At 54.2% G+C, this 115343-nt stretch carries 89 protein-coding genes and 1 riboswitch (2 of these 90 cut by a window edge); of the genes, 48 read left to right on the top strand and 41 right to left on the bottom strand.

All coding sequences use genetic code 11. The annotated features are described in order from the left end of the window. Together cydB and GCE01_RS10205 are read left to right on the top strand one after the other, a co-directional pair. A protein-coding gene (cydB, locus tag GCE01_RS10200; protein WP_099212760.1) for a cytochrome d ubiquinol oxidase subunit II crosses the window boundary here: on the top strand, positions 1–28 show its end. 1112 nt of this gene lie to the left of the window's left edge; only the last 28 of its 1140 coding nucleotides appear in the window; its start codon lies beyond the left edge, outside the window; it ends in the stop codon at positions 26–28. A gap of 13 nt (positions 29–41) precedes the next feature. Beyond that, positions 42–239, top strand: a complete 198-nt coding sequence (locus GCE01_RS10205; protein WP_099212761.1) for a hypothetical protein — start codon at positions 42–44, stop codon at positions 237–239. 409 nt (positions 240–648) lie between these two features. Here GCE01_RS10205 and GCE01_RS10210 read toward each other — a convergent pair whose 3' ends face one another. The 8 genes from GCE01_RS10210 to GCE01_RS10245 form a co-directional block, all read right to left on the bottom strand. Then, a complete protein-coding gene (locus tag GCE01_RS10210) occupies positions 649–3780 on the bottom strand; it encodes a TonB-dependent receptor plug domain-containing protein (protein WP_099212762.1) in 3132 nt (1043 codons plus the stop codon). A gap of 491 nt (positions 3781–4271) precedes the next feature. Further along, a complete protein-coding gene (locus tag GCE01_RS10215) occupies positions 4272–5888 on the bottom strand; it encodes a dihydroxyacetone kinase subunit DhaK (protein ID WP_099212763.1) in 1617 nt (538 codons plus the stop codon). A 350-nt stretch (positions 5889–6238) separates the two neighbouring features. Then, complete coding sequence (locus GCE01_RS10220; protein WP_099212764.1) at positions 6239–6622, bottom strand: hypothetical protein; 384 nt, start codon at positions 6620–6622, stop codon at positions 6239–6241. Positions 6623–6798: 176 nt separating this feature from the next. Then, positions 6799–8874: a prolyl oligopeptidase family serine peptidase gene (locus GCE01_RS10225; RefSeq protein WP_099212765.1), complete on the bottom strand. Its 2076-nt coding sequence runs from the start codon at positions 8872–8874 to the stop codon at positions 6799–6801. Next, on the bottom strand, positions 8871–10157 hold the full coding sequence (locus GCE01_RS10230) for a serine hydrolase domain-containing protein (RefSeq protein WP_099212766.1): 1287 nt from the start codon (positions 10155–10157) through the stop codon (positions 8871–8873). Before GCE01_RS10230 ends, GCE01_RS10225 begins: the two co-directional genes overlap by 4 nt. 2 nt (positions 10158–10159) lie before the next feature. Continuing rightward, a complete protein-coding gene (locus tag GCE01_RS10235; RefSeq protein WP_099212767.1) occupies positions 10160–11374 on the bottom strand; it encodes an FAD-dependent oxidoreductase in 1215 nt (404 codons plus the stop codon). Then, positions 11371–12978: a serine hydrolase gene (locus GCE01_RS10240; RefSeq protein WP_099212768.1), complete on the bottom strand. Its 1608-nt coding sequence runs from the start codon at positions 12976–12978 to the stop codon at positions 11371–11373. The genes GCE01_RS10235 and GCE01_RS10240 overlap by 4 nt, the downstream gene beginning before the upstream one ends. A 123-nt stretch (positions 12979–13101) precedes the next feature. After that, positions 13102–13998: a LysR family transcriptional regulator gene (locus GCE01_RS10245; protein ID WP_099212769.1), complete on the bottom strand. Its 897-nt coding sequence runs from the start codon at positions 13996–13998 to the stop codon at positions 13102–13104. Between the two features lie 288 nt (positions 13999–14286). Between GCE01_RS10245 and GCE01_RS10250 the strand changes: the two genes are divergently transcribed. Continuing rightward, positions 14287–16782 (top strand): TonB-dependent receptor domain-containing protein, encoded by a 2496-nt coding sequence (locus GCE01_RS10250; RefSeq protein ID WP_145995791.1) that lies wholly within the window; start codon positions 14287–14289, stop codon positions 16780–16782. Positions 16783–16862: 80 nt separating this feature from the next. Then, positions 16863–18779 (top strand): CocE/NonD family hydrolase, encoded by a 1917-nt coding sequence (locus tag GCE01_RS10255; RefSeq protein WP_099212770.1) that lies wholly within the window; start codon positions 16863–16865, stop codon positions 18777–18779. A gap of 169 nt (positions 18780–18948) precedes the next feature. On the opposite strand, the gene GCE01_RS10260 is transcribed toward GCE01_RS10255, so the two are convergent. From GCE01_RS10260 to GCE01_RS10285, 6 genes are all read right to left on the bottom strand, one after another. Beyond that, positions 18949–20400: an efflux transporter outer membrane subunit gene (locus tag GCE01_RS10260; RefSeq protein ID WP_099212771.1), complete on the bottom strand. Its 1452-nt coding sequence runs from the start codon at positions 20398–20400 to the stop codon at positions 18949–18951. Further along, positions 20393–23434, bottom strand: coding sequence for an efflux RND transporter permease subunit (locus GCE01_RS10265; protein ID WP_174694831.1), 3042 nt, complete (start codon positions 23432–23434; stop codon positions 20393–20395). Before GCE01_RS10265 ends, GCE01_RS10260 begins: the two co-directional genes overlap by 8 nt. After that, positions 23434–24558: an efflux RND transporter periplasmic adaptor subunit gene (locus tag GCE01_RS10270; RefSeq protein ID WP_244591175.1), complete on the bottom strand. Its 1125-nt coding sequence runs from the start codon at positions 24556–24558 to the stop codon at positions 23434–23436. The genes GCE01_RS10265 and GCE01_RS10270 overlap by 1 nt, the downstream gene beginning before the upstream one ends. Beyond that, positions 24555–24881: a DMT family transporter gene (locus GCE01_RS10275; protein ID WP_099212773.1), complete on the bottom strand. Its 327-nt coding sequence runs from the start codon at positions 24879–24881 to the stop codon at positions 24555–24557. Before GCE01_RS10275 ends, GCE01_RS10270 begins: the two co-directional genes overlap by 4 nt. Position 24882: 1 nt before the next feature. Next, complete coding sequence (locus tag GCE01_RS10280; RefSeq protein ID WP_099212774.1) at positions 24883–25458, bottom strand: TetR/AcrR family transcriptional regulator; 576 nt, start codon at positions 25456–25458, stop codon at positions 24883–24885. A gap of 309 nt (positions 25459–25767) precedes the next feature. Continuing rightward, on the bottom strand, positions 25768–26883 hold the full coding sequence (locus GCE01_RS10285) for a pyridoxal phosphate-dependent aminotransferase (RefSeq protein ID WP_099212775.1): 1116 nt from the start codon (positions 26881–26883) through the stop codon (positions 25768–25770). A 193-nt stretch (positions 26884–27076) separates the two neighbouring features. Here GCE01_RS10285 and GCE01_RS10290 point away from each other — a divergent pair, with 193 nt between their 5' ends. From GCE01_RS10290 to ureG, 10 genes are all read left to right on the top strand, one after another. Then, the gene (locus tag GCE01_RS10290; RefSeq protein ID WP_099212776.1) at positions 27077–29671 is read left to right on the top strand and encodes a TonB-dependent receptor plug domain-containing protein; all 2595 of its coding nucleotides are present in this window, start codon (positions 27077–27079) and stop codon (positions 29669–29671) included. A gap of 353 nt (positions 29672–30024) precedes the next feature. After that, entirely contained in the window at positions 30025–32460 is a 2436-nt protein-coding gene (locus tag GCE01_RS10295; protein WP_099212777.1) for a TonB-dependent receptor plug domain-containing protein, read from the top strand. A gap of 171 nt (positions 32461–32631) precedes the next feature. Then, a complete protein-coding gene (locus tag GCE01_RS10300) occupies positions 32632–33561 on the top strand; it encodes a HoxN/HupN/NixA family nickel/cobalt transporter (RefSeq protein WP_167386153.1) in 930 nt (309 codons plus the stop codon). 51 nt (positions 33562–33612) lie between these two features. Then, positions 33613–34440 carry an urease accessory protein UreD gene (locus GCE01_RS10305; RefSeq protein ID WP_099213033.1) on the top strand — a complete coding sequence of 276 codons (828 nt, stop codon included), beginning with the start codon at positions 33613–33615 and terminating at the stop codon, positions 34438–34440. A 25-nt stretch (positions 34441–34465) separates the two neighbouring features. Continuing rightward, positions 34466–34768: an urease subunit gamma gene (locus tag GCE01_RS10310; protein ID WP_099212779.1), complete on the top strand. Its 303-nt coding sequence runs from the start codon at positions 34466–34468 to the stop codon at positions 34766–34768. Further along, a complete protein-coding gene (locus GCE01_RS10315; protein WP_208611646.1) occupies positions 34752–35096 on the top strand; it encodes an urease subunit beta in 345 nt (114 codons plus the stop codon). Before GCE01_RS10310 ends, GCE01_RS10315 begins: the two co-directional genes overlap by 17 nt. Beyond that, the gene (ureC, locus tag GCE01_RS10320; RefSeq protein WP_174694832.1) at positions 35093–36799 is read left to right on the top strand and encodes an urease subunit alpha; all 1707 of its coding nucleotides are present in this window, start codon (positions 35093–35095) and stop codon (positions 36797–36799) included. Before GCE01_RS10315 ends, ureC begins: the two co-directional genes overlap by 4 nt. Beyond that, positions 36799–37293 (top strand): urease accessory protein UreE, encoded by a 495-nt coding sequence (locus GCE01_RS10325; protein WP_099212781.1) that lies wholly within the window; start codon positions 36799–36801, stop codon positions 37291–37293. The genes ureC and GCE01_RS10325 overlap by 1 nt, the downstream gene beginning before the upstream one ends. After that, the gene (locus tag GCE01_RS10330) at positions 37286–37978 is read left to right on the top strand and encodes an urease accessory protein UreF (protein ID WP_099212782.1); all 693 of its coding nucleotides are present in this window, start codon (positions 37286–37288) and stop codon (positions 37976–37978) included. Before GCE01_RS10325 ends, GCE01_RS10330 begins: the two co-directional genes overlap by 8 nt. Continuing rightward, positions 37975–38589 (top strand): urease accessory protein UreG, encoded by a 615-nt coding sequence (ureG, locus tag GCE01_RS10335; protein ID WP_099212783.1) that lies wholly within the window; start codon positions 37975–37977, stop codon positions 38587–38589. The genes GCE01_RS10330 and ureG overlap by 4 nt, the downstream gene beginning before the upstream one ends. A 42-nt stretch (positions 38590–38631) precedes the next feature. Here ureG and GCE01_RS10340 read toward each other — a convergent pair whose 3' ends face one another. The 9 genes from GCE01_RS10340 to GCE01_RS10380 all read right to left on the bottom strand — a co-directional run bounded on the left by GCE01_RS10340 (position 38632) and on the right by GCE01_RS10380 (position 46799). Next, on the bottom strand, positions 38632–39702 hold the full coding sequence (locus tag GCE01_RS10340) for an ornithine cyclodeaminase (RefSeq protein WP_099212784.1): 1071 nt from the start codon (positions 39700–39702) through the stop codon (positions 38632–38634). A 1-nt stretch (position 39703) separates the two neighbouring features. After that, entirely contained in the window at positions 39704–40627 is a 924-nt protein-coding gene (gene rocF, locus GCE01_RS10345; RefSeq protein WP_099212785.1) for an arginase, read from the bottom strand. Between the two features lie 63 nt (positions 40628–40690). Further along, positions 40691–41497, bottom strand: coding sequence for an ATP-binding cassette domain-containing protein (locus GCE01_RS10350; RefSeq protein ID WP_099212786.1), 807 nt, complete (start codon positions 41495–41497; stop codon positions 40691–40693). 30 nt (positions 41498–41527) lie between these two features. Then, positions 41528–42211, bottom strand: coding sequence for an ABC transporter permease (locus GCE01_RS10355; RefSeq protein WP_099212787.1), 684 nt, complete (start codon positions 42209–42211; stop codon positions 41528–41530). A 1-nt stretch (position 42212) separates the two neighbouring features. After that, entirely contained in the window at positions 42213–42926 is a 714-nt protein-coding gene (locus GCE01_RS10360) for an ABC transporter permease (RefSeq protein WP_099212788.1), read from the bottom strand. Beyond that, positions 42923–44068 carry an NAD(P)/FAD-dependent oxidoreductase gene (locus GCE01_RS10365; RefSeq protein WP_099212789.1) on the bottom strand — a complete coding sequence of 382 codons (1146 nt, stop codon included), beginning with the start codon at positions 44066–44068 and terminating at the stop codon, positions 42923–42925. The genes GCE01_RS10360 and GCE01_RS10365 overlap by 4 nt, the downstream gene beginning before the upstream one ends. After that, entirely contained in the window at positions 44052–45563 is a 1512-nt protein-coding gene (locus tag GCE01_RS10370; protein ID WP_099212790.1) for an FAD/NAD(P)-dependent oxidoreductase, read from the bottom strand. Before GCE01_RS10370 ends, GCE01_RS10365 begins: the two co-directional genes overlap by 17 nt. Continuing rightward, complete coding sequence (locus GCE01_RS10375; protein ID WP_174694833.1) at positions 45560–45955, bottom strand: (2Fe-2S)-binding protein; 396 nt, start codon at positions 45953–45955, stop codon at positions 45560–45562. The genes GCE01_RS10370 and GCE01_RS10375 overlap by 4 nt, the downstream gene beginning before the upstream one ends. Then, positions 45948–46799, bottom strand: a complete 852-nt coding sequence (locus GCE01_RS10380; RefSeq protein ID WP_099212791.1) for a transporter substrate-binding domain-containing protein — start codon at positions 46797–46799, stop codon at positions 45948–45950. The genes GCE01_RS10375 and GCE01_RS10380 overlap by 8 nt, the downstream gene beginning before the upstream one ends. Before the next feature lie 122 nt (positions 46800–46921). Here GCE01_RS10380 and GCE01_RS10385 point away from each other — a divergent pair, with 122 nt between their 5' ends. Then, complete coding sequence (locus tag GCE01_RS10385; protein WP_099212792.1) at positions 46922–47803, top strand: LysR family transcriptional regulator; 882 nt, start codon at positions 46922–46924, stop codon at positions 47801–47803. 682 nt (positions 47804–48485) lie between these two features. Then, the gene (locus tag GCE01_RS10390; RefSeq protein WP_099212793.1) at positions 48486–50906 is read left to right on the top strand and encodes a membrane-bound PQQ-dependent dehydrogenase, glucose/quinate/shikimate family; all 2421 of its coding nucleotides are present in this window, start codon (positions 48486–48488) and stop codon (positions 50904–50906) included. Positions 50907–51094: 188 nt separating this feature from the next. Here GCE01_RS10390 and GCE01_RS10395 read toward each other — a convergent pair whose 3' ends face one another. Next, positions 51095–51670, bottom strand: a complete 576-nt coding sequence (locus GCE01_RS10395; RefSeq protein ID WP_099212794.1) for a TetR/AcrR family transcriptional regulator — start codon at positions 51668–51670, stop codon at positions 51095–51097. Between the two features lie 104 nt (positions 51671–51774). On the opposite strand from GCE01_RS10395, the gene GCE01_RS10400 reads away from it, so the two are divergent. The 3 genes from GCE01_RS10400 to GCE01_RS17360 all read left to right on the top strand — a co-directional run bounded on the left by GCE01_RS10400 (position 51775) and on the right by GCE01_RS17360 (position 55233). Continuing rightward, positions 51775–52755 (top strand): SDR family NAD(P)-dependent oxidoreductase, encoded by a 981-nt coding sequence (locus tag GCE01_RS10400; protein ID WP_099212795.1) that lies wholly within the window; start codon positions 51775–51777, stop codon positions 52753–52755. A 130-nt stretch (positions 52756–52885) separates the two neighbouring features. After that, the gene (locus GCE01_RS10405) at positions 52886–54007 is read left to right on the top strand and encodes a metallophosphoesterase (RefSeq protein ID WP_099212796.1); all 1122 of its coding nucleotides are present in this window, start codon (positions 52886–52888) and stop codon (positions 54005–54007) included. A 161-nt stretch (positions 54008–54168) separates the two neighbouring features. Further along, a complete protein-coding gene (locus GCE01_RS17360) occupies positions 54169–55233 on the top strand; it encodes a bifunctional transcriptional activator/DNA repair enzyme AdaA (RefSeq protein ID WP_099212797.1) in 1065 nt (354 codons plus the stop codon). Between the two features lie 94 nt (positions 55234–55327). Here the strand turns inward: GCE01_RS17360 and GCE01_RS10415 are convergent, their stop codons facing one another. From GCE01_RS10415 to GCE01_RS10425, 3 genes are all read right to left on the bottom strand, one after another. Further along, the gene (locus GCE01_RS10415) at positions 55328–57031 is read right to left on the bottom strand and encodes a Na+/H+ antiporter (RefSeq protein ID WP_099212798.1); all 1704 of its coding nucleotides are present in this window, start codon (positions 57029–57031) and stop codon (positions 55328–55330) included. A gap of 245 nt (positions 57032–57276) precedes the next feature. Further along, complete coding sequence (locus tag GCE01_RS10420) at positions 57277–59385, bottom strand: TonB-dependent receptor (protein ID WP_099213035.1); 2109 nt, start codon at positions 59383–59385, stop codon at positions 57277–57279. Between the two features lie 538 nt (positions 59386–59923). Further along, a complete protein-coding gene (locus tag GCE01_RS10425; protein WP_099212799.1) occupies positions 59924–60949 on the bottom strand; it encodes a LacI family DNA-binding transcriptional regulator in 1026 nt (341 codons plus the stop codon). Between the two features lie 445 nt (positions 60950–61394). On the opposite strand from GCE01_RS10425, the gene GCE01_RS10430 reads away from it, so the two are divergent. The 14 genes from GCE01_RS10430 (at position 61395) to GCE01_RS10495 (ending at position 83665) form a co-directional block, all read left to right on the top strand. Beyond that, entirely contained in the window at positions 61395–61895 is a 501-nt protein-coding gene (locus tag GCE01_RS10430) for a type I phosphoribosyltransferase (protein WP_145995792.1), read from the top strand. Then, entirely contained in the window at positions 61892–62614 is a 723-nt protein-coding gene (locus tag GCE01_RS10435) for a phosphoribosyltransferase (protein ID WP_099212801.1), read from the top strand. The genes GCE01_RS10430 and GCE01_RS10435 overlap by 4 nt, the downstream gene beginning before the upstream one ends. A 20-nt stretch (positions 62615–62634) precedes the next feature. Then, entirely contained in the window at positions 62635–63633 is a 999-nt protein-coding gene (locus GCE01_RS10440) for an ABC transporter substrate-binding protein (RefSeq protein ID WP_167386154.1), read from the top strand. Between the two features lie 3 nt (positions 63634–63636). Then, complete coding sequence (locus tag GCE01_RS10445) at positions 63637–64344, top strand: M24 family metallopeptidase (RefSeq protein ID WP_099212803.1); 708 nt, start codon at positions 63637–63639, stop codon at positions 64342–64344. Between the two features lie 71 nt (positions 64345–64415). Next, positions 64416–65228, top strand: a complete 813-nt coding sequence (locus tag GCE01_RS10450) for an ABC transporter ATP-binding protein (RefSeq protein ID WP_211516774.1) — start codon at positions 64416–64418, stop codon at positions 65226–65228. Between the two features lie 69 nt (positions 65229–65297). After that, positions 65298–66065, top strand: coding sequence for an ABC transporter permease (locus GCE01_RS10455; RefSeq protein WP_167386155.1), 768 nt, complete (start codon positions 65298–65300; stop codon positions 66063–66065). A gap of 182 nt (positions 66066–66247) precedes the next feature. Further along, positions 66248–67279 carry a ribosome small subunit-dependent GTPase A gene (rsgA, locus tag GCE01_RS10460; protein WP_167386156.1) on the top strand — a complete coding sequence of 344 codons (1032 nt, stop codon included), beginning with the start codon at positions 66248–66250 and terminating at the stop codon, positions 67277–67279. A gap of 562 nt (positions 67280–67841) precedes the next feature. After that, on the top strand, positions 67842–70022 hold the full coding sequence (locus GCE01_RS10465) for a Hint domain-containing protein (RefSeq protein ID WP_099212806.1): 2181 nt from the start codon (positions 67842–67844) through the stop codon (positions 70020–70022). A 117-nt stretch (positions 70023–70139) separates the two neighbouring features. Beyond that, positions 70140–71591: an AMP-binding protein gene (locus GCE01_RS10470; RefSeq protein WP_099212807.1), complete on the top strand. Its 1452-nt coding sequence runs from the start codon at positions 70140–70142 to the stop codon at positions 71589–71591. 59 nt (positions 71592–71650) lie between these two features. Continuing rightward, entirely contained in the window at positions 71651–78004 is a 6354-nt protein-coding gene (locus tag GCE01_RS10475) for a type I polyketide synthase (RefSeq protein WP_099212808.1), read from the top strand. Next, the gene (locus GCE01_RS10480) at positions 78001–79812 is read left to right on the top strand and encodes a fatty acyl-AMP ligase (RefSeq protein ID WP_099212809.1); all 1812 of its coding nucleotides are present in this window, start codon (positions 78001–78003) and stop codon (positions 79810–79812) included. Before GCE01_RS10475 ends, GCE01_RS10480 begins: the two co-directional genes overlap by 4 nt. Continuing rightward, positions 79809–80999, top strand: a complete 1191-nt coding sequence (locus GCE01_RS10485; protein WP_244591176.1) for an autotransporter strand-loop-strand O-heptosyltransferase — start codon at positions 79809–79811, stop codon at positions 80997–80999. Before GCE01_RS10480 ends, GCE01_RS10485 begins: the two co-directional genes overlap by 4 nt. Next, complete coding sequence (locus GCE01_RS10490; RefSeq protein ID WP_099212810.1) at positions 80996–82342, top strand: autotransporter strand-loop-strand O-heptosyltransferase; 1347 nt, start codon at positions 80996–80998, stop codon at positions 82340–82342. The genes GCE01_RS10485 and GCE01_RS10490 overlap by 4 nt, the downstream gene beginning before the upstream one ends. A 144-nt stretch (positions 82343–82486) precedes the next feature. Next, on the top strand, positions 82487–83665 hold the full coding sequence (locus tag GCE01_RS10495) for a serine hydrolase domain-containing protein (RefSeq protein ID WP_099212811.1): 1179 nt from the start codon (positions 82487–82489) through the stop codon (positions 83663–83665). An 86-nt stretch (positions 83666–83751) separates the two neighbouring features. On the opposite strand, the gene GCE01_RS10500 is transcribed toward GCE01_RS10495, so the two are convergent. The 5 genes from GCE01_RS10500 to GCE01_RS10520 all read right to left on the bottom strand — a co-directional run bounded on the left by GCE01_RS10500 (position 83752) and on the right by GCE01_RS10520 (position 89807). Then, on the bottom strand, positions 83752–85386 hold the full coding sequence (locus GCE01_RS10500; protein WP_099212812.1) for a S10 family peptidase: 1635 nt from the start codon (positions 85384–85386) through the stop codon (positions 83752–83754). Between the two features lie 232 nt (positions 85387–85618). Next, positions 85619–86980, bottom strand: a complete 1362-nt coding sequence (locus GCE01_RS10505; protein WP_099212813.1) for an 8-oxoguanine deaminase — start codon at positions 86978–86980, stop codon at positions 85619–85621. A gap of 152 nt (positions 86981–87132) precedes the next feature. After that, positions 87133–87627, bottom strand: a complete 495-nt coding sequence (locus GCE01_RS10510) for a nucleoside deaminase (protein ID WP_064274486.1) — start codon at positions 87625–87627, stop codon at positions 87133–87135. Positions 87628–87639: 12 nt separating this feature from the next. Next, entirely contained in the window at positions 87640–88971 is a 1332-nt protein-coding gene (locus GCE01_RS10515) for an amidohydrolase family protein (RefSeq protein WP_099212814.1), read from the bottom strand. Further along, positions 88968–89807, bottom strand: coding sequence for an aromatic ring-hydroxylating oxygenase subunit alpha (locus tag GCE01_RS10520; RefSeq protein ID WP_099212815.1), 840 nt, complete (start codon positions 89805–89807; stop codon positions 88968–88970). Before GCE01_RS10520 ends, GCE01_RS10515 begins: the two co-directional genes overlap by 4 nt. Positions 89808–89935: 128 nt before the next feature. Between GCE01_RS10520 and GCE01_RS10525 the strand changes: the two genes are divergently transcribed. The 8 genes from GCE01_RS10525 (at position 89936) to GCE01_RS10560 (ending at position 97302) form a co-directional block, all read left to right on the top strand. Next, positions 89936–90163, top strand: a complete 228-nt coding sequence (locus GCE01_RS10525; protein WP_099212816.1) for a hypothetical protein — start codon at positions 89936–89938, stop codon at positions 90161–90163. Beyond that, positions 90160–90771 carry a Rieske (2Fe-2S) protein gene (locus GCE01_RS10530; protein WP_099212817.1) on the top strand — a complete coding sequence of 204 codons (612 nt, stop codon included), beginning with the start codon at positions 90160–90162 and terminating at the stop codon, positions 90769–90771. The genes GCE01_RS10525 and GCE01_RS10530 overlap by 4 nt, the downstream gene beginning before the upstream one ends. Beyond that, entirely contained in the window at positions 90768–91319 is a 552-nt protein-coding gene (locus GCE01_RS10535; RefSeq protein ID WP_099212818.1) for a glutathione S-transferase C-terminal domain-containing protein, read from the top strand. The genes GCE01_RS10530 and GCE01_RS10535 overlap by 4 nt, the downstream gene beginning before the upstream one ends. Beyond that, positions 91310–92413: a BMP family ABC transporter substrate-binding protein gene (locus GCE01_RS10540; RefSeq protein WP_099212819.1), complete on the top strand. Its 1104-nt coding sequence runs from the start codon at positions 91310–91312 to the stop codon at positions 92411–92413. Before GCE01_RS10535 ends, GCE01_RS10540 begins: the two co-directional genes overlap by 10 nt. Further along, positions 92406–93992 carry an ABC transporter ATP-binding protein gene (locus tag GCE01_RS10545; RefSeq protein ID WP_099212820.1) on the top strand — a complete coding sequence of 529 codons (1587 nt, stop codon included), beginning with the start codon at positions 92406–92408 and terminating at the stop codon, positions 93990–93992. The genes GCE01_RS10540 and GCE01_RS10545 overlap by 8 nt, the downstream gene beginning before the upstream one ends. Continuing rightward, a complete protein-coding gene (locus GCE01_RS10550; RefSeq protein WP_046901946.1) occupies positions 93989–95035 on the top strand; it encodes an ABC transporter permease in 1047 nt (348 codons plus the stop codon). Before GCE01_RS10545 ends, GCE01_RS10550 begins: the two co-directional genes overlap by 4 nt. 2 nt (positions 95036–95037) lie before the next feature. Then, a complete protein-coding gene (locus tag GCE01_RS10555; protein ID WP_064274479.1) occupies positions 95038–95973 on the top strand; it encodes an ABC transporter permease in 936 nt (311 codons plus the stop codon). Between the two features lie 111 nt (positions 95974–96084). Further along, positions 96085–97302: a cation:proton antiporter gene (locus tag GCE01_RS10560; protein WP_099212821.1), complete on the top strand. Its 1218-nt coding sequence runs from the start codon at positions 96085–96087 to the stop codon at positions 97300–97302. A 56-nt stretch (positions 97303–97358) separates the two neighbouring features. On the opposite strand, the gene GCE01_RS10565 is transcribed toward GCE01_RS10560, so the two are convergent. Both GCE01_RS10565 and putA read right to left on the bottom strand, forming a co-directional pair. Beyond that, positions 97359–99992 (bottom strand): M1 family metallopeptidase, encoded by a 2634-nt coding sequence (locus GCE01_RS10565; protein WP_099212822.1) that lies wholly within the window; start codon positions 99990–99992, stop codon positions 97359–97361. Between the two features lie 199 nt (positions 99993–100191). After that, positions 100192–103761: a bifunctional proline dehydrogenase/L-glutamate gamma-semialdehyde dehydrogenase PutA gene (putA, locus tag GCE01_RS10570; RefSeq protein WP_099212823.1), complete on the bottom strand. Its 3570-nt coding sequence runs from the start codon at positions 103759–103761 to the stop codon at positions 100192–100194. A 136-nt stretch (positions 103762–103897) separates the two neighbouring features. Between putA and GCE01_RS10575 the strand changes: the two genes are divergently transcribed. Together GCE01_RS10575 and panS are read left to right on the top strand one after the other, a co-directional pair. After that, entirely contained in the window at positions 103898–104350 is a 453-nt protein-coding gene (locus GCE01_RS10575) for an Lrp/AsnC ligand binding domain-containing protein (RefSeq protein ID WP_046901941.1), read from the top strand. Between the two features lie 85 nt (positions 104351–104435). Then, complete coding sequence (gene panS / locus GCE01_RS10580) at positions 104436–105365, top strand: ketopantoate/pantoate/pantothenate transporter PanS (protein ID WP_099213038.1); 930 nt, start codon at positions 104436–104438, stop codon at positions 105363–105365. On the opposite strand, the gene GCE01_RS10585 is transcribed toward panS, so the two are convergent. Both GCE01_RS10585 and GCE01_RS10590 read right to left on the bottom strand, forming a co-directional pair. Continuing rightward, positions 105352–106257: a LysR family transcriptional regulator gene (locus GCE01_RS10585; RefSeq protein ID WP_099212824.1), complete on the bottom strand. Its 906-nt coding sequence runs from the start codon at positions 106255–106257 to the stop codon at positions 105352–105354. The genes panS and GCE01_RS10585 overlap by 14 nt on opposite strands. 209 nt (positions 106258–106466) lie before the next feature. Next, on the bottom strand, positions 106467–108206 hold the full coding sequence (locus GCE01_RS10590; protein WP_244591177.1) for a M20/M25/M40 family metallo-hydrolase: 1740 nt from the start codon (positions 108204–108206) through the stop codon (positions 106467–106469). Between the two features lie 118 nt (positions 108207–108324). On the opposite strand from GCE01_RS10590, the gene GCE01_RS10595 reads away from it, so the two are divergent. Continuing rightward, positions 108325–108876, top strand: a complete 552-nt coding sequence (locus tag GCE01_RS10595; RefSeq protein ID WP_099212825.1) for a histidine phosphatase family protein — start codon at positions 108325–108327, stop codon at positions 108874–108876. Here the strand turns inward: GCE01_RS10595 and bluB are convergent. From bluB to cobT, 5 genes are all read right to left on the bottom strand, one after another. Continuing rightward, positions 108866–109504, bottom strand: a complete 639-nt coding sequence (bluB, locus tag GCE01_RS10600; protein ID WP_099212826.1) for a 5,6-dimethylbenzimidazole synthase — start codon at positions 109502–109504, stop codon at positions 108866–108868. The genes GCE01_RS10595 and bluB overlap by 11 nt on opposite strands. Positions 109505–109507: 3 nt before the next feature. After that, a complete protein-coding gene (locus GCE01_RS10605; protein ID WP_099212827.1) occupies positions 109508–110245 on the bottom strand; it encodes a CbtA family protein in 738 nt (245 codons plus the stop codon). Between the two features lie 15 nt (positions 110246–110260). Then, complete coding sequence (locus GCE01_RS10610) at positions 110261–110485, bottom strand: CbtB domain-containing protein (RefSeq protein ID WP_064274471.1); 225 nt, start codon at positions 110483–110485, stop codon at positions 110261–110263. Positions 110486–110651: 166 nt separating this feature from the next. Next, complete coding sequence (cobS, locus tag GCE01_RS10615; protein ID WP_099212828.1) at positions 110652–111419, bottom strand: adenosylcobinamide-GDP ribazoletransferase; 768 nt, start codon at positions 111417–111419, stop codon at positions 110652–110654. Beyond that, the gene (gene cobT / locus GCE01_RS10620) at positions 111416–112474 is read right to left on the bottom strand and encodes a nicotinate-nucleotide--dimethylbenzimidazole phosphoribosyltransferase (protein WP_244591178.1); all 1059 of its coding nucleotides are present in this window, start codon (positions 112472–112474) and stop codon (positions 111416–111418) included. Before cobT ends, cobS begins: the two co-directional genes overlap by 4 nt. A gap of 30 nt (positions 112475–112504) precedes the next feature. Between cobT and cobU the strand changes: the two genes are divergently transcribed. From cobU to cobN, 4 genes are all read left to right on the top strand, one after another. Continuing rightward, positions 112505–113065 (top strand): bifunctional adenosylcobinamide kinase/adenosylcobinamide-phosphate guanylyltransferase, encoded by a 561-nt coding sequence (cobU, locus tag GCE01_RS10625; RefSeq protein ID WP_099212829.1) that lies wholly within the window; start codon positions 112505–112507, stop codon positions 113063–113065. Positions 113066–113102: 37 nt separating this feature from the next. Continuing rightward, a riboswitch (cobalamin riboswitch) is annotated at positions 113103–113340 on the top strand. Positions 113341–113461: 121 nt separating this feature from the next. Beyond that, a complete protein-coding gene (locus GCE01_RS10630; RefSeq protein WP_099212830.1) occupies positions 113462–113875 on the top strand; it encodes a DUF1636 family protein in 414 nt (137 codons plus the stop codon). After that, positions 113872–114924, top strand: coding sequence for a cobalamin biosynthesis protein CobW (cobW, locus tag GCE01_RS10635; protein WP_099212831.1), 1053 nt, complete (start codon positions 113872–113874; stop codon positions 114922–114924). The genes GCE01_RS10630 and cobW overlap by 4 nt, the downstream gene beginning before the upstream one ends. 4 nt (positions 114925–114928) lie before the next feature. After that, positions 114929–115343, top strand: the 5' end (the start) of a protein-coding gene (gene cobN / locus GCE01_RS10640; RefSeq protein ID WP_099212832.1) for a cobaltochelatase subunit CobN. 2954 nt of this gene lie beyond the right edge of the window; the window shows 415 of its 3369 coding nt (coding positions 1–415); it begins with the start codon at positions 114929–114931; its stop codon lies off the right edge, out of view.

Below are 115343 nucleotides of genomic sequence, written 5' to 3' on the forward strand. Positions count from 1 at the left end.
CGTCATGAATGACTCTCATAGCTACTGAGGAATTACGCTCCATGAAAATCTTCAGATTGGCCGGCCTTGCTCTGGCCCTCGTTGTTGCGCTGCTGTTCGCCGTTTTTGTCGGCGATCAGGGACCTTGGTATTTCGCATGGGTCATTGGAACGGTCATGATCGTTCTGATTTCCGGGGCTGGCGCCGTGCTTCTTGATGCTCAGGAAGACGGCGTTGCAAACACGGAGAAACTGTCATGATGGGTGATCTGGAAGGTGCTATCTTCTTCATCCCGTTCTTTTATATGGCTATTTATCTAGTGGCTTATGTCTGTATGAAAAGGCGTTTACCATAGGCAGACGGTTTATAACCGGGCCATGATCGCTGCTGCGCCGCAGATGGCTGAGAAATAGAGTGTCAGGCATCTATGGTAACGGATTACGGTATGTAGCTAGCTCCTGATCTGAGGGAGAGACTCTCCAAGCAGAGAGGTGCTAAGGCCCTGAAAAACAGGCGATAAGCTTTTTCAATCTGGCAGCCGTTCGTCTCGCGATCTGCGACGCCATATCGAAGAAAGCTGCGGACGAGTTATTTACTCGTCCGCAGGCAGTCTATTAAATTTCCCTAAATCATCGGAAATTTAAAATTACAATAAATGAGCATCAAGAACTACAGCGTAACGTTTACACCGAACTGGAACGAACGCATGACAACGCCATTTTGAGCCCAGGAAGAGTTATAAAGATAGCCGCCATATGTACCGAAGTCATACGGTGCTCGGAAGCCAAGAAGATTGTAGACGTTCGCGTAAATATTCCAGCGACGGTTCACCTGATAGTTGACCGTCAGATCAACATCCCAGAAACCTTTTACATGACACTGGGAGGGATAGTACGCACTGTTGGAGATTACGTTAGCGCAACCGCCGCTTGTGCCGGCCCCGGAATAGTCGTCCGCAGTCAGGCGATAACCACTTGTGTAATATACGGTCGGTGTGACGGAGAGCCCCTTCCACATGAAAGTATTGGCCCAGTTCGCGCGCCAGCGTGGTGTTCCTGAGGAAGAAACTGCACTGTAGGGGCCAAGTGTTCCTGCAAAGCGCTCTACACCGCCGCCGGATGAGGCAGGTAGATAGATATTGTAACGATGGACAAAAGTCGCTTCGCCCTTACTCACCCAGAGAACATCATGTAGCGGGCCGGGAAGGTGCTTCTGTGCCTGGATTTTCAGGTCAAAACCATCCGTGATCAGCTTCTTCGTGTTAACGTAGCCAAGGTTGATCAAGCCAGGGCGTAGCTGTCCACTTGGGTTCTGCGTGTCAGCAACGTCAGGGGTCACGGTTACGCCGCTTGGGAGAGCATTTCCCTCTAGATAGTCGGTCGCCATAGCAGCGACACCATAGGGATTAGGCGCAATATAGTGGTTTTTGCGAATATAGTAGTAATCCGCGCTGATTGTCAGCCAGTCGGTTGGTTTGAATACTGGTCCCCCTGAGAACCCAGTCGATGTTTCTGGACGAAGATTTGGATTGCCAGACGTATTTTCACCGATTGAATAAGGCTGGGCGTAGGTATTGGCTGAGCCGTCAGCACTCCGATGCTGATTGACGAAAGATGTGACAGCAGACGGATCATAGGTCACGTAACCGACGTTCGAGCCACCGGTTTCAGAGAAACTTGGAACTCGGAAACCTTGGTTGAATGTTCCCTTAAGGGTCAGCATTTTCGTCGGTTTGAACTGTAGGCCCACTTTGGGAGAAAAGTGGTGGAAGCTGTTGCCCGTGCTTTCGTTGTAATTGTCGTAACGGCCCGAGACGTCCACATTGACCATTTTATGGAATGGTAAGCCGACTTCAAAGAAGCCAGATTCAACCCAACGGCTTCCTTTTGCATTCACCGGATTGATCGTGCCAACGTACTGTGCTCCAGGATCCGCGATATTTAGCGGATTGGCCGACGGATCGTTCAATGCTTCATGGCGGAAATTGGCGCCAATTGCGAGGTTGGCTGTGCCACCCGGAAGCTTGAAAAGACCTTTGTTGGCTGTCAGATTCCCAGAATACTCAGATGTTGTTGCTGTAATAACACTCCGAGGAGCCAGCGCGTTTAGAACGGCCTGTGAGTTTTGCGAAGGATCGACGAAGTTATAGTCGCCGCTTGTAATCGCGTTCTCAAGACTGTTGATCGTAGGGACGCCCGTGATGGTCTGGGTCAGACGCGTCGCCATGCCTACGAAATCGGCATTATAATGCCAGTCTGAACCCCAGTCAGAGGGCTCCCAGCCTGCGTAGCGGACGGACCCGCGGAAGTTCTGATTAAATTCAGTCGTTGTTGGAAGAAGGTCTGCAAAACGGTAATCGACCTCCGCGGCTTTGCCTTCGGCAGCGAACGGATCGTTAGGGTTGAGCTGTCCGTTTGGAAGATAAGCGGGAATTGGCGTGCTGAGCGTGTTTGCCAGCTCAGCCTGACTGTAAGTTCTTGTGGTTGTTGGTGTTCCTGTAACAGTCGTCATGGCCTGTGAGTAATTGAACATGGCCACGAGCTGGGAACGCGGTGTCACGTTCACCGTAAGATGCGCGGTGGCATTGATACGGCGAATGTCTGGCGCCACCTGAGCATAACGCTGCGAATTCATGGTGCAGGTCTGGCTTTTACCATTATCGCCGCTCACGACACTACCAGTAACAACCGATCCAAAAGAGCCGCATCCAGCAGAAGGATTCAGAAGCTGCCACGCCCCTGTTCCGCTGTTTGCTCCATCGCTACGTCGGACAATAGCCGCAGGCGTTACACCGAAAGGACTGATCGTTCCATCCGGGAGCAGGGTGTTATAGTTGGCGTTTCCACCTCCAATACCTGTCAGGTCGCCACTATTGTATGGAGACTGAAGCTGACGGTAGTAGAGAGGGTCATCCTGCTGATATTCGGAGTTGATATAGAAATTGTATCCGTCACGGTGTAGGTCGCCGTGGCCATATGTTGCCCACAGACGCTGATGACCGGCATCGCCACGCTGGGACAGACCGCCCTCAGCATTTCCCTCAACGCCTTGAATTTCCTTGCGTGTCACCATGTTGACGACGCCTGCGACAGCGTCGGCACCGTAGGTGGCGGAGCCACCGTCTTCAAGAACGTCGACCGTTTGCATGATCGACATCGGGATCCAGTTGGTATCAACGAAATTGCGCTCGCCATCGTCAGCGAGGCCGTAATAGGCGAGGCGCTGGCCGTCTATGAGCGTCAAAGTTGAGTCGGTAGAGAGGCCACGAAGCGACGGAGCAGACCCACCAGTTGCGAAACCACCACCAGCAGACCAGCCGTTTGTCAGATTGCCTGCGCCATTCGTTGACAGGGACTGGAGCACGTCGGTCACTGTCTTGAGACCGCGCCGCTGCATGTCCATTCGGGTGATGTGTTCAATCGGCGACGCATTGGTCGCGTTTGGATCACTGAAGAGCGTTCCTGTTACAACAACGTTCTCTTCTCTGGACCGAGGCGCGGCTCCTTGCGCCTTCGCATCAGCAATGACGCGCCTGTTGGCAGCGTTGTCAGTCGTTATTGCGGAGCCTGCCGGGGCTTCGGCACCAGAGGGTTTGATTGTTTGTGTGGGTGTTTTTTTCTTGCTGGCACTCTTGCCGCGATGATGAGGGGCAACCACGGCTGGATTTTGGTTTCCAGCAGTGCCTGCGCCCTGGCTGACAGTCTGTGCTTTTGACGCACCCGCGTACATAGAGGTTGATGCCAGCGCAGTAGCACCAAAAAGCATGATTGTACGACGTCGCTTTCTGCTTCGATACACCATGGGTTTCTTTCGATGACGGTTGGGATCACGGATCAGCCGTCCGGAACACTACATTTTGTTGCTGATTCAATATTAATTGCAACCAAGCAAGCGGTTCTGATGCAGAAACGAATGATTTATGAAATCGTGTGTATTTTTTTGGCAACAGTTTGATGTGGTAACGATTTTTTGAGCATGACGAAATAGGGAGGGAAAAATATATGAGAGTGATAAACAAATAGAATAAAAATATTTTTATAGTTCTATATCTTATGGTTATTTATGGCGGCTATGATTATCTTGGTTCGAAAATGATATACGTTTTTTTGTATGGCAATGATATTTAGAATAATTTTTCTCCATTCAAAGAGGGTGAGATGTAGTTTAATTTTGTAAAAACTAGATATGTATTGTGGAAGTGTTGGAATTTCGCAGGATAAAATGCGCGCGTTGTTGGCGATTGGTAAAAATCGTAACAACGCGCAATGAGAATTTTAAAGCGCCACTACTCTTTAAGTGAAATTTGACAGTCCTTCCAGCAGGCGAGCTATGGCTTCCGCTCCTGGGTCAGGGATATTCTTGAGTTGTTCTTTCGGAACATAAGCTGCCCGGCCAGCTCGTGCTGGCATCTTCCGGGTGGCATCAGCACCTTCACGAGCAGCCTTTGCAGCCTGTTGGAGATTTCCAGTTTGAAGTGCCGTTATTGCTGGAAACAACGCATCGAGCATTGTTCTATCTCCTTGAGACGCTCCACCGTATCTGTGCATACGGTCCAGACCTGCCTCAAGCCCGGTGCGCCAATCCTGCTGTTGTCCTGCTGTGGCGAACATGATGGACAACAAAACGCCGCTGGAGCCACCAGCATTGCGCGCGAGAAGCCTGCCTATCGTTTCACAGAGATGTTGGGGAGAAGCGAGGGGAAGGCGCTTGATTTCTTTGAGAATAACGCGGCTCGCCTCAGCGAAAGTTGAGCCTGCATCTCCATCGCCGATCAGAGCATCAAGCGCGTTGAGATCTTTCTCGTTGTCTATGAGAACCTTTGCGCCGTGAGTTATCAGGCTCTCTACATAAGTGTCGGATGAGGGCTCATAGGAGAAAGTTTCAGGCAAGGCTGGAGTTTGCCTTGTCTGTATCCCCTTAAAAGGGGCTAGGCCTGGCCAAGCCCAAGCCTCAACAGCAGATTTCAAGGCCTCGACGAGGTCTTCTCTTACAGGTATGGCGGATAAAGAAAATCCATACATATCCAAGGAAGTCATCATCGGGGCAGGCCCGATAATAAATTCTATGCGGTCTGCAAATGCGGTTCTGGAGAGAGCATCAACTATGGCCTGAGCCTCCAGAACTGGAACTGCGCCCAGCATGTTGACCATAATGATTTGCTTATCATCTGTCAGATTTTTTTCGAGTGTATCTACGGCTTTGTTAACTAAGGCATCTAATTTATCTACAGAGATCCGCTCAGCGCCAGGTTCGCCGTGAATGCCAAGGCCCAGTTCCGCCTCTGAGTCATTTAGCCGCGTTTTATGCTCCACATCGTAAACATTGACGTCTGATAGAGCGAGGCCAATCGATGCTGTTGATTGGATGGCATCAGTGGCAGCCTGTTTTACCTCTTCCAGGCTAGATCCCGTTTCTGCCAGATGGCCCGCGATTTTCTGAACAAGGACTGTCCCAGCAATACCTCGGGCATGAGGTCCGCGGCCAAGTGCGATGTCATCGGCCACAATGACGAGTTCAACGTTCTTTCCAAGAGTGCGGGCCTGTTCTGCGGCAAGGCCGAAATTCAACCTGTCTCCCGTGTAATTCTTAACAATTAGGAGGCATCCTGCTTCGCCTGTAACTTCAAGGATGGCGGCAAGAATGGCATCCACATTGGGGGAGGCGAAGAGCGCACCGCAGACTGCTGCCGTCAGCATGCCTTTGCCAACAAAACCAGCATGGGCTGGCTCATGGCCTGAGCCTCCGCCGGAGATGATAGCCACTTTCGACTTATCCCAGCCCCTTCTGAGAACGACGTGGATATTCTCGTGTCCTTCAAGTCGGCAGAGATGATGACCGACGGATGACCTGAGAAGACCGTCAAGGCCTTCTGTAACAAGAGTGTCGCGGTGATTGTAGAAGCGCTTCATCGTATTTTTCGTCCTCAGAGGATCACTGAGGAAAAGAACGCATCAGTATGCTTTTTAGTTTGATCACCTTCGAGCGAGCCCCTTGAAGCGTTCTGCTATCAATGTTGAATCTGCGGTGTTTGATGACGGATGAGGTTAGAAAAACCTCTATTTTCCTATGAAGACTTTCTGCCTCTGGAATTATAGAGAGACGGAAGAAATGGAATAGAAGATTGAAAGTATTTTTATGTGTACTTGTGGGGAATAATTGTATTTGGTTTCGGGTGCGAGTTTATGAATTCGCACCCTCTGAAATTTCAAGAAATATTGAGAAGGTGTGTAGAATTAGGGTCTATAACTATATCGAAATTTTACTCTTCGGGAATTCCGAACTGATCAGGATAGGGCATAGCATTTCGGCTGAGTTTCTTCTTTTTCCATTCAGCTAGTGCTCTGTTGTACTCGACATGACGAAGCACGAATTGGAGCGCCTCTACGTGCTGTTCATTGCCTGCGTCCATCATATTACGACGCCATCCGGCCGCAATTAGCCAATATTCACCGGCAAGTCGCCAAGATCCGGCCTGATGAAGCGCTACGGCCTGTCGTTCAAGTTCGTGATGCTTGCTATTCGGGTTGGCAAGGGCTTTTGCCGTGATGATAAAGTCGTCGTTTTTCCATAGATACGTCGACTTCATGTAGGGGAACTGCCGCGTAAGAACACCCGGGTCTCCGAAATGTTCTTTGATCAGCATTGGAACCAGCCTGTCATAAGATCTACGCCACTCGCACTGCACAAACTAACCCTTGAAGACCCGGTTGAAGAATGTTGCCTCTATAGCGAATGGGTATATCAAAGTCGATTTTTTCTAGGCGTGCTCATAGTTTGCGTGAAAATATCCAGATAATATCTGTTGTGGGGTAAGCCGCTCTACGGCACCTCAGCGTTTTCGAGATAGTGATCAAAAAATCGAATGGTCCAGCCGTATGCTGTCAACCAGTCTTGCTGCCGAAGAAATTCGTGTCGTTCACCTGGGAATATATGATCCTCGTGCGTTACACTTGACGCAGTTAATGCCTTGGACAGCAACACCGATTGCTCAAATTCCACGTCATGATCGTCATCTCCGTGGACAAGCAGGACCGGCGCGCGCCAGTGCGCGATGTCTGCCAGAGGGGAGGACCGCCATTCCGTTTCATGTTGTTTGCGGTTTTCTTCAGGGGACAGACCGGGATGATCTGGCTCTGTCATGTCATGGACGCCATGGAAGTCTGCACCGGCAGCGAACAATCCACTATCGCGGGCCAGTGCTAATCCGACAAGGTAACCACCCCAGCTTCCGCCCCAGATCCCGATATGCTTCGACGCTACGTCTGGTCTTGCCCGCAGATACTGCGCGGCGGCACGAACGTCCTGGTATTCGCTGGCTCCCGCGCTTCCTATTTTGTCGGCCTCACGAAACGCCTGTCCATAGCCTGTACCGCTGCGATAGTTCACGGACAATACGACGTAACCGTGTGCGGCGAGGGTCTGGTTCATCATGTAGGCGTTGGAATAGTATCCCATGGCATTGAAAGCCGGAATCATCTGCCGATTGGGGCCTCCGTGGACGAATACCAGCGCTGAATGAGGTCCATGCATTTCAGTCGGCGGGAGGAAAAGCTGACCGTGGATGTTGATTCCGTCTTCGCTTCGAAACTGCACACTCTGCGGTGCAACGAAGTTGGTATCTTTAGGGAGTGTCGGCGTTACCGGCACCTTCCATTGTCCCTCGTGGTGAAGGATAGGGTGAGCCGTCTGAGTGGCGCTTGTGACCATCACTGCCAGGTCCTCGCCAGCCATAGCAAGCGAGCCTGCTTCTTCTGTTGCATCCGTCAGAGCGGCTGCATTTCCGTCCAACGGCTTGGACCATACGCGCCAGTGATCGAGCTCCCCGACATTGGAGGTATAGAAAAGCGATTTGCCGTCGGGTGACAGGAGGTAGGACGAAACCTCGGCTTGTTCGGGGGTTAGACATTGTGGCGTTGTGGCGCCAGCAGCAGAAATGGTGCATATCCGAAGCCAGCCGCTTCCCTCCCAAGGAAACAGGATGCGTCCGTCTGGCGTCCATGTAAGATCAAGGTCGTCTGCTGCCCAAAACCTGCTTCCAGGCCCTTTTGGTGGTGTCCAGAGCAGTTGTTCTGCACCGCTTGTCAGGTCGTAGCTATGGAGGGACCAGAACTGGCCGTTTTCTGGATGCGTCAATAATGGAGGTTGCTGTACACGGACGAAAGCAAGATGCTTGCCGTCAGGCGAGAATGTGGGTAGCCGGTCGAACCCTAAACCTGGCGGAATAAAGCTGAGAACGCGGTGCTTCGTGTCCCATAATCCAATCATGCCGTGTGAACCACGATTGATCTCCAATGCGACAAACGTGCCATCCGGGGACCAATGGAGGGCCGTGATCGTTCCGTCCGTAGTCATGACCGCCCGGGCAGAAGAGCCGGTTGCCCCGAGCAGCAGAGTGCCTCCTTGTGCAAAAGCGAGTTGCCGCCCGTCGGGAGAGAACTCTGGAAGATAGCCTTGGCCTGCAATGATGTTTTTTTTGCCATCGCGAACGACATGGACTGTGGCCGTAGGGCGATAGGCGGTATTATCCGGGTTGGGAGCAGGGGCTGTGAGGGCTTCTGGATCGCCGCCTTCTACATAAGCCAGGGCCTTGCCATCCGGTGTGAGCGCCAGGCCCCAAAGGGGGGTTCCGTCATCCTTTAAGTAGGTTGTGGCCTGATGGGGGGCGTTCCCGGCATCCGAGATCATGACGTTACGCACGCCTTTGCGTTGTTCTACCCATGCCAGACGCTGCGCGTGCTTTGCTCCCACCATATTCGTCGCGAATGGCATCGCCATTAGGTTGGAAAGGCGTGACTGCGTCGATGCGTCGTCCTGAGCGTGGGCTGTCCAAGAGGTGCATGAGAGAAGTGACAAGACCAACGCGCATGTGCGGCTATGGGGCATGGTAATCTTCATTGAACCGTTCCTGAAACAGACCCTGCGTTTAAAAGCGCGCTAAAAATTTCTTCTTCGACATTGGTAAAAGACGATATTTTTCCTGGCTTTTCTTTGCCGTCCTCAGGAAAACCATCGGCAATGAACAGATAGCCATCGCGCGTCGCTGGATTGAGCCAGAACCCAGACCTCAGACCGTAGGCATCCCCAAGGTGCCCAACCAGGCCGCCTTGGTAGCCACGCCATGGGGTTGTCGGGTGCCCTGATGGGTCGCGCGCGCCGGTCAACTGGATGGTCGCCAAACCGTAGCTTGCGATGGGATAAGGTCCTTCGCCATTATGACCATCGTAATGCCAGCCCGAATGCAGCATCGTCTGAAGCGACTGGGAGGAAAGGACTTTCACCCCCTGAAGCGTCCCGTTTCCGAACACGAACTGCGACAGACGATAAAGACCATCAAGGGAAATACGGAGGCCACCTTGTGGTGAAAAGATCGTCGCGTTCGTCCCGATCCGATATTGGGCGGAGACTTCTGGAGCGAAATGCGTGTCACTGTCTTTGGCGGCTTCGTAGCCGGTGGTCGTATGATGATAGAGCGTTGCGAGACGTTCAGGATGGGAAAGAAGCGCCGGGTCATAGCCGCCATCAATAGCAAGTGGCGTTAGCACGTGCTTTTGCTGGTAAAGATCAAAGCGCTCTCCGCTCACCCGCTCAATCATGGTGCCGACCAGGCCGTAACACAGATTACAATAGCTGAACCATGATCCCGGCTTCCGTCCGGGCAGGAAGTGGTAGTTTGCGGTTCCCGGGCGGCGGGACGCATCGAAAAATTCTGAAACGGTGTGATCTGCGGGTATTACATAGTCGTCTGCGTCTGCGATGCTTGCCGTATGGCTGAGCAACATGCGTGTTGTAATCGGTGTATCTGGAAAATCAGGGTTCCGCAGCGGGAAGCCAAGGTACTTGGAGGCATCGGCGTCCAAATCGATCCGCCCTTGATCCACCAGTTGCATCAGACCGATCGTCGTAACAAATTTCGAGACAGACGCGATGCGAAACAGGGTATCTGAATGGACGGGGGTGACGTCAGCGCCATTTTTGCGCGCAAAACCGCCCACATATCGGTAGGACACGGCACCATTATGGATGCGCAGTGCGGCGAGTGCTGCCAGCGGGCGGGCCTCCCCATTTGTTAAAGTGTGCGTCAGCAGTGCGTCTGTGGGAGCAGGGGGAACGGCATATGCTGTGCCAGCGCTTGCCATAAGCAGGAATGCAGAAAGTCGACGACGTAGGTGTGCATTCATTTCTAAACTCCATCGGTATGAACGGCGGCGACTAATTGGGCGATCCGCACTGCTGAACCGGCAGCAAGTGTGAAGCCGAGCGCGCCATGACCTACATTGAGCAGAAGGTTGTCACATTTGCTCCGGCCGATAATGGGGACACCCGTGGGAGTGGCAGGTCGTAGACCGGCCCATGGAGAGTCAGGGCTATGATCTGTGCTTGCCTGCGGGAGCGTTTGCCGTACGAGCGCGCGCAGCGATGCGAGACGCTTTGGGTTAAGAGATGTATCTTCCGCCCCGATATCGACCATCGCGGCAACACGTAGTGCGTCGCCAAGGCGTGCATAGACTACTCGGTTGTCGTAGTCGGTAACGCTCACAGACGGTAGCGTCTCGGGTAAGGGGCGGAGTGTAAGGCTGTAACCCTTCAGGCCATAAAGAGGCAGATGGATGCCGAGCGGGGCAGCGAGCTTGCGTGAGTTCAGGCCCGCAGCCAGGACAATCTGATCTGCTTCAAGATGTCGGCCGCCGACAATCAGCATGCACGTGTTGTTCGTGTCAGGTGCGAGCGTGGCTTTTTCCTGAAGGTATTGAAATCCAGGGGCATCCAGAAGAGCTGCCTTCAAGGCCTTGCAAAAGAGGTGGCTGTCCGCGACTTCATCTTCCGGTGAAAAAATGCCTCCTGCAAGATTTGGGGTCAGGTGAGCGAAAGCTGGCTCTATCTCAGCACATTCTGCAGGAGAAAGAGCCCGTTCCAAGGTTGTGTTCTGTATTCCTGATACGGCTTTCCTGAAAACGGCTTCATTCCGATAGAGGACAAGCTTTCCTGGTTGTCGCCAAAGGAAACCTTTCAATCCCTCTTCGCGCCATATTTCCATTTCGGCCTGTCCTTCAAGGCCCAGCTGTAAAAGCACTTTCGCATTTCGACGGTTTGTTGTTCGAGTGCAGGCGGAGAGAAAGGACAGCATCCAGCGCCACTGTTTCGGATCGGCCCGAAGACGAAGGGAGACCGGAGAGCCGGATTTCAGCATCCAGCGCAGGGCCTGACGCGGAATACCAGCATCAGCCAGAGGAGTGACGTAGCGGTAGCTGAGCTGACCGCCATTGGCATAACTTGCTCCCAAGCCGACATCTGCGTTCTGTTCGATCAGAGTTACACGATGGCCCGCTCGGATGAGGGCATAAGCCGTCGAAAGCCCGATGACGCCACCGCCGATAACCGCAATATGCTGTTTCACAGGTGAGCCTCTCCGTGCGCTGTCTCTACTTTACGGGGGTGGAGGTCCTGTGCATCGAAACTGAAATCAGACCCTAAAAGCTGCATCTTCATACCCGTCACTTTGCCCGTGACGTCGCGTTCAAACTGGACATACGCGTCATCTTCGCTGTCTTCGTCTCGGTTGTCCCAGCGTACGACGAACAGGTCATGCGGAAGAGCCTTTAGGGTCCCCGCCAGGCCATCAGCCTTGGAAAATGTTAGCCGCAGGTCTTGACCGCGCTCAGTCACGGAGATCGGTCCGCGCCAGTGATCCAGATAGTCGCCCATATAGTCCTTTCGCTGTGACGTCTGGAGTGTCACGAAAGGACGAGCAGGCGATCCGGGGCCGGTGGAGATCGCAACTGCGCTATCGTGCGCTTTTGCTTCGTCTTCCTTGTGTTTCCAGTAACTGATCCAGTCAGCACTGTGACCGGTTGCGATGCGCGCGCTTAACGTGGTCGCCAGGGCGTAGGTTGCATTGTGGTCATCATGATTGGTCAGGATCACGACGGCACTTTTTAGTTCCGGCAGGAACGTGACGTAACTAACCATCCCTCCGATCGTACCGGTATGCCAGACGCGCTTGTGCCCGAAGAAGTCCTCCATGAACCACCCGTAGCCATAGGCGCGAAAATGCGTTCCGGTTAAAGCCGCCATGTCCGGCAAGGGAAGGAGAGCATGGGGCGTCCAAAGCGTGTCGCGGCTCTCGCGACTGAAAATGCGCTTTCCCTCTGGCGTTTGTCCTCCTCCGAGATAGATCTGGGCCCAACGCGCCATTCCTTCTGCGCTACACCAGATGCTGCCTGCCGGACCGACTGCTGGAAAACGGCGCGCTGCTTTTTCGGGGAGGGGGGCGTGATCCCCTTGGCCGGTCGCAACGTCTGTCTCGCCCTTATATGGTGGTGTTGACTGACATGCTGCCAGCCCGGATGCCTCGATGAGGCGGGTCTGAACGACATCTTCCCAGCTATGGCCTGTTACCCGTTCCACAAGCGCCCCAGCCACCACGTAGAGCAGATTGTTGTAGGCGTACTCCTTCCGGAAAGGAGCCGTAAAAGGCATATATGCAAGCCCGGCCAAAACGTCTTTGCGAGTGAATGTGCTGTGGGAGAAAAGCATCAGGTCTCCCGCGCCGAGACCTATGCCGCTATGGTGAGTCAGCAGATCCGAGACACGGAAATCGCGTGTGATCCATGGGTCCGAAACACGAAATTCCGGCAGGTGATCAATCACGCGATCATCCCACTTCAGCTTCCCGGTATCTACAAGCTGTGCCAGAGCGGTGGCCGTAAATTCCTTTGTATTTGACCCAACGGCGAACAGAGTGTGGTTATCTACAGGCGCGCTATGGACATCCTCCGCGCGGCGTCCGTAACCGCGGTTGAAAACGATTTTTCCATCCTGCACGACAGCAACAGCAATACCCGGCACGTCAAAAGCCTTACGTGCCTGCTCTACAGTTGCATCGATATATGGAGCCGTTAACCCAGATGGTAGCTCTGCGGCTTGAACTCTATATGCCGGACGGAGCATCAGTGCCCCTGCGAGAAGAGCAGTTCCATACAGGGCGCGACGCTTGTTCATAACTGCTCGAAAACTCTCATCTTATATTGGTCCAGAAACGAACCTCTGTGTCAGATAAGAGAAATAAAGCATGGAATCAGGGGAGTGTCCCGTGACGAGATATACGTAGGTGATAACCTGAAGCTAAACCATTGCTTCCAAATCCTGCAGATCTTTGTCGAGTTCGTGCCTTAAAAGGCCGAGAATATCGCGCGAAATATGTGAAAGAGCATAATCCGCACGGTAAAGGACTGTGCATTTGATGCTGAGAGGGGGAGAGAGTGTGCAAGGGCGAGGAAGCCCCGGATGATGAAGGACTGTCAGGGCATCTACGATAGCGCAACCAACGCCTAATCGAACGAGTTCTGCCGCCATGAAATGCGTCCGCACTCGAATGGCTGGGGTCGCGGATATGCCTGCTTCGTCAAGTGCCATATCAAGCAGGTCAGCAGTCGGATCTTTCTCGGACAAGCCGAGATAACGGTTCTGATCAATATCCGTCAGTGCTACGGGGCCTTGATCCTTCTCTTTATCAATCAGGACCAAGGGAATGTCGCCAATGTGCTGGGCCGTCAGGCCTTCTCGTGAGTAGTTGCCAAATACAACGCCAAGATCGAGATCATGGTTGAAAATTCGCGAGACGATCTCTGAACCATGCAGTGCATCAATCGTGACCTCTGTATCGGGATGATCAGCACAATAACTGCGGACCACACGGGGGATGAGGCTCAGGCCCAGGCTTGGCACGCACCCGATACTGATGGAATGCCCTGCCCGGGCATAGCGCAGATTATGGGTGAGGCGCCGCAGGTCAGAAAGTTTGCCGAAAATGGCGTTCACATGAGGAAGCATGATCTGCGCTTCCCGTGTGGGGACAAGTCGACCACCTTTGCGCTCGAATAATGCGAAGCCAAGAGAATGCTCAGCATAACGGAGAACCTTGCTGGCAGCCGGCTGCGAAACATTCAGGACTTCTGCGGCTTTTCGGAGCGATCCCGTCGTCATGATCGCATAGAAGACTTCGATCTGACGTAATCTCACAGTGCATATTCTCCTGAGCGCAAACGAGTAACGGTATTAACCCACCTAATGGGAAGAGGGCCTTCATATCCCTCTTACAGTCATTTGGAAAATATTGCGCGAGGGGGGCATTTTTTGATTGGAAAGGCTTAATGCTCGTATCTCGTGGGTATTTTTCGGTCTTGCGAAGCCTCGATGATGACGACGAGTTAACCTCAGTCTATCAGCTACGAAAATAAAGCAATATGGACGCGCAACATATCGGACACGTAACGTAACTTAATCAAAGTCTTTCCAGGAGTGCGGCGGATGTGTGTTGTGAAAACGTCAGGTAAGCTGAGAAGAAGATCTCGTTATCTGTTCACGACGAGCATCCTCAGCATGGCTGTTGCAAGTGTGGTGTCTACGGGAGCGGATGCTGCAACGAAGTCGCACCATCCTACGAAGGCCCGTCCTTCTTCGCCGCGAGCCGTATCCCAGGTTGCTTCAAAGCCCCAGCGACATCATACGGTTGAAGGTGCTGATCCGGAATCGATTTCGGTTAGTGTGTCCCGTGTACGGAGTCACGGGCCTGAAGTTGCTGTCACGCGTAAAGTCATGGACAGGTTTGTTGAAGGCACAAACCCCATGCAGATCCTCGCGATGACTACGCCGGGTGCGAATTTCACCTCGACCGACGCCTTTGGTCTCGATACCTACGGCAACACGTTCTATGTGCGCGGATTTACCCAGATGCAGATCGGCGCAACGCTTGATGGCATACCATTGGGGACGCAGGGTTTCGCCAATAATAACGGTGTCTCAATCACTCAGGCGATGATCCAGGATGATGTTGGCGGCATGACAATGTCGCAGGGCGCCGGGGCGCTGGATTCATTTTCTGCTCAGAACCTTGGCGGCGCCATGACGTACACGTCCTCTGATCCGAAGGACAAGGCAGGCGGCAAGATCAGCCAGACGTTTGGTAGCTACAATGCCTACCGAACGTATGTTCGTGCAGACAGCGGTATCCTGAACTCTACGGGCACAAAATTCTATGCCTCTTTTGCGCGCACTGACACGGACATGTGGAAAGGGGCAGGGGGACAAAGCGAATTACAGGCTGATGCCAAGATTGTTCAGCCTGTGGGCGAGCATGGAAAGCTCACGGGGTTCTTCGGTTATGGCAATTTCCAGCAGATGAATTATCTGACGCTCACCAAAAACATGTGGCGGCAGATGGGACGCGATACGACCTATCTGAAGCCGGACTACGAGAAGGCCAAACAGTGGGCCTATTACGCTCAGTACACTTCGGATGTTCCTCCAGGTTATGAGGGGAAACTGTCCAATGATGAGATTGGTGATTATGCTTGGGACGCCTCCCAGGTGCAGAGAACCTATCTTTCGGCCGTGACGGGTCATTTCGATCTCTCCGAAAAAATTCACTCGGACACGGTTGCTTATGGAAATGTCAGCAGTGGTCTGTATGGAGGAACCAATAACTTTGTGACATCGCCGAGCTATGGCACGCCCTCGTTGCAGGCGGACGGGTCGGTCACGGGGGTTCCCATGGCGCTGGGCATGTCACATGCCGATATGCGACGACTGGGGTTCACGCAGAAGTTCTCGTATGAAGCCCCGCATGACAACTATATTGAAAGTGGCGTCTGGTATGAAAATAGCCGCTGGATATATGATTCCATGCTCTATGAAGACGGTCTGACAACTGGTCATAATCCGCTGTCCGGGTTCAAAAAAGGGACCGGCAGCACATGGTATAATGACGCCTATAATACCAACACGTTTCAGTTCTTCCTCCAGGATCGCTGGAAGATCATGCCTGGCATGACGCTGCTTGCCGGTTTCAAGTCACTGACACAAACGACCCATGGCGGTACAAAAAACGATTATACAGATCAACTCGCTGCTGAAGGGTGGAACACGTATTATCGTCATGCAGCAAGTGGTACGCTGACAGCGTCAGGTGCATTCCTGCCTCATTTCAATTTTGATTATCATTTCCTCGATCATCATGAAATTTACTGGGATATCGCCGAAAACCTGCGTGCCTACGACTACTATTCACAGACGTCCAGCGCGACGCCGTGGGGTGGTCTGGGCAATTCGTCTCAGTCTGCTCAATCCGTGTTCGATGCGAATAAAAAGGTCATCAAGCCTGAGAGAACTTGGAATTATATCGTGGGATATCGATATGATTCCCGCTTTTTCTCGGGGAGTGCAGATTTTTACCATACCGATTACTATAATCGACTGGCATCTATCACGGAGGGTAGCACTGCGACCGCACACAGCGCTTATCTGAACGTTGGGCGGGAGACCATGAATGGTGCTGACGCAGTCGCCACGATCCGCCCGTTTCGTGGGCTGGAAATTACGAACAGCTTTAGCTGGAACGACGCCGAGTATCAGACGTCTTCAATTAATTATAGCGGGCGCACATATAGCCTGAAGGGTAAGCACCAAGTCTATTATCCAAAATTCATGTATAAGGCGAATTTGAATTATACATGGCGTCAGGCAATGTTTAACTTCAACGTCAATTACGTTGGTGCGCGTCCGATGACCTACCTCAACGACCAGTATGTTCCCTCTTATTGGCAGGCAAATCTTAATCTGGCTTATAATTTCGGCAAAGTTGGCTTTGCACAGAATTTAAAAGCCACCTTCGGTATCACCAACCTGTTTGACACTAACTACATCGGCGGAATTTACGGGGCGGCATCAGTCTCAGGCGACAATAACGCCAATCTCTTCGTCGCAGCGCCGCGTCAATATTTCGGCACAGTCTCTGCTGAGTTCTGACGTGACATGATGGTGCGGTGCAATCGGGTGTAATATACATGCCACCTGCACCGTGCGCGTCCTTTATTCTTGGAACGATTATGAAAAAAATTCTTATGGTGTCGGCTTGTGTGCTGGCTTTCTCGCAGTCTGCTCTGGCCCAGCAGGCTGACGGCTCAGTTTACACGGACATGCCGGCTGAATTTCATATTTCCGATGCCAGTTTCGATTATACGCGTCGAGACGTCATGATTCCGATGCGGGACGGCGTGAAACTACACACCGTTATCCTGGTTCCAAAAGGCGCGCAAAACGCTGGAATGCTGATGACGCGTACTCCTTACAATGCTGCGCATATGGCATCGCTCGGCTCAAGCAATCATTTGGCGTCGATCCTGCCCGGTTATGACAATATGCCGGATGTCATAACCGAAGGGGGCTATATTCGGGTTCTTCAGGACATTCGTGGAAAATACGGTTCTGAAGGTGCTTTTGTCATGAACCGCCCGATGCGGGGCCCACTGAACGGCACGGACGTCGATGAGAGTACCGATACCTGGGATACTATCGAATGGCTGACACATAACGTTCCGCAGAGTAATGGGAAGGTCGGCATTCTCGGTGTATCCTATGACGGATACACGGCTATCACAGCTCTGTTCCATCCTCATCCCGCATTGAAGGTGTCTGTGCCGATGAACCCGATGGTTGATGGTTGGATGGGGGACGACTGGTTCCATAACGGTGCGTTTCGTGAAGAAATGCTGCCCTACATTTACGATCAGGGAGCTACTCGGAAAAACACTGTCGAATGGTGGAACAGCGCTTATGATTCATACACGCTCTTCCTGAACGGTGTTTCCGCTGGGGCTGTTGGTAAGTCACGCGGTATGGATCAAATTGGCTTTTTCAAGCAGATACTGGCTCATCCCGCGTATGATTCATGGTGGCAGTTGCAGGCCCTAGACCGACTTCTGCCTAAAGAGGGTCTGAAAGTTCCGACGATGCTGGTTCACAGCCTCTGGGATCAGGAAGACAACTATGGCGCCATCGCGATGTACGACGCGTTGCGTAAGAATTCCGATGCACGATCCAATCTTTGGCTGGCAATGGGCCCGTGGAATCACGGGGGCGAAATTCATGCCGCCAGTACGCTGGGGGTAGTGGATCTTCATTCCGATACCGGACTTTACTTTCGGAAACATGTCCTGAGTCCGTTTCTTGCGCATTATCTCAAGGATGGAACAGTCCCGTTACCCGCGCGTGTGACGGCTTATCGGTCAGGCGAGAACGAGTGGGAGACTATGGATGCTCTTCCTTCGCCAGATTGTGACAGCCGATGCTCGATCCTGCATTTCCAGCCTGATCATGGACTTGGCTTTGGCAAGCCTCCGGTTAATGCGGGGCAACTGAGTTATGTTTCTGATCCTGAACATCCGGTGTCCTATGTTTCCCGTCCTGTCATCTCAAAAGGGCAGGCAGGCTCCGAGTGGCGCTGGTGGTTGGCGACGGATCAACGTAACGCTGCTGCGCGATCCGATGTTCTGTCTCTGACGTCTGACGTTCTGACGAAGCCATTCACGATAACGGGTCAGCCGTTGATGCATCTGACTGCCGCCACGACAGGAACGGACGGCGATTTTGTTGTGAAGCTGATTGACGTGTACCCAGATGAAGTGGCTCAACAGCCTGCCATGGGCGGCTACCAGCTCATGGTTTCTGGAAATATTCTTCGCGGGCGGTATCGGAAAAGTTTTGAGCACCCCGAAGCGATCCCTGCGAATGTGAAGCAGGTCTATCCAGTGCGCTTGCCGATGGTGAATCATACGTTCCTACCGGGACACCGGATCATGATACAGGTCCAGTCGAGTTGGTTTCCGCTGTATGATCGAAACCCTCAGACTTATGTAGAAAACATCATGCTTGCGCCCAAAGAGGCTTATAAGCCAGCGACGATTTCGGTGGATGTTGCGGGGAGCTGGTTGGAGCTCCATGGCGGCACAAAACCAGCCTTGTGAATGACAGAATGCTATTCCCCTGTCGCTAAAGCAGGGGAGTAGCGTCTATGCATCTACACAAGAGCAACGAGTACTTCTGAAGCGCGACATGTCTGACACCGCGATATTTCTTGATGTGATCATCGCAGGGTAACATTTTTAGTAATATTAAATTGCCCTGATTTCAATTCTATTGACCTAATGCTGTTGTGAGATCTACTGCATTGATGAGTCGTGCAGTTAGTGTTCCTGTACGGTCATTCTGAAATTCTATATTTGAAATCTTTGACGTGAATAGATCTTTCTGAGCAATCTCTCCGCGGTGATACAGTTTTTCAAGAATTTGACTCTTTTCTTCTTTTTCTTCGGAGAGAGAATTCTGGCTTTTGTGCCGTTTTTGTAGAAGTGTGCGGTTTGCCAGAAGATTTTCGACCTCGACCCATGCGTTTAAAACAGTACTCTGGTAATAAAGTCCTGCGCTGCGCTGCTCGGAGTGACGGAGTTCCAGCTGTCGAGAGAGGCGTCCGCCATTAAAGATAGGAAGGGAGAGGGTTGGGCCAAAGGATGTATTCCGTGCATTCCATCCGAGTTCTGCAATTGTCAGGGCATCCAGGCTGAATTGGCCCGTGAGCGTGAGCTGCGGGTAGAAGTCGGCCTTTGCCATACCGATCGCTGCTGTTGCTGCGTGAAGGCGTGCTTCTGCCGCACGGATATCAGGGCGCTTACGCACCATTTCCGAAGGAACACCAGCAGAAATTTCTGGAATTTTGATATCATGCAATGAGGCCTTGGCGTCGAGCTCTGGCATTGCGACATCGGGTCTGCCTGCCACAAGGGTGCTCAACGCCCGATAAAGCGAGGCTTTTTGCGCAGTCAGTTTGTCGCGTTCAGCCTGGGCGGTGCGGCAAAAGGTATTTTGTTCATCAAGGTCGATAGTTGCGAGAAGCCCATGTGCACGCACTGTCTGAGTGATTGAGAGTAATTTTTGTGCGATTTTGAGTGTTTCTTCTGACCGTCCGAGGCGCTCGTTCGTGTCGAGCCATTGGAAATAGGTTCGAGCAATTTCAGCCTGATTGGAAAGGCGCATCGCATCTGCGTCGGCTTTCACGGCTAAAAGCTCAGATGCAGCGGCTTCCTGCAAGCGCCGTTGGTGGCCCCACAGATCAAGTTCCCACGACGCTACGGCACCAATGTTATAGTTGTTGTAGGACACACCTTCAGGCTCATTGCCCGTAGTGCTGGAAGAGAGACCAAGAAGTGGTTGAAGAACCTGCCCGATCCCCGCTGTTGCAAGCCGTTCACGGCTGTAGGCTGCCTGTCCATTGAGTGTAGGAAGACTTTCCGCAGATGCGGCGCCACGCTGTATTCGGGCAGCTCTGATCCGCTCGCGGGACATGGCGATGTCTGGGTTGCCGCTTTCGGAACGACGGATCAGGGTATTTAAGCAGGGACTATTAAAAACAGTCCACCATTGAGGTCCCGCTTGCTGATCGCTCGGGGGAGGAGCCGCGTTTTGCCAATGGTCAGCCAAAACCGGCTTCGGGCTGACGAAATTGGGTCCCATGGTACATCCGTCCAAGCCAATGATAGCAGCACACAGGACGATAAACGCTGCTTTTGATCCAAAATGTGGTCTAGGCATGAAGTGAACCGTTAGATGATGACGGTGAGCGATCAAACAGAAGCGCATAAAACGCAGGAAGGGCGACAAGCGTCAGCAGAGTACCGCCGATAAGGCCGCTAATCATGACAATGGCCATAGGCCCCCAGAACACGTTGAAGCTTAAAGGGATGAAGGCCAGAACAGCTGCTATGGCTGTCAGGCAGACCGGTCGTGCACGCAGTAGCGTCGCTTTGATGATTGCATCATGGAGCGAAGTCTCGTGGGTATGGTTGGCCTGGATCTGATCAACGAGAAGGATCGTGTTCCGCATGATCATGCCCGCGAGAGCAATCAGCCCAAGCAAAGCGACAAATCCGAAGGGCGCACCAGATATCAAGAGGCCAGCCACCATGCCGATGACGCCGAGCGGAGCTGAAAAGATGACCAGTAGAGAACGGCTGAAACTCTGTAACTGAAGCATCAGGAACAAGAGCATCAGGCCGCCTGTGACCGGTAACAGCGCGAAGATTGCGTCATTTGCCGTTGATGAGAGTTCTGCATCTCCACCGATTTCAATGCGATAACCTGCCGGAAGTCTTTTTTGGAGCGCATTCATCGCGGGAGCCGCAAGCTGCAGGACGCGAGAAGGCTGTATATTTCCAGTCACACCGGACTGAACGGTCATGCAGAGTTCACCATTTCTCTGCCATATGATCGGAAAGGCGCTTGTCACCTGTATTGTTCCAAGCTGACCAAGGGGAAGAATTCCAGCGCCTGTCATGATTGGCATGGATTGCCACTGCCCTGGATCGGAACGCATGTCTTGCGCTGCGCGTACAATCACGGGGATGGCATGGTGATCTTTAGAAATGTCTCCTGCGTTTTCACCAGAAATACTTGCTTGGAGCTGCGCAGCAAGATTGGCACGGTCTATTTGGAAGCGTGCCAGTTTGTCAGGATCCGCTTCCAGCGTCAGGGTCGGAGCTTTGCTGCCCCAGTCGGATTGTACTGAGACTGCTACGCCAGTCGCAGCGACGATTGCGTTTACTTCATGGGCGATTGTAAGCAGCTTGTCTGCGGCAGGGCCTATGATGCGGTACTGTACAGGGAAATCGGCTGTAGGGCCTAAGGACAGGCGCTGCACATGGAGGTGTACGGCGATAGGAACCGGAATTGTCGTAATCTGACGAGCGAGCTCTTCCCGGGCATTCAGATCTTTCGCGACCAAAAGCAGGGTCGCATGTGCGGCACTGGGGGTAGCGGGAGCGTATGGAAGATAAAAGCGGGGCGCACCGTCTCCGATATGCGCTTCCATGTGACGCAGTGAGGAGAGACCGGCGAGATGACGCTCCAGAAAGCCGACGGCCTGATCTGTTTCTTTGATGGATGTACCGGGGGGCATTGCGACGTCCACAATGAGTTCCGGACGATCAGACTGTGGGAAAAACTGCTGATCAACGAAGAAAAAACCACCACATGCCAGGGCAAGAAGACTAATCGTTCCTGCCGCTACCGCTTTTTTATAGTTCAGAACGAATAAGAGGACTTTCTGGAGCTTTGCTGCTCCCGGAGAAATCTGCGGAATATCGTTTGCTGTATGTTTTGGTTCTGGCAGAAGGTGAACACCTAGAAACGGAATAAAGACAACCGCGACGATCCAGCTGAACAGGAGCGCCGCACCGCTCACCCAGAAAATTTCACCGGCATATTCGCCAGTCGTGGATGTGGCCAGGCCGACAGGCAGAAAGCTGACAACAGTCAAAAGCGTACCTGTCAGCATGGGGAAGGCCGTGTGTGTCCAGGCAAAAGAGGCTGCTTCTTCCCGGTTGCTCCCCTGTTCCAGTTGCACCACCATGGCCTCAATGCTGATGATGGCGTCATCGACCAGAAGACCCAGAGAAAGAATGAGGGCGCCAAGCGAGATGCGATCCAGCCCGATATGCTTCATGCCCATGTAAAGGCTGACGCCAGCGAGTGTCAGGGGAACGGAGCAGGCGACAATGATGCCGGATCTCCATCCCAGGCTTACGAAAGCCACCAGAAGAACAACGATGAGCGCGACCGCAAATTTTATTAGAAACGTGTTTACAGCCTCTCCAATCACAAGGCTTTGGTCTTCAACCTGCGTCAATTTCATGCCCGCAGGGAGATCAAATGCGCTTGTGACTTTGCGGAGTGAGGCACCAAGGGTAAGGCCGTCTCCGCCTGAAGACATCGCGACAGCAATGATGACTGCTGGCTTTTCTCCGTACCGGATCAGGGAGGGGGCAGGGCTTGCATAATCGCGGCTAACCTGTGCGACGTCCTTGACCCGTACCGAGCCAGCCTGGCCAGCTATGGGCGTATCTTCGACAGATTTCAGGCTTTCCAGGTTCCCGGAAATGCTCAGTGGAACGGTCGTTGTAAAGTCTACTGACCCGGCAGCCCCTAAAACTGATCGTTGCCGGAGCGACCGTGCGATATCCTCAAGAACTAGTCCTCGGGCAGCAATTTTTTGTAGATCAAGGTCAACATTGATCTGCTGGGGAACTTCGCCACTGATCTGAACTTTTCCAACGCCGTGGACGCGTTGAAATGCTCTCTTCAATGTTTCTGCCGTTTTAATAAGTGTCGCATTCTCTGCGCCGGTCAGGGCAAAAACATACCCGTAGACATCTGCATAGTCATCATTGGCTGCTAGCGTAACATTTTCTGGAAGGTCGGGTGTGAGGTCCGTCAGTCTATTGCGAATTTGTTGCCAAATTGCTGGAACCTTTTCTTTGTGCTCATCGTCTCTCAGGTAAACTTGCGTGACACAGGCTGATGATACGCAATAGGTGCTCAGAATATCGATGGCTTCAATGTTTCGCAGGCTCTGTTCCAGCGGCTCTGCAACGTGTCGCTGCATTTTTTCAGCACTGGCACCTGGCCACTGTGCCGAAACAATCATGTTTTTAAGGGTAAATGCTGGGTCTTCTGCGCGCCCTAGGTTCAGAAAGCCGTACCCGCCAGCCATGAAAAGGCCGACCATCATGAAAATGATCAAAGCTGGATGGCCGACAGCCCACCGGGAGACGTTGAAACGGTCCATCATTAGCGTTCACTTGTAATGCTGGAAATATGAACGCGTTCTCCTGCTTGGAGTGAGTCTACGCCGCTGGTGACAATCCGTGTTTGTGGCTTTAGGCCGTCAATAAGGGCATCTGCCCCTCTTAATCCAATGATGATGACAGATGTCTGAACAAGCTGTGGGGTTTTTTCTTCTGTGAGGCTCCAAAGATGCGCGTGGTTCTGATCATCCGAGATAAGTGCTGTGAGAGGAACGCGAACTGCGTGTGGCTGAACGGGAGGAGCCAACGCAACAGTGACGAGACTGCCTAAGGGCACAGGAAGAGAATGATCCGGCCGGATGTAGACCTCCTGCATTTGGGAGGTCTCATCAATAGGGCCAAGTTCTCTGACTGTGGCATGCACAAATTGAGCGTGTTGATCTGATTGATCGGTAACTTCAGCCGCATCACCGACCTTAAAGTGAGACCGGGCAGGCACCTTGATGTGAATATCGGGCACTCCGGCTGCTAGTCGTAAGACTTCAGTTCCTGCATCTTCAAGACGCCCGGCTACGCCTGAAACGCTAATGACCCACCCATCTTCCGGCGCGCGTATATCTGCTTCTGCTAACTGGATTTGAGCTTGATGCAACGCGGCTATGGAGGCTCTGTATTTTCCTTGAGCGGCCTCAGCTAAAGCGGCACGTTCTTCCAAAGTGCCGGTTGAAATCCCCCCCGCAACATCCAAGCCCTGACTTCTTCTGAGCGTGGACACAGCTTGCTTCGCGTCCGCACGCGAGGCGTCGACTTCGCCTTGGGCCTGCGCTACCGCTTCCAGTAAGAGCCTGTTTTCCAGGCTAACCAGTACATCTCCTTGGTGCACATACTGGCCGTTAACAACTTTTATCGTTGCTATCCGGCCTGCTTGGCTTGGGCCCAATGGGATCGGGCGCCTTGTTTGGTACGCGCCAATGAAGGACTGAGCTTCCAAATCGGCAGCCTGTACTCGCATCGTTTGCACGGAAGGAGACGTTGATGGGGGCGCTGATGTATTGGCCGGTTTGCACCCTGCAAGCCAGAGAGCTGGTATTGTTGCTATGACCCGAGCCATGCGAGGAAAACGACAACGAGCAAGCAGCGTATTTTCCAAGAGAGAAAGGTGGGTCATCCTGTCACCCGCGCACGCGCTATTACCGAAATTCCTAGTAAAATAAGAACAATGCCAATAATTTGGGATGAATCCAGTCCTTCACGGAAGTAGATCCAGCCAGCAAGATTCGCCATGACAATAGCAAGTCCGGCTGATCCTGCGTAAACTGTTCCCATAGGGACAAGTCGAAGAGAGAGTGAGAGAAATGTAAATGACGAAACGTATCCTATAACCATAATGGCCGTAGGAATTATCTTGGTGAAGTCATCCGTTTCTTTTTGAGCCGTGGTCGCCGCGACTTCAGAAAGAACCGTAATGAAAATATAGAGATACCCAAGCATTTCAGGAATTTTTCTCTGATTGTCCTGTAAGTTCAGTCATAAGCTTTTCCAGATCTTCACGGCTCTTTTGGCTTAGAAGATCGGTTTCAAGAATATCCCAGAGAGACAAGCCATCCATCGCTAAGCATGCTAGAAGCTGAGGCGTAGTGATGTTCTCGAAAAGCCCAATGGATTTGATGGTTTGCCAGTAATGGTGTGTCCATTCCTGACTGATTTGCGGATCAATCAGCATGGCAGCTAAAAGATGACGAATAATGACTGGCGGTGCGGATGTAGGGGCTTGTCCGATGCCAATATAGGCACGTGCAGCACGGCCGACTTTGACGGGATCATTTTGCATCGTTGCAAGAATGTGCTGCCGAAAGGCCTCCATTTCCCGGATGAAAAGACCATCGAGGAGGGCCTTTTTATTGCTGAAATGATGCAGAAGACCCCCTTTGCTCACGCCCGCTTCCTTCGCTACCAACTCAAGTGTGAAGGCCTGAATTCCCCGTGTTGTCAGGATCTGGGCGGCAGCATTCAGAAGATCGCTTTTCACGGCTTCCGGGCGGTTGGTGCGTTTGGGAAGGTTTGCCATAGATTTTCAAATACCGTCCGGACGGTATGTTTTCAAGGCGTTCAGCAAAAATTTTGTAGCGATGAGATTTATTGGTTGTGATGGGGGTGTCTTTCGTTGTTCAAAATGCGGGTGAAAGCCCTGTTATCAGAGCTCATTTCGGATTTCATAATCGGGATATAGCGCCTCGAAAAAAAATAAGCTTATACACCCCGTTGATCATGATCACTTCAGACCTGTTTCTGCAGAGAGCTAAAGCAGGCCTGATTACACGGAAGAATAGAGCTTTAATGCCTATATGCTCTAAGCTTTCTCGGAAGCCTGTCTATATTATCCGTGCTTGGGACTTCGAGAGACAGCCGCCAAAACGGCAGGTAACGTCTTCTGGAAAAGTTTGAGTTCGTCTGGCGTTGCCGTTCCCACGCGGATCCATGTTTCATAACCCGGAGCATCGAACGTCCGGATATTTACGCCCCGCTGTGCAAGCGCTTCTTTTACTGCCGAGGCGGATCTTTCGGTGTCGATATAAACAAACGTTCCTTGGCTTTCGAGGTACGAAAGTTTGTTCTCGTCACAAATCTTGTAAAGCATGTTTCGGCAGGTTTTGAGGTATTCAATCGCACCGGCTAAGTAGTGTTCATCACCAAGGCACGCCATTGCCGCGGCGTATCCAGGCTGATTGCGAGATGTTGTTGTGAGACCGTAGAGCTGACGGACGCGCGCTGGTTGCGCCAGGACATATCCAATTCTGAGGCCGGCCATTCCATAGACTTTTGAAAACGTCCGCGTCACAATGATATCCAGATCAGATTGGACGAGTGATGCCATTGTCTGCTGCATCGCGGCGGGAAGCAGTTCAAAGTAAGCTTCATCAATGATGACTGGAATGCTTTTTGCAACTTCGCGGCAGAAAGCTGTCAGCTGATCGTGTGGGATCATCTGACCTGTCGGGTTATTGGGGTTGCATAAATAGACTAGGGCCGTTTCTGCGTTGATGGCATTTTTCATGGCCGCCAAATCGACCTGATGGTTTTTCAGTGGAACAAAACGAGTTTTAACGCCGCGACGTGCAGCATACGATAAATGAGTGGAATATCCGGGTTGAGGGGCAATGATATGACCTTTCAGGCCGATATCGGTGCAAAGAAGAGAGAGAGCATCCAGTGAGCCGTTGGAAAGCGCGACTTTCTCACGCGGTAGATTTTCCCGCTTTCCAATAATGTCTCGCAGGGCATGTTCGTCTTCCACGTAGTAAGCGGCTTGCGAAATGCTCTGTGCAATGGCGCGTTTTGCGGCAGGAGAGGGGCCAAAAGGATTTTCTGTAACATTAAGCCGCGCATGTTTCAGCTCTGCGGCATGTGCAACCGATCGCGCTCCGATCGTGGCGATAGCAGGAAGGACGAGGCTGGCAGTCTGCAGTAGAGTGCGGCGATTGCAATGTGACAAAGTTGGATCTCCCGGTATTTCTCTGGCTGAATGCAAGCATCAGGATTAATTTAGAAATATAAATCGATAATTAATCAAGAAATATTATATAATATAACCTGCGGTTTCATATTTATTTCATCCTTTTCGCAGCAGGTTGGCTGTAGGAGAGCCTGGTTCACTGACCGCTGGTTCCTGCCTGGAAAATGTCTTCATGAAAATCAGAAAATCCCTCTTTGTAACTTCGTGCCTGTTTTCGTCGCTTTTGAGTGCAAGCGCCTACTCAGAAGATGCTGCGGGCTCCTCGAAAGCTAAGTCTGCGCCCGTAAAGCAGCATTCCGCAAAAACGAAGCCAGGTCATTCTGCTGAGGCTGGTAGCAATGAGACGCTGATTGTCACGGGAACACACGCCACAAATCGTAAAGCCCGGCAGAGCACAACGCCAATTTCCGTTATCTCGGCCGAGGTGTTGCGTCGTTCCGGAGAAATGAACCTCGCTCAAGCCATTACACGCACATATTCTTCCATCAACGTCAGCAACATGGGCAATGATGCGGGAGCTCTGACATCAGCTTTTCGGATGCGTGGGCTAAATCCCAACCAGGTTCTTGTTCTGGTAGATGGCAAGAGACGTCATACGACGGCCAATATCTACGCAGATGCGGGGCCTGCCTTCGGGGCGACGCCGGTCGACCTCAACATGATTCCGGCCGCCGCGATCGACCATATCGAGGTTCTGGAGGATGGTGCGGCGGCGCTCTATGGATCTGATGCCATCGCAGGTGTGGTGAACATCATTACCAAGAAGACAAATCACGGCCTGAACACCAGTTTTCAGACCGGCGCCAATGCTTATAACGGCGACGGGTGGCAGTATCAGGCCAGTGTCGACGGTGGCTTGTCTTTGGGGCGTGATGGATACCTGCACATCAGCGGTCAGCTGTATCATACGGATCATATGGTGCCGTATACTGAAGATCATCGCCTGCTGAACTACAAACCCGCAGGTGCGGGAACCTCTTTGTATACCGGCTCAGTCTCCGTGCCCAAAGATTCAAATAAGGTGACGAGCACGCCAGAGGAAACCCGACAGAACCTGAGTATAGATTTTGGGAAGAAGCTAACCGACGGTATCGAAGGTTATGGTTTGATTACGTATGCACATCGGCATGCTGAATCTTATCAGAACTATCGCGTTCCCAGTACACTCCCGTCGGTCTACCCTTATGGTTTTTCTCCGCTCGAAACGATTGAAGAAAATGATTACGCGGCAACTCTCGGTCTGAAAGGGAATAATTTTCTCGGCTTTTCATGGGATCTCAGCACCACATACGGCGCAGACGAGAACGATATAGGCGATAAAAACAGTATTAACGCCGGCATGTTGAGCAGCAATTGCCTTGTGCGTTCCGCGAACCCTGGGAGCACAAGTCCCTATCTTTCGACTGATGGCTGTGGATGGTCTCCCACGACAACGCGCGCTGAAACGTACCGTATGGCGCAATGGACGAACAATCTCGATTTCAAGAGAAACTTCAACATTGCTTCCAGAGTTCCGGTCACTGTCGCGTTTGGCGCAGAACATCGCCTTGAGACTTACAAAATCGAAGAGGGGACGCCACCCTCTTACGAAGCTGGCGGAATGGCAGGATATGTAGGCCTTCAACCGCAGAATGCTGGCAACTGGAGCCGCGATATCTGGGCGGGATATCTGGATGGTGACTTCCACCCGACGAAAAACTGGGACCTGGATTTCGCAGGTCGGTTTGAGCATTATACGGACGTTGGAAATACCGAAAACGGAAAAATTTCGACGCGCTATGATATTACGCCGCGCATTGCCGTTCGGGCGACAATCAGTAACGGATTCCGCGCGCCAACGCTGGCTGAACAGCATTTTAGTGCCATCAATGTTGGTGCAACCAGTGTGTCAGGCCTGCTACCCGTCAGCTCTGAATCTGCCCGTATTCTTGGTGCCGCCGCTCTTAAACCTGAAAGATCCACAAATGCCAGTGGAGGCTTTGTTCTGCAGCCTCTGAAAGACTTTCATGTCGAAGTGGATGCTTACCAGATCAATGTTCGCGATCGTATCATTGCGGGCGGTTCGACCAATGGGCAGACGGCCATTAATGCCGTTCAACAGTTAGGCTTTGTGCTGCCGTCTGGCCTCGACCCCAATGCTGTCAGTACGTACTATTTTGCGAACGGGGCCAGTACGCGAACGCAGGGTCTTGACGTAAAAGCTGATTATCTTCTGCATCTGCATAACTACGGAAATTTGGCGCTCTCTGCTTCACTTGATCTAAACCGGACGCGTCTGAGCCATGTAGGAACTACAACCGTCAATGGCGTGACGACACCTCTTTTGACGGCCGCCAGCGCTAGCTACATCACGACGTCTTATCCCCGCAGTAAGCTTATCCTGAATGCTTACTGGACGGTTGATAACTGGGATATCAACCTGCGGCAGACCCGGTATGGTGAAACAACGGCGATGCTGGCGTATCAGGACTGGACCCCGAGCAGTGCCCAGTGCGTCAGCAACGGTGTTGCTAGTGCATTACGGTATTCCAATAAGTGCTTTGCTCAATTCAAAAATACGCCACGGTGGCTTACCGATCTTGAAGTCGGATACCGTGTTAATTCGCACTGGCACCTCACTGTGGGAGCGAATAATATTTTCAATATCCGCCCTCGTCGGGTTAACGACCTAAACAATAATTATGGAGCGAGAATCTATGATGCTAATTCCGCTCAAGTGCCAATGACTGGCGGATATTACTTCGGCCGAATTGACGCTCACTTTTAAGGTTCATCAAAAATGGAGGGCGGGAGGAATTAAACCTACCCTCCATTCTTATGTTTACGTCTAAGCAGCGTACTTTTCTCGCAAATTTCAGTATTTTTACTTGTGGTTACTTATTATCGTCAGAACCGCGAAATCATGCCTGAAATTTCCATATCGATGCATCTTAGTAAGGATAAGATCAGCTTACGCTGGGGCGGAAAAAAACATACATTCCGTTATCGTTTCAAAGTCCGTTAAGTTTTCTTCCAGAGTGATCGGCGAAATGCGGAGGATCACTGGAGAAATGCTCTGAACTCTCTGATGTCTGAATTGGGCGACGGGCAGGGGGCAGATGGACGGGAAGAACATCAGCGATGAAGAAACTCTCAATTCCTCTTGGTGTGATGTTGCTCACATGTACGGCGAGCCAGTTAGTCGCTATGCATGCTTATGCAGGCGATATGAAGCTGCATGGCGGAGATGCTCAGTCTCCTAAGAAAGCGAGCGTTCATATTACCTTCAAGAAGAAAAATGTCTCTCGCCCTAAAGAAGACGAGACGCTGATTGTTACAGGAACGCGTGACCCTCACCAGACTGTCCGAAAAAGCGCCAGCCCTATTCAGGTTGTGACGTCTGCAGAAATTTCCAGAACCGGTCAGTCCGACCTTCGTGACGCCCTCACACAGCTGACACCATCTCTGACGCGTGCTCCGCTGCTGATCGGGAATGCCAACATGGTGGATGTGCTTCGTCTGCGTGGCCTATCTCCAAATCATACCCTTATTCTTGTAGACGGGAAGCGTCGGCATTCCACTTCGGTCCTTTCGAACAATTCCGGGCCGCAGCAAGGATCAAACGGCGTCGATATCGACATGATCCCGATTTCGGCAATAGACCATGTGGAAATCCTTCAGGATGGTGCTGCGGCACTTTATGGTTCGGACGCTGTCGCAGGTGTCATCAATATCATTCTCAAGCATCGCAAGTCTGGCATCACGATGCAGTCCACGAATGGTGGTCGTTATGCAGGGGATGGCTTTCAATCAGGTGAGTCGATCAATGCCGGTTTTGACCTGATGGGTCATGGGTTTTTCGATCTGAGTGCAGAATACAAATACCAGGACCATACGATCCGGAATTCGCCGGACAGTCGTACCGGAAAATACGATTTTAAAGATGAGGGAGACCCGCGGCAGCATCGGGGAACTCTGTCCTACAATATGCAGTATGACTTTCTTCCTGATCTGTCTCTGTATTCCTTTTCAACGTATGGGCATCGCTACGGCGAGAGTTACCAGGACGCGCGCGTCGCCTCCACGGATTGGCCCATGTATCCCAATGGCTTCAGCCCAAAGGAGAGCGTTACCGAAGATGATTACAGCGTAACCTTAGGTCTAAAAGGAGAGAAATTCGGCTGGAACTGGGACCTCAGTACGACGTATGGCAGTGATCATACATCCATGGATCTCTTTAACACCGTCAATCCGTCGCTTTATGCTGCGACAGGTGCGTCACCGTCTCGGTTCCATGAAATGGCGTTTACAAACACGCAATGGACAAACGATTTCGGAATTCATCGCAGTTTCCACACGCCTCTTTTTGCTGGTCCGATTAATCTCGCGATGGGCGCGCAGTATCGATATGACGAATTCGATATTATGGCGGGTGATGCCAACTCATATTATGGCACGGGACCGCAGGGTCTGCACGGACTGAGCCCTCAGAATGCGAGTGAGAGCAACCGTGATGTGACGGCAGGCTATGTCGAACTCTCTGCGCGGCCACTTAAAAACTGGCAGGTCGACTTTGCGGGCCGCTATGAATATTACACGGATGCCGGAGACACCACGACGGGTAAGGTCTCGACACGCTATGATTTCAATAAATATTTCGCTCTGCGGGGTACCATTTCCAACGGCTTTAGTGCGCCGTCGCTCCTGCAGGAGCATTGGTCCAACCTGTCTGTGGCACCGACTTATGCGACAGGCTATTTGCCCGTTAACTCCGCTGGCGCGCGTTTAATTGGGGCGAAGCCACTCCATCCTGAGCATACGATGAGCTACAGCGCCGGGTTTACGCTGGATCCACTGCCGCGATTGCACATCACTGTTGATGCGTATCAGATTGCTATCAAAAACCGAATTCTGGCAGCTGGTGTCTATAACGGAGCCAATGCCATTGAAGCCCTGCGTCTGAATGGCTTCTCCGTCCCGTCCACACTTGAGTCCAATGCTGTGACAGCATCCTATTATGCGAATGCAGCCAATACACGGACACGAGGGTTGGACGTCACAGCGCGTTATCAGACGCGGCTACAGAACTGGGGAAAGATTGACTGGGACGTAGCGCTCAATCTTAACGAAACCGACCTGACGCATGTTGGCAAAGACGGGAACGGCAATAGCCTTCTCAACTCCCAGCAGGCGGCCTACATCACAAGCTATACACCTAAGAACAAGCTGATTTTTGGTGGAACGTGGCAGTACAAGAAGCTCGGTGTCTCTGCGCATGAAGTCCGCTACGGACATGCCACATCGTCGCTGACTTATTACGAAGGGCCACTGGCCTACTCAAACACTGATTTCATGCGATATGTGAATAAGGCGCGGTTCGAGACCAATCTTGCCCTCTCCTATCAGGTCTTGCCGCAGCTTGGGCTGACGCTTGGGGGAAATAATGTCGGCAATGCAAAGCAACGCCGTATCCCAAAGGAGTTCCGTTATCTTGGAGCATTCCAATATGACTATCAGATCGAGCAACTTGGCTATAACGGCGGATATTATTATCTACAGGCCAATCTGAATTTCTGAGAATAAATCCCACCCGGATGATGTTGCCATTGTGGAAAAATGCATGATGCGACATTGTCTTTGGGGAGCAATGATCGTCTTGTGAAACGACGAAAGCGCATGTCAGACAATGGGAGAGGCTCTCTGACAGATAACAGTGTCCGCCCATGTCCGCAGAGGCGTTCTTTGATTGTGGGTCTTGTATTGATCAATGGCCTGGTATGGCTATTGGCCTTCATTTTCTTCCATGAAAATTCGCTCCTGCTGGGTGCAGCGGGTCTCTCCTATGGACTGGGGCTGCGGCACGCTCTCGATGCAGACCATATTGCCGTTATCGACAATGTGACGAGAGCGGCTTTGCGGGAGAAGAGAGAAGCACGCGCCGCAGGTCTCTTCTTCTCGCTTGGGCACTCCACGATTGTCTGTCTGGCGACCCTCATCGTTGTTCTGGCCGGCCAGCGTTATCATACGCAGATAGACGCATTCGCAGTACACGGCGGCCTGTTCGGAACATGGGTTTCGGCGCTGTTCCTCTGCATGGTGGCCGTCATGAACGCACTGACTTTCCGCGATCTTTGGCGCAGACGGAACGGCAGGGTTAATAATGGTCCAAGAGGACTATCTCGTATGCTGGAGCCTGTAATGCGTCAGGTGTCCGTCAGTTGGCATCTCTATCCAATCGGGTTTCTCTTTGGGCTAGGGTTTGATACGGCTTCCGAAATCAGCTTGCTAGGCATTTCCATCGTCCAGGGTGAGCATGGACTGCCGGTGTGGGAAATCATGATGTTCCCACTGCTTTTTACAGCCGGAATGGCGTTGCTGGACACTGCGGACAGTATGCTGATGCACGGTCTTTACAAAAGAGCCGAGCGTGGGACGGCCTCCAATCTCGCTTTAACCTTGGCATCCGTTATGCTGGCGTTTGTGATTGCGCTCATTGAAATAACCAACTTTTTTGGGGATAAGCTGCACGGACTGAGCATGCTCACAGATTTCGCGGGTTTCGTGTCAGCGCATTTTGAAATGATTGGCGCGTTTGTTTTCGGTGCGTCTGTTATTGGATGGATCTGGCTGAAGCCAGAACGTGAGACAGGACTGGAAGACATGCGTGGGAATATCTGAAATGCAGATTGACACGTCTTTTTGTCGACCAGGAAAATGCGGGAATTTCGCATGACTGCTGCGGTTCTTCAGCGTGCCAGAGGGTGGTTTAGCCTGACTGCGAAACTGCGAGACGGAGCGACCGTATGCGGTGATCTGGAGCAGGGAGGATGTTGCCGTCTCTTGTTTCCGCGCGTGGATAAAGGCGCTCTGGAGGCGGTCACGGTCAATATTTCCGGTGGTATCGCAGGCGGAGATCGGATCGAAGGACGCATTATCTGTAGCCCCGACACGGAACTACTGGTCACATCCCAAGCTGCAGAGCGCGTTTACCGAGCCCGCACAGCAGACAAGCCCTCAGAAATTCTCACCTCTTGCCATATCGCCACGCAGGCACGTCTGGACTGGATACCTCATGGAACGATCTTTTTTGATGGTAGCCAGTTGCGACGTCATATGACGGTTGAGATGGAGGCTTCCTCCAGCTTTCTTTTTCTGGAAAGCCGTATGTTTGGGCGTATCGGCTCAGGAGAGGTCATGCAGGTGCTAAATCTTCGTGACCGGTTGACGGTTCGCCGGGATGGCCGTCTGATTCTGGAAGATCTTCTGCGGCTGGAGAGTTCGGATGTGGCGCCCCTCCTGGCACAAAAAGCGATAGCCAACGATCAGTTTGCGGTGGCCACACTGGTGCTGGTGTCACCTGCCGCAGAAGGGCTTCTTGTGCCTGTCAGGGAAAAGCTGGAGGCTGTCGGGCCGCATGAGTTTGCCGCATCAGCATGGAATGGCATGCTGATCATTCGCGGAGTAGCATCCAGCGGATGGTTGCTGGAAAAGACGATCAGACAGATCCTGCCGGTCCTGCGGGACGGGCGCCCCATGCCGGCCACATGGCGGTCATGACACAGAGTTCGGAACGGAGCAGGACATGAAACTTACCCCCCGGGAAAAGGACAAGCTGCTGGTGGCAATGGCGGCAAACGTCGCGCGCCGTCGGCTGGAACGCGGTGTCGTGCTCAATTATCCGGAAGCCGTGGCCCTCATCACCGATCACGTCGTCGAAGGCGCCCGGGATGGCCGGAGCGTTGCTGAACTTATGGCCAGTGGCGGCCGCGTTCTGACGCGTGAACAGGTCATGCAGGGTGTGGCCGAAATGATTCATGACGTGCAGGTGGAAGCGACCTTTCCCGATGGCACAAAGCTGGTGACCGTTCATGACCCGATACGCTGAATCACTCGCAGCCGGTGCCATACCTGGAGAAATCCTGCCCGCCGAAGGCGAGATCGTGCTCAACGAAGGCCAGCCGCGCCAGACGCTTCTGGTGACCAATACTGGCGACCGGCCGGTGCAGGTCGGCAGCCATTATCATTTTGCCGAGGTCAACCCAGCCCTGAAATTCGACCGCGCGCAGGCCACAGGCTGGCGTCTGGACGTTGCGTCGGGCGGGGCCATTCGGTTTGAACCAGGGCAGGACCGCGAAGTCACGCTCGTCCCCCTGCGCGGCCTGCGGCGCGTCGTGGGCTTCCGGGGCGATGTCATGGGGAGTGTGGATCAGTGATGCGTCTTTCCAGACCTGACTATGTCGGACAGTTCGGCCCCACGGTCGGCGACCGCCTGCGCCTCGCCGATACAGCCCTTCTGGTCGAGATCGAGCGCGACTACACGACCTATGGCGAGGAAGTCCGCTTCGGCGGCGGCAAAACCATCCGCGACGGCATGGGCCAGTCGCAGGTCACGCGGGCCGAAGGGGCGGCGGATACTGTCATTACCAATGCGGTGATTATCGACCATTGGGGTATCGTCAAGGCCGACGTTTCGATCCGCGAGGGACGGATCGCGGCCATCGGCAAGGCAGGCAACCCCGATATCCAGCCAGGTGTGGACATCATTATTGGTCCGGGCACCGAAATCATCGCGGGCGAAGGCAAGATCCTGACCGCCGGCGGGATCGACAGCCACATCCATTTCATCTGCCCGCAGCAGATCGAGGAAGCACTGGCATCGGGCATCACGACCATGCTCGGCGGCGGTACCGGCCCTGCCACCGGCACGGCCGCCACAACCTGCACACCCGGCCCCTGGCATCTGGCGCGGATGCTTCAGGCGGCGGAAGCCTTCCCGGTCAATCTGGCGTTCGCGGGCAAGGGCAACGCCTCCCGCCCGGATGGGCTGGAGGAAATGGTGCGCGCCGGGGCCTGCTGCCTCAAACTGCATGAAGACTGGGGCTCAACCCCCGCCGCCATCGACTGCTGCCTGAGCGTTGCGGACCGCATGGACGTGCAGGTCATGATCCATACCGATACGCTGAACGAAAGCGGCTTCGTCGAGGACACGATCGCCGCCTTTCAGGGCCGCACGATCCACGCCTTCCATACGGAAGGCGCGGGCGGAGGCCATGCGCCGGACATCATCCGCGTGGCAGGCCTGCCCAACGTGCTGCCGTCTTCGACAAACCCCACGCGTCCGTTCACCGTCAATACGCTGGACGAACATCTGGACATGCTGATGGTCTGCCATCACCTGGACCAGCGGGTGCCGGAAGACATCGCCTTTGCCGAAAGCCGCATCCGTCGTGAGACGATTGCTGCGGAGGACATCTTTCATGACATGGGCGTGCTGTCGATGATGTCATCAGACAGTCAGGCCATGGGACGTGTGGGTGAGGTTCCACTGCGGACCTGGCAGACGGCGCATAAAATGAAGGTCCAGCGCGGCGCACTTCTGGGGGATGGCGCTGCGGATAATGCCCGCGTGAAGCGCTATATCGCCAAATACACCATCAATCCCGCTATCTCCCATGGACTGTCCCATGAAGTCGGATCAATCGAAGTCGGCAAGCTCGCGGATCTGGTCCTGTGGGAACCCGCTTTCTTCGGCGTCAAACCCGATCTGGTCATCAAGGGCGGCGCCATCGTCTATGCGATGATGGGCGATCCCAACGCCTCGATCCCCACACCGCAGCCCGTGCATGGCCGCATGATGTTCGGCGGCTATGGCGGCGCGCTGACCCATACCAGCCTGACCTTCGTGTCACAGGCCGCGCTGGAAGACGATGTTGGCAAAAAGCTGGGTCTGCGTCGGCCGCTCTCGGCCGTCTCGAACGTGCGTGGCGGGATTGGCAAACGCAGCATGATCCATAACGACGCCATGCCCCATATTGAAGTCGACCCCGAAACCTATGAAGTGCGGGCCGATGGCGTGCTCCTGACCTGCGAGCCCGCCGAAGTCCTGCCCATGGCCCAGAGGTATTTCCTGTTCTGATGACCCAAATCCTGGATATCCTTCCCGCCGGAAGCTGGCCCGAAACTGAGGCCAGCGGCACCTTCGTCGCCGATTATGAAGGGCGACACCGTCGCCGGATGATGCTGACCCTGCAAAACGGTGAGAAAATCCGGCTGGAGCTGGAACATGCCCGTTTGCTTCAGGCCGGGGAAGGGCTGCGCCTGGAGGATGGCCGCATCATCCGCGTGGAAGCCCTGCCCGAAGAGCTGATGGAAGTCACGGCCCATAGCCCCCTGCAACTACTTCAGCTTGCGTGGCATCTGGGCAACCGCCACCTGGCCGCCGCGATTGCCGAACATCGCATCCTCGTGCGCTACGATCACGTCATCGCCGACATGATCCACGGTCTGGGCGGCCATGTGCGCCGGGTGGAAGCACCGTTCGACCCGGAAAGCGGGGCCTATGCTTCCCGCTCGGGCGGCCACGAACCGCACCATCACGGGGACGGGCACCATCACCACACGCATGACTGAAACCCCGCTCCCGCAGACAGGCGCCGCCTTCCTGCGCCTCCTGTCATGGGTGTCGCCAGCCTTTCCAACGGGCGGATACGCCTACAGCCACGGTCTGGAATGGGCGGTGGAAAGCGGAGACGTCACGGATGTCGCCACACTCTGCGACTGGATTGGCTGCCTCCTGGAGCACGGCGCGCCGGGCAGCGACCTGATCATCCTTCAGGAGGCCTGGAGCGCCGCGCACGACATGCCCCGCCTGCGTGCTCTGGCGGAATTTGCCTGCGCCTGCGCCTCATCGCGGGAGCGGTATGACGAAACAGTCTATCAGGGCGAAGCCTTCCTCAAGGCCGCATCCGTCTGGCCGGTCACGCCCGATCCGTCCGAACTGCGCGGCACGCGCTGGCCGCTGCCGGTCGCGCAGGGGCTGGTCTTCCGGCGCGGCGGCATCACGCGCGAGCAGGCGCTGCTGTCGGGTGGATACACCACCATCGCCGCCCTTGTCTCCGCGGCGGTGCGTCTGGTCCCACTCCCACTCGGGCAGACGGACGGCCTGCACGCTCTGGCCCGGCTGGAACCGCGTCTCTCACGCGCCATGAATGTTACGGAACATCGGACCCTGGACGATGTCGGGGGCGCGTGCTTCCGCTCCGACCTCGCGGCCATGCATCACGAAACCCAGACAACGAGGTTGTTCAGAACATGACAAAAGCAAAACACGGGCCGCTGCGGGTCGGCGTCGGCGGACCGGTGGGGACGGGCAAGACCGCCCTGATGGATGCCCTGTGCCGGACCTTCCGCGACGAGTACAACATCGCCGCCATCACGAACGACATCTATACGCGCGAAGACGCCGAGTTCCTGACCCGCGCGGGCTCCCTCCCGCCGGAACGGATCAAGGGGATCGAAACGGGCGGCTGCCCCCATACGGCCATCCGCGAAGACGCCAGCATCAATCTGGCGGGCATCGCCGAACTGACGGAACGCTTCGAGGGGCTGGATCTGGTTCTGGTGGAAAGCGGCGGCGATAATCTGGCCGCGACCTTCAGCCCCGAACTGGCGGACCTGACGATCTATGTGATTGATGTCTCGGCAGGGGACAAGATTCCCCGCAAGGGTGGGCCCGGTATTACCCGGAGCGACCTTCTGGTCATCAACAAGATCGATCTCGCACCCTATGTCGGTGCCGATCTGGGTGTTATGGACCGCGATAGCAAAAAGATGCGCGGTGCGCGGCCGTTTGTTTTCGCCAATATCCGCGCTGGCGAGGGCGTGCCCGAAATCGCCCGTTTCATCGTCGAGCAGGGCGGCCTCTAAGGCCTGATCTGGCTGCCTCGTGGAGGCAGCCAGAATACTGTTTCAGGGCGTGTCCGTGCCCTTGGAGCGCTGAAGCATCCCGAACAGATCGCGCGGATCATCAGGATCGGCCACCATGTCGAGCTTTTCGTACAGACCGGTTGCTTCCAGCTTGTCGCGAACATAGCGCAGGGCGGAGAAGTCCTCGATTGCGAAACCTACGGAATCAAACAGCGTGATCTGGCTGTCACTGGCGCGGCCTTTGGCCTCACCGTTAATGACCTGCCACAGCTCCGTGACGGGATGGTCTTCCGGAAGCTGCTGGATTTCACCTTCAATGCGCGTCTGAGGCGGATATTCCGCAAAAATCGTGGAACGCAGCAGAATATCGCGCTGAAGTTCTGTCTTGCCCGGGCAGTCACCACCAACGGCGTTAATATGAATGCCAGCACCGACCATATTGTCGGACAAAATTGTTGCGCATTGCTTGTCCGCTGTGACGGTCGTGATGATGTCGGCGCCTTCTACGGCCTCCTCACTGGTCTTGCAGATTGTAATGTCAAAGCCCTGTCCGCTCAGGTTACGGGCACATTTTTCCGAAGCTGCCCGGTCGAGATCATACAGACGCAGCGCTTGAATGCCGACAATTTCGCGAAAGGCCATGGCCTGGAATTCAGACTGTGCGCCGTTTCCGATGATGGCCATTGTCTTGGCGTTTGCCGGAGCCAGATATTTTGCTGCCATGGCGGATGTTGCTGCCGTGCGAAGCGCGGTCAGCAGTGTCATTTCGGACAGGAGTACCGGGTAGCCAGATGCGACATCCGCCAGCATACCAAAGGCCGTTACGGTCTGAAGACCTTCCTTCATGTTCTTCGGATGGCCGTTGACGTATTTGAACCCGTATAGGCTGCTGTCGCTCGTGGGCATCAGTTCGATGACGCCTTCGGCGGAGTGAGCGGCTACACGCGGGGTTTTGTCGAATTCAGGCCAGCGCTTGAAGTCAGCCTCCAGATATTCTCCAAGTTCGCGCAGAAAGGTCTCAATCCCGATCGTATGGACGAGCGCCATCATGTTCTGGACCGACACGAACGGCACAAAGGCGAGATGTGAAGGGGCGGGAGCAGAAAAAGGCATCTCAATAGGTCCTTGTTTTACGTTCGAGAACACGGCGGCCGAAGAGGCTGGCGGCCAGATCGGTCATGAGCAGGGCGGTTTTTGCGCGGACATCCAGGAAGGGGTTGAGTTCCGCCAGATCCAGCGACGTCACGAGGCCACTGTCGTGAAGAATTTCCATGATGAGGTGTGCTTCGCGGAATGTTGCCCCGCCGCACACCGTCGTGCCAACGGCAGGAGCAATGTCCGGATCAAGGAAATCGACATCAAGGCTCACATGCAGGCGCCCGTTGGCAGCCCGGACGCGGTCCAGAAAGCTGTTAAGCGGAGCGACAATTCCCTGTTCGTCGATCGCGCGCATGTCGAAAACTGTAATCCCGATTTCCGCTACATGGCGTTTTTCAGCCTGATCGACCGAACGGATACCCATCATGCACATGTTGCGGGGATCAACGGGGGCGGCAGGAGCTGGGAAGCCCTCGAAACCCGACTGACCTGTGAAGTAAGCGACAGGTGTGCCGTGCAGATTACCGCTGGTCGTCGTGTGAAGGGTGTGCAGATCTGTATGTGCGTCCAGCCACAGGACGAACTGCGGCTGATCCAGATCCTGTGAGTGACGTGCGACACCGGAGACTGTTCCGGCTGACATGGAATGATCGCCACCTAGGAAGATAGGAAAGTCGCAGGCTTTGGCCATTTCATAGGCCCGCTCGCCCACACTTTTGGTCCAGGCGATGATCGCATCCAGATTACGCACAGCGGGATTGGAATGGCTTACGTCTGGCATTTCTGTAGGCACGGCATCTCCCACATCCGTTACGGTCCATCCAAGGTCCTGCAGGATCTCTGGAAGACCGGCTATGCGGAAGGCTGTCGGGCCCATAATGCATCCTCTTTCGGATGTTCCACTTTGCGTGGGAACACCCAGGATCTGACACGTCTTCATCTCAACTCCTTTCCGACACACGGTCTACTGACCGCATGATGTGCTGTATTCTGTTACAGGGCATCAGCCCGGCCGGGAGAAATGGCTGATAAATCTGTCAAAGCTCTCATCCATTCCACCTTTGAACAAGTCTTGCGGGCTTCCCTGGGCTCGAACGGTGCCTTTTTCCAGGAAAACGATCCGGCTTGAAACATCCCGTGCAAAGGCCATTTCATGCGTCACAATGAGCATGGTTCGGCCTTCTGACGCCAGATCCCGCATGACTTTCAGGACTTCACCCACCAGTTCCGGGTCCAGTGCGGAGGTCGGTTCGTCGAACAGCAGGACACGCGGGCGCATGACAATGGCGCGCGCAATCGCTACACGCTGCTGCTGGCCGCCAGAAAGCTGGGACGGGTAATACTCTGCCCTGTTCAGCATCCCGACGCGGGCCAATGTTTTTTCAGCTTCATCACGGACTTCATAGCGGTTTCGCCCCTGAACGTGGATCGGGCCTTCCATAACATTCTGTAAAACCGTTCGGTGGCTCCACAGGCAAAAATTCTGGAAAACCATACCAACCTGCGATCGCAGGCGATTGACCTGCCGCGCGTCAGCAATGTGCTGCTCGCCTCTTTTGAGCCGGAAACGAATATCCTCACCCAAAATATTAAGAGCGCCGCCTGAGGGAACCTCCAGAAGGTTCAGACAACGGAGGAAAGTCGATTTACCTGAACCTGACGCCCCCAGAATGGAAATGACCTCCCCTTCGTGGGCTTCCAGATCAATTCCTTGAAGGACGTCTAAAACGCCGTAGCGCTTCGTTAATCCGACGGCTTTGATAACGGTTGCGCCGGGCAGCGGGGCTGTTTCTTGCGGGAACGGTTCCATGAAAACTCCGGAAAAGACGGCTTGTCTGGGTCAGACCCGGCGACTGGGGTTAAGATGGCCTTCAAGCATATGGACGCAGGTGGCGATCACAAAGGTCATCGCAAGGTAGATCAGGCCCGCAACAGTGAAGATTTCTTCCGAACGGTAGGTCTTTGAAACCAGTCTGTAGGCGAGACCGGTGACGTCCATCAGCGTGATCACGCTGGCCAACGATGTAGCCTTGAGCAGCAGGATAGCTTCGTTCCCGTAATTGGCCAGTCCATATCGCAGAGCTTGCGGCCAGATAACTCTGCGGCGCAGAAGAAGCCCTGCCATCCCGATCGCACGTCCGGCTTCGATTTCACGTTCAGGAACCGCCGCGATAGCTCCACGGATAATTTCTGCCCCATACGCTGATGTGTTGAGCGAAAGGGCCAGAATGGCACACCAGTAAGCCTGCGCCAGAAGAGGCCATGCAAAGGAAGAGCGGAGAAAGCTTATCTGTCCGAACCCGTAATAAATAACAAAGATCTGCACCAGCAGGGGCGTTCCTTGAAAGAGCATGACATAAAGGCGTGAAAACCAGCGCGCGGGAGCAAAGGCGCTTTCTGCTAATGTCGCTATGCAAGCAGCTAGAACAAATCCGGTGCAGAGTGCCGTTGTCGCCAGTTGCAGCGTAAGCGGAACGCCTGCGAGAAGCGTTTTGAGTGTTTCGAAGAGAAAGGACCAATCCATCTTATCGGCCCCAGCAGCGGGAAAAGCGCTTTTCGACGGCCCTGATGCCGAGAGCCGTCGTCTGCCCCATGATGAGATAGACGAGGGCCGCCACCCCATAAAACAATAAAGGCTGCCGTGTTGCGCCGGATGCAATCGTGGATTGTCGGAGAAGTTCTACAAGTCCGATGATGGACAGAAGAGCTGTTTCCTTCAAAACGGACTGCCAGATATTGCCAAGAGCCGGGAGCGCAAATCGGAGTGTCTGAGGAGCTATGATGCGCCTAAGTAAGACAGTAGACGACATCCCACAGGCCTTGCCTGCTTCGATTTGCCCACGTTCCAGACGACAATATGCACTGCGAAAAGCTTCCGTCTGATAGGCGCCGGAAACCAGAGCGATGGCAACGACCCCGATGACGAACGACGGGAGTGAAAAGAAACCGGGGAAGCCTGCCAGATGCATTAGATGCGTCAGGGCAAGTGATCCCCCAAAATAGAAAAGGTAGACGACCAGAATTTCCGGAATGCCGCGGAACAGGGTTGTGTAGAATGTTCCTATCCAACGCAGAGCATGGTTTGGGGCAAGTTTTAGAGCTGCGCCGACAGTCCCGAGAAGACTGCCGAGTGCGAAGCTGCACACTGCTGCTGCCAGTGTCAGACCCGCAGCTAACAGCAGAAGTTTCCCCCAACCGTCTGGGCCAAACCCGACGAGAGCCAGACTTTGTGTGTTCATCCTGCCCCTCCCGTATTAAAGCGAGCACAGGAAAACGGCGTCAGAAGCGGATCAACCTTTCCGCTGACAAGCGATCGGCTGACGACATGGCCAACGGCTGGGGCAAGCTGGAAGCCATGACCGCAGAACCCGAAGACATTCCAGAAATCTGACGTGTTTTTGCCTGGCCCTATGAAGGGAATTCCATCAGGCGTGGAGCCTTCGAGCCCGGTCCATGTGCGCAGGACTGGCACGTGCGCCAGCCCGGGAAAGGCTTCCAGAGTAGCCGCGGCACCCTGCGTCATCCGGTCCATCACGGTGAAGGAGGTATCATGGTCCGCGCAGGGCTTTCCAAGAATTCCTCCTCCGATCACCAGCGATCCGACGGCGCTCTGCTTGAACGATAGCGGACGGTCAATCCCGATCACAACGGGTTCCAGAAAGGGTTGCGTCCGCGCCGTAACCATCATGGAGGGGGCAACGACTTTCAGGGGGAGTGTCTGTCCAGCCATGGCTGCGATCTGTGCTCCCCAAGCCCCGGCGCAGTTAATGAGAACGCCAGTTCCATACGCACCTGATGAGGTTTCAATAGCCCATCCGCCGCCGGGTGCCCGATCCAGCCCCAGAACACGGCAGTTTTCGACAATCTGTGCACCCGCGGCGATAGCTGCCTCTCTAAAGGCACGGGTACTTGCCGCCGGATTTGCGTGTCCGTCGCCCCTCGATACGAGGCCCCCTAGGGCTTTGTCTGTAAGGCCGGGTAGCATCTGTCGGACGTCTTTTGCTGACAGGAGTTCCTCTGCGCCTAATCCACGTTCTTTCATGTCCTGAGCGCGGTTATACGTCCAGGAAAGCTCCGCCTCATCAAGTGCGACGGCAATTTGACCAACTCCAAGGCGGACTTCACAGGACGCTGCGGCGTCTTGTCCGACGAGCTGGTCAAGATGTTTCCAGTGGTGCATGGCCAGTTCGGAAAGAGGGTATTCCCGCCAATCGCGCATCAAAGTCCGCAAGCCCCCGGCATTGACGCTGGACGCATGGCGCCCTGCGATATTCTTATCGAGTAGCGTCACGTTCCAGCCCGCTCTGGCCAGGAACAGCGCAATCGAACAGCCTTGAAGTCCGGCGCCAATTATAAGCGCGGTTTCATTCTGCCGGAACATCAACCGTCTCCTCTACGCCATGTTCGGGCTTGTCTTCGAGTGTCAGGCGTATGGTGGCTCTGGGGTCAAGGCCAGACAGGTTTGCTATTGCACCTAATGGTATGGGACGGATTGGGGGGCGTCCTCTGAACGTGGGTGGACAGGCGGTAGCGTGAGTATGTTCCTGAAGCAGGCGGGCGGCTGTCACCATGCAACTGCGTCCCTGACATGGACCCATACCACAACGCGTTTCACCGCGTAGCGCATCCATGTTTCTGAAACCGGAGCGTATCTTCTCCCGTAGATTTCCAGCTGTCAGTTCCTCGCAACGGCAGACAATCGTGTCGTTCTCTGGAAGGGCACGAGACAGACCGGGTGGAAACACAGCATCCAGAAACGGTCGTACTGAGAGGGACTTTCTGACGGAACGAACAGCCTTGCTGCATGGTCCTGTTCCCCGACCCAGATCAGCCAGGATAGATTGGGCTGCCAGTCTGCCGTGCGCCATTGCGGCATCTGCCCCTCCGATCCTTCGGGCATCCCCCGTGACGCGAATGACGCAACGTCCGGCATACAGTTCTGGCGGGAGAGACGAGGCTGTCTGGCCGTCAAAGGTTGTATCCGGGCGCCAGCTTGCATTCGCTTCGTCCCACTGAAGGCGAAGTCCCGCGCTATTGGGTATATCGATGGATGGCACAATGCCGTCATGGACGATCAGCAGGTCGCAGGCTTGCGTTTGCTGTCTGCCGTTCGCGGTAAAACTGATTGCTTCGACTTTCCGGTGTCCATGTGCGGCAAGGTCCTTCAGTCCTGTCACAGACTTCACACCCGCAGCTTTCAAACGCGCAACCCATCCGAGCCCCTTTATGAGGGGAAGTAGGCCACCCGGCCGCAGATGGCTCACGCCGGAAAGCGCATCAGCAAAGCGATCAGTACGGCCAATCAATGCTGGTTTGATGCCCAGTTGATGCAACTGGTTTGCCAATAACAGCAACAAAGGGCCTGTGCCAGCAAGGACAACGTTGCCGGTAGGTTTGAGGTGTCCTGCCTTCAGAAGTGTCTGGACGGCCCCAGCTGTCATGACGCCGGGTAGCGTCCATCCCGGGAATGGGACGGGCCGTTCCATAGCGCCGTGAGCCAGAAGAACCTGACGTCCTCGCACATAGCCAGCATTTATGCCCTGTAACCAGCCGACGGTTCCGTCAGGCCGCACTTCCCACACGGTTGTCTGGGGGCGATAGTCAATCCCACGGAATGTCCGGAAGCGCTGGATCAGCTCAGCGCCCGCTTTATAGGCTGGTCCGAGGGCGTCCAATAGCGTTTGTCCTGATGGGCTACTGTCGCGCAGATTAGCCTCAAGGTTACGGAAAATCTGGCCGCCTGGGGTCGGCTGCATGTCCAGAACAATGACGGAGCAGCCCGCCTGAACAAGCTCGACAGCCGCCGTCATTCCGGCAGGGCCGCACCCAACGATGATAACGTCTGCGTCGTACGGAGGAATGTTGTCTTGTGTCATACTTCAGGGTGTTTCAAAGCCAGAGGCGCACCCAACTGACGGCGGATTTTCATGCCGTCACGTACGACCGTCAGGCACGCCTGTTGATTGGCAATGCCGTCAATCTCCACAAGACATTCGAAGCAGTGTCCGATCATGCAGTACGGCAAACGCGGGGCACCGGAGACAGGGTTCAGACGGTTATAGGGAACGCCTGTGCGGAGTATGCAGACGGCGACAGTATCACCTTGGCGAGCAATGATCGGTTGGTCATCCAGAAATAGAGTGATGGCGTCTGGGACCGGGCCGAGTGCGGCGAACAGCTTGAAACCTGTATCAGCAGAAAAGGATTGCTCAGCCGTATCCGGAGCAGATGTCTCGGGCGGCGAGACATGCGTTTTGATGTCATTCATGAATCGAAATATCCGTGCCGAACCATTTTTCAGAGAGCGCCTGATTGGTTCCATCGCTGTTGACGGATGTTAGAGCTGCGTTGAAGGCGCTGCGCAGGCTGTCATCATCTGGTCGGAACGCGATATTGGTCGTGTCTGATCCCAGTACGCCTCCAGAAAATGTAGGTCCGGTCAACACGAGTGCGCCCTTGGGAGCCCCTTCAATCATCGTCTTGAAGGTCGTCACGTTGGCGATGGCAATGTCGATGCGGCCGGCCATTAACTCAAGCCCTAACTGGTCGACGGAAGAGTATTCCATGACTTTCAAACCCGGCAGATAAGCCTCGGCAAATCCTGCGGCTGTCGAGCCTGTTTGAACGCCAAGCACTTTCCCTGCGAATGCAAGGTTCAGCTCTTCCAGTGCAGCTTTGGCATCTTGGGGAAAACGGGTCAGATCCAGAGGAATGCCAGCTCTGGGCAAATGGGTGAGGGCGCTCGTACCAGAGGTAAGAAATCCATTTGGAGCATGGGTGTAGGGGTGCGAAAATGAGACAATTTTACTGCGCTCATCTGTAATGCCCATGGAGGCAATGATTGCGTCGTATTGCCCAACGCGCAGCCCGGGAATAAGGCCGTTCCAATCCTGTGTAACGATTTTACAGGTTGAATTCATTCGCTGACAGAGGGCCTTCACGAGATCCATTTCATAGCCAGCGTATGAGCCATCCGGCTTTGCAAACGCCCATGGTGGATAGGTCCCCTCCGTAGCGATTGTGATGTGGCGAGGATAATCTTCTGCGACGACAGACGGCGAACACGTCAGAAGCAGAAACGGAATAAGGAGACATGTCGCACGAACTGGCATTCATGAAGTTTCCGCTAAAGGCGCGTCAGGAAAGGCTCACTGGATCGATTTAGAATTTTAAATGCGATATCGGAATATATTTCTTCTTGGCAGAAAGCATAAGCTGAGCTTACGCTTTAAGGATGCAGTCGTATCGTATCCCTTCCTTGAACTGGCTTCGCGTTTTCGATGCCGCAGCGCGACATCAGAGTTTTGCCTCTGCAGGGCGTGAGCTGAACATGTCTGCCGCTGCCGTCAGTCAGCAGATCCTGGCGCTGGAAACCTATCTCAAGAAGCCGTTGTTTCTGAGAAGTGCCAACAAGGTTCGGCTTACGCTGGAAGGAAATGAGTTCCTGCCGACCGTGCAGGTTTCTCTTAGGGCTATTGAGGCGAAATCTGCGTCTTTGTTCCCTCGGCGTGAGCTTGAGCGTGTTTCGCTTGTTGCAAGTCAGCTTATGGCTCTGAGCTGGTTACCGCGGCGCCTATGTGCTTTTGAAAAAAAGCATCCATCCGTGCGCGTGGATCTGATCATCGAAGATGCGCAGAGGCACCGGGAGCCAGACCTTGTCATCCGTTTTGATTATGCCATGTCCACGCGTGAGCATCCTGGCTGGTTAATGGGAATAAGCCATGTGGTGGTCGGCCAGCCGGAAGACGTAGATCGTATTACGACTGCAAACGCGGTAGCAGATTTCAAGCTCCTTGATGTGAGGTCACATGCGGTCGGGTGGAACACACTCTTGGCTCGTTATCCCGGTGTTTTTGAAGACACGTCTTTAATGATTGAATCTGTGGACACAACGCCTCTTGCTCTCATGATGGTCAAGGAGCGGTCTTCTCTGGCTCTTGTTCCCTGGCCGGCGTCCCAAAATCTGGTTGAGGCTCTTGGGTTGGTTGTGTGCAGCGCTTTACCTGCGATCTCTGGGTTGGGAAATTACTATATCGAGCAGTTTTCTGGTCACGGCGTACGACCTGTCATTCGCGCGCTTTTTGAAGAGCTCCGAAAGTACAGCAATCCTACCTAACGGTGAGAGGCCGTCACACCAAGTTGACGGCGATTGTTTGCGAAGAAGGCAATTGAGTCATACTGTCAGGCTCTGAAAACAATGCCTTTATTTTTGGCGCTCGCGGGTATTCTAAATATTAGACGGCCGTTTATATCGAGGTCTGTCCAAATATTTCTTCTGATGTTGATAATAATCTGAATCCGTTTTCATCTACAATGGATTTTTAAATGCCTATATATTGAAATTTTTGGTTGGGTTGATCTCAAATTAAAATATACATTACTTGTACGGAATAATTATTGATTGGTGTTGGGAAATTTAATTTAGAGCCAAAGATTCCATTTTCATTATTAATTGTCCAATTTCTTCATAGTATCACAAAAAAGATATTCACGGTCGATTGATGAGAAAAATGAAAATTTTCCCTTAAAGGAAATGACGTGAAATAAATACGGAGTCAATAATATATGATATGTATGTTTCATTAATGTATCTGAAAATACGAATTATTCATATTGAAGGAAAAATTACTGTTTCCTCATACGGTGGGTAATTTTGTATTTTAATAATTAGGAAAATTATCTGCCTGATATTTCTGAATAAGAAATAAATAAAGGAGAAAAAGTAACTGAAGAAAAAATCTAAAAACCAGAAGATGAAATTATCAGATTTAACGCATAGCGTTCACATTGGAGGTAAAATGTCGAGCGATGTTCAGGAAAAATCAAGACCATGGGTGATAAGTGGACTGATTTTCGTAGTGAGTTTAACCCTGGTTATCGGGGGAACAGAGCTTATTTTCTTGGGAGGAAGTCCGTACTATCTAGTTAGTGGTTTAGCATTGGCTGCGAGCGCAGTTCTTGCCTGGGCCAGGCGTGGTCTCGCTTTATGGATTATAGCGCTTACCATATTAGGCACCTTGATCTGGTCGATCGCGGAAGTTCACCTGTCTTTCTGGGAGCTTGAGCCACGGCTTGTTGCGTTCATTATCTTAGGCCTTTTGACGCTGCTCCCATGGTTTAGAGGTCGGCTTTCACCGATATCACGTGCCGCGACATATTCAGTCGGAGGGGTTACAACCGCCGCATTTTTAACTCTTGTAATTGCTGCGCTTCAGCCTACCGGGATCTCTGGCAGTGCGCAGTTGGCGTCTAATGGAGCAGAGGGTTCTGATACGTCTGTTCCTGATCAGGACTGGCGATATTATGGCCGAACGCAAGGGCAGGACCGTTTTTCTCCTTTGAAACAGATTAATGCCAGCAATATCAAAGACCTAAAGCTGGCATGGAGTATGCACACCGGTGACACCATGCATCCTGGTGAAGATCAGGGCGGCACGGATGGTGGCCATGAATTCAACTTTGAGAATACGCCCATCAAGGTGGACGACACTCTCTACGTCTGCACCGGTCATAGCTGGGTTGAAGCGATTGATGCTGCGACGGGAAAGATTAAATGGAAATATGATCCCAAGGCCAATACCGGACCGGACGTATATCTCGCATGCCGCGGTGTTGCTTATTACAAGGCGCCTGAAGGGGCGAGTAGCGAGTGCCCGGAACGGATCATCGCTCCAGTTCTTGATGCCCGGTTGATGGCCCTTAATGCCAAGACAGGTAAGCCTTGCGAAGACTTTGGTGATCACGGTTTCATTTCATTGACGCAGTACCTGGGGCACGTTCCTGACGGGTTTCATTTTGTGACGTCGCCCCCGATGATCATCAGTGATCGGGTCATTACGGGAGGATGGATTTTCGACAATCAGGCGACGTTTGAACCATCCGGTGCAGTTCGCGCGTTCGACCCAGTGACAGGCAAGATCGTATGGGCATGGGACGTGGGCCATAATCCACAAACCTGGACTCCCGGGCCTCATGACGAGCTCACCCGTGATACGCCGAACGCGTGGGGCGTTTATACGGCAGACCCGAAACTTGGTCTTGTCTATCTGCCCACCGGCAACGCACCACCTGACTATTTTGGTGGTCACCGGCGTCCATTCGATGACAAGTTTAGTAGTTCCATCATTGCGTTGGATGCAAAAACCGGTGAATTGCGTTGGCATTTCCAGACCGTTCACCATGACGTCTGGGACATGGATGTTCCGGTTGGTCCATCTTTGATTGATTTGCCGGGCCCTGACGGATCAACGATCCCGGCGCTCGTACAAACTACCAAGCGTGGCGAGTTCTTCATGCTCAACCGCGAGACTGGAAAACCAGTGGCGGAAGTTCAGGAGAAAAAGACGCCACAAGGGGCTGTTCCGGGCGACTGGACAACACCTACACAGCCGTATTCGGTTGGGCTTCCCTCTGTTGCCCCCAAGGATCTGACAGAAAAGCATCTATGGGGCGCTACGCCGATTGATGAGATGCTATGCCGGATCGAATTCCGTAAGGCCGCGTATCAGGGCCAGTTTACGCCGCCACAGCTAAAGGAAACGATCGTTTATCCGGCGTTTGATGGTGTTGTGGACTGGAATGGCGCGTCGGTCGATCCGGTCAACAAACTTGTCATTTCCACAGCCAACTACATTCCCTTCATGTTGCGTATGGCGCCGCGTGGACCGGTCGAAAAGGCGGGTTTTGTGCCGACATGGGACGGGGGCGGCAACGAGCCTCATGTAAAGGGAGGAGTATATGGCCCGCAATATGGTACGCCCTATGTCGGGTACGTTCATCCATGGCTCAATCCGCTTATGGTTCCTTGTGACGCACCACCTTGGGGTACGTTGACGGCAATCGATCTTGTCAGCCGGAAAATCGTCTGGCAGCACCCGATTGGTACGACCCGTGATACGGGGCCGTTTGGAACCCACACCAATCTTCCATTACCAACCGGTATGTTCAACATCGGCGGTACGATGGTGACGGGAGGTGGACTGGTCTTCCTCGGTGCGACGGCAGACGATTACCTGCGGGCTGTTGACGAAAGCACCGGCAAGGTTGTCTGGAAAGCACGTCTGCCAGCGGGTGGGCAGGCAAACCCGATGTCCTACATGATCAATGGCAAGCAATACATTGTTATTGCCGCTGGAGGCCACGCCGGCATGGGAACACGAACAGGCGATTATATTCTCGCCTACGCTCTTGATGATGGGCAGACGTCTCAGGCTCATTGATCTGTTTTTTAGGTCGGGTTTCTATTATGGAAACCCGACTATCATCATGAAACTTCGTTATTTTCGTGAAAACAGATCAAGTAATGCTCTATGGACGTATCAAGGGAGGTTCCCTAACGCGGCGCAGTCATTCAGTATTTTAGATAGAGCATGGAGGCTGAATATCAGTCGTCCTTTTTCGTTTACAATCAGGATGCTCTCGATCCGGCAATAAGGATGTCGACGAGGCGTTTTGCGCTTGTTTCCCACCCGGGACCGGCTGAAAAATTCGACACGCCAGCCAACGCTCGGAGCAGGTCGAGCGGTTCGATCTCAGCGTTGAGATCTCCACTTGCAACAGCCGCCGCTACAAGTGTGTCAATCGCTCCTTGAAGCACAATCCCGGACTGGGCATAGAGCGCACTTGTGCCGCCAACCAGTCCGTTAAGTGCAGGTGCAATGACCTGCTTTGCGGCAATGTAATCCACGAACAGGCGCATCCATGCGCGAAGCGCTTCTACTGGCGGATGCTGCGTGGCTAGGACAGGTGCTGCGTCTGCGAGGCGGTCGAGTTCAACACGGTAGACAGCCTCAATGAGAGCATCGCGGTTGGGAAAGTGCCGATAAAGCGTGCCGATCCCGACACCTGCACGCCGCGCAACTTCATCCAGGGGAATATCGACTTCCCCCGCCGTGAATGCGGTTTTCGCCACATTTAGCAAGTGTTCTCTGTTGCGCTGACCATCGCTGCGCGGTCTGCGTCGAAGTTTTTTGTCCTCAGCCATTGGCTCCCTCTTGTTAAACGGAGGATGCCTCCGCATATGTAAAGCGGAGTAATACTCCATGTATCATCTCGCGTGTGGTTTCACCACGCCCAGGAGTTTCACGAATGACGAAGATTTTTGGCGCAAGATCAACAACCGGTGATGTTCTCTCTGGTCTGTCTCTCAAGGGAAAACGCATTCTCGTAACAGGCGTTTCTGCGGGCCTGGGCATCGAAACTGCACGTGCTCTTACTGCTCATGGTGCACATGTTGTGGGGGCAGTGCGCAATCTGGATAAGGCTGAAAATGCGACTGCTCAGGTTCGTGCAGACGCCGAATCTGGGGGAGGACAATTTGAGCTGATTGCGCTGGATCTTGCAGATCTCGGCAGTGTCCGGGCGTGTGCGGACCAGTTGAACAGTATTGGTCTATCTTTTGATCTGGTCATTGCCAATGCTGGCGTCATGGCTACCCCGTTCGGGCATACGAAGAACGGGTTCGAGACACAGTTCGGAACCAATCATCTTGGTCACTTCGTACTCATTAACCGGATAGCGGGGCTTATGAACAATGGCGCCCGACTGGTGAACTTGTCGTCCGCGGGCCATCGCTTTTCAGATGTCGATCTGGAAGATCCGAATTTTGACCACACGTCCTATGAGCCATTTGTTGCTTACGGGCGCTCCAAGACTGCCAATATCCTCTTTGCCGTGGCGTTCGACGCGCGTCATCGTGCTCGTGGCGTGCGGGCTACAGCCGTTCATCCCGGCGGTATCTTGACTGAACTCCCTCGTCATATGCCTGCAGGAGCAATCGAGGCTATGGTCACAGGCATCAATGAACAGGCGGCCAAGGAGGGAAAGCCACCATTCCAGTTCAAGACCATCCCGCAAGGCGCCGCTACATCAGTTTGGGCAGGGATCGTGGCGGATGCAGATGCTATAGGTGGTCGCTACTGTGAAGACTGCCACGTGAGCCCAATCGTCTCTGATGATCAGCCGCTTGGTCTGGGGGATGAGGGCGTGCGGTCTTATGCGCTCGATCTGGCTCATGCCGAGGCTCTTTGGAAGAAGAGCGAAGAGATGGTTGGAGAGAGCTTTTCCTGAAATGTAAGCATGTCTCATGTTTTGAGATCATGCGTAGTTTTGACGCCCAGCACATGGACGCAGTGAATATTTCTAAGCCTGAGAGGCGATGGGCGTCTCTTGGTGCTTTCATGCAAGGAGGCTGATTGCCGTGCGTGTTGTTGTTTTCGGTTTGCCCCTCCTTGTCGTGATCCTGAACTGGCTCTGGCCGCTTCCGTTGCCTCTCGCTGCGAAAATGCTCGGAAGCGTTCTGGTGATCGTCGCAGCGCTTTATCATTACTGGTCTAGGCTCTCGTCGGGCTCCGTTTTCGCTCCGGAATTTCCTCGACCTTTCGTCGTCCTGTTCAACTGGGGTTTTGGGGCAATCCTGTTTCTCACGCTGTTCCAGATCGCGCTTGATGTTGGTGCACTGGTCTTCGCTCTTGCGGAATGGCAGCCAGTCCATATCTCCGCTAGTGCGCGAGAGGCTATTGGCGGGCTTGCGGGATTTTTGGCTGCTGTGAGTGTTGCGAATGCTTTGCGCGTACCGCCAGTCAAAGATGTGACGATCACCATCCGCGGTCTGCCCAGGGTGTTTGATGGATACAGGCTGCTCCAGTTGAGTGACATGCACATCAGTCGGCTGTTTCCGGCCACGTGGGCCGCAGCAATGGTCGAGTGTGCCAACTCGGCAGCAGCAGACATGATCGTTGTGACGGGAGATTTTATCGACGGATCTGTGGAGATGCGGCGTGAAGATGTGGCGCCACTTGCCCGGCTGCAGGCGCGTGATGGTTTACTGGCAATTCCCGGAAATCATGAATATTTTTTCAATTATTCCAACTGGATGCAACATCTGTCGGGATTAGGCTTCCATATGCTGTTGAACGACCATGCAGTGGTTACCAAGGGGCAAGATCAGTTGGTAGTTGTCGGCGTGACAGACAGGTCTGCGCCCGGCCATGGTCAGCCTGGCCCAGATTTAGAGGAAGCCCTTAAAGGGAGCCCGGACAGAGCGCCGGTCATATTGCTCGATCATCAACCTGGGGATGCGCGTGTGTCAGCCGAATATGGCGTTGCCCTGCAGTTATCCGGTCACACGCACGGCGGAATGATTTTGGGGTTAGATCGTTTGGTGGCACGCGGTAATAACGGGTTCGTCTCCGGGCGCTACAGTGTGGGTAATATGATGCTCTACGTCAGTAATGGGACCGGGTTGTGGCCAGGTTTTGCACTACGGCTTGGCAGACCATCCGAGATCACGTGTTTTCATCTGCGGACTGAAGAAAATTAAAATCTGAGCCTCTCATGGAGGCGTCAGACGAGCGAACCTTTGAAAACGATACCCGCCCCTTGGCGGGTATTGGGGTGCCAAGGAAGAGGCTACGCCGAAAATAAAAAATCAACGCCTGAAAACCGGCGACATTTGAGAGTTGGTGGCTATAGGTTTTCTGAATGCTATTCGATCTTCCTGACCCAGACACTCTCTATGCCGCTCTGCTTGCCCGGAACGAATATTTCGACGGACAGGCATTCGTCTGCGTGTCGTCAACAGGGGTTTTTTGTCGCCTGACCTGTCCGGCCAGAAAGCCGAAGCGCGAGCATTGTACGTTTTACCCGACGATTGGGGACTGTATTGAAGCGGGTTTTCGTCCATGCAAGCGCTGTCATCCTCTGCAGGCTGCAGCGCTTGCCGACCCAGCGATTTTGGCCCTTTTGCAGGCTTTGGATACACGTCCTGATGTGCGGTGGTCCGAAGACTGTATTATCAGATTGGGTTACGACCCTTCTACAATCCGCCGGAGCTTCAAGCGACAGTTTGGAATGACATTTCTGGAAATGGCGCGTCAGAGGCGTCTCAGAGAAGGGTTCGAAGCGTTGGCCGAGGGTGGCAAGGTCATTACGGCTCAGCATGAGGCCAGCTTTGAGTCAGCAAGTGCGTTTCGTGCGGCTTTTTCTCGTCTGCTGGGGTGCGCACCGGGAGAATTGCGCCCCAATAAGCTTTTACAGGCGACATGGATACCCACACCTTTGGGCGATATGATGGCTGTCAGTAGTCGCAGTCATCTGCATCTTTTAGAGTTCGTAGATCGAAAAGCGCTGCCCGCAGAGCTCAAGAAACTTAACAAGGCCTCGCCGGGAGGAATTGGTATCGGCCGCATGCCGCCATCGGAGCAGGCTAAGGCCGAACTCGAAGGCTATTTTTCCGCCCGATCAGACAGTTTTCATACCCCTCTTGCTGTGAGCGGAAGCGCCTTTACACAAAAGGTGTGGGAGGCATTGCGAACAATTCCTGCTGGTGAAACCAGAAGCTATTCTGACATTGCACGGCAGATCGGCCGTCCCGCCGCAGTGAGAGCTGTTGCGCGCGCCAATGGTGCCAACCAGATAGCGCTGATGATCCCATGCCACCGCGTTATTGGCGCGGACGGCTCCTTGACGGGATATGGTGGTGGTCTCTGGCGGAAACACAGACTTATTGAGATCGAACGCGAGCTTAAAAACTCGAAAATAGAATAACCGATTTTCAGGTTTGATATTTTATAATGTCATAGGTGCACGGAGAGTATTTTTAGTTAATTACTTCATATGAATTGTATTATGTTTATTGATATCAAATATCTTGAGGCAATCTCTGAACGCGACTGCGGATTACCTGTTCCTCGTAGTCGAGTTCACGCTGAATGTCCCATTCCGTCTGATCATTGATGTCGCGTGCGTCCACCAGCGCATGAAGTGTTTGTCGCTGCAGCCTCAGGACAATCAGGCGCAATGCCAGTTCGATCCGTTCACGGCGCAGCGCCGTCGTCCGCGTCAAAACTGGGGACTGGGTTGGGCCATCAATTTGGCTGAGGCGGTTTTCATAGGTCTGTAGCAGGCGTCCGAGAACCTCCAGCCTCATATCTTCGTTGCTATGATCACTGTCTGCCTGGTCAAGGGATTCACTTCGGTCTTTCTCTGTGCGGCTTTGTTCACGGTGCAGAAGCTGCAAAGTCGCTTGAAGCAGGCGCTGGCGGGCAAGACTTTCTTCCTGAGCGTGCTTGTCTGCCATATCGCGTGGCAGATATCGGATACACAGCGGAATAGCGATCGCTGCCATAACGAGGGAAAGAACAATTACCCCAGTTGCGACAGTAATTACAAAGCTGCGTTCAGGAAACGCTTCCGGGTCAATCCCGATAGCCGGCAGTGAAAGCACTGCTGCCAGCGTAACGGCGCCACGGACGCCCGAGAAGGCGAGCAACACAACCTCGAGGATATGTGGGAACGCGAAGGTGCGATGTGACATCCGGGCAGTTGCCCATCTGCGAATGATGGAAACCCAAATTCCGCAAAATCGAATAATGAACATAATGGCATAAACACTCGCGACCAGTAACGAGAGTTGCCAGAAATGCGCGCTGTGCTCGTGAGCCAACTCGACGCCAGCATCAAGTAGCCAGGGGAGTTGTAGCCCTAGAAGAAGGAAGATTAAGGCATTAAAAACATAACTGACAGTGTCGAGAACCGTGCTCGCCTGCAGTCGGGTCGAGGTTGCAGCTTCGTCTGATACTCCTGTCAGTTTGATAACCATACATCCGGCGACAGCTGCCAAAATGCCTGAAGCATGTGCTGTCTCGGCTGCGAGATAGATCCCGAATGGCAGGAGCACGATCATCAAAACCTGCATGAGAGGATCGTCAAATCCGCGGCGAAGCAGGATGCGCTCAGCGCGTACGGCAATCCATGCCAGTCCAGCTCCGATGGCCAATCCTCCGAACGAGACCAGCAGGAACGAACTGAAAGCATGACGGTATGAAAATTCTCCCGTCATTGCGGCAATCATTGCAAAATGAAAGCAGACAAGGCCTGACGCGTCGTTGAACAGAGCCTCGCCGTTTAGGATATGGATCAGCCGCTCAGACACCCGGCGCCCTGCAATAAGGCTGGAGACTGCAACAGTATCTGTGGGAGAGAGTGCGGCAGCCAGTGTAAAGCATACCGCGAGACTAACGGCCGGGATCATCCAGTGAATTGCATAGCCGCAAAGGACTGTCGAAATCACAACTAGGCCGAATGCCAGAAACAGAATTACGCTACGGAGTTCTGAAAACTCACGCAACGGCATACGAAAAGCGTCTGTAAAAAGGAGTGGGGGCAGGAAAACCAGCATGAACAGGCTTGGCTTCAGTCCGATATGCAATCCGAGAAGAGACGCAATAATACCGAGCAGGATCTGAACCAGAGGGGCAGGGACACGATTGGAAAGCGCCTTAACTGCCAGACTGCTTACAACGATCATGGCGAGGAGGACGAGAGTGGTTTCTGCTTCCGACATACATAGTCTTTCGGCCAATTTTCAGAAGCAGGCAAATGTTTCGTGATTTTGAAATTTCTGAGGATGTCGCATCATTATAATTATTGGCGGTCCAAGTATGTTGGGAGCTTATCGGTGCACCGTATATTTCTTCATCCTAAGTAATGGATTTTATTCTAAAAAATCTCCTTCAAAGACGGGAAGTTTCACTGGAATATGAGTTTCCCGTCTTCTTTAAGTGCCTCGTGAAAGATCTCTTACAACTTTTAAAAAGCTGTTGAGACCGTGCCTGTAACTGTAAATCTGGGTTCCAGAATAAACTGTGCACCAGAGCCCGGATTAGAGAGATTTCCGTTCATAAGGCGGACCTGGCTGGCATTTGTGCCGACGCCAACAACTCCTGTTCGCAGGATTGCACCGGTAAGATTGGTAAAGTTTAGTCGGATTGTTGGTGACTTTGCGTGCCAGAGAGGCTTGAAGTGATAACCGAGTGAAAGCGTATTTGTGAAATAACCTGGCATCCGCTGGTCCCCCGCAAGCGTTGTGGATTGCGGGCCAGTATAGTGAAGGGCACCGTTCGCAAAAATGCCTTTATAGGTATACGTCAGGCCAAAGTTTGCCATGAAATGTGGAGCTAACGGGGCTTGCTTTCCTTTACTCGCAAAGGCCGTAAGACTTCCGTTAATATCTGAAGCAGCAATATTGGTATCAGTTGTGGCGTTGAGATATTCCATAGAAAAATAAGGGCTGAGCCCGTGAATAGGCTGTGTTGATACCATCAAGTCCACGCCGCGAGCGGTTTGGTTTCCGGCATTCACGACGCCAGTCTGGTTGTTTCCGACATAAGTGGAAAGGAGGCGATTTGTGATATTGTAATTGAACAGATCAAGATCGACGATGAGGTATTTATCGTTATAACGATAGCCGAGCTCTTCTCTGATCGAATACTGATTTTTAGGCAGTGTTCCATCGATATTCGTGTTCGCTACCGCAGAGGATGCGGGCTGTCTGAAGTCACCTTCTGCATTCATGTAAAGTTGATGGTGCTCATTGAAGTGATAACTGATTGACACATGCGGCAATGGGGCAGTCAGGTTCTGTCCAAGCTTTTGCTTGCTTGGATAAACGATATACCAAACATTCGACATGACATATTTGAAGCCAGCATTAACCAAAAGGTGGTCGTGGAAGTATTTTGCGGTATCCTGAAAAAATAACGAATGAATTTCAAAGCCTGCCGTGTTGCCTGGGTAAACGCGGCTGCCGTTTCGATAGATCTGATAAGTAGAATTATTGGGACTTGGGTTAGCGCCTTCGGCAGTCGTCACGCTGCTTGGAAAATGCTGGGTGTAATCTTGATTTTGGTACCAGTAGCCAAGTTCAAAGTGATTGTGCTTATCGATATCGTATCCAAGAATTGCTGTTAGGCCGACGCTGAATGCGCCATCCTGCAAGAAAAAGCTGGTTACGGGAGTTCCGGTGGCGACAGGTACTCCGGATTTATAGGTATTGCCGCTCGTTGCGCCTGAAAAAGCGCCCGCGCTTCCGCTCCAGCCGCGTCCCCAGTTGTAGTAGGGGCGGAGATCAAAATGGAGGTGTCGTGTGAGGACAACATGCATTGGCGCAGTCAGGAAAAGCTGCATCCAGTGGTTGATGTTGTTTTTCCAGTAATCGTTACTGGCCGCATCGAATTCAGCCTTCCGGCCGTAGCTATTTCCCGTCCGTTTAAAATCATAAAACTGATTGGCGGTGCCATATCTGTCGACGACAAAGTCTTCGAGGTTCCATCCCATGAATGCGCGGGCATATGAGCCATTGGCCCAGTCTTTTCGCACGCCGACATCCACGTGAATCTTCTCGTTGCGTCCTCCGCCAAACCATGAGCGTGCCTGGGTATGGGCGAAGGAAACAAATCCTCTGCTTCCCGTGTTTCCAACGTCTCCTGACTCAAGGCGGATGAACTGGCGTGCCAGATTGTTTGTACCGTATGAAAAATCCATCGTTCCCCCAAATTTGTGTGAGGGATCATGAGTGGCCTGATTTAAAACGCCAGCTGCTGCTGATGTTACTGGAAGATCGATTGGAGACGAACCCGGCATCATGCTGACGCTGTCGACGTCTTCGGATTCAACGTTTTCTGCCATATACGCCGCGCTGGCTGCAGGGCCGCCATCAATCATCAGTGCCATATCAGCATCTGTCAGGCTTCGGCTTTGAATGCGCCCACCTTGCAAGCCAGACGTATCGGTGACTGCAATGTTAACGCTTGGAAGATTTCGAACGAGTTCGAGGGCAGTACTTGTGGGGCTCCGCATATCAATAAACGATTTTGTAATAGTCTGTATTGCGTATGGGGCAGTTTCAACACGCATCATCCCGCCGCCTCGGCTCCGCTGTATGCTGGACACGTGAACAGTTTCATCCGCCGTGGAATTAATTTCCGTACGCGCATGTCGGGGTTTCGGATGTTCTGACACGCTGGGAATGTCGTGACGACGTGAGCGGGTCTCCCGATGAGGAGTAGATTTCTCCGCCTCCTGTTCGGTCGCAGCGGCCTGTGCTTCCGAGAAGGATGTGGCGTCAATGATTCCGGCTGGTAGGCTGGTTCCCAGGCAAGTCATGACGAGGAGGCGCCGATTTAACGAGCGAATTTTCGGAGCACGAGAACGCATCACATGGCTTCCTTTCATGTGGAACCAAGTCGTTTTTGTTTCTTATCATTATGGATTTCGACCAAGCGATAATGCCGGTTTAATCCATAACGGAAACGTAACCTAAATTGGTTTTTAAAATAAAACGGTATTTTTAAATTTGAAATTTCAAATTATGTTCTTGAATGTTGCAATCAGAAATAAAATAATAACAATTAGTAATTTATCTTATTGTGGAATTTTTATATTTAGTAATATTTACTTATATAGGTGGATTTCGCCCCCTGTGTCTGACAGAGCCACGCCTTACCAGTGCGATCGGTGTTCTGATTTCCATGGCGGGACGTGCTGGGTGACTCATGGTTGCCAGCAATTGGCGTACACCTTCGCGTCCCATGGTCTGTGCATTCTGTCGAATAGTCGTCAGGCGGGGTGTGACCATGTCAGCCGGAGCGATATCATCAAATCCAAGAATGGACAGATCACCAGGCACTGTAAGGCCTAGGTCAAGAAATCCTTCGATCAGGCCAATCGCAATATAGTCACTGCCAGCGAAAACCGCATCAGGTCTGGGGTGCATGGCAGATAAAGCTATAGCCGCCTGACGACCATAATCACGGCTATAACGGCCATTCAGTAAAAGAGTGGGGTCAAATAGGAGGTTCGCGTCCTCCAGAGCCTGTCTGTAACCCGCAAGTCGTTCACCCGCGCTCATCAAAGCAGATGGGCCGCTCACGTGAGCAATACGTCGATGCCCTGTGCTGATAAGATGTCTGACGCCGTAGAGTGCGCCCTGCACGTTGTCGCAGAAGACTTTGCTTGCATGGCTGCCGGGAATATCTTCATCGAGAATAACAATATTCCGGTAGCGATTAAGGTGATCTCGGAGTTGTCCATCATCCGGTCGGTTTGAAACGAAGAGCAGACCATCAACCATGTGAGTGTCGAGCCATCGAAGAAAATCAATCTCGCGCGATACGTCATTGCGGCCAATTCCCAGAATCAGGCCATAGTTGGCTGACGCGGCTTCGAGTTCAGCACCTTCGGCAAGTTCGGCAAAAAACTGATCTGAAATTTCAGGCACAACTAGCCCGATTGTTTCGCTTTTCCCTTGGCTTAAGCGTTGCGCAAAGTGGTTTCTACGGAAGCCAAGGGTTTGAATGGCTGCCTCCAGTCGCGCCGCAGTTTCGGCAGGCAGCACGAGTTTGTTGTTCAGATAGCGAGAAACGGCGCCTTTCGAGAGGCCAGCTAAAGTGGCGACGTCACTGATCGTAGGGCCTTTACTCATCTGAAGCTCAACTTGTCGGGCATGGGGTTGGTACGATTTAGAGCTGCATCTCAAGGAAATGAGGGTATGCAACTCCAGATCGGAATCGTTATGTTGCTTATTGACAATGATATGATCCGAAAGTTAGTCATTGTAAACCGGTTTACTGACAAAGTGAGGTCCCGTGTCATATATGGCTTTCACCGCCCACATCCCTGGCGCTCCAATTAAGAGTAGTTCGGTTGTGGATGCCATTCGGTTGGTGGTGGAAGATTTTCATGACCGGGGTACCAATGTTGTATCAGGGAAGGGAGGAAAGACTTTTTCTTTTTTTCCGACCTCTGTAACGGATAATATTCCTCCGCTTTCCCCTGAACTGGCGGATGCTATCTGTTTGCTTTCTCGTCTCCATATAGCGCACGCAGACGATGCGACGCTGGGTGTGGGGGAGGAGGATAGAGGCGCTATGATCACTGCGGATATTCTGCGGCAGTATCGTCTCCCGCGCACCCTTGCACGTTGGACGCCTTCAGGTGCTCCTGGGGAAGTTAAAGTCCCATTGAGTAACGAGTATCTCGCAGAAGGGTCCACGGATCTGTACCTGAATGGTGTCCGCCCTACGGACCGTATTATTCTGATCGACGACCTGATTAGTACTGGAGGAACACTGGTTTCGCTTATTCAGGCGATCACCACCGCCGGGGCCGAGGTCCTTGAAATTTTTACGATCGGCGAAAAGACTGAGAACAAAGGCCGGGATTTCATTGCGCAGCAGACGGGACTGAAGGTTAAAACGCTCTTGGCGACAGATCTGCATGATGATGGGCAGGGTGTTCGCTCGCGCGTCATGCACGTCAATCTTGGAATGCTTGACGAAGCCTGTTTTGCTCAGGTCTCTCAGCATTTTCCACCTGGCTTTTGTCGCATTGGAAGTGGTGCCGAAAGCCATGCAGGGGCACACTCATGACGCAAGTGAAGCCCTATCACGCTCGCTGGTTCCCCAGGTCATCTTTAGAGGAAGCGACAATATACTCCGAGAGCTACCCTGTTCCGCTAAGGGACGGTTCGGTGCTTCAGCTTCCCCTGCGAGCGCTTCCAGGTGGAGAAATGGCAATTGCGCTTCTTATGTCTAATCAGACAAGCTTTGCTGTCGAGCATGAGATCATCCGCCTGCTGACTGATCTGGTTCATGATCTTGCCCCTGAAGCCATCGTAGGGGTGCCGACGATGGGTCTGGCTTATGCGCGTCCTGTAGCTCAGAATATTGGCTTGGACGATTATGTGGCACTCGGGCATTCGTGCAAATTCTGGTACGATGAAGAACTTTCTGAGCCACTGGTTTCTTCAACCAGCCCACTTCACAACAAGCGGCTTTATCTTGACCCCGCGCTTGTAGAGCGCGTGCAAGGGCGGCGTGTTGTTATTGTGGATGACGTCATTAACACGGGTCAGACCGCCGGGGCGGCCATCAGGCTTCTACGCAAGGCGGGGGCAGATATAGTTGGCGTTGTGGCGCCTCTGACCGAAGGATGGGCCTGGTACAAGGCTTTGAACGAAATCGGGCCGGATCTCCCCGCGCTGGTTCAGGCGATAGGGCATATCCCCATGTTCCGTCTGGCGGGGCAGGGTTGGTCCCCTATCGAAGGGACGTGTACAAATGACCGTCCTTCTTCCCTGAACGGATGACACGGAATAAAGCAAGTTCTGTGAACGGGCGGCTCTGGCGCAAGTGGGCTGCTGCTGGTGTCTCAGCATGTTTCTTGCTGGCGTGCTTGCCCCCAAAAGCGCGTGCTTCAGAAAGTCTGCATCATGTCCGCCTGGTTTATTTTTGGCCGGTACAGGGCTTCCTTCTGATTCCTATCGTCGTTGCTCAGGAGCAGGGCATTTATCGACGATATGGACTGGATGTATCCATTGTTTTGCCGCCAGATGCTCAGACTACGGCGCGTATGCTCGCAACAGAGCAGGCCGAAATTGGCATGGAAGCGCGGACGGATGTGGTTTTTGCGGCAGAGGTTTCACTGCCGCTGGTCTCCATCGCCAATTACGATCAGCATAATAGCTGGTGCGTTGTCGGTAGACCGGGCGAGCCCATAGATCTCCGCACCCTTGAAGGTAAGAAAATAGGAATTTTTATCGACTCATGGACAGCGGTGATGATGCATCTGCTGTTTGAGAAGAGTGGCGTGAAAGATGCGGAGAATGTCCAGCAGATCATTACACAGTTTGAAGATTTGCCATTACTGCTTTCCGGCCGTCTGGATCTTGCCACCAATGCGGCGTCCTTTGCGATCGCGGCGTCCATAGCGCAAGACGGACAAATGCCTAGTCTGGCATGTCCGAATGTTACCGGGGTGCCAGACATTCCCATCTGGTCCTTCACGGCAACGCCTCACTGGCTGAAACTGCATGGTGGGGATGCCAAGGCTTGGCTGGCTGCGACGCGTGAAGGTCTTCTCTGGGCGATGTCTCACCCGACCGAGGCGGCAGCCCTCTTCAGCAAAATTTATCCGGAAGTGGATAGTCCGCTCTACGATAAAGCTGGCTGGGCGGCGGCTGTCCCTTATTTTGGAAATGGTGACACTGCTTTGAGCCAGACATCGCAGTCCTGGTCAGAGCTTGCGAGTGAAATGCATCGCATTGGTCTGATTTCAAAAGTTCGTCCGCTGGCCACTTATTACACCAACGATTTTCTGCCGAGGTAGATCATGACTGCATCACTTCCCTCAGATCTGAGTCACTATACTGCTGCACAGGACATTGCTCGTGCAGTGTTGACCGATATTACAGCCCATATCGTGCCCGGCGCATCTGAGGTGAGTGTGCACAAGGCATGCCATGACCTCATGCTTGCACACGGAGCAACCGATTTTTGGGGCAATACGCCCGCTTTTGTATTGGCGGGAGAGCGGCTTCGGCTGTCTGTTTTTGATAGCAGTTATGTTCCGTCTCCGAAGCTGTTTGGCGAAAACGAAACCATTACGATTGATGTGGGCCCTCGCATTGATGATTACTTCGGAGATAGCGCACGAACCTATTTCCTACGTAACGGGATTATCGTGTCCGCCGCTGAAGCCGGCGAGGAAGAGGGGGAGGCCATGGATTTTGAAGCCTATCTTCATGGCGTCTTCATAAAGACTGTTCAGCCAGACATGACATTCGGGGATGTACATCAGAAGATGTCGGCATTGGTTTCTGAAAACGGGTATGAAAACCTCGATTTGCTCGATGCGTATGGTCACAGCATCGCTGCTTCTACCGATGATTTCATTATTATGGAGAAGAGAAATGAACGCCTTCTTGGGGATGTGAACTATTTCACATTCGAGCCTCATATCGCGAAGGTTGGTAGCTCTCTGGCCGTAAAATATGAGGAAATTTATTACTTCGATCATGGCTTAGTTAAAATGGTCTGACGGTCATACACGATCACCGTGCCGGGCTTGACTGAGGCACGCATTGGATGCGCCTTCAACAGAAAGACCTCATGATGCCCAATACCCCCGAAGCACTCTTTTCGCAGGCGCATACCGGTGCGAACGGGAATACTCCAGGTCGTGCCGTCAAGCTTTCTATTGATGGGGTGTCGCATGCATTCGATGATAATCTCGTGCTGGACAATGTCAGCCTCGATATCGCACCGGGAGAGTTTGTATGCGTTCTGGGAGCATCTGGCTGCGGAAAAAGCACGCTGTTTAATGCGGTGTCCGGCTTGTTGCCTATCACTAAGGGCAGCATCAGGCTTGATGGAGAAGATATTGTCGGAAAGCCTGGTAATGTGGGTTATATGCTACAGAAGGACCTCCTCCTTCCGTGGCTGACAGCGCTTGATAACATTGTTCTTGGGGCATCTCTCACCCGCGGTGCCACTCAGGATGACCGGCTTCGGGCTACGGCGCTTGCCACGCATTATGGTCTTGGCGCCCATCTGAACAATTACCCCACAACTCTCTCAGGAGGGATGCGCCAGCGTATTGCACTTATGCGGACCATTACGGCTGGCCGGGATCTTATGTTGCTGGATGAGCCATTTGGCGCACTGGACAGTCAGACGCGACTGAGTATGCAGCAATGGTTATTGCAGGTCTGGGCTGAGACAGGACGTACAATCATGTTTGTCACTCATGATGTGGATGAGGCGATCTTCCTCGCAGATCGGATCGTCGTGTTGCTGCCACGGCCGGGACGGATCGGTCGTATTCTCAACGTTGATCTAAAGCGCCCTCGAGATGTTTCATGCATGACGTCCAGCACCTTCATATCGCTAAAAGCGGAAGCGCTTGATCTCCTTTATCGTTGACCCGTAGCAGAAATGAATTTTGGAATGAGCCTGATCCGGTCGATTTTTATTCATCCTGTGGTCAAATCCATGGGTTCTTGGTCTGTGGCCATGCTCATGCTTTTGGGGCTGTGGCAGGCCATTGTTTCCGTGTTCCACGTCCCCGCTTTTGTCATTCCGTCTCCAGTCGCCACAATAAGTGCCTTGTTCCAGAATGAGGTCATGATACGCGGACTGTTGTGGCAGACTTTCAAGGAAACGTTGGCAGGCTATCTTGTCGGCGCAGCAGTTGGTGTGCTCCTGGCCGTCGTGATGTCACAGTTGCCGGGGCTGGGGCGCCTGCTATATCCGGCACTTGTTACATCCCAAGCCATTCCAATTGTGGGTATCGCAGCGCCGCTCGTAATCATCTTCGGCTTCGGTATGACGCCAAAGCTTATTATTGTGGCCTGGATCGTCTTCTTTCCGGTCGTGGTCAATATGATGGACGGACTGGCGCATATAGATCGTGACCAGATCAATCTCGCTCGTTTGCTTGGGGCGACGCGCCTTCGTACATTTCTCTACATCCGCCTGCCAGCCTGTCTGGGACCGCTTTTTTCCGGCCTTAAGATCGGCGCTTCTTACGCGGTAACGGGGGCGGTGATCGGGGAGTGGACAGCATCTTCAAAAATGGGACTGGGAACCTACTTGCTGGCGGCGAACGCGCAGATGAATTCTGTCGGGGTTTATGGTGCCATGCTTCTGATGACGTTGATTGGCATTGGCTCTTTCGCAATGCTGCTGCTGCTGGAATACATCGCCATGCCATGGCGGCACAGAGCGACATCACCTTGGCGGCGTGCCCCACACCTTTGAGGGGCAGGGTACTTTTTGTCGGGGTACAGGACTTGCTGCTTAAAGGACTACCCAGTGCCCCAATAAAGGAGCATACCAAAACGCTGGGACCGTGCTTATAAAGTAGGCAGAGACCCAAGCCTGAACGAAAGACAAGATCCCTGACCGTACTGACATCTTATGGGTGGAGCGCTGAAACTGCGTTGGCCTTCCAGCCTTACTCCGGAAGTGAGCTGATTCCTGGGCGTGTCGTTGCGCAGCAACGAGGCCTTCTTGGTGTCATTACTGAAAGTGGTCTGATTCAGGCTGATACTGCAGGGAAACTCCTGCATACGTCGGATCCATTGGATCGGCCGGCCATTGGTGACTGGGTGGTGTGCCATCCGAGGTTTTACGAACGACGTGGCACCATTCAGGCTGTTCTGCCACGCACGACCTGTTTTGTCCGTAAAGAAGTCGGGAAGCGGACGCAGTCGCAGGTTATTGCAGCCAATATTGATGTCGCATTCCTGGTTATGACAACCGGGGCAGATTTTAACCTGTCCCGTCTTGAACGGTATCTGGCGCTCACAAGAGAAAGCGGCGCAAAGCCTGTCATGGTCCTGACCAAGGCTGATCTGTGTGAGGATATTGAGCAAGTCGCCAATGCTGCCCAGACTTGCGCCCCTGGGGTTGATCTCAGGATCGTATCTTCTCTTGTGGGTACGGGGCTGAGCGAGATTTCGGCATATCTCGACGGGCATCGCACTGGCGTCATGGTGGGAAGCTCTGGAGCAGGAAAATCTACCCTTCTCAACGCCCTAATGAAAACCGACCATGCTGCAACAGGTGCTGTCTCCGAGTATGACGGGCAGGGTAGGCATACAACGACCCACAGGGAAATGGTGAGCCTTCCTTCGGGTGGGCTGCTGATCGACACGCCAGGAATGCGTGAACTCGGCATGGTGAATGCCGCGGAGGGTCTCGCCGCCGCATTTGGGGAATTCAATGCTGAAGTCGAAGAGATTGCTCAGCAATGCCGCTTCCGGGACTGCAAACATGAAGCCGAGCCCGGTTGTGCGGTCCGGAAGGCTCGTGAAGATGGGAAGCTTGATGAGCGGCGCTGGAATAACTGGCTCAAGATGAAGCATGAAATCCTGCTGCAGGAGCAGAAAAATCCAGCGGGACGAAGAGCGGAGCGGCGAGAGCAGTTGCGTCTTAATAGAGAAGCCCGGAAAGCGAAGCGTCACGACTGAACTGTGGGCGTATACATAAGAGCGCCACAGTTTTCAGCGTCGGAAGAGATTTACGAATAATTTACGAGTGAAACGAGATGCATGCTCGTTGAAGCCGTTTTAAAGCGGTGCGCGCCTATCTGCTCGATAAGTAAACGACCTGTAGTTTGTCACTCTACTTCGCAACAGCGCCATTAAAGCAATCATAAAGAGCAAGCCGCGCAGCATCGGTTCGTGCTGTGCGCCTGCGCGCATGTCGCATTGTAATGGCTCTGAGGTCGAACACTCGGCTAATTTGATATGGATCAATATGCTGCATTAGCGTGGAAGAAATTGAGAATGATGCCGAGAATTTTACCTTGACCCATACCGTATGACGATTAATTTACGCCGAAATTCGCGGAACGATAACCGATATCGTTAATCGATAGTTATTTGGTTTTTTTTATATCAACATAACCAATGATTCCTATTGATTAAAATTAACGTCCTACCTTATGTTCGATTCCGGCGCTGAGCACGGATTAACAATTTATAATTCGTTAATAAATGCTTAACGCTTCTAGTGATGGAGGAATTAAGCATGGCTGGCGGAACAACGTATAATAGTACTCGGCAGTACTCACTTGCTAATGGTGGGACAATATCAGGCTCTACATCGACAGATATTTTTGGAGATGTGACCGTTAATGAATCCTATTTTCTAATAAATAATACGCTTTCTGGTTCTACTGCGGCGCAGTATGGAGCTATTATAGCTCAAACTGGCGACGTCGGAACAAATCTCTCTGCGACGTCCGCGGGCGCTCTGCTTGCTTCCGGCGGGACCATTACTGGCGCAACGGTTGGAAACTCTGCCGCAGTTCTGGCCTTTAACGGTGGAACCGTTACGAATTATAATGCAGCAGCAGGTGGCGCAGTTTTTGTTGGCGACCAGTCGCTCAACACGTCTGCTTCTGCGATCCTGACGTCCAAGGGACTGACAAATCTAAGTGGGCCTGGCATTGTCTCGGCTGGCACCTTGCATGCTGGGGCACAGGAAATCATCACGAGTGGTGGTACTGACCGGGGATCCCTGATCCAGGGCAGTCAGTATGTTTCTGCCGGTGGTCTCACGATCAGCAACACTGTTAACAGTGGTGGCGTTCAGAACCTGTATAGTGGTGCTATCACCAGTGGGACGATTGTTGCCTCTGGTGGTACGACGGTTGCGAGCGGTGGCGCCACCATCAGTGCGACAAACATTTCTGGTGGTGTTGTTCAGCTGAATGCTGCTGCTATTCTCCGCGGTGCGGTCGTAAGCGCCGGGGGGAAGCTTACTGTCTCAAGTGGCGCAACTGCATCCAGCGTGACTGTATCGTCTGGCGGTACGGAGAGCGTGCTGTCTGGTGGTGTCATTTCTGGCGGCACAGTGCTCAGCGGCGGCAAGGAATCTGTTGCTTCCGGTGCAACGTCTTACAACGTCACAGTCTCGTCCGGCGGCTCGCTCACAGTTGTTGCTGGCGCTGTCCTGTCTGGAACACAGGTTGCTCAGGGTGCAGTTATCGATGTCGATACGCTGACCTACGCTTCGGGCGGCACTGTTAAGCTTGACGGTAACACCCTTACGATTTCCGAAGGTGGTTCCACCTGGCAGACAACGTTTGGTGGCACCTTCAAGAGCACCGACTATTTTGTGATTGGCCGTGACACCGATGGCAGCACGATTGCAACGTTCGTTTGCTTCTGTGCCGGGACGCTGATCCTCACAGAAGACGGCGAAAAGCGCGTCGAGGACCTTCGGATTGGTGACCGCGCCATCACATATGTGGCTGGTCGTGAAGTCATCGAGCCTATCACTTGGGTTGGTCATCGCACGGCGCAGGTTCGTACGGATCTGCCGGTTGATCAGGCTGGATATCCTGTCCGTATCCTCAAGGACGCTATCTCTCTTGGCGTGCCTCATCAGGATCTCGTGGTTACTCCCGAGCATTGCCTGTATTTCGAAGGGCGCTTCGTCCCGGCACGTATGCTCGTTAACGGTCGTAGCGTTTTCTACGATCTGACAATGACGAACTACGAGTACTTCCACGTCGAGACGGAAAATCATTCCATTCTGTGGTCCAACGGTGCCCTCAGCGAAAGCTATCTGGACACTGGAAACCGTCGTGAATTTGGCCAGCAGGGTGGTGTTGTCCGTCTTGTCAGTGGTCCGGTTCGTGAGTGGAGTGTTGATGCAGCGGCACCGCTGGCAGTGACGCGTGATCTGGTTGAGCCAATCTACCGTGCACTTGAAGAACGCGCTGTAGAAATGTCCATTCCAGACCAGCGGAAGCCCGTTGTTCTAACCGAAGATGCCAACCTGCATCTTGTGACGCCTGCTGGTCATCGGATTAACGCGGCACGTCGTGCAGAAAACGGCGACTTCGTTTTCATGCTTCCAGCTGGCGTTGACGAAGTCCGTATCATGTCCCGTGCATCTCGTCCGGCCGATGTCTTTGGTCCGGTGGTTGATGACCGTCGTTACCTTGGCGTTCTGGTCGGGGGTATCAGCCTCTGGGCAGGTAACGGTCAGAAGAGCCTGACTGCACACATCACGGAAGACGAACTGTCCGGCTGGAACAACCGCGAAGAGGGCGGCGTTCGGTGGACGAATGGCAACGCTGTTCTGAAGCTTCCTGCGCGTCAGGATCTTTCGATTGCTGTTCTGACAATCGAAGTGAAGAACGCAGGGCCATACCTGCTTGAAGATGAGACTGACAACGTAGCTGTCATCGCATCCTGAAAAACTGCTTAGAAAGTTGAACGAAATGGAAGTAACGTGCGTTTCAGGAACGCACGTTACTTCCTTCTTTCTATTTGCAGGATTTTCATAGAGTTCCGAGGAATAGGTTGACGCAATATGTTTGAACGTCTGGCCCTGAAATATGCAGCCGGACATCCGGCCTCAATTGCGATGAGCTGGTTTGAGGGAGAGGCAAGCTTCGATCAGCTTTCCCACGATGTCAGCCGAGTTGCCAACGCACTTTTTCAACTTCGGGATCTTCTCCCGTCAGTTGTGGCCATTCGATGCGTACATCCATACAGACACTGGGTTTTCATTCTTGCTTTGGCCCAGCTCGGAATACCCTCGGCTTCGTTGCCGGGATATGTGGATGCGAACTTCCACCGCTCTGTAAAAATCCTGTCTCCGGACATCATATTGCTTGATGAGCCTGTCGACGGGCTCGAGCAACAGGTTCTGGTACTGAACGACGCCTGGTTTGAGCATGTCTGCCAGACCGGGGCAGAATGTGCTGAAACCATCACAGTTCAGCCTGACGACGTCGTGCGTTTCTCTGTAGCCGGCGGGACAAGCCAGGATGCGCGTCGTATCGCCCTGACATCGCGATACGTAGAAACAGCGGTTTGTCATCTGCTGTTTCAGGATGTGTTGTCCCACACCCATCGTCCTGAAAACCTGCGCGTCTTACCGACGCTGGGGGCGGAGACTTCTAGCGGCTTTCTCATCATTCTCTCTGCCCTGGTAGCCGGGACGCGTTTGCAAATGATGACGGGTTCCGAGTTAGGGCTCGTCTTCAGCCAGGATATTCCGACAGTTGCCGTTGTTTCTCCTCGGCATGTGGAGGGCATACTTTCTCAGCTACCACCCGGCATGAGTCCCTTGGACAATCTGTTTCTGACGGTTGCGGGAGGGAAGTTACCAAAAGCGCTTTGTGCCTCCATCCGGCAAAAGCTCACCCCGAATGTTCAGGTTGTTTACGGCGCTGATGAATGTGGAGTGATTACCATTGTCTCGACGGACGCTCAGTCCAGCGATGATGAGGTCGGACAGCCACTTCCCTGGGTTGGACTGGAGATCGTGGACGAAAATCATCAGCGTGTTTCTGCCGGTGAGGTGGGGCGCATTCGTGTCAGTGGCACCGGGGTTATCGGCGGATACGATCTGGACCCGGTTGCGACTGCAGCGCAATTCCGGGACGGATGGTTCTACCCTGGTGATACCGGTTTTGTGGACGCGAATGGAACGTTGCACCTGCGGGGCCGCGCCGACGATCTGATCAGTTTTGGCGGGGATAAGTTCGATCTGGAGAGGTTGGACGCGCGGCTTCTGGCATGTGCTGGTGTCAAGGATGGTGCGATGTTTGTTGTCCCTGACGATCAGGGACTTCCAACGCCATGGGTCGCTCTCGTGACAGAAGATGATTTTAACCTGGAACTGCTTTCAAAATGGATGAGGCAGGATTTTCCCAATCTGCCGGATGCGGCGGCTGTGTGGATTGATGCTCTTCCCCGGACCGAGAACGGCCAGCCTGACAGAGTGGCTTTACAGAAGGCAGTCAAACCCTCCTGAACAATAATATTTCATATGCTCCGTTCCATACAGATTAGAAGACAAAAAGCGGGTTTTAAATGATCGATTACGGACATGAAGTGGCAGTCGTCGGGATCGGATGTCGCCTTCCCGGGGGAATAGAGACAACCGAGGCTCTCTGGCGCTTTTTGTGTAAACAAGGCGACGCCACATCCGATGTTCCGGCCGATCGGTGGGGTATCAAGCGTTTTTACGATCCTGAATACGAAACCCCCAACAAGACCTATATGCGGCGTGGCTCATTCATTGATCAGAAGATCGATGAAATGGACCCGTTGTTTTTCGGTATTTCGCCGCGTGAAGCCACCCTCATGGATCCTCAGCAGCGGCTTCTTTTGGAAGTCGTTTGGGAGGCGATGGAAAATGCCGGAATTCTTCCTGCCACCTTGGCAGGAACCCGCACCGGTGTCTTCATCGGAACGTTTTCTCTGGACTGGCTCGTTGCTTGCGGTTCCCCTCTTAACCGGCCCCTGATCACGGATCACTTTGCCGCAACTGCTGCGTCAGCCACGATGCTCGCCGCGCGTGTTTCGCATAATCTTGGTCTTCAAGGACCATGCATGTCTATCGATACGGCATGCTCATCATCATTGGTTGCCATTCATCAGGCCCGTACTAGCCTGCTGAATGGGGAAAGTGATGTCGTCGTGGCTGGTGGCGTCAACATCATGGTTGCTCCACCAGCTTCTATCACCATGTCCAAAGGGCACTTTCTCGCGGCGGATGGGCGCTGCAAAAGCTTCTCTGCTGATGCGGACGGCTATGGGCGCGGGGAGGGCGCGGGCATCGTCTTGCTCAAGCGACTTGCGGATGCAAAACGGGATGGAGACGTTATTCACGGTGTGGTCGCGGGAACGGGCGTCAATCAGGACGGTCGTACCCTGTCATTAACGATGCCCAGTGAAGATGCTCAACGTGCGCTTATCGAAGAGGTAGCCCAAAAAGCGCACGTCGATCTCGCCGCGATTGGATATGTAGAAGCACATGGTACCGGTACACCGGTTGGCGACCCGATCGAAGCGCGTGCGTTGGGAACGGCAATTGGTCACAAGCGTGCCTCAGACAGCCCCCTGATTGTCGGGTCCATCAAAGCTAATCTGGGACATTTGGAAGCCGCGGCCGGTGTTACTGGGCTTATCAAGGCGCTCCTTTGCCTGAAACATGGCGCTATCCCGCCGCAGGCGAACCTCACACAGGTTAACCCTGCAATCCCGTTCGCGGATCTTCATTTGAAGGTCGCTCAAGACACTCTCACCCCGCTGAAGGCTGAGGCCGGAACGGTGTATGCAGGTGTGAATTCGTTTGGGTATGGCGGAACAAACGCAGTTGCGCTTCTCAGGGCACCTACGGAAGCTGACCAGCCTCAGAAAAGGCTGGCAGAGATCGTCAGGATGCCATCTGGTCGTTTCCTGCTGCCTGTGAATGCACTGGTAGACGCATCTTTGAAAACACTTGCGCGATCGTATGCAAGTCTTCTGGCATCTTCTGCCGCTCCGTCCGTAGCCAATGTCTGTTTTTCTGCAGCAACCTACCGGACGCGTCTGCCAATGCAGGCCGTGGTGTCTGGCCGGGATCGGGAAGAGCTGATTGCAGGCTTGAAAGCGCTCTCTGAGGGGCAATCTTCACCAGCAGTCACGGTGGGGCGGCGTCGAAATGGTGAGATGCAGCACCCTGTCTTTGTGTTTTCAGGAATGGGCTCCCAATGGAAGGGCATGGGGCAGCATATTCTCAGGCATGCCCCTGAACCTGTTTCCAGCACTATTCAGCAGATCGATAGCCTGTTTTCTGCGCTTGCAGGATGGTCCATTCTGGATGAAATCCTGAAGCCTGCGGAACATTCACGCATTGATGAGACGGTTGTTGCGCAGCCGGCCATCTTTATGGTTCAGGTTGTTCTTGCAGAGCTCTTCCGTTTTCATGGTGTGACACCCGTGGCGATCGTTGGCCATAGCGTGGGTGAGGTTGCTGCGAGTTACATCGCTGGCGCCCTGTCTCTTGAAGACGCTGTAACTGTTATCTTTCATCGGAGCCAGCAACAGGCGCGTTTGGCCGGGCGCGGTGCGATGCTCGCGATTGGGATGTCTGGCAGGCAGGCTGCCGAAAAATTACTTCCAGGCTATGAAGACCGGGTGTCAGTCGCCGCTCTTAATAGCGCGAAGTCTGCGACGCTTGCGGGCGAAGAGGCCGCACTTAAAGAGCTTGCTGCGCGATGTGATCAGGATGGCACGTTCAATCGCCTTCTCAGAGTTGAAGTCCCCTATCACAGCATCCTGATGGAAGAGATCCGAGATGATCTTCTAAACCCGCTTGCCGCGCTCGCTCCGATAAACCCGAACATTCCGCTCTATTCAACAGTAACGGGTACGCGCTGGGCGGACGATGCTCTTCATGATGCGGAATACTGGTACGGAAATGCACGGCAGCCCGTCCTGTTCCATGATGCTATTCAGAACTTAATGGGTGATGGGCACCGGGTTTTCCTTGAGATTGGTGCACACCCGGTGCTTGGCGGTTTGATAAGGGAAACAGCGCAGCAGGTTGACGGGGACGTTACCGTCATTGCCAGCCTGAGCCGCAAAGACGCGGAAGATACAGCCATAGCGCGCAGTATCGCCAAACTCTACATGGCCGCCGTGCCGTTGGACTGGTCTCTGCTGACGGGAGGGCATCGGACGGACCTTCCTCATTATGCCTGGTCTCGAAGCCGGTTCTGGTCTGAGACTGAGGTTTCGCGCAAGGATCGGCTGGACGGAACCGTTCATCCGGTTCTCGGTATTCCAGTCAGCGCATCCCGGCCGGGTTGGCTTGCGGACATCAATCGCAACTATATGCCGTGGTTGCCCGATCATAAAGTGGACGGGATCTGCCTGTTTCCGGCTGCGGGCTATATTGAAGGCGGTCTGGCTTTACATCGTCAGATCGAACGCTCTGATGCAGCAATTCTGGAAGATCTGGAAATTGGTCAGGCTCTCCTTCTGGATAGCCTCACGCCACCTGTTGTCGAGTGGGCATTTGATGAAGAAACGCGCGTTCTGACGGTATCATCGTCTCATGGCGACGATGGTGAAGAAGAGTGGATTCAGCACGCTAAGCTCCGTGTTTTGGCAAGTGTGCCATGGGCAGCAGACCCGGTGGCTCCTGAGAGCTTACAAGCCGATCTCAAACACGAAATACTGCCAGAAACGTTCTACGCGAGACTTGCAGAGCATGGCTTCTCGTACGGCCCGTCTTTTCAGACAATCAAAGAGCTGAAGGCCGGTGATGGTATTGCCTTCGCGCGTCTGGAGTTGGCAGATGCTGAGAGCATCGCAGAGTATTTTCTTCATCCAGCATTGCTTGATGGCGCTTTCCAGGCATTGATCGGTGCCGGATACAGCGCTGCGGAAGAAAGAGTTTTCGTTCCGACAGGCGCGCGGCAGGTCGTCTATCGTGGAGGACACCATAAAGTCCTTCTGGCTCATGCCGCTCTAACACGTCGTTCCGAAACCGGCATTGAGGGCGATATCCGGCTCTTTACAGAAGCGGGTGAACCTGTTGCCGAAATCCTCGGCTTCAAGGCGCGGGCTATTCGAAAGTTGGTCGCTGCAGGTATGGGGGCGGAGAATGTCCGTCGTTTCTATCGCCCGGCGTGGGTTCAGACGGAGTTGCTTCCGCATTTTGCGGAGCCTCTAACAGCACTGGTTTTGGGGCGTGATGGACCTCTGCTGGAGCAGTTCAGTCAGGTTTCTGCTGGCCAGGGGATTATGGTTGATACCCTGAAGATCGATGATGTGGATCAGACGGCCCTGGCAGAGGCGCTGGCTCAAACGAATGATGCAATCCTTTATCTGTGCTCATTCACTGAAGACGCAACCGGAAAACAGGGTATTGCAGAGATCTTGCGTCTTGTCAGAGCGATCAGGGTTTCGGAAGACGGTGAAGCTGCGCCGAAATGCCTGATCGTCACGCGCGGGGCGGTTTCTGCGGAAGCGATTCAAAGTGATGATCTGGATACAGGGCAGGCCGCTATCCGGGGTTTTGCAAGAGGGGTCGCATCAGAGCGGCCGGATCTTGCGCTTCGCATCGTCGATATCGGTCGTGTGGTTGACGAAGCCACGTTGCAGCAGCTCTGTGCGGAAATTGTTCAGCAGGATACAGAGGACGATATCGTTCTGCGCCCTGGCCTGCGGGCTGTCGGGCGACTGACTCCGTCGGAAACGAAGCCAGAACCTGTACCGACGCTTTATCATCCCAACGAAACGGCGGATGGACGGCTCGTCGGGGTCCGTCTTGTGAGTGCATCGAATGGTTCGCTGGATCGGCTACATCATGAGCGGTTTGTCGCAGGTCCTCTGCAACCAGGTCAGGTCCTGTTTCGAACGCTCGCTGCAGCACTGAACTTCAAGGATATCCTGAAAGCGACCGGCCTTATTCCGCAAAGTGTTGTGGATGATACGTTCCATGGCGAAAGCCTTGGCATGGAAGCTTCTGCTGAGGTGATTGCTGTCGGCGAGGGTGTAACGGATTTTGCGCCGGGCGAACGATATCTCGTCTCCTGGCCAGGGTGTTTTGCGTCTCATTTCACTGCTGACGCAGAAAGCATTTTTGCGCTTCCCATTGAAGGGCTTGGGTCGCCACTTGAAGCCGCCACGCTGCCTGTGGCTTTCATCACGGCGTATTATGGTTTGTGCCGTCTCGCGCATCTTGAAAAGGGTGAAACAGTCCTGATCCATTCCGGGACTGGGGGCGTTGGTCTGGCGGCAATCCAGTTGGCGAAACGGGTGGGAGCCCGAATTTTTGCAACTGCGGGAAGCCCTGAGAAACGGCAGTATCTTAGAGAACTCGGATGCGAGGGCGTTTGGGATTCCCGTTCTCTGGAATTTGCAGAAGGGATACGAGCCGTCACGCAGGGGCGCGGTGTTGATGTCGTTCTGAACTCCTTACCCGGAGAGGGGCAGACGCACAGTTTGTCGATCGTGGCTCCCTATGGCCGATTTGTCGAAATCGGGAAAAAGGACATCATTGAAAAACGCGGATTGCCCCTCGCTCCGTTCAATGAAAACCTGTCTTTTTTCTCACTCGACCTTGATCGGATGATGCTGGAGCGGCCTGCGCTGATGCGGTCACTCCTGTCAGATGTGGCTGCGCTATCCAAAAGCGGAGACGTGCAACCTTTGCCGTTGGAAAGCTTTCCTGCGCGCGATGCCGCCGGAGCGTTCCGCCTGCTGGCGTCTACCAAGCATATGGGCAAGGTTGTTATTGATTACTCCGATCTGGACGACCTCAAAGCCTCGCCCTTGCCGAGGCCACAGCCACAGGTGTCGGATGGCAAAACATATCTTATTACAGGCGGCCTGAGTGGCTTTGGCTGGGCAACCGCTGAATGGTTGATTGAACAGGGCGCTCGTAACTTGGTTCTGCTGGGTCGCAGAACACCGGAGGAAACCGGGGTTAGCGAGCAATTGGCAATCCGGCGTGCCGCAGGCGTGCACATTCATACCATCCAGGTCGATGTCTCGCACGAAGAGGCTATGCAGGATGTCTTCGAGGAAATTGCCTTTACGAGCAATCTCCCACCAATTCGTGGCATTTTTCATTGTGCTGGAATTTTGGACGACGCGCTTGTCCAAAATCTGGACGAAGCGCGGATTGGCCGGGTTCTTGAGGCAAAAGCCCAGGGCGCAATCATCCTTGACCGTTTGGTTCAAGGCATGGACTTGGATTATTTCGTGCTGTTTTCGTCTGTCACTACGGTGCTGGGGAACGTCGGCCAGAGCGCTTATATCGCCGCCAATGCCGTTCTGGGTGCGGTAGCGGCCGATCGCTGGAAAGATGGAGAGGCAGCTCTCGCAGTTGATTGGGGAGCGATTGCAGATGTGGGCATGCTAAGCCGGAACGAGACTGCGGCTCGGGCTTTAGAGGCCGCCGGTCTTAAGGGAATGCCGGCTCATGATGCGTTGGACCACTTGCCGGAAATGCTTGCGCTAGAGTTGCCGGAAGTTGCCTGTGTTGAGATTGACTGGAAGAAATGGGCGCAGATTGTTCCCGGGGCAAACGCGCTGGCCCGCTTTTCACTTGTTCGCCTGGCGGATGCCAGTAATGGAGCGACCAGTGAGCGGCTCGCAACGCTCTCGGCCTTGCCGGAAGATGAGCGTCTTCCTTATGTTGTAGAGCAGGTGAAGGTCCTAATTGCCCAGACATTGCATCTGGAGCCCACAAGCATTGATGACCGTGCACGCTTGTCCGAACTTGGGATCGACTCTTTGGCCGGCGTTGAACTTCAAACGGCTCTGCGGGTAGAGTTCGGTGTCGAAGTCTCCATCCTTGTTCTCGCACGTGATGAAAGTATCCGAAAAATGTCCCAGTTTCTTTTGAACAGGGTCAAGATCGGCCAGACGGCGCAACTCCCATGACACAGTCCTTTGCCACGGTTCTTGCCGCTGATGGACAGGAAATACTGGATTGGCAGCGGAGCACGATCGTTGATGCGCTGTTCTTTCATGCCGCCAGAACGCCGGACCTCAAAGTCTACACTTTGCTCGGAGACGGCGAAAATGAAACGGATACTGTAACGGCGTCTGAGCTTGCTGCGCAGGCTACGGCGTTGGCTGTATGGCTGAAGCGAATGCTTGAGCCCGGTGCTCGGGTGCTTTTGCTGTATGAAAGCAGCCTTGATTATATTCGGGGGCTTCTCGGGTGTCTGTGCGCGGGGCTGGTACCGGTTTCAGGCGTGTATCCCAAAGCGTTTGGCGCGCGGGACCGGTTTGTCGCGCTGAGAGATGACGTTGAGGCTGCGGCGGTTATCGGCAATCGCAGCATCCTCACCGAATTTCAGAAAGTTTGCCCCGACAAGGTCGATAGTGCGCGGTTTCTATGGATCCCGACGGACAAGATCCGCTCGTCTGCAAAGCACGAGAGTGTGGCACATCCTTTGCCAACGGATGTTGCGCTTATTCAGTACACGTCGGGCTCCACACGGACACCACGGGGTGTTCTGCTCACGCATCGCAATATCGCGCATAATCTGTTCCGTCAGGCAGAGGCTTTTGGGTATCGGCAGGGCGATTGCGGCGTTAACTGGCTTCCTCTCTCTCATGACATGGGATTGATTGGGGGCGCCCTCATGACACTGGCAACTGGAGGGCGTTGTATTCTGTTACCGCCAGAAGCTATTGCTGAAAAACCGATACGGTGGTTGCGGGCTATTAGTCGTTACAGGGCGACGCTCTCCGGCGGCCCGAATTTCGCATATGGAATGTGCGTGCGGTCTATCGCCCCTGAAGACGTTGCATCACTGGATCTGTCTTGCTGGGAAGTGGCGTTTAACGGGGCAGAATATATCCGCGAAGAGACGATGCAGTCGTTCACAGAACGTTTTGCGTCATCCGGGTTTGATGAACGTGCGTTTTTTGCATGTTATGGCCTTGCAGAAGCAACCTTGCTGGTCACGGCCAGTGAGCGTGGGCAAGGCGTGTCGTTTCGGGAGTTTTCCCGTGACGGTCTTGCGCATGGTCATGCACTCCCGCCGCGCGATATCCTTGATAGGCGCCTTTTAGCAGGCTGCGGCGAACCACCATCTGACATTATCGTACGAATTGCCAATGGGGACACTGAAACAGCGCTTCCAGATGGAGACGTCGGAGAAATTCGTATTCATAGTCCCGGCGTCGCAACCGGGTACGTGAACCGCCCTGTAGAAAACAGTCGGGTTTTCGAAGGGCATGTTGGGGGCGAAGAAGGGACGTTTTTACGGACAGGGGACCGTGGTTTTCTGCTGGATGGAACGCTGTATGTCACTGGCCGTCAGGATAATCGGATCAAACTCGGCGACAGTGTTCTTGATCCTGAAGATATTATCGCTTGTCTGGGAGCGTTCGAAGCCGATATTCGGCTGTTCTCAACGGCAGTCTTTGATGAGACCATTGGAGACAAAACGTCGCTTGTTCTTGTGACTGAACTCCCATCGGGATCGGATGGTGATCTGACGCAACTGGGTAAAGCTATCGGCGAGACGATCTGCACACATTTTCCGACGCGGCGTTGCCGTGTCGTTTTCCTGCGCGCCAGTGCGATCCTGAAAACGCCAAGCGGAAAAATCAGAGTGGCGGAAACCAAGAAGGAGCTTCTTCAGGGCAATATTGCGATCCTTGGTGAATATACTCATAGTCCAGCAGGATCTGGCCAGGTGCGCATTCTAAAAATTGCAGAGGGGAAAATGTGAGCATTAGCAGCCCCTCAGCGCCTCCAGTTCAACCCGCGTCTATTGTGCCGACGCAGGACGGGCCGGGAGGTATTCGCTTCGATTTTAACGATGGATGCCGCGTTCTTTTGCCTGCTGGTAATTGGCATGTTGTCCTGAAAGATCTGGATACGCACACGATTTTATTTTCTGAGGATGTGTCTCAGGGGATCGTACAGAGCATAAAAAGATATTACCTGCGCTATCAGATCGAGATTACAAAAGACGGCGAACCCTTCTTTACGTATGAAATGGACCTGAAGGATCAACCCATTCTCGTCCGAATGCGGGAAGGCGGCATCGGTGATCATCTGGCTTGGTTCGGGCAAGTGGCAGAGTTTGCCCGCAAACACGAATGTCGCCTGACATGTATGGTGCGCCCGGACATCGCCAGTCTGCTCATTCCGGTGTACCCTTATATTCGGCTTGTTTCGACTGAAGAAGAGGCAGGAAAAGACTATTATGCCTCTTATAAAGTTCTGATTTTTTACAATGACGTTGCCCGCAACCATAGCCCGGTGGATTATCGCGAAGCAGGCCTGGAAAATAATGCGGCTCTTATTCTGGGCCTTTCGAGGACATCACGTCCACCCGATGTTGACGTCATGGAGGGAGGGAGGCCTCTTGCGGAACGATATGTCTGCATTGCGACCCAGGCGACATCCCAGAACAAATACTGGAACAATCCGTTCGGTTGGGTGGAGACGATCCGCTTCCTAAAAAATCATGGCTATAGAGTCATCTGTATCGACAGGAGCCGGGTCAACGGCGTCGGAACCATCTGGAATAATATCCCGTATGGGGCGGAAGATTTCACAGGCGCGCTGCCTCTTGCTGAACGTGCGAGATGGTTGCGGCATGCAGAGTTTTTTATTGGGCTTTCCAGCGGTCTAAGCTGGCTTGCTTGGGCAGTCGGTACGCCTATTGTACTGATCAGCGGCTTCACGCGGCCTGACAATGAGTTTGAAACACCCTACCGCGTGATTAACTGGAATGCCTGCAATGGGTGTTCCAATGATATCCGGTGTCAGCTTGATCCAGCCGATTATCTTTGGTGTCCGCGGCAGAGCGGCACTGACAAACAGTTCGAATGTACCCGACTGATTTCTTCGCAGCAGGTAATCGACACAATCATGAAAATTCCCGATTTTGAGGGAGTGTCAGAATGACGACTGCAAAAGCGAATGACATCTTCCAGTCGATCATGCTTGCTGGACATTCCAGTAAGCCTGTTGCGACGCCGCCTGCCGTAGATCCGTCTAATGAGACTGATAGTGTCTCGAAATTAGATGCGGCTGCCGGTTCTGCGTCATCAATCGAGACCGCGACATTTCCGAGCCCTTCAAGCCTAGCAACGCAGGAAGGTTTTGCGGGTATTCGTTATGATTTTAACCAAGGGGTCCGTGTCACGGTTCCCAAAGGGATATGGCGCGTTCGGCTTACTGACCTTGATACGGACGCGGTTATTTTTGACGGTGAGGGGAGTAATGCGACCTTTCAAAGCCGAAAGAAGCATTACTTGAACGCAAGGATCGAAGTCTTCCAGGCGGGGATGCTCGTTTTCTCTCACGACTATAACGCGCAGGGTAAAAAAATAGCCATTCTTATGGCTGGCAATACGATCGGCGATACGGCTGGTTGGGTGCCATATGCTGTGCGTTTTGCACGAGACCATGCATGCGAACTCACAGTGATGGTATCGGAGCAGATGAAAGAACTGCTTTCCGCGTCATACCCAGATATCAGATTTGTTGAAAAGCATGAGTTCAGCGCGTTAAAAGACGAGTTTTACGCCACGTATTATATCGGTTTGTTCTTTGGGGATGAAGACAACACCTGGCAACCTGCCGACTTTCGGATTGTTGGATTGCACAGAACAGCAGGCTATATTCTCGGAGTTTCTCCCGAGGAAGAGCCTCTGCATCTGGATATTTCTGACGAAAGACCGATTGAAGAGCCTTATGTTGTCATCGCCAGTCAGGCCAGTGCCCAGTGCAAATACTGGAATAACCCGACGGGTTGGTACGATGTCGTGGAGTTTCTCAAGAGATCAGGGTATCGCGTTATCTGCATCGACCGAGAAATAAAATATGGGCAGGGCCTTCATTGGAACCAGATCCCGCATAACGCGGAAGATGAGACTGGAGCCCGGCCCCTCCGCGAACGTCTTCAATGGCTAAAGCACGCAGAGTTTTTTGTGGGCCTGTCGAGCGGTCTCTCCTGGCTCGCTTGGGCGGCTGACACACCCGTTGTCATGATTTCCGGATTTACACATCCGATAAACGAATTTCAGACACCGTACCGGGTTTTTAATACCAACACTTGCAACAGTTGCTGGCACGATATTCGGCATCCGTTCATCCATAGTGACTTTCTTTTCTGCCCCCGTCATGCGGGCACCAGTCGTCAGTTTGAATGTACGCGGAATATCACATCTGGTCAGGTCATTCGGACTATCAAAGCAGTGATGCTTGAGCACCCGCTAGAGAGCGCGCATCGTCCTTCAGAGTGAATTATAAAACGCTTTTCCTGAGCAAGGGGAAGCTCAGGTAGTCTTTTTTACCCCCCCTGGAGCTGTCCCGCTTGCGCTCTCCCTGAACCGCGTTACTGTTCCGGTTCTTACGCATCCGGAAGAACCGGGAAGCAGGAGGCCAGGTTGCTTTATTCATTGACCAAAGAGCGCAGCAGTCGGCGTCAGTTTCTGATCGGCGGTGCGGCGCTATCCTGTAGCGCTCTGGTGGGATGTGCCTCTTCCAGTGAGGGAAGGTTCTCCAAAGTAGACGCCCTGGCGCGACAGGCCGTGAAAGACAAAGAGACTCCCGGCGTTGTTCTTGCTGTTGGTCATAATGGCGAGGTTACACATCGTTATGTGTATGGAAGCCGGGCTCTGGTTCCTACTCGTGAGCCCATGACCTGGGACACGCGGTTCGATATGGCGTCGCTGACCAAGCCAACAATGACGGCTCTGGCTGTCATGCAGTTGGTGGAACACGGAAAAATCAATATTGACGATCAGGTCATGCGTTATCTTCCAGAGTTCGCAGCCAACAAAAAATCGGCTGTCACCCTGCGGCTTCTGCTGACCCATTATTCGGGCCTTCCCCCGGATGTGCCGCTTGATACTCCATGGAGCGGAAAAGCAGAGGCTGTCCGTCTTGCCATGACATCGCCGCTTGCCAATCCGCCGGGGACAAAGTTTGTCTATAGCGATATCAATTACATTACGCTGGGTCTGATCGTGGAAAAGGTTACAGGTCAGCCCCTGAACCAGTATGTCGCTGACAATATTCTAACGCCTTTGGGAATGTCGCACTCCGGTTACCTGCCGGACGCTGTCTTACAGCCTGATATTGCGCCTACGCAGTATGATGACCAACATCACATGTTGCGCGGCGTCGTGCATGACCCGACCGCCCGCCGCATGGGGGGCGTTGCAGGGCATGCGGGGCTTTTCTCGAATGCGCAGGACATGTGCCTGTATGCACAGGCATTACTGGATTGTCTCGCTGGTCGTCCCAGCACGTTTCCGCTTCAAAGAAGTACATTGGAGTTGATGACAACCCCACAACAGCCCGCTGGGAAAACTGACCTGCGAGGACTGGGATGGGATATCGCCACGCACTATTCCTCCCCAAGGGGGGATCTGTTTTCGGCGAGATCATTCGGCCATACCGGCTTTACGGGGACGTCGCTCTGGATTGACCCTGAGAGTGACAGTTATGTGCTCATTCTGACCAATCGGGTTCATCCGTCCGGGGGTCACAGTGTCGTGAAACTCCGGCATGATATTGCCACAGACGCTGCTCGGGCACTGAGCGTAGCAGCACACGCCTGATCATGTTCTGAATGGCGGACCTGTCAAAGCTCAAAAATTGACAGCTCCGCCTTTTAGTATCGCTTTATCGTCAAGACGGAATGGTGTTAGCCATGCGTCTTGTTGATGAAGTTGACAACATTATCATGAAGCTCGGTGAGGGCTGGTGCATGGGCATAGACCATGTGACCGGATTCATACTGATGAATTTCGATGTTTGAGGCCAGCTTGTGAGGGATCGGGAGATGCTGCATCTCGTATATCCCTTCGAAGAAGGGCGTCCCCAGATCGTAGTATCCCTGATTGAGCATAATCTTCAGGCTCGGGTTCTGCTTCATGGCGCTTGCAAGGTCCGGCAGGACGTTTGGCGCGCCCTTGGCTGGCCGACCGGCTCCTGGCTGCTTATGCACAAAGGCCCATTTGCCGATTGAATGGGCGCTGACCTTGTATTCTTCGTAGCCGTCATTGAAAGCCGGGTTTGTGCCGTAATGCAGTGTATTGCGCGCATAATCGTTGAAGGCGGACACATACGCTGACTGCATCGCGGCAAACTGGGGGTCATAGTCAGGGGTTTGCGCCAGTGGATCAATGGCAGGCCCGGAGAAGCGACTGTCCAGACGGCCTGTATCCATTCCGTCATCGCCGAGCAGGGTTTTGGCAAATTCGCCACCACTGACGCGTAGGTCAGCTTTCTTCAGGTAGTCGACGGGAAGGCCCGTATATTGGTGCAGTTTCTGGGCCGTTTGTTCCAGCTTTTCGTCTGAAATGGCGATGCCGTCCTGGAGGGCGCTGGTATAGTCCGTCAGAGCAAAATGTTCGACTTCGTTGAGGAACGTTTTCAGGTCTTTGGGCTGCGTTGGCAACTTATGATGATACCAAGCCGTGGCAGCGAAGCTAGGCAGGGCAAGAATATAGGGCTGATCAACACTGGGGTTTGATTTCACGTTGTCGATCGAATTGTCGTAATCCAGAATCTGCGACAACAGCATAACGCCATTCAGATCGATGCCTTTTTCAGAGGCTAACTGGTTGGCGACGATTGCTGAGCGCGTCGTGCCGTAGCTTTCTCCGAACAGGTATTTGGGAGAGTTATACCGTCCGAAACGGGTCAGAAACTGAGCAATGAAGTCCGTGAAGGCCGCGGCGTCCGGATCTGTACCGTAGAAGGCTTTTTCCTTATCTTTGCCGACAAGGCGCCCAAAGCCAGTGCCGGGCGCATCAATAAAGACAAGATCCGTGGCATCCAGCGGACTGTCATTGTTATCAATCAGTTTGTACGGGGCAGCTGCGGTGTGGCTGTCATCTGCGGTGACGATACGATGTGGGCCAAAAGCACCCATATGCATCCAGACACTCGAGGAACCGGGACCACCATTATAGACAAACGTAATCGGGCGGTTCTCTGCATGCGCGCCCTTCTTGAAATAGGCCACATAGAAAATGGAAGCGACGGCGTCCGGGTTTTTCTTTTCAGCTTTTGGATCGCTGGGGCCGGTATCGGAATCATCCCATCCTTGGGCATGGACAATCAGCGTGCCGGTGACGGCCTGATAAGGAATGTGCTGACCACGAATGGTCACAGCCCCGTCTGATACAACCTTCTGGGGTGTTGTCAGAAACTGCGATGCCGTTTCAGCCTGTTTGACGTTGTCAGAGACCGGGGCCTCCGCATAAGCTGTGAGACATGTGGCTGCCAGCAGGCTAACAGCAAGAAAAGAACGGGTCAGGATGCCTGAACGCATGGGTAACTCCTTACAGATTAAAATGATTTTGTAAGGAATACGGAACCGTTACAAGTTCAGGATCTGGTGAGGGAAATGTGGCACCTCTGAACTGTCACGTTCTGTCTGACGAAACAGGGGCATACCGCACTCTTTTCGTGGAAAATAATATTTTCGCAATCTTCAGAACGATGGTTTTCCGTTAGCGGAATGATGATCCAGACGGATGTCCAGATCATCGTTCAGCTCTGTTTCAGGCCGCGGGCGTCAAACGCTGGATGCGCATGGCTTCCTTGCGATGAGCCCCAAGGATATCCCCCAGGTTTTTCAGCACAGGCTGCCCGTTCTCAACCAGAATTTTGCCGTTGACGATAGTGGTTCCGGCAGTCGCCGGGGCGCAGCGAAGCCACGCCTCCACCGGGTCCGTCAAAGCTCCTGCAAGGGAAATGTCCGACATCTGCCAGATAACCAGATCCGCACATGCTCCGGGACGCAGATGCCCGATCTCATCATCCCAGCCCAGGCAGGCTGCTCCACCGCGTGTGGCCATATCCAGAGCGTCTCGGGCCGTCATGGAGTGTGGGCCATTGCGGAAGCGACCCAGAAGGAGCGCCATGCGGGTTTCCAGCCAGAGCGATGCATGGTCTGTCGATGCTGAACCGTCACAACCAAGCCCCACACGCATCCCACGACGCCGCATATCCATGGCATCCGCAGAGCCGCCTCCAATCATCATGTTGGAGCAGGGACACTGCGCCGTGCAGACGCCAGCATGCGCCAGACGGTCGATTTCGTCAGAGGAGGGGTAAATGTAGTGTGCTACCCAGGAGCGAGGGCTGGCCCAACCTACACGTTCGAAATATTCTGTTGGTGTGCAGCCATAGACCTCCGCACAATAGCGGTCCTCATCGTGATCTTCTGCCAGATGGGTGTGTAACCGGAGGTCATATCTGTCTGCCATGGCAGCAGATTCTGTCATGATCCGTTCGGAGACACTGAAAAGAGAGCAGGGCGCCAGAGCCACCCGACCCATCGCGCCTGGAGAGGCATCATGATAGGTTTTTACCAGCCTTTCGCTGTCTGCCAGAATGGTCTCTTCGTCCTGCACAACAGATGCGGGTGGAAGTCCTCCATCCTCTACGGATCGCGTCATGGAGCCGCGAGTGGCGTGGAAACGAAAGCCTATATCCCTCGCCGCACGAAACTGGGCGTCGATCAGAAAGGGCTTGGGATGGACATACATGTGATCCATGGATGTCGTGCACCCCCCCATCAGCAGCTCAATCATCGCAACCGCTGTTGAAAGGTAAACAGACTCTTCGTCCAGTCCGGCCCAGAGCGGGTACAGTCCCTGAAGCCATTCGAACAACGTCCCATTGGTTACGGGGGCATAGGAGCGTGTGAGATTCTGATACATGTGATGGTGGGCATTGATCAGGCCCGGAGTTACCAGCTTTCCATTAGCCGATATGATTTTTTCTGCTTGTGGAGCAGCTTCTCCGGAGTGGCCTGCGGAATGAACGCGCCCGTCTTTAATGGCGATCCATCCATTGGGGATTTCCCAATTCCGATCAATGTACAGAGAGGCATTTGTGATGAGGAGGTTGACCGTCATTGCGGCATCCTTTCCCAATAACCATCAGCAAGCCATGATCATTCATGGCTTTCGCAGAAGGCCCTGTTCCGGAGATGCGAAGTCCGGATCGTCATCAAACTTGCTTTGAGCGGGCGAGGAAGGCTTATCGTAGCATCAGGCTCGTCCTGCTGTCACGAGCCATGTGCCGCCCAGAATTCTGCCTGCAATGCGGCAGCTTCCTGTTCCAGGAGGGGACCCACAACGTCCACTGGCTGTTGGCCAGCAGCAAAGACGGTCCTGCAAGGGAGATCCAGCGTGGGATTTTCCGCGTGATTGCCGGTCATGTCTTTCAGGTCCTTTTCGGACTGGCCGTAAACCACGCGTCCGATCCCGGACCAGTAGATCGCACCTGAGCACATCGCGCAGGGTTCTGCAGAACTGTAGAGCGTGCACTGGCGCAGGCGTTCTGCCCCATAAGCTTTGCTCGCCCGGCTGGCGAGGAGGCGCTCGGCATGGGCTGTCATGTCGCATCCTTCTGCGCTGTAGCCATTACCCTGCTCCATCAGAACAGTGCCTGTCTCGTCCACGAGGATAGACCCGAACGGATGATCCCCGCCGTCACGTGCTTTTCTGGCAACATCGAACGCCATACGGAGGAAACGCAGGTCGTCTGTTTCTGTAATCATGCAATCAGTTCCTTATTCCTTGACCAGACGGCCATTGATCCAGACACGATCAATCGTCTCAGGCGAAGCATGACAGACAATTTTCTGGGCACAGCTGGCCGCACTGCCTTGCGACGATAATCGCAGACTGCCTGACGTGCAGCGAAGCTCTAGCGCATCGAACGCCTGTCCGGGCAGGAGTTGTCCACTTGGCACCCCGAGAGCCTCCGCGCCGCCTCGTGTAGCAAGCCAGAACGCTTCCTGAAAATCTATCCTGTGGTTAGGCAGGCCGCGTTTTGCCGGAGGAATTTCGGGGTTTGTCCCGCTTTCCAGCATCCGGGACGCCAGAACGGCCTGCCGTGCATTTTCAAAGATGGACGGAGAATACCCGCCGGAAATGTCTGTTCCCAGCCCACAGTGAACGTGCTCATCAAGAACGTCGCGAACGGGCAGGGCCGCGCCTGCAAAAAAGGCGTTGGAAATCGGGCAGTGGGCAAGTCCGGCGTTGCGCTCTTTAACCAGGGTTCGGTCATTCTGGTTTAGGAAACCTGCGTGCGCCAGAATGGTATGGTCTCGCAGGAGACCAAAAGCATCCAGTGCAGACGTGTCTGTCTGGCCTGTTCTCTCCAGAACATGATGGTGCTCCCAGTCACTTTCTGACGCATGGGTCTGCACTTTGACATTCATTTCTGCGGCAAGTGCGCCAAGACCATTTAACAGTGCGTCGGAGCAGGCAGGAATGAAGCGAGGCGTAATAACGGGCTGGACCAGACCGGCCTCGTTGCCTGGCAAGGCTCGGACGGCATGAATGAAGCGCCGAGTTGCATCGAGGGCATCCTGAGCGCTGGCCTGACGATAGTTTGGTGGACACAGGTCCGGATGATCCATTGCCACCAGTCCAACGAACCCGCGTTGCCCGTATTTGATGCATGTGCGGGCAAGAACAAGACTGGCTTCTTCGTGGATCGTGGCAAAATAGAGCGCAGTGGTTGTGCCGTTTCGCAGAAGGGTTTGAACCAGGTCCTCATAAACCGTGGCTGCAAAGGCTGCGTCCGAATAGCGGGTCTCTAGAGGGAAGGTATATGTGCCCAGCCACTCTTCCAGCGGACGATCCAGAGCCGTGCCAGCTTGAGGCCATTGAGGCGCATGAATGTGTAGATCTGTCAGGCCGGGAACGAGGAGAGTGTCGTCTGGCAGGTGAACAAGCGTTTCACTGCTTTGCAGGTCTTGATAGGCCTGTGTGCCGCAGATTGCGCGACGCTGAATGATCCCGTCGTCGGCAACCAGCAGAGCCACATTTTCCAGAACGGTTTCCTGCGGCGTTCGGGATGCCAGCGCCCGGCCGGTAACGACAAATGCACTCACGACAGCGCACCATACGTCACGCCTTTTCCTTTAAGCCAGCGCCGGTAAGCCACGGACGAACGATCTGCCATGGTCGGAATTTCATATTTTCCGTCCAGTGGCATCAGGCGAGGGCGCTGGTTTTCAAGAATGATCCTGTCCTGAAGAAAAATGAATTGCTGGAATTCAACCAGCCCGCCCAGTGAGGAACTGTCGTCGATCAGGAACATCACTGGGTGCGCTCGGGAACGGGTTGCGGTCACCGGTTGAACAAACAGAGCGATAACGTCCTGTCTTTCGGGAGAGGCCGGGCAGGTTTTATAAAGAAGCGTGGAGAACGGGGCGGCAACTCGATAGGTATAGTCAGTTAAAATCCCGCCGGACGCGGAGAGTGCCGCTTGAGGCTGGAAGAATGTACAGTCGGTTGCCCAGATTTCCGCACCGTCTTCTCGTGTTTCGATCTGATATCGCCGCACCTCGGTTTCAGGCTCTGCCCCGAGGATATTGGTATGAACAAAGGGGAAGTGGGCCATATCGAGGAAGTTTTCGACGACCCTTAGGCCTGACGAATGTACGGCAATAGACCCGCAACATACCAGTCGGCGGTCTGGCTCAGCGGCCTCGGGAATGGCGGGGATATCTCGGACGGGCTCTCCAAGAGACGTCCAGAGATAACCGTAGCGTTCCTGCACGGGGAGGGGACGATTGCCGCAGAGCGCCTGAAACGCATTGTTTTCGTCGCGGGAGATCTCAATCAGCCGGTCGAGCAGCATGGTCTGGAAAGTCACACTTGTCAGATCCCCGACCATAGCCACAGGATACCAGTGTGATAACGTCTCTGGATCGGGGCTGGTCATGGCACGGGCAACCTGCTGCTGGTGACGGATGGGAAGAGTTAATCATGCTCCCCGGCATTGATGGAATACAGAATATTGATAAACCGGAAAATTCTTATTGTGAAATGAGATAAGAAAGGCATGATCCAGTGGTTCGGGAGATTCGTTTCGAAGGGCGCTTTGATCCCGAGCTGTTCCGGGATTTTGCTATTGCCCGGGCGCGCCTTCTGGCCGTGGAGATTACAGACATGTCTGTTTCAGATCATTGTTTTTCAGTTCGGCTGGTGGGTGAAGAAGCACTTCTCGGAATGTTCGAGATGGCGTGTCTCCTCGGACCAGCGGGCTGTATTGTGACAGGCACGGAGAGCCTCGGATGACAGGATGGTTTCCAGTTGCTCTCACTATGGATGTTCCCGCTGGAACAGCAGCTCCGGCACGCTTGTCTGGCAAAGAGATTGCTCTTTGGCGTGGCGTGGATGGTGAGATCCATGCCTGGGAAGATCGCTGCCCACACAGAGGAATGCGGCTGAGTTTCGGTTTCGTGCGGAACGGAAATCTGGCTTGTCTCTACCACGGCTGGCAGTTTGGAGCAGATTCAACGTGTCGCCACATTCCAGCTCATCCTGAACTCCGTGTGCCGGGCACCATTCGCGCGACAGCTTATCAGGTGCAGGAGCGATGCGGAATGATTTGGGTGAGCCTCGATGAGACGCCATCACTTTCGCACCTGCCGGAAGGCGAGGCGTCAGGCGTTCGGAGCTTGCTGGTTCAGGTGCCTTTGCAAACTGCGCGGACGTCTCTCAATATGGAGGCTTCGAACTGGAAGCAGCAGGATAACTGTCTTTTCGCTGTGCATGAACCAGCAGTTGGCCTGACCATGTTGCATGTTGCGTCATGGACTGTCGCCGGGCAGCGGGAGGCTGCGCGACAAGCTGTGCAGTTACGGGACCGTCTGGAAGCCATCAAGGAGACCGTTTTAGCATGAGGTTACGAGACTGGGCACTTGATGACAGATGCTATGCCGTTCGGCTGGGAGCGTCCCTGATGGGAGTGAAGCTGCCTACGGTCACGGATGATAGTGCCTTGGAAAGTGGCCCGGCCCTTGAACTCGTCGACGATGTTCTTCATGGCTCGTTAGATATCCTGAAACGGCTCGTAACGCTTCCAGACGTCCTGCAGGAATGGAATTCCGGAACGGACGCAATGACGTGGGCAGCGAACGCCTTGGACAGCTTTTCCATCATGCGCAGGACGGTCATGCTGGCGTCTCTTCCTGTTGAAAATCCCGCCCAGCTCGCGATGCCATTGATGGGCGAGATTGAAGATCGGCTTGCAGAGAACCGCTTGGACGGTCGATGCTGGGTGTCAGGGGATCATCCAGGAGTTGCCGACATCATGCTGTTTCCAGTTGTTGCCTTGAGCCAGGACCTTGAAGTTCCTTTGGATCTTTATCCGGCAGTTCGGAACTTCATGAGGCACTTCAAGGCGCTGCCTGGGTTCATAACGATGCCGGGAGTGCCGGAATGTCACTGAAAAATCCTCTGATGCTCCCGCGGCGTTCGGTACTGACTGCTTTGGGCAGCTCGCTTGTGATGCCGTCGGCTCTGAAGGCAGCGTCACGTCGTTTTGCGCCCATTCGGGAAGAGGATCTTCTGATTGGCTTTGGGCACACCAGCCCCATCACTGACGGCGGATGGAGCCACGCTCATGATCTGGCGGTTCAAGCCGTCAAACGTGCCTATCCAGCCGTCAAAACCCTCTTTGTCGAGAGCGTGCCTTACTCCGCAGATGCAACCCGCATCTTCCGCCAGTTCGTGGCGGAAGGAGCGCAGATGGTAATTTCCACGTCCAATTATGGAGACTTCATTCGCGACGTTGCGGATCGTGCTCCGGACGTTGCGTTCATGGAGTGTGATGGCCATGCTGTCAGCAATAATCTTGGCTGGTATTATATCACGCACTGGTACGCCAGTTATGTCATTGGTATCGCCGCAGCTCGTCTGAGCAAAACCGGCAAGCTTGGCTACGTGGCCTCTTTCCCGGTTCCTTCCGTCTATGCCAGTGCGAATGCCGTTCTCTTGGGTGCGCGCTCGGTGAATCCACAGGCGACGATGCGTGTTATCTCCATCAATTCGTGGTTTGACCCGCAGGCTGCAACGGAAGCGGGGGCTGCTCTGGTAGACAGTGGCTGTGACTTTCTGTGCGGGATTATGGACGATCCGGGCTATCTGCGTGTCGCGGAGAAACGCGGCGTCTGGGCTGCGATGTGGAACACCGACATGCGTGAGTTCGGGCCCAATGCATATGTCAGCTCTGTCGTGCTGGATTTTGCTGACTATTATATCCAGCAGGTGGGTGCCCGGATCCGGGGAGAGTGGGCGCCAGAGGGACGTTTTCTCACATTGGCCAAAGGCGTCGATCGGGATCGCTGGGGGCAGAATGTTCCTGAAGCTGTACAGAGAGAAGCTGACGCTGCGCGGGACCGGATGCTGGCTGGATGGTCGCCTTTTCAGGGGCCGATCTATGACTCTGAGGGAACGCTGCGGGTTCCAGCAGGCCATGTCATGACTGACATGGAGATGTATAACTGGTCGTGGCAGGTTCAGGGAGTGTCTGGTCTTGGCTGATGTCACGCATGCGTCAAACGCGCCTCCCGCTCATCTTGCAGCAGGAACACCGCCCATTCTGGAGCTGGTGAATATTGCGAAATATTTTCCAGGCGTCATTGCGAACGAAAATGTTTCCCTGAATGTGTTCCCCGGTGAAATTCACGCCCTGTTAGGAGAGAATGGTGCAGGGAAGTCCACACTGATGAACGTGGTAACGGGCCTGTACCAGCCCGATGCCGGGGAGATCATCATTGATGGATATGGGACCACGTTTCCGGCCCCTGACGCTGCCATCGCTGCCGGGATTGGCATGGTTCACCAGCATTTTCGTCTGGTTCCCCGTTTTACAGTCGCTGAAAACCTCCATCTGGGTTGGTCTGAAACACCTCGGCGCCTTTCGGGGAAAGACATTGAAGAACGTGCCTCCGCACTTTCCAAGAAGTTTGGCCTCCCCATTACACCGTCGGCTGTTGTGTCTTCTTTGTCTGCGGGCGAGCAGCAGCGTGTTGAAATCCTTCGTGTTCTGTCTCGGGGCGCGCGGCTTCTTATCCTTGATGAGCCAACGGCTGTTCTCAGCCCCGTTGAAGTCGGCGAACTGTTTTCCGCCCTTCGTCGGTTTCGCTCCGAGGGAGGGGCCGTCGTTATCATCAGCCACAAGCTTGATGAGATCATGGCGCTTGCAGACCGGGTTTCCGTTCTGCGGCAAGGGCGACTGGTGGGCACGCATCAAACGTGCGATGTAACGCCTGACAGTCTCGTAACGGAGATGATCGGACGCCCTGTTACACTTGCAACTTCTTATCCACGGCAGTCTCCTGCTCCGGCAGGCGGTGAGGCTGAACCTCTGTCTCTGAAACAGGTGACGGTGCGGGATGCCGCAGGCGTAGTCCGTTTGGATGATGTCAGTCTCGCGCTTCGTCCGGGGGAAGTTCTGGGGATTGCAGGGGTGACGGGGAATGGCCAGCCCGAACTGGCAGAAGTCCTGACCGGATTGAAGGCGGCTGAGAGCGGGACGGTCTATTTGAATGGCAAGGCTGCCAATCGTGCAGACCCGGCAATGTTTGCGCATGCGGGTGTGGGTCACGTACCGGAAGACCGACTGAAACGTGCCCTGATGCCGGGGCTGAGCGTTGCGGAAAACATGGCACTTCGGGAGTATGACCGTCCGCCGATTGGCGGACGGTTCAGCTTCTCCATGGCGCAGGCGCGCAAATTTGCCCAGATGCTCGCAGACAGGGCAGGGGTGAAGCTTCCGGGAACACAGGTGCAAATTCGCGGATTATCCGGCGGCAATCAGCAGAGGCTGGTTCTGGAACGTGAGATCAGGATTGCCAGTCATGTTCTGGTGGCCAGTTATCCCAGCCGTGGTCTGGACATCGGAGCTATCTCAGCCATGAGGGATATGCTCGCCCGTGCGCGTGACGCAGGTGTTGCCGTGGTTCTGATGTCAGAAGATCTGGATGAAATCTTTGCCCTGAGTGATCGTATTGCTGTTCTGTATGCAGGGCGCCTCATGGGGGTCATGGATCGTGCAGATGCAGATCGGGAAAGCATAGGTGCGCTCATGAGTGGCCGTAATCTGTCGGAGGCCGCATGAGCGCCGTATCCCCTCGCACGCGTCTTACGGTTGTTCCGTCTCATCGTATTGCCGTTGGCCGCGGGCTCTCCATCCTTGCGGCTCTGGGCATTGTAGCAATCACGCTCGCCGCGATGGGACGATCTCCGATCGAACTCGCCGGGCTCGTCGTTCGATCGACCGTCGGGTCGCGCTTTGGCATTGAGGATCTCGCACTCTTCATGACGCCTCTGATGCTTACAGGGGCGGCAGTTTGGGTCGGGATCCGTGTCAATCTCTGGAATATCGGGGCGGAAGGGCAGCTTTATGCAGGTGCGACGGCAGCGACGGCTGTTGGTCTGTTCACGCATTGGCCCGCGATTGTCGCACTTCCGGCGATGGTTGTAGCTGGCGCTCTGGCGGGAGCGGCATGGATTTTTATTCCCGCTGCGGCCCGGGCCTGGCTTGGAGTCAGTGAAATTGTTACCTCTCTTCTTCTGAACTTCGTGGCCTCGCTGCTTGTCTATTATCTGGCAACCGGACCGTGGGCTGATCGCGTGACTGGTGCTCTGGCCTCAACTGAACGCCTGCATGTGGCACTTCCGGAACTCTGGGGAGCGGTTCATCTGGGGTTCTTGCTCGCATTGGGCATTGTTGTTGGCTTGGGAGTAGGCCTCGCGAAAAGCCGGTTTGGTTATGAAACGGCTGTGTGTGGCTCCAATCCTCAGGCTGCGCATTATGCTGGGATTAAGGTCGCTCCCCGTATTCTGGCTGTGCTGCTGTTGTCAGGCGCTTTGGCCGGGCTGGCTGGTGTGTTTGAAGTCGCGGGAACCGTTCACCGGCTTCAGGGTGGCCTTGCCAATAATTATGGATATCTGGGCATTGTCGTGGCGCTTCTGGCTCGTGGGTCGTGCTTTGCCCTTATTCCAGCAGCGCTTCTGATGGCACTGATTCTGGATACGGGGATTGTTCTCCAGACAACCCAGATCAGTTCTTCCGCTGTTCTTGCCATTACCGGTCTGCTGGTCCTTGCCATCGCGGCCGGAGACGAGATGGCAGCCTATGTCCGTGTGAACAGGAACTGATCATGGCACTTCTCAGCGACCTTCTTGGTCACGCCGTTCTGTCAGGCGGGGTTCTGGCGCTTGGTGCCCTCGGCGAAGTGATTGCCGAACGCGCAGGTGTTCTGAATCTCGGAGTGGAGGGGCTGATGTCCCTCGGGGCCGTCGTTGCAGTCATGACTGTGAACGCGACGCCTCATCCATGGCTGGGTCTGCTGGCAGCAGGACTGGTGGGTGGGCTGGGAGCAAGTGTGCTTGCGCTCTCCAGCGTTGTACTTCGTGCCAATCAGGTTCTGTGTGGCGTGGCGATCACCTTTCTGGGGCTGGGTCTTAGTTCTGTAATCGGGCGGTCCGTTGCCGGTGTTCCGGTCTCTGCTGTGTTCGAACCAGTCTCCATTCCGGTTCTGTCTGCCATTCCTGTTATCGGACCTGCCTTCTTTAGCCAGAATATTCTCGTTTACCTGATCTATCTCGTCTTTCCTGTCATGGCGCATTTCTGGCTGTTTCGGACGCGTTCGGGCCTGGATCTGCGGGCCGTGGGCGAAAATCCGGCAGCAGCAGACGCGGTTGGGGTGCCCGTCATGAAGTACAGAGCTCTGGCGGTGATTGTTGGTGGCGTTCTGGCCGGTGTGGCAGGCGCTGATCTGACGCTCGCCGTCGTACCTGTCTGGTCAGACGGGATGATCGCCGGACGTGGCTGGATTGCAGTGGCGCTGGTGATCTTCGCGGGATACCGCCCAATTGTTGCCGTCTTGTCCGGCCTACTGTTTGGGCTTGTAACGGCAGTAGGGTTCATGGGGCAGGCCAGAGGCTGGCCAGTTGCACCCGCAATCCTAAATACGCTGCCATATCTTGGGACAGTTGCCTGCATTATTGTGCCGATGCTGGCGTTCGCAAAACTGCGCTCTGCCATGGCGGCTCCCGCGGCGCTCGGGACGCCCTATTATCGAAGTGGAAGATAAGCGAACCGGGTGTGGAGTGGGGCGCCAGCAGGCGTCCCAAACACTTTGGTTTGCACCTTTTCCCCATAATCGCGTACTCTGTCTCTTCATTTAGGCATAGAGGGGAGGCTGATGACAAACATTACGGCACTTATTGCAGACGCCGCAGTTTTTGTTTTTCTTCCATGGGTTGTGTGGAGGATACTGAAGAAAACAATACCGATTGTGGTTCTGCCAATACTTGTCGGTATATTGATTTCTGTCTGGCATATTCCTGTAAAATCACTTGGTATTCCATCTGTTTATGGAGGCGATATTGGCTGGGTTGCCGTTCTGGTTCTGGCGTTTACTGCCGGTCTTGAAATGTGGCAGTCCCCGGGAAGCGTGGCGGACGATCATGCCCTGCCAGCGCCGACATTGGGGCGTCTGCTAACGGGTGCGGCCGTTGCGCTGGGTGGTCCGCTTCTGGTGGGATCCATACTCGCCTACGAATTTTTTCTGCCACTTCCCGGATGGCATCCGCCACATGCACAGCCTTGGGTCGCCGCAGCGTCTATCGGCCTGTGCATTGCCGTCAGTGCTTTGCCCGTTCTGATCGGCGTGGTGCGTGAGCTTAATCCGTCTCAACGTCCGTTGGGTCAGTTGGCACTTAAGCTGGCCGTTGTCGACGATGCTGCTCTCTGGATTGGTCTGGCAATGCTTCAGGTTGCCGAGCGTGGGACAGCTGCCCTCCATGGATGGACGGGCCTCGAAGTCCTCGCGATTGCGCTGCTGGTGGGACTGGCCGTTGCCGGAAACTGGGCTTCCCGTCATTTCAGGAATCCGCCTTCAGCTGTTATCTGGATTGCTGTGCCGATTTACCTTGCTGCCGGTTCGTGGGCCAGCATGCAGCTCGGTCTGCACGAATTGATTGGCGCTTACTTTGCTGGCGCGATCATGCCGCCGTCGTGGGTTCGGCGGTTGCCTGTTGAGAAGGTGGGAACGTTTTCACTCATCTGGCTCGCCCCGATGTTCTTTGGTCATAGTGGCCTGAATATCGATGGTGATGCTCTGACATGGCCCTCCGTGATCGCTTCTCTGTCACTCGTTGCAATCTCAATCGTGACGAAGATTTTGGCGGTCTATATTTACCCGCCTGCATCCGGCCTGAGCAGGCGTCAGGCGTTGAGCGTCGGTGTTCTGTTGCAGTGCAAGGGGCTCATGGAAATTGTTGCTGCAACGATTTTCCACGCTCAGGGCATGATTTCAGAGTTCGCTTTCGCATCTCTGATGGTTCTTGCCGTCATTTCCACGGTCCTGACAGGGCCCATGTTCAAGCTGGTCGCGCCCCGATCTTCTGCGGCGTCTTAAGGGCTTGAAGAGGAGAGGGGAATTAATCCCCTCTCCATAATCATTCTTCAAAGCAATCAGTGATGCGTTGCCAGCCAGTCGTGGATTTGTTCCTGAGTGGCTTTAATAGCATCCTGACGGGCATTAATCGTATTAACCGCTTTTGCTGTCGCGATTTTTGCACCTGTCGTTTTCGTTGACCACGGATCGTTCTGGAGGGCTTCAAGGACCTGTGGGTCATTGGAGTGTGCGGCGATCGAGGCCAGGAAGTCATCCTGTGACCAAGGAGCCAGATGCGTGCGAATATCTGCCTCATGCTCCTTCACCAGTTGCCACACCAGATCAGGATTTTCGCTCGACGCTGCAATGACGGCCAGTGAGCGTGCAATCCGTCCGTTCGGGATGGCTCCGCTATAGGCGAGGGCCACGTTCTTGCGGATCAGATCCGGGTTAGTTGCGCTGGCAAGAGCGGCGAAGTAGCGCAGTTTGAGTTCTGTCGCCTGGGTGGTACGAACTTTGTCAGCCATGAAGTCATATGTCTGGCCATCCGCCGTCTTCATGGCAATGGTCGTAACAGCACCGACAAGATCGGGGCGGAGAGAGGCTGGGTTTGCCTTCCAGAGCGCAAAGCGACGCTTGGCTTCCGCAATAACCTGCGGATCGTTGAATGTTCCGAGTGCGCTGATCACCGATGGCCGTAGCATCGTGTCGAGAACGTTCTCGTGCGGTTTTTCGTCCCAGCCCAAACGCGCCAGAACCGGTGCCAGACGGCTGCGAGCATATGTCTGGAAGTCATCACGATCGGCATTGCCGATTTCGTACTGATCAATCGTTTCAAGGCGGCTGATGATCTCTTCCAGAACCGCAATGTCGTTCTCATGCGCTGCGGTCAGGCTATCGACCAGATCCAGATAAGACCCAAGTTTGGCCTGTCCTGACCGGAAGAGGGCATACTGGTCCCCAAGCAGGTTGGCGCGATCAACGGGAGCAAATTTGCTGAGGGATGTTGCAAGGGCGCCGAGTGCGTTCTTGTCATAAGAAACACGATAATAGCCGCTCTCGCCAAGATTGAGTTTGAAGGCCGTATCGCAACGGGGTGCTGTGATAGTGACGGGTTCAGTGCCCAGAACAAGGGTTTTTGTCGGAAGTCCTGGTCCGCCAGCCACAACCGGAACGCTCCATGTCAAAGGCTGAGCCTGCGGGTCATGGATTGTGAAGCGGCTCTGGGTGAGTGTGTAGGTGGCCTGATCGTTCTGACAGAACGATGTGACGTTAACCTGCGGGATACCCGGCTGCTCCGTAAAGCTGCGCGCTACCTTGGCAACGTCTTCGCCGGAGGTGGAAGAAAGGGCATTCCACAGATCCTGACTGGTAGCATTGCCGAAGGCGTGTGCTTTCATGTAGGCCCGCATGCCATCACGGAATTTGTCTTCACCCAGCCAGCCTTCCAGCATCCGGATGACCAGCTCGCCTTTGCCATAGCTGATGCTGTCAAACGCTGAATTTGCTTCACTGACGTTGTGAATCGTCTGCTGGATCGGATGGGTCGTTGAAAGGGCATCAATGCCCATCGTTTCTTCGCGGGTCTCATGCTGGCGTGGCCAGATGTCCCACTGTGGGTTCAGCTTGTCCGTGACCTTGATTTCCATCCAGGACGCAAAGCCTTCATTGAGCCAGATGTTGTTCCACCAGCCCATCGTCACGAGATCGCCAGACCACTGATGCGCCATCTCATGCGCAACGACTTCGTGAATCAGCTCGCGTGTTTTGGGTGTGCTGTTTTTTGGGTCAAACAGAAGCACATTGTCGATGTATGTGAGAGCGCCCCAGTTCTCCATCGCACCGGCCTGATAATTTCCTGGAATAGCCAGCATATCCATTTTCGGGAGAGGATATTTTACCCCGAAATAGCTGTTGTAATACGGCAGAATGCGCTGGGCTGACTCAAGAGCATACCGACCCTGTTCCTCAAGACCGGCTGGGGCATAAACACTCAGGGGCGTGCCATCAGCCTCTCCATGAACGGCTCCCATGTCACCGGCAATAAGTGCCAGCAGGTAGCTGGACATGCGAGGTGTTGGGGCAAAGGAAACGCGCTTGGTCTTCGTGTCCTGCTGCGTGGTGCCGATAATGGGCATATTGCTGACAGCAACATCATCAAACGGCAACGTCACATTCAGCTGGAAGCTGGCCTTGAATGCGGGTTCATCCCATCCGGGGAACATCCGGCGGGCATCAGCAACTTCGAACTGTGTCACCAGCATGCGGCGTGCCTGACCGGTGGCTGACGTATAATCGTTGATGTAGAGGCCATTTGGCGTCTTGAGGATTGGGCCCGTGTAATTGATGGAAAGAGTATGTGGGCCCTTGGGAACACGCTGTGAGAAATGCAGCGTGGCAGTTTCTGCAGCGTCATCCTGTGTGATGGTCGCATGCTGCGTACCATCCAGAACAGCACCAGACAGCTTCAGTCCGGCCTGATTGAGAACAATGTCCTGCGTATCTGTCAGGACCGTGACGTCGATGGTTTCCTGGCCCTTGAGGGTCAGATGCTCCGGGTCTGTTTCGAGATCGATGGCATAGGAGGCAGGAACAACAGTTTTGGGAAGTTGGCCTGGTGTCTGCTGGAAGGAAAACGTTCCTTCGGCATGCGCCACCATGGCAAAGGGAAGACCGGCAAGAAGGGTGCTGAAAGCCAGAAGGCGGCGCATAACGATGCGTATCCTTAATCAGTCAGAATATTGAAGAAACAGCGTAACGCTTTGTTTCAATGGTGGCGCAAGGGTCGCACACTCGGTCCTGACATGAAAGTGGGAGGCAGGTTTGATGCGTCTGTCTCTGTAAACCAAGACCTCCCACCGCAGCCTGTATGACCACGATGGAAGTGTGTCTCGTGTTAGGGCGTGAATACTAAACCGTCGCCATAAGAGCTGCATTTCCGCCAGCAGCCGTCGTATTGGTGCTGCAGGCCCGCTCCTGAACCAGCCATTCCAGTGGGTAACGTCCGTCTGCGTCTGGTGTGTGCAGGCAGACTACCGGTCCGTCTTTACGTTCCAGTGCTGCCAAGACCTGCTTGCGGTCTGTTGCATCGCCACTGCACAGCGCCACATCCACCTGAACGTTTGTTGAGAGTGGTAGGATAGAGTCTCCCAGGGCCGCAGGCGGTGGGGGCAAACGGCGCCAGATTTCCGCAGGGATCGCACAGGCATTCCCAGTGGACAGGGCATCTGTGATTTGCTGACACAGATCCTCAAGTGTAGGCCCTGCACACAGCACGGTGCCTCGTGCTGTCAAAGTGTAAACGTTGTCTTCTCCGACAGGGCCGGGGAGGGAAAGGGTTGTTCCCAAAGGCGTTCCGGCAGGCACAACGGCTCTGAAGTCTGGTGCTATGGCCTTTAACCACTGCCCGGCAAAATTCAGGACAACTGGTAGGTCATGGTGCGCCAGAACGCCCAGTTCAGGGCGTCGGGACAGAAGGCGGCGCAGGTAAAGCGGGCCACCTGCCTTCGGACCGGTTCCGGAAAGGCCATGCCCCCCAAACGGCTGAGACCCGACTACAGCACCCACAAGGTTACGGTTGACGTAGATATTTCCCGCATCTGAGATGGCTTTAAGGTCTTCAATCGTACTGTCGATGCGTGAGTGAACGCCGAAGGTCAGGGCATAACCGGTGTTGTTGATGGCTGCCATCAACTGCGAGCGCTCTTCGCGGCGATATCTGACGACATGCAGAACCGGCCCGAATACCTCGCGGCGCAGAGCTGACAAATTGTCGATTTCAATCAGGGTCGGCGGCACAAAGGTCCCGTTTGCGCACTCTTCAGAAATTGCAGACTGATGGATCGAAAAACCACGAGCGCGCATGTCTTCAATATGGCTGAGAATTCCGCTCTGAGCCTCTTCTGTGATGACCGGCCCGACATCTGTCTTCGGAAGAGCTGGATTTCCCGTGCGTAGTTCTGCCATCGCCCCTTTGAGCATCGTCAGAACACGATCCGCGCTATCGTTTTGCAGGCACAGTACCCGGAGTGCGCTGCATCGCTGCCCAGCACTGTCAAAGGCGGAAGATAGTACATCCCCGACGACCTGTTCGGACAGAGCTGAGCTGTCCACAACAAGCGCATTCTGGCCGCCCGTTTCCGCAATCAGAGGAATAGGTGTGCCATCCGCATTCAGGCGCCCGGCAAGCTGCTTTTGGATCAGTTTTGCGACTTCCGTCGAGCCCGTGAAAAGAACGCCAGTTATGCGGGGATCGGCGACGAGCGCCGCTCCGATTTCGCCGCCACCTAGCACAAGCTGTAAGGCTTCTGCTGGCACTCCGGCATCATGGAGAATGCGGATAGCTTCTTGCGCAATGAGAGGCGTTTCTTCCGCAGGTTTGGCGAGAACGCTGTTCCCGGCTGCCAGGGAAGCAGAAACCTGCCCCAGAAAAATGGCGAGAGGGAAGTTCCAAGGGCTAATGCAGACGACGGGACCCAGTGGCGCAGCATTTTCAGCAGTAAATTCACGGCGGATCTGGGCAGCATAATAGCGCAGGAAGTCTACAGCCTCGCGGATTTCAGACACCGCATTGGCAAGGGTCTTTCCGGCTTCCCGGATAATCAGTCCCATCAGTCTGGGCATGTCGTCTTCGAGGCTCTGAGCGGCCTTCTCCAGACATGTAGCGCGTTCGGAGACTGGTGTGTTCTTCCAGACATCAAAACCCGTTACGGCTTTGCTGATGACAGCCCCTACGCTTTCGACAGCCGTGGGTTTGATATACCCAATGACATCTGACTTGTCGGCAGGATTAACGACATCGTCCCCCACTGTTTCACCAAATGAGGCCTCCTTATTCAGGGCAACACCAAGTGTTTTCAGAGTGTTTTCGTCTGCAAGATCCAGCCCATGCGAGTTTTCACGCTCAGGCTGGAAAAGGTCGCTCGGCTGGCGCAGTGTGCTGGGGAGGGCATTGGCGGAGAGCGTGACGGGGTCGGTAATCAGCTCTTCCACCGACACTGCCGGATCCTGAATTCGGTTCACAAAGGACGAATTCGCGCCATTTTCCAGTAGGCGGCGTACGAGATAGGCCAAGAGCGTTTCATGCGTGCCCACAGGAGCATAGACGCGGACAGGCCGATTCAGCTTTTCCGGACCAACAACTTCTCTGTACAGCGTTTCTCCCATGCCGTGCAGGCATTGAAATTCATAGGACTCAGTCGTGAAATTCGGTCCTGCCAAGGCGTGAATGCTGGCCAAGGTCTGCGCGTTGTGCGTTGCAAACTGTGGGAAAATGGCGTCTGGAGCAGCCAGAAGCTTCTTGGCGCAGGCAATGTAGGAAATGTCGGTGTGGATCTTCTGCGTGAAGAGCGGAAAATCCTCCATCCCATCGACCTGGGCACGTTTGATTTCACTGTCCCAATAGGCACCCTTAACCAGCCGGACCATCAGGCGGTGATTTGTGCGACGTGCCAGATCAATCACCCAGTCGAGTACGAATGGTGCGCGCTTCTGATAAGCCTGAACAACGAAGCCAATGCCCTTCCAGTCTTTCAGGGCTGGGTCGAAACAAAGCGTTTCCAGCAGGTCCAGAGAGAGCTCCAGCCGGTCTGTCTCTTCAGCATCGATGTTGAAGCCGATGTCATAGTGACAGGCAAGGCGCGCAAGTGCTGTCAGGCGAGGGCCCAACTCGGCGAGAACCCGTTCCCTCTGGAGGCGGCTATAGCGCGGGTGAAGTGCAGACAGCTTGACTGAAATACCCGGGCCTTGATAGGCGCCAGCGCCTGCTGATGCCTGGCCAATGGCGTGAATAGCTGTTTCATAATCACGGTAATACCGATCAGCGTCCGCCATGGTCGTGGCAGCTTCTCCCAGCATGTCGTAGGAGTAACGGAATCCCTTTGCGACGAGGGGTTTGCTGTTTTCGAGCGCGTTCGCGATGGTTTGGCCGGTTACAAACTGCTCACCCATCATGCGCATTGCCATATCGACGCCCTTGCGGATCACAGGCTCACCGCACCGTCCGATCAGGCGTTTGAGGCTTCCCGGCAGCGCTTTCGTCTCTTCGGTCGACAGGACCTTGCCTGAGACGACCAGTCCCCAGGTCGCCGCGTTTACGAACAGGGAAGACTTGCGACTGATGTGCTCATGCCACTGACCGTTCCCGATCTTGTCGCGAATGAGAGCGTCACGTGTAGGAAGGTCAGGGATACGAAGCAGGGCCTCCGCCAGGCACATCAGGGCGACACCCTCCTGAGAGGAGAGATCGTATTCCTGCACCAGATCCTGAACGATGCCGCTACTGCGGCCTTGACGAAGAGCTTCGACCAAACGCCTTGCTGTCTGACGGGCGAGGGCAGCCTGATCGTCCTCAAGGCGAGCCTCACGCGAAAGCGCCGTCACCCGCGGGGCTTCCGCTACCCGGGTGTGGTCGGTGATGGCCTGACGTAGCGGAGACCGCGGCGGAACGATGGCTGCAAGGGACGCGAAAGGTGAGGTCATGAGGATACCGCTGTTCTGATGGTCTCTCACAGATATTGAAACGTTTACGAAACAGGTGCTGGTATTTTAAGGGAGACGACGAATTAAATTCGGTTTATCGAATTTATGGAAAATTATATTTAGCAGGTGGTGCGAAGTGGATGACATAGATCGCAGAATTCTGAGGTTTCTTCAGAAGGATGGCCGCATCACGAACATTGATCTGTCACGGCAGATTCATCTGAGCCCGGCCGCTACGCTGGAGCGCGTCAAAAAGCTGGAGCAAAGCGGGGTAATCCGCGGTTATATGGCCCGTCTTGACCCTGAAACCGTCAATCTTGGGCTACTTGTTTTCATTCAGGTCACGCTGGATCGGACCAGTCCGGATATTTTTGAAGCCTTCTCCAAAGCACTCAAAACCATTCCTCAGGTCAGCGAGTGTTATATGGTTGCGGGCGGGTTCGACTATCTGGTGAAGGCGCGGGTCAAGGACATGACCGCATATCGTAATTTTCTGGGGAAAACCCTGACCCGGCTCCCGGGAGTTCGGCAGACGCACACCTATACCGTCATGGAAGAGGTCAAGGCCGATCCCGAATTGCCGATCTGACGGCTATCTTTTTCCCAAGTGGACAGGATGACGGTATGAGGAACGTTACCTTACCTGTGTTCTAATAATGGAGACGCTCCGCCAGATGATGACGCGCCTTTTCCCGGTCTGGGCCATTCTGGTCTCGCTGGCAGCCATCGTGCTTCCCGCGCCGTTCCTGAAACTGTTGCCGGTCATCACACCGCTTCTCGCGTTCATCATGTTTACAATGGGTGTGTCTCTGACAGTGCAGGATTTTTCCCGCATTGCCCGGCGCCCTTATCCTGTTCTGGCAGGTGTAGGATTGCATTATTTCGTCATGCCTTTGGCGGCATGGGGGATTGCACATCTGCTCGATATGCCTCCCGGCTTAGCGACAGGCATGGTTCTTGTGGGCTGTGTCTCTAGCGGCACAGCCTCCAATGTGATGATTTTTCTCTCCAAAGGAGATGTTGCGCTGTCCGTCAGTATTAGTGCGCTGTCTACTTTGGTAGGAATTTTTGCAACACCATTACTGACACGGCTGTATGTTTCTGCGGGTGTCTCTGTTGATAGCTGGGGGCTGTTCCGAAGCATCATTACCATGGTTGCGTTACCGGTTTTTGCCGGTGTGATCGTCAACACGCTGTGGCATCGGACCATCCAGCGGATTGAGAGCGCCTTGCCACCCGTGGCCATGGTGTCCATTTTGCTGATCATTGGTTGCGTAGTCGCTGGCGCCGGTCCCTCCTTGGCTCAAGCAGGCCCCCTTTTGATCCTGGGCGTTATTCTGCATAACGCTATTGGTTTGTTGGGGGGATACTGGGGCGGCAGGCTTCTGGGCTTCGATGAGTCCGTCTGCCGAACGCTTGCGCTTGAAGTCGGGATGCAGAACTCGGCGCTCGCCGCAACTTTGGGCCGTCTTTACTTCTCACCCCTTGCAGCGCTGCCAGGAGCAGTCTTCTCCGTCTGGCACAATGTGTCCGGCTCCGTTCTGGCGGCATACTGGGCCGCGCGGCCTCTCAGTAAGGGCACGTCACGGATCAAGGCACCTTGAGATAATCCTGTATTCGCGGAACCATGAAATCAAGAAAGGCACGCACTCGCGGTGGGCTCTGATGTCCTGCAGGGAAGAGGGCATGAATGTCTTCTTCGTCCTGTATCGTGGCATCACTCAGAACTTCAACCAAGCGGCCAGTCTTCAGGTCTTCACGAACATGATATTCGCCAAGCCGTGCCAGGCCGACGCCTTGCAGGGCCATACGCCTTACCGTTTCACCATTATTCGCCAGAAGGGGGCCATGCACGCGCCGGTCAATCAGCCGTCCTTTTTCCTGAAATGGCCACACAGGGGTTGTGCGCTGGAAGTTGAACCCAAGGCATTGATGGCTGTCTAAATCCGCAACGGTCTGAGGCGTTCCGTGTCGTTCAAGATAGGTGGGTGAGGCTACAATCCTGCGTGGCACCGCTCTCAGGTGACGGACTGTGAGGCCTGAATCCTGCAGTCGGCCGACACGGAAGGCGACGTCTGTCCGGTCAAGGTAAAGGTCCGTTACGTCGTCAGAAAGTGAGAGATCAATCAGGATTTCTGGATAGGCATTCCAGAACGCGGGGAGGAATGGCTCCAGTCCAAGGGTGCCGAACGCAACGGATGCATTGACCCGGACCGTCCCTCTGGGCTGCATGGTTCCCGTTGTGAGGCTGCGTTCAATATCATCGAGATCAGCTATCAGGCTGACAGCGCGCGTATAATAGGTCTGTCCCTCCTGCGTTACGGAAAGGCGGCGGGTCGAGCGTTCGATCAGGCGGACACCCAGACGGGCTTCAATTCTGGCGATGAGCTTGCTGACGGTTGACGGCGTCATGACCAGCAGCCGGGCGGCTTCCGAGAAACTGCCGCTTTCGACTACCCGTAGAAAAACCTGCATTTCGCCAACGCGATTGTCCATCTCGATCTCATTTATGAACGGGTTGCAGGGACTTTCTTCAAAGCGCGCAAATTTTAAGGCGTGCATGATGCCAAGCGTGGATTGTTACCTGCTTGAAGAAGGCCGCTGGAAATGTTCTTCGCTACGCAGCGGATCAGGAAATTTCCACAATATATCGTTTAAAATCAAAATTCAGGCGACTCTTTCTCCGAGCCGCCTGAACCTGAAGTTTAGTGAGCCGAACGAACGTCGTTGCTCTTTTCGCGGATAGCCCGGAACTCGGAGCCACCTTTCCACGTGGGCCAATCATGCGAGAAGGCCGCATTATATCCGACCTGGCGGACAACATCGACGTCCTGCGCCGCACCTCGGACGTCCCAGTCAGGGCTCCAGGCATCGCAGGCCTGATGATAGCAGGCCATATACGCCGTCAGCCATTTGCTGCCTGCGGCTGTTCCACCCTGAAGAAGATCGAACGGGCCAGCCATATCCATAACCGCGAGAACGGGCACGCCAGCCCGAGCGAAGGGCAGATGGTCCGCACGGTAGAAGGCTCCGCGCTCCGGCATGGCTTCCGGCTGGGTTGTACGGCCCTGCTTAAGGGCTGCGGCTGCGAAATCGTCCTGCAGAGTGTCCTGTCCAGCGCCGATAATGAAGGCATTATGAGCGGGGCCTGCCATCTGAAGCACATCCATCGTCAGGTTGGCCGCAGTCTTGTCCAGTGGCGCCAGCGGATGGGCGACATACCAGCTCGATCCCAGAAGACCGCGCTCTTCACCGGTCCAGGATGCAAAACTGACAGTCCGTTTTGGCTTTGGCCCGTTCTTGAAAGCCCGTGCGATTTCCAGAACGGCTGCAATACCAGAGCCATCATCAATGGCACCACGTCGAATAACGGTCTTGCCAGAGGCATCGGTGCTTTTGCCAAACGCATCCCAGTGCGCGCCGAACATCACAGTTTCGTCGGGATAATCCGTACCCGTGATCTTGCCGATGACGTTCTGGCTCTGGAGGTGATCGACCTTGACCGGCATGTCCACTGAAAGCGTCGTGTCATGAATGTTGACCGGATGGAAATCCGGCGAACGCGCCTGACGACGCAGACGGTTCAGATCCAGCCCGGCGCGCGCAAACAATGTTTTGGCTGCATTGCCTTCGATCCAGCCGATCATCGGTACGGACTTCAGATCCTTATCGTCGTGAAGGATGTCATACTCTTCACCCTGAGGTGCGACGACCGTGCTCCAGGGATAGGATGCGCCCGGAGTGTCATGAATGATCAGCGCTCCAGCTGCACCGCGACGGGCTGCTTCTTCGAACTTGTACGTCCAGCGACCGTAATACGTCATGGTCTTGCCGCCAAAGCGGCCAGCAACAGGCTCCTCTGGTCCAGCATCGAAATCAGGATCATTCACCAGGAAGACCGCAATCTTGCCGTGTAGATCAACTTGCTTGAAGTCATTCCAGCGACGTTCCGGCGCCGTCACACCATAGCCCACGAAAACCAGAGGGATGTTTGACAGCTGAAGGCGTTCGATCGGCTGGAGCGTCGACATGACGATATCTGTCAGCTGATGAAGCGGCAGAGCAGCCTGACCCCGTGTCTTGATCGTGGCGATTGCTTTCGGATCAGGGCGGGTACGGATCATGGGGACATTCTGCGTCCATCCGCCATTTTCGCCGCCAGGTTCCAGTCCAAGCTTCTGGTACTGATCAACCAGCCACTTGACTGTGACGGCCTCACCCGGGGTGCCAGGGGCGCGTCCCTCAAATGAGTCGGAAGCCAGAACCCGCATTGTCTCCGACATCCGAGCCGGGTCGATAGGGCCGGAGGCGCCTGCGTCAGACGCTGCATGGGCCCCGGAAACGCCGATTGCGAGCGGAGCTATCGCGAAAGCGGCAAGAGCGGTAGCCAATTTCAGGCGGTTTCGAAGGAAAGATTTGTGCATCATGTCCTCAGTCTTTGTCATAACGCGTGTCTGATGAGATGAGGCACACCTTACACATCGGATTGCTGATCAGGAAATGGCATAAAATCATCGGAGTGGCTGGTTGACGGAAAACGCGTGGCACCCCCATCTACGATTAATGACCACTCTCACCATTCCGGTTCTCCTGTCCCGCCATCCCCCCGTTGAGGGGAGTGAAGGCCTTTGTTATGGGCGAAAGGAAATGGAGCTCAGAGCGGGGTGGGAGGCCCAGGCCGCTGGTCTGCTGACCCTCGCAAGGGGCGCCGGTTGTTCAGTCATCTACACGTCACCATCGGCCCGGTGTCTGTCTGTCGCGCGAAGACTTGAGGCGCAGACCGGGTGGCCGCTGCGTTTGGATGACCGGTTACTGGAGCTAAATTTTGGCCAGTGGGAAGGGCTATCCTGGAATGTTGTGCCGCGTGTGGCTCTCGATAGCTGGGCCGAAGATCCAGAAGGGTTTTCTCCCCCAAAAGGTGAAAGTGGGCGAGCGCTACAGGAGCGTGTGCAGTCTTTCTGGGTAGACCTCGTTCATGCCGGAGAGGCCGCATTAGTCATTTCGCACGGCGGCCCACTTCGTCTCCTTGATGGGCTTGCCAAAGGAGAAAGGGCGAACCTGCTAGCACCTTCAATGCCGCAGGGCAGCAGCAGGCTCCATTACGTCAGCGTTTGATCCACTCACGTCGGTCCGGGTTTCTTGTTTCCCAGCCCATGCGCTCCAGTTCTGGCGTTTTGGCATGGGCTGCAGGATATCCGATGCAAAGATACGCGATAAGGTTCCATCCCGGCTCGGCATCGAGAAGGTCTGACACGTGCTCGGGCTCAAGAATTGAGACCCAGCCCAGTCCAACACCTGCCGCCGTTGCAGCCAGCCAAAACGTATGGATAGCCATCACAGCGGACCACGTCGTTGTTTCCGGCATGGTCGCACGTCCAAGACCATGCCCTTGATCCGGGAATGTTTCGCAGAAGACCGCGACATGATGCGGGGCATCATCTAATCCGGCCAGTTTGAGCGTCGCATAGGAAGCTGCTTGTTCGCCTTCATATCCCTGAAGGGCTTCCTGGTTACAGGTTTCGAAGCTCTTCCGAACGGCTGCTTTTCGCTCTGGGTTTTCAACGAGCACGAAGCGCCAGGGCTCACTCAAACCAACGGAAGGCGCCAAAGTCGATGCATGCAGGAGATCGTTCAGAACCGATGCGGGCAGAGGATCACGTTGAAAATGTCGCGCATCCCGACGCCATGTGAAAAGGCGCTCCAGATCTTTTCTGAAATCGTCTGAAAAGGCTGGTGCCGTCATGGTTTATCCGTTGCGTGCAAAAGGTTTGTCAGCGCCCGCCGTCAGGACACGGGATGCCAGAGGCCCGAAGAGCAGTCCGATCGTAGCCCACAGAACGATCTGCATCCCCAAGGCTGCCTCGCGGAAACGCCAGAGCACGGTTGCCGGGAAATCTGTTGGAACTTCATTGATATCAGGCATACCGGCTTGTACGGCGGCCACCAGAATGATGAAAACACCAAGAGAGGCTAGCACGCCGTTCCAATGACCCAGGCGCCGGATGAGTGGTCGGCTGACCATATAGGATGCCGCTGCCGCGCAAAGCGACAGAGCGATCATACCGAAATAGGCGCCGGTTCGTAGGCCAATGGTCGATGGAAGGCCAACGGCAGGGGGATTGGGAGCATATTTCAGGTCTGGCACCAGCACGAACACAACAAATGCTGCAGCTGCCAGAAGTGCTGATAAGGCCCGCGGCGAAAAGCGGCCTACGCGACCATATGCAAAAGCAAAAATAGTCGCGAAGATGCCGCCGTAAGCCGCGCCATACATAACGGCAGCGGTGAGAAGCCCGAAAGACGCCTGTATGCTTCGGCTGATAATTTCCGGTTCAGGCGGCTCGCCAGCAGCAAGGTCTTTCGCGCTCTCGAATGCAATCGCAAGATTGACCTGCGGCTCTCCAAAAAAACGCGCAAACACGAACGCAAGCAATGCGGCAGCAATCCCGGCAATCATGCCGCGGCTCAAAAGACGACCTGTCATGAAACTATGCTGCGTTTAGTGGCAGGGGAAGCCGAGAAGATGGCGCCCATCATGAACAAATTCATGGACCGCATGCCCTGAAATCAAAGACGTCGCACCTTGTTCTGCACCAACAAAATAAAGCAGCAGAAGGCTGAGCACGACCGTAAAGGCAGCCCATGGAAGGAGCGTGCGGATTGGCAGCGCAACCGGTGCGGCGATGCTGGCGGGCAGGTGGGACGGGGAAAGGCTCTGGCTCATAATAGGCTCCGCTGGAAAAGCGCGTTCTGCGGTGGAAAATTGATAAAGGAGGTCTGGCTTCGCAACGTGATTTCACGAGCATTACAGTGGCGCGACCGCACCGGATTTGCACCGGTTTCTCCCTGCTTTCGCTAACAGGCAGGATGTAACCTTTCATGCGGGAGTGTCAACTTTTCCATGCTGAGGCTAGCACTGTCAGGAGAACGCACTCAGCGAGACTGGCCGTTGCTCCGAGTACGTCTCCTGTATAGCCGCCGAGCAGTTTCCGGGCTACGGCACGAACTCCAAGCATCGTGCACAGTGCAGCAAGAATAGTCTGGAGGCCCAGTTGTGCGGGAAGGCAAATTACCGTCATGCAAAAGCCGGAAAACAAGGCGCCCAGCAACTGATCCCGTGTCAGGGTGGAGAGCTGCTTTGCCAACCCATTGTCACGAGCAGGCTTTGTGAGGAACGTCAGGAGGGGCAGGATAGAGCGGGAAAGTGCTCCCGTTACAGCCATTGCCGGCACGACCATTGAAGGAGGCACCGCTGCTAACGTCGTAACGCGGACGATTAAGCTGATGCCCAAAGCTAACGCCCCATAGCTGCCGATACGACTATCCCGCATGATGGTTAGGCGCTTTTCGGCAGTATGACCGCCACCACAGCCGTCCGCCATATCCGCCAGTCCATCTTCGTGCAGCCCCCCGGTTAGGAGAATTTGTAGGCCAACGCTCCAGGCTGCTGCTACCAAAGAGGGAACATTCAAGGCACTCAGCAGCAAGAACATTGATGCGCTGAGAATACCGACAAGTGCCCCAACCAGGGGCCAGCACCAGACAGACCGCGCCAGAGACCAGTCCTGTCCGCTGACGCGCAGCCATCCCAAGGGAAGGCGGGTCAGCAGCCCTGCACCACAGGCAATGTCTTCTCGGATGGCGCGCCAAAGCCTCATTGAATGGAGACGTCTGATTGGGAAACGGCAGCCTCTGCGAACGTCGCCATACCGTTGTGGCAGGCCAATGCCGCTCTGAGGACGGGAATGGCAACCGCCGACCCAGATGCCTCTCCGAGGCGCAAGCCCAGGTCCAGTATTGGTTTCAGCCTGAGGGCATCTGCCAGCCTGCGGTGACCAGCCTCAGCGGAACAATGCGAGAGCTTTGTGTGGTCGAGTGCTGAGGTAGTCAGTTTGATCAATGGAAGCACGGCTGCGGTACAGACGAAGCCGTCAAGCAGAACCGGGATACGATGGTGTCTGGCGGCCAGAACACTTCCCAGTATGGCGGCCAGTTCGTAACCACCCAGACAACGTGCGGCATGCAAGGGGTCGTTAAGTGACGCCGCGTGCAGACACAGGGCCTCATCAATAACAGAAGCCTTGAGGTTGACGCCTGCCTGATCGAGACCTGTTCCACGGCCGGCCCAGTCCGCGCCTGTACCCCCCAGGAGTGCTGCGCAAAGTGCGGCGGAGGGGGTTGTGTTGCCAATACCCATTTCGCCGGGGCAAAACAGATCCAGTGTGGGGGATACGGCGGTGTATCCGACCGAAACCGCATCAAGGAATTCCTCTTCGCCCATAGCTGGGGTCGCGGTAAAATCTGCTGTGGCCATTAGATTTCGGACGGGCACAACAGCAAGGTCCGCACCTGCATTTCGGGCAAGCTGATTGATTGCTGCGCCGCCACTCTGGAAATTCGACACCATCTGGGCCGTAACATCCGAAGGCCACGGAGATACCCCCCGGCGGACCACACCATGATTCCCTGCGAAAATCGTTATCTGAACGTGCTCTAGCGTTGGTTTCTGATGGCCCTGCCATTCACCGAGCCAAATGGACAGCTCTTCCAACCGCCCGAGGCTGCCGGGAGGTTTGGTCAGAGTTGCATCTCGCTCCCCTATCAGGGCGGCGACTTTTGGGTCGGGGTCTGGAAGTGACAGGCAGGCATTGCGAAGTTCTGCCATGCTGGCGAAAGGAGGCTGACAGAACGAGGGCATGATGTGCGGTGGCATGACAGGTCTTTTGTGCTGTTATCAGGGACCATGCAAGAAGAAGGCGCAGGAGACATTGTGGCACAGACCATCACGCAAACAGGACTACCGGATGTGTCACTGGTCCTCGGGGGCGCCAGGTCAGGAAAAAGCAGGATCGCTGAGGCAATCATCACTGGTCTTCCGGCCCCTTGGGTTTATCTCGCGACCGGTCGGGCTTTTGATGAAGAAATGCAGGCCAGGATAGATTTGCACCGTACCACCCGTGGGAACAAAGGCTGGCGTACAGTTGAAGAGCCGTTTGATATCGCGGGTGTTTTACAGGTCGAGCAGGGTGCGCCGGTTCTGGTTGATTGCCTGACTTTGTGGCTGACAAATCTCATTCTGGAAGATCGTAATATACACACCGCGACGAAAGACCTTCTCGAGGCGCTTCAACGACGAAAAGGCCGGACCGTTCTTGTGGGTAACGAGGTAGGGCTCGGAATTGTCCCGGACAATGCCCTGGCTCGTCGTTTTCGCGATGAAGCGGGTCTTCTTCATCAGAAGATCGCCGCAGTCGCCGGAGAAGTTCTGTTTGTGGCGGCGGGTTTGTCTTTGAAAATGAAATGAGCCCATTTCTCGGGCTTTGACACGCTTTCATCCCAGAGATAGGAGAGGGTTTGATGGTTCCTCTGAGAAGAGGATGAAAAGGGAAGCTGGTGCGGCCTTAGAAGTAGGTCAAACCCGGCACTGCCCCCGCAACTGTGGACGGTTTTCTGTCCTGCCAGTCTTTCTTTCAGGAAAGGCAGCCACTGGATTTCGATCTGGGAAGGCCCGGTGGGAGAGGAGGTGCTAATGGCGCCTCGGCCGTGAGTCAGGAGACCTGCCATCTGAGCCAAGTGTCATGATCCGGCGGGGTGCCCGGACTGTGAGGGCGCGCCATCATGTGCGTGTCACTTTCGCGATTGCGAAGGCCTTTCATCGCGCCTTTTGTTATGCCGTTGTGGCTGCAAGAGAGACGAAACCATGGCAGATACCCTGCCTTATCCTGACGCGGGCCAATCATCCGTTTCGCCAGTTTTCCACGTCTGTGTGACGTGTCGTCGCGGTCTCCCGGTTGGGAATGACCCTGTTCAGGGGCGGCAGCTCTACGATGCCTTGCTTGGCCAGGCTGCTGAATGTGATTTCAGCGTCCAGCCCGTTGAATGTATGGCAGCCTGTAGTCGAGGCTGTATTGCCACGCTTTCCATGCCGGAAAAATGGACTTTTGTTCTAGGTGAACTTGGTCCGGAAAAGCTGTCTGACCTGCTGGCTTACCTTCAGCTTTACCGGGCATCGAAAACCGGAACAGTGATGCCGTCAAAGCGACCTGCATCGCTTTCTGATATGGTTATCGCCCGTCTTCCATCTTCATTGTCTGCTTCACAGGAACTTTCATGATGTCCCAGACTGTTTCAGGCTCCGGTCGCAAGATTCCGGTTACGATCATCACGGGTTTTCTGGGGGCAGGGAAAACAACCCTTCTGCGAAATCTTCTCGCACAGGCTGATGGACGCCGTATCGCGATCGTTGTGAACGAGTTCGGTTCACTTGGGATCGACGGTGAAATCCTGCGGTCCTGCGGGATCGAAGGATGTGCTGACGAGGATATTGTCGAACTCACCAATGGATGCCTCTGCTGCACGGTTGCAGACGACTTCATTCCGACCATGGAGGCTCTGATCGATCGTCCTGATCCGCCAGAGCACATCGTGATCGAGACATCTGGCCTTGCGCTGCCCAAGCCTCTTCTCAAGGCATTCAGCTGGCCCGGGATCCGTACCCGCATGACCGTTGATGGTGTGATTACGCTGGTGGATGCACCCGCTGTCGCCGCTGGTCGCTTTGCGGACGATCCGGAAGCTGTTGCTGCACAGCAGGCTGCTGACCCTTCTCTGGATCACGATAATCCGTTGGCTGAAGTCTATGAAGATCAGTTGAATGCGGCGGATCTGATTGTTCTGAACAAGACTGATCTTCTGGACGAAGCCGGGATTAATGCGGTTGAAAAGGGCATTACGGAGGCTGTGCCGCGGAAAGTTATCACGCTGCGTGCAGTAGAGGGACGACTGGACCCCGCTGTTCTGCTGGGAATTGGGGCCGGTGCCGAAGACGACCTTCAAGCGCGCCCGTCCAATCATGATGGCGCAGATGACCACGAACATGATGACTTCGAGAGTTTCGTCGTGGTCCTTCCAGAGCAGAAAAGTGCTGAAGCATTACTCAAACGCCTGAGCGAGGTTGCGGGGCAATTCGATATCCTCCGCATGAAAGGCTTTGCAGCCGTGCAGGGCAAGAAAATGCGATTGGCCGTGCAGGGTGTCGGGACCCGTTTCCGTCATGAATTTGATGTGCCTCTCGCAGATGCAGGCCGGGACGGGCGCCTCGTCGTAATTGGCCAGACAGGCCTGGATCGCGCAGCCATCGAAGCCGCATTGCTGGCGGACTGACCTGATGCATCTGCTTGTCCGGGAACGACACGGAATAGACGATCAGGACGTGGCCGAGGATCTCGGTCATGCGCCTGCTGACGTCGTGTTTCTGTCCTTCTCGGATAGCGATCTTCTGGCGCTTGAGCGGGCGTACTCCAATCTGAATGAGCAGACCCCGAACGGCGCAGGTTTTTCGCTGCGGCTGGTCAATCTTGCTCGCCTCCGACACCCCATGTCGGTCGATTTATATATTGAGCAGACCATAGCATCGTCCCGATGCGTCATCGCACGGCTTCTTGGTGGGGTGGATTACTGGCGCTATGGGGCGGAAGAACTCCGGAATTTTTGTAGCAGGAACAGCATTCCACTGGCTCTGTTGCCCGGAGATGCCCGTCAGGATGCACGGCTTGAAGAGTGGTCGAGCGTCGAAGCCGAAA

It is taken from the genome of Gluconobacter cerinus (assembly GCF_002723935.1).
GTDB lineage: Bacteria > Pseudomonadota > Alphaproteobacteria > Acetobacterales > Acetobacteraceae > Gluconobacter > Gluconobacter cerinus.

Bases quoted from the DNA above. Each gene is read 5' to 3' on its own strand.
- GCE01_RS10480 (WP_099212809.1), top strand. From the start codon at position 78,001: ATGACACAGTCCTTTGCCACGGTTCTTGCCGCTGATGGACAGGAAATA.
- GCE01_RS10205 (WP_099212761.1), top strand. From the start codon at position 42: ATGAAAATCTTCAGATTGGCCGGCCTTGCTCTGGCCCTCGTTGTTGCG.
- GCE01_RS10540 (WP_099212819.1), top strand. From the start codon at position 91,310: ATGTCACTGAAAAATCCTCTGATGCTCCCGCGGCGTTCGGTACTGACT.
- GCE01_RS10450 (WP_211516774.1), top strand. From the start codon at position 64,416: ATGATGCCCAATACCCCCGAAGCACTCTTTTCGCAGGCGCATACCGGT.
- GCE01_RS10400 (WP_099212795.1), top strand. From the start codon at position 51,775: ATGACGAAGATTTTTGGCGCAAGATCAACAACCGGTGATGTTCTCTCT.
- GCE01_RS10360 (WP_099212788.1), bottom strand. From the start codon at position 42,926: ATGAACACACAAAGTCTGGCTCTCGTCGGGTTTGGCCCAGACGGTTGG.
- cobU (WP_099212829.1), top strand. From the start codon at position 112,505: ATGCAAGAAGAAGGCGCAGGAGACATTGTGGCACAGACCATCACGCAA.
- GCE01_RS10420 (WP_099213035.1), bottom strand. From the start codon at position 59,385: ATGATGCGTGTTGAAACTGCCCCATACGCAATACAGACTATTACAAAA.
- GCE01_RS10610 (WP_064274471.1), bottom strand. From the start codon at position 110,485: ATGAGCCAGAGCCTTTCCCCGTCCCACCTGCCCGCCAGCATCGCCGCA.
- GCE01_RS10355 (WP_099212787.1), bottom strand. From the start codon at position 42,211: ATGGATTGGTCCTTTCTCTTCGAAACACTCAAAACGCTTCTCGCAGGC.
- GCE01_RS10340 (WP_099212784.1), bottom strand. From the start codon at position 39,702: ATGCCTTTTTCTGCTCCCGCCCCTTCACATCTCGCCTTTGTGCCGTTC.
- GCE01_RS10465 (WP_099212806.1), top strand. From the start codon at position 67,842: ATGGCTGGCGGAACAACGTATAATAGTACTCGGCAGTACTCACTTGCT.
- GCE01_RS10250 (WP_145995791.1), top strand. From the start codon at position 14,287: ATGTGTGTTGTGAAAACGTCAGGTAAGCTGAGAAGAAGATCTCGTTAT.
- GCE01_RS10390 (WP_099212793.1), top strand. From the start codon at position 48,486: ATGTCGAGCGATGTTCAGGAAAAATCAAGACCATGGGTGATAAGTGGA.
- cobW (WP_099212831.1), top strand. From the start codon at position 113,872: ATGATGTCCCAGACTGTTTCAGGCTCCGGTCGCAAGATTCCGGTTACG.
- GCE01_RS10445 (WP_099212803.1), top strand. From the start codon at position 63,637: ATGACTGCATCACTTCCCTCAGATCTGAGTCACTATACTGCTGCACAG.
- GCE01_RS10630 (WP_099212830.1), top strand. From the start codon at position 113,462: ATGGCAGATACCCTGCCTTATCCTGACGCGGGCCAATCATCCGTTTCG.
- GCE01_RS10535 (WP_099212818.1), top strand. From the start codon at position 90,768: ATGAGGTTACGAGACTGGGCACTTGATGACAGATGCTATGCCGTTCGG.
- GCE01_RS10435 (WP_099212801.1), top strand. From the start codon at position 61,892: ATGACGCAAGTGAAGCCCTATCACGCTCGCTGGTTCCCCAGGTCATCT.
- GCE01_RS10385 (WP_099212792.1), top strand. From the start codon at position 46,922: ATGCAGTCGTATCGTATCCCTTCCTTGAACTGGCTTCGCGTTTTCGAT.
- GCE01_RS10240 (WP_099212768.1), bottom strand. From the start codon at position 12,978: ATGAACAAGCGTCGCGCCCTGTATGGAACTGCTCTTCTCGCAGGGGCA.
- GCE01_RS10270 (WP_244591175.1), bottom strand. From the start codon at position 24,558: ATGACCCACCTTTCTCTCTTGGAAAATACGCTGCTTGCTCGTTGTCGT.
- GCE01_RS10470 (WP_099212807.1), top strand. From the start codon at position 70,140: ATGTTTGAACGTCTGGCCCTGAAATATGCAGCCGGACATCCGGCCTCA.
- putA (WP_099212823.1), bottom strand. From the start codon at position 103,761: ATGACCTCACCTTTCGCGTCCCTTGCAGCCATCGTTCCGCCGCGGTCT.
- rocF (WP_099212785.1), bottom strand. From the start codon at position 40,627: ATGAAGACGTGTCAGATCCTGGGTGTTCCCACGCAAAGTGGAACATCC.
- GCE01_RS10310 (WP_099212779.1), top strand. From the start codon at position 34,466: ATGAAACTTACCCCCCGGGAAAAGGACAAGCTGCTGGTGGCAATGGCG.
- GCE01_RS10305 (WP_099213033.1), top strand. From the start codon at position 33,613: ATGACTGCTGCGGTTCTTCAGCGTGCCAGAGGGTGGTTTAGCCTGACT.
- GCE01_RS10330 (WP_099212782.1), top strand. From the start codon at position 37,286: ATGACTGAAACCCCGCTCCCGCAGACAGGCGCCGCCTTCCTGCGCCTC.
- GCE01_RS10275 (WP_099212773.1), bottom strand. From the start codon at position 24,881: ATGCTTGGGTATCTCTATATTTTCATTACGGTTCTTTCTGAAGTCGCG.
- GCE01_RS10280 (WP_099212774.1), bottom strand. From the start codon at position 25,458: ATGGCAAACCTTCCCAAACGCACCAACCGCCCGGAAGCCGTGAAAAGC.
- bluB (WP_099212826.1), bottom strand. From the start codon at position 109,504: ATGACGGCACCAGCCTTTTCAGACGATTTCAGAAAAGATCTGGAGCGC.
- GCE01_RS10595 (WP_099212825.1), top strand. From the start codon at position 108,325: ATGACCACTCTCACCATTCCGGTTCTCCTGTCCCGCCATCCCCCCGTT.
- GCE01_RS10590 (WP_244591177.1), bottom strand. From the start codon at position 108,206: ATGACAAAGACTGAGGACATGATGCACAAATCTTTCCTTCGAAACCGC.
- GCE01_RS10415 (WP_099212798.1), bottom strand. From the start codon at position 57,031: ATGTCGGAAGCAGAAACCACTCTCGTCCTCCTCGCCATGATCGTTGTA.
- GCE01_RS10315 (WP_208611646.1), top strand. From the start codon at position 34,752: ATGACCCGATACGCTGAATCACTCGCAGCCGGTGCCATACCTGGAGAA.
- GCE01_RS10520 (WP_099212815.1), bottom strand. From the start codon at position 89,807: ATGACCAGCCCCGATCCAGAGACGTTATCACACTGGTATCCTGTGGCT.
- GCE01_RS10605 (WP_099212827.1), bottom strand. From the start codon at position 110,245: ATGACAGGTCGTCTTTTGAGCCGCGGCATGATTGCCGGGATTGCTGCC.
- GCE01_RS10295 (WP_099212777.1), top strand. From the start codon at position 30,025: ATGAAGAAACTCTCAATTCCTCTTGGTGTGATGTTGCTCACATGTACG.
- GCE01_RS10490 (WP_099212810.1), top strand. From the start codon at position 80,996: ATGACGACTGCAAAAGCGAATGACATCTTCCAGTCGATCATGCTTGCT.
- GCE01_RS10290 (WP_099212776.1), top strand. From the start codon at position 27,077: ATGAAAATCAGAAAATCCCTCTTTGTAACTTCGTGCCTGTTTTCGTCG.
- GCE01_RS10380 (WP_099212791.1), bottom strand. From the start codon at position 46,799: ATGCCAGTTCGTGCGACATGTCTCCTTATTCCGTTTCTGCTTCTGACG.
- GCE01_RS10325 (WP_099212781.1), top strand. From the start codon at position 36,799: ATGACCCAAATCCTGGATATCCTTCCCGCCGGAAGCTGGCCCGAAACT.
- GCE01_RS10560 (WP_099212821.1), top strand. From the start codon at position 96,085: ATGACAAACATTACGGCACTTATTGCAGACGCCGCAGTTTTTGTTTTT.
- GCE01_RS10225 (WP_099212765.1), bottom strand. From the start codon at position 8,874: ATGAAGATTACCATGCCCCATAGCCGCACATGCGCGTTGGTCTTGTCA.
- GCE01_RS10425 (WP_099212799.1), bottom strand. From the start codon at position 60,949: ATGAGTAAAGGCCCTACGATCAGTGACGTCGCCACTTTAGCTGGCCTC.
- GCE01_RS10510 (WP_064274486.1), bottom strand. From the start codon at position 87,627: ATGATTACAGAAACAGACGACCTGCGTTTCCTCCGTATGGCGTTCGAT.
- GCE01_RS10210 (WP_099212762.1), bottom strand. From the start codon at position 3,780: ATGGTGTATCGAAGCAGAAAGCGACGTCGTACAATCATGCTTTTTGGT.
- GCE01_RS10395 (WP_099212794.1), bottom strand. From the start codon at position 51,670: ATGGCTGAGGACAAAAAACTTCGACGCAGACCGCGCAGCGATGGTCAG.
- GCE01_RS10430 (WP_145995792.1), top strand. From the start codon at position 61,395: ATGATCACTGCGGATATTCTGCGGCAGTATCGTCTCCCGCGCACCCTT.
- GCE01_RS17360 (WP_099212797.1), top strand. From the start codon at position 54,169: ATGCTATTCGATCTTCCTGACCCAGACACTCTCTATGCCGCTCTGCTT.
- GCE01_RS10530 (WP_099212817.1), top strand. From the start codon at position 90,160: ATGACAGGATGGTTTCCAGTTGCTCTCACTATGGATGTTCCCGCTGGA.
- cobS (WP_099212828.1), bottom strand. From the start codon at position 111,419: ATGAGGCTTTGGCGCGCCATCCGAGAAGACATTGCCTGTGGTGCAGGG.
- GCE01_RS10565 (WP_099212822.1), bottom strand. From the start codon at position 99,992: ATGCGCCGCCTTCTGGCTTTCAGCACCCTTCTTGCCGGTCTTCCCTTT.
- GCE01_RS10215 (WP_099212763.1), bottom strand. From the start codon at position 5,888: ATGAAGCGCTTCTACAATCACCGCGACACTCTTGTTACAGAAGGCCTT.
- GCE01_RS10230 (WP_099212766.1), bottom strand. From the start codon at position 10,157: ATGAATGCACACCTACGTCGTCGACTTTCTGCATTCCTGCTTATGGCA.
- ureG (WP_099212783.1), top strand. From the start codon at position 37,975: ATGACAAAAGCAAAACACGGGCCGCTGCGGGTCGGCGTCGGCGGACCG.
- GCE01_RS10375 (WP_174694833.1), bottom strand. From the start codon at position 45,955: ATGAATGACATCAAAACGCATGTCTCGCCGCCCGAGACATCTGCTCCG.
- GCE01_RS10550 (WP_046901946.1), top strand. From the start codon at position 93,989: ATGAGCGCCGTATCCCCTCGCACGCGTCTTACGGTTGTTCCGTCTCAT.
- GCE01_RS10220 (WP_099212764.1), bottom strand. From the start codon at position 6,622: ATGCTGATCAAAGAACATTTCGGAGACCCGGGTGTTCTTACGCGGCAG.
- GCE01_RS10585 (WP_099212824.1), bottom strand. From the start codon at position 106,257: ATGGACAATCGCGTTGGCGAAATGCAGGTTTTTCTACGGGTAGTCGAA.
- GCE01_RS10255 (WP_099212770.1), top strand. From the start codon at position 16,863: ATGAAAAAAATTCTTATGGTGTCGGCTTGTGTGCTGGCTTTCTCGCAG.
- GCE01_RS10370 (WP_099212790.1), bottom strand. From the start codon at position 45,563: ATGACACAAGACAACATTCCTCCGTACGACGCAGACGTTATCATCGTT.
- GCE01_RS10455 (WP_167386155.1), top strand. From the start codon at position 65,298: ATGGGTTCTTGGTCTGTGGCCATGCTCATGCTTTTGGGGCTGTGGCAG.
- cobT (WP_244591178.1), bottom strand. From the start codon at position 112,474: ATGCCACCGCACATCATGCCCTCGTTCTGTCAGCCTCCTTTCGCCAGC.
- GCE01_RS10500 (WP_099212812.1), bottom strand. From the start codon at position 85,386: ATGCGTTCAGGCATCCTGACCCGTTCTTTTCTTGCTGTTAGCCTGCTG.
- GCE01_RS10555 (WP_064274479.1), top strand. From the start codon at position 95,038: ATGGCACTTCTCAGCGACCTTCTTGGTCACGCCGTTCTGTCAGGCGGG.
- GCE01_RS10350 (WP_099212786.1), bottom strand. From the start codon at position 41,497: ATGGAACCGTTCCCGCAAGAAACAGCCCCGCTGCCCGGCGCAACCGTT.
- panS (WP_099213038.1), top strand. From the start codon at position 104,436: ATGATGACGCGCCTTTTCCCGGTCTGGGCCATTCTGGTCTCGCTGGCA.
- GCE01_RS10365 (WP_099212789.1), bottom strand. From the start codon at position 44,068: ATGTTCCGGCAGAATGAAACCGCGCTTATAATTGGCGCCGGACTTCAA.
- GCE01_RS10475 (WP_099212808.1), top strand. From the start codon at position 71,651: ATGATCGATTACGGACATGAAGTGGCAGTCGTCGGGATCGGATGTCGC.
- GCE01_RS10260 (WP_099212771.1), bottom strand. From the start codon at position 20,400: ATGCCTAGACCACATTTTGGATCAAAAGCAGCGTTTATCGTCCTGTGT.
- GCE01_RS10265 (WP_174694831.1), bottom strand. From the start codon at position 23,434: ATGATGGACCGTTTCAACGTCTCCCGGTGGGCTGTCGGCCATCCAGCT.
- GCE01_RS10505 (WP_099212813.1), bottom strand. From the start codon at position 86,980: ATGACGGTCAACCTCCTCATCACAAATGCCTCTCTGTACATTGATCGG.